The 115,343-nt window shown below is 41.5% G+C and carries 106 protein-coding genes and 1 other RNA gene (2 of these 107 cut by a window edge); 51 read left to right on the plus strand and 56 right to left on the minus strand.

Annotation, left to right across the window (positions count from 1 at the left end):
- Positions 1-813: the 3' portion of a glycoside hydrolase family 2 TIM barrel-domain containing protein gene (locus U0035_RS04305; protein WP_327138725.1), read on the plus strand. The gene continues 1,623 nt to the left of window position 1, outside the view; only the last 813 of its 2,436 coding nucleotides appear in the window; its start codon lies beyond the left edge, outside the window; it ends in the stop codon at positions 811-813.
- 347 nt (positions 814-1,160) lie between these two features.
- On the opposite strand, the gene U0035_RS04310 is transcribed toward U0035_RS04305, so the two are convergent.
- The gene (locus tag U0035_RS04310) at positions 1,161-2,033 is read right to left on the minus strand and encodes a helix-turn-helix domain-containing protein (protein WP_114788818.1); all 873 of its coding nucleotides are present in this window, start codon (positions 2,031-2,033) and stop codon (positions 1,161-1,163) included.
- A 289-nt stretch (positions 2,034-2,322) separates the two neighbouring features.
- Here U0035_RS04310 and U0035_RS04315 point away from each other — a divergent pair, with 289 nt between their 5' ends.
- The 5 genes from U0035_RS04315 to U0035_RS04335 all read left to right on the plus strand — a co-directional run bounded on the left by U0035_RS04315 (position 2,323) and on the right by U0035_RS04335 (position 9,089).
- Entirely contained in the window at positions 2,323-2,673 is a 351-nt protein-coding gene (locus U0035_RS04315; RefSeq protein WP_114788819.1) for an L-rhamnose mutarotase, read from the plus strand.
- Positions 2,674-2,924: 251 nt separating this feature from the next.
- Positions 2,925-3,065 (plus strand): hypothetical protein, encoded by a 141-nt coding sequence (locus tag U0035_RS04320; protein ID WP_162817714.1) that lies wholly within the window; start codon positions 2,925-2,927, stop codon positions 3,063-3,065.
- On the plus strand, positions 3,062-5,578 hold the full coding sequence (locus U0035_RS04325) for a SusC/RagA family TonB-linked outer membrane protein (RefSeq protein ID WP_245957621.1): 2,517 nt from the start codon (positions 3,062-3,064) through the stop codon (positions 5,576-5,578). The genes U0035_RS04320 and U0035_RS04325 overlap by 4 nt, the downstream gene beginning before the upstream one ends.
- A 70-nt stretch (positions 5,579-5,648) precedes the next feature.
- Positions 5,649-7,250: a RagB/SusD family nutrient uptake outer membrane protein gene (locus U0035_RS04330; protein WP_114788821.1), complete on the plus strand. Its 1,602-nt coding sequence runs from the start codon at positions 5,649-5,651 to the stop codon at positions 7,248-7,250.
- A 183-nt stretch (positions 7,251-7,433) separates the two neighbouring features.
- Positions 7,434-9,089 carry an alpha-L-fucosidase gene (locus U0035_RS04335; protein ID WP_114788822.1) on the plus strand — a complete coding sequence of 552 codons (1,656 nt, stop codon included), beginning with the start codon at positions 7,434-7,436 and terminating at the stop codon, positions 9,087-9,089.
- A gap of 631 nt (positions 9,090-9,720) precedes the next feature.
- Here the strand turns inward: U0035_RS04335 and U0035_RS04340 are convergent.
- A complete protein-coding gene (locus U0035_RS04340; RefSeq protein ID WP_162817715.1) occupies positions 9,721-9,975 on the minus strand; it encodes a transposase in 255 nt (84 codons plus the stop codon).
- Positions 9,972-10,400: a hypothetical protein gene (locus tag U0035_RS04345; protein ID WP_114788824.1), complete on the minus strand. Its 429-nt coding sequence runs from the start codon at positions 10,398-10,400 to the stop codon at positions 9,972-9,974. Before U0035_RS04345 ends, U0035_RS04340 begins: the two co-directional genes overlap by 4 nt.
- A gap of 807 nt (positions 10,401-11,207) precedes the next feature.
- Between U0035_RS04345 and U0035_RS04350 the strand changes: the two genes are divergently transcribed.
- Positions 11,208-12,935 (plus strand): tetratricopeptide repeat protein, encoded by a 1,728-nt coding sequence (locus U0035_RS04350; RefSeq protein ID WP_114788826.1) that lies wholly within the window; start codon positions 11,208-11,210, stop codon positions 12,933-12,935.
- 230 nt (positions 12,936-13,165) lie between these two features.
- Positions 13,166-13,912, plus strand: a complete 747-nt coding sequence (locus tag U0035_RS04355) for a YoaK family protein (protein ID WP_114788827.1) — start codon at positions 13,166-13,168, stop codon at positions 13,910-13,912.
- 42 nt (positions 13,913-13,954) lie between these two features.
- Here U0035_RS04355 and U0035_RS04360 read toward each other — a convergent pair whose 3' ends face one another.
- On the minus strand, positions 13,955-14,662 hold the full coding sequence (locus U0035_RS04360; protein ID WP_114788828.1) for a Crp/Fnr family transcriptional regulator: 708 nt from the start codon (positions 14,660-14,662) through the stop codon (positions 13,955-13,957).
- Positions 14,663-14,744: 82 nt separating this feature from the next.
- Between U0035_RS04360 and U0035_RS04365 the strand changes: the two genes are divergently transcribed.
- The 5 genes from U0035_RS04365 (at position 14,745) to U0035_RS04385 (ending at position 17,243) form a co-directional block, all read left to right on the plus strand.
- On the plus strand, positions 14,745-15,131 hold the full coding sequence (locus tag U0035_RS04365; RefSeq protein ID WP_162817716.1) for a biotin/lipoyl attachment domain-containing protein: 387 nt from the start codon (positions 14,745-14,747) through the stop codon (positions 15,129-15,131).
- A gap of 17 nt (positions 15,132-15,148) precedes the next feature.
- Complete coding sequence (locus U0035_RS04370; RefSeq protein ID WP_245957533.1) at positions 15,149-15,766, plus strand: class I SAM-dependent methyltransferase; 618 nt, start codon at positions 15,149-15,151, stop codon at positions 15,764-15,766.
- A 142-nt stretch (positions 15,767-15,908) separates the two neighbouring features.
- On the plus strand, positions 15,909-16,238 hold the full coding sequence (locus U0035_RS04375; protein WP_114788830.1) for an ArsR/SmtB family transcription factor: 330 nt from the start codon (positions 15,909-15,911) through the stop codon (positions 16,236-16,238).
- 59 nt (positions 16,239-16,297) lie between these two features.
- The gene (locus U0035_RS04380) at positions 16,298-16,774 is read left to right on the plus strand and encodes a DUF6428 family protein (protein WP_114788831.1); all 477 of its coding nucleotides are present in this window, start codon (positions 16,298-16,300) and stop codon (positions 16,772-16,774) included.
- Positions 16,775-16,829: 55 nt separating this feature from the next.
- Positions 16,830-17,243 carry an arsenate reductase ArsC gene (locus U0035_RS04385; RefSeq protein ID WP_114788832.1) on the plus strand — a complete coding sequence of 138 codons (414 nt, stop codon included), beginning with the start codon at positions 16,830-16,832 and terminating at the stop codon, positions 17,241-17,243.
- Here the strand turns inward: U0035_RS04385 and U0035_RS04390 are convergent.
- From U0035_RS04390 to U0035_RS04400, 3 genes are all read right to left on the minus strand, one after another.
- Entirely contained in the window at positions 17,203-17,607 is a 405-nt protein-coding gene (locus tag U0035_RS04390; protein WP_114788833.1) for a HEPN domain-containing protein, read from the minus strand. The genes U0035_RS04385 and U0035_RS04390 overlap by 41 nt on opposite strands.
- Positions 17,608-17,670: 63 nt before the next feature.
- Positions 17,671-18,021, minus strand: coding sequence for a hypothetical protein (locus U0035_RS04395; RefSeq protein WP_114788834.1), 351 nt, complete (start codon positions 18,019-18,021; stop codon positions 17,671-17,673).
- A complete protein-coding gene (locus U0035_RS04400) occupies positions 18,018-18,464 on the minus strand; it encodes a hypothetical protein (RefSeq protein ID WP_114788835.1) in 447 nt (148 codons plus the stop codon). Before U0035_RS04400 ends, U0035_RS04395 begins: the two co-directional genes overlap by 4 nt.
- Before the next feature lie 137 nt (positions 18,465-18,601).
- Between U0035_RS04400 and U0035_RS04405 the strand changes: the two genes are divergently transcribed.
- Together U0035_RS04405 and U0035_RS04410 are read left to right on the plus strand one after the other, a co-directional pair.
- The gene (locus U0035_RS04405; protein WP_114788836.1) at positions 18,602-18,982 is read left to right on the plus strand and encodes a helix-turn-helix transcriptional regulator; all 381 of its coding nucleotides are present in this window, start codon (positions 18,602-18,604) and stop codon (positions 18,980-18,982) included.
- A 208-nt stretch (positions 18,983-19,190) separates the two neighbouring features.
- Entirely contained in the window at positions 19,191-20,345 is a 1,155-nt protein-coding gene (locus tag U0035_RS04410) for a hypothetical protein (protein ID WP_114788837.1), read from the plus strand.
- Positions 20,346-20,676: 331 nt separating this feature from the next.
- On the opposite strand, the gene U0035_RS04415 is transcribed toward U0035_RS04410, so the two are convergent.
- Positions 20,677-22,719, minus strand: coding sequence for an ATP-binding protein (locus U0035_RS04415; RefSeq protein WP_114788838.1), 2,043 nt, complete (start codon positions 22,717-22,719; stop codon positions 20,677-20,679).
- On the minus strand, positions 22,716-24,107 hold the full coding sequence (locus U0035_RS04420; protein WP_114788839.1) for an SIR2 family protein: 1,392 nt from the start codon (positions 24,105-24,107) through the stop codon (positions 22,716-22,718). Before U0035_RS04420 ends, U0035_RS04415 begins: the two co-directional genes overlap by 4 nt.
- 567 nt (positions 24,108-24,674) lie before the next feature.
- Here U0035_RS04420 and U0035_RS04425 point away from each other — a divergent pair.
- On the plus strand, positions 24,675-25,310 hold the full coding sequence (locus U0035_RS04425; protein ID WP_114788840.1) for a DUF6266 family protein: 636 nt from the start codon (positions 24,675-24,677) through the stop codon (positions 25,308-25,310).
- Positions 25,311-26,004: 694 nt separating this feature from the next.
- A complete protein-coding gene (locus tag U0035_RS04430) occupies positions 26,005-26,292 on the plus strand; it encodes a helix-turn-helix domain-containing protein (protein WP_114788841.1) in 288 nt (95 codons plus the stop codon).
- A gap of 55 nt (positions 26,293-26,347) precedes the next feature.
- Here U0035_RS04430 and U0035_RS04435 read toward each other — a convergent pair whose 3' ends face one another.
- Positions 26,348-28,435 (minus strand): PAS domain-containing protein, encoded by a 2,088-nt coding sequence (locus tag U0035_RS04435; protein ID WP_114788842.1) that lies wholly within the window; start codon positions 28,433-28,435, stop codon positions 26,348-26,350.
- A gap of 345 nt (positions 28,436-28,780) precedes the next feature.
- Entirely contained in the window at positions 28,781-28,987 is a 207-nt protein-coding gene (locus U0035_RS04440; RefSeq protein WP_114788843.1) for an ArsR family transcriptional regulator, read from the minus strand.
- Between the two features lie 86 nt (positions 28,988-29,073).
- Here U0035_RS04440 and U0035_RS04445 point away from each other — a divergent pair, with 86 nt between their 5' ends.
- The gene (locus U0035_RS04445) at positions 29,074-29,967 is read left to right on the plus strand and encodes a VIT1/CCC1 transporter family protein (RefSeq protein ID WP_245957535.1); all 894 of its coding nucleotides are present in this window, start codon (positions 29,074-29,076) and stop codon (positions 29,965-29,967) included.
- Between the two features lie 96 nt (positions 29,968-30,063).
- On the opposite strand, the gene U0035_RS04450 is transcribed toward U0035_RS04445, so the two are convergent.
- A complete protein-coding gene (locus U0035_RS04450; protein ID WP_114788844.1) occupies positions 30,064-30,675 on the minus strand; it encodes a dihydrofolate reductase family protein in 612 nt (203 codons plus the stop codon).
- Between the two features lie 194 nt (positions 30,676-30,869).
- Here U0035_RS04450 and U0035_RS04455 point away from each other — a divergent pair, with 194 nt between their 5' ends.
- The 9 genes from U0035_RS04455 to U0035_RS04495 all read left to right on the plus strand — a co-directional run bounded on the left by U0035_RS04455 (position 30,870) and on the right by U0035_RS04495 (position 37,142).
- Entirely contained in the window at positions 30,870-31,463 is a 594-nt protein-coding gene (locus U0035_RS04455; RefSeq protein WP_245957538.1) for a TetR/AcrR family transcriptional regulator, read from the plus strand.
- A 46-nt stretch (positions 31,464-31,509) separates the two neighbouring features.
- Complete coding sequence (locus U0035_RS04460) at positions 31,510-31,998, plus strand: acyl-CoA thioesterase (RefSeq protein ID WP_114788845.1); 489 nt, start codon at positions 31,510-31,512, stop codon at positions 31,996-31,998.
- A gap of 2 nt (positions 31,999-32,000) precedes the next feature.
- Positions 32,001-32,540: a YbhB/YbcL family Raf kinase inhibitor-like protein gene (locus U0035_RS04465; RefSeq protein WP_114788846.1), complete on the plus strand. Its 540-nt coding sequence runs from the start codon at positions 32,001-32,003 to the stop codon at positions 32,538-32,540.
- Positions 32,541-32,598: 58 nt separating this feature from the next.
- Positions 32,599-33,183: a DUF1572 family protein gene (locus U0035_RS04470; RefSeq protein ID WP_114788847.1), complete on the plus strand. Its 585-nt coding sequence runs from the start codon at positions 32,599-32,601 to the stop codon at positions 33,181-33,183.
- Positions 33,180-33,539, plus strand: a complete 360-nt coding sequence (locus tag U0035_RS04475) for a nuclear transport factor 2 family protein (RefSeq protein WP_114788848.1) — start codon at positions 33,180-33,182, stop codon at positions 33,537-33,539. The genes U0035_RS04470 and U0035_RS04475 overlap by 4 nt, the downstream gene beginning before the upstream one ends.
- A gap of 78 nt (positions 33,540-33,617) precedes the next feature.
- Entirely contained in the window at positions 33,618-34,139 is a 522-nt protein-coding gene (locus U0035_RS04480; protein ID WP_114788849.1) for a DinB family protein, read from the plus strand.
- Positions 34,140-34,722: 583 nt separating this feature from the next.
- Positions 34,723-35,685: a fatty acid desaturase family protein gene (locus U0035_RS04485; protein ID WP_114788850.1), complete on the plus strand. Its 963-nt coding sequence runs from the start codon at positions 34,723-34,725 to the stop codon at positions 35,683-35,685.
- 74 nt (positions 35,686-35,759) lie between these two features.
- On the plus strand, positions 35,760-36,929 hold the full coding sequence (locus U0035_RS04490; RefSeq protein WP_114788851.1) for a DEAD/DEAH box helicase: 1,170 nt from the start codon (positions 35,760-35,762) through the stop codon (positions 36,927-36,929).
- A gap of 18 nt (positions 36,930-36,947) precedes the next feature.
- Positions 36,948-37,142, plus strand: coding sequence for a cold-shock protein (locus U0035_RS04495; RefSeq protein WP_114788852.1), 195 nt, complete (start codon positions 36,948-36,950; stop codon positions 37,140-37,142).
- A 351-nt stretch (positions 37,143-37,493) separates the two neighbouring features.
- Here U0035_RS04495 and U0035_RS04500 read toward each other — a convergent pair whose 3' ends face one another.
- Together U0035_RS04500 and U0035_RS04505 are read right to left on the minus strand one after the other, a co-directional pair.
- Positions 37,494-37,952 carry a MaoC family dehydratase gene (locus tag U0035_RS04500; RefSeq protein ID WP_114788853.1) on the minus strand — a complete coding sequence of 153 codons (459 nt, stop codon included), beginning with the start codon at positions 37,950-37,952 and terminating at the stop codon, positions 37,494-37,496.
- A 943-nt stretch (positions 37,953-38,895) separates the two neighbouring features.
- Positions 38,896-39,897 carry an SDR family oxidoreductase gene (locus U0035_RS04505; protein ID WP_114788854.1) on the minus strand — a complete coding sequence of 334 codons (1,002 nt, stop codon included), beginning with the start codon at positions 39,895-39,897 and terminating at the stop codon, positions 38,896-38,898.
- Between the two features lie 208 nt (positions 39,898-40,105).
- Here U0035_RS04505 and U0035_RS04510 point away from each other — a divergent pair, with 208 nt between their 5' ends.
- Positions 40,106-40,762 carry a DUF3826 domain-containing protein gene (locus tag U0035_RS04510; protein WP_162817717.1) on the plus strand — a complete coding sequence of 219 codons (657 nt, stop codon included), beginning with the start codon at positions 40,106-40,108 and terminating at the stop codon, positions 40,760-40,762.
- Positions 40,763-40,788: 26 nt separating this feature from the next.
- Positions 40,789-41,139 carry a HopJ type III effector protein gene (locus U0035_RS04515; protein ID WP_114788856.1) on the plus strand — a complete coding sequence of 117 codons (351 nt, stop codon included), beginning with the start codon at positions 40,789-40,791 and terminating at the stop codon, positions 41,137-41,139.
- Between the two features lie 73 nt (positions 41,140-41,212).
- Here U0035_RS04515 and U0035_RS04520 read toward each other — a convergent pair whose 3' ends face one another.
- The 6 genes from U0035_RS04520 to U0035_RS04545 form a co-directional block, all read right to left on the minus strand.
- A complete protein-coding gene (locus U0035_RS04520; RefSeq protein ID WP_114788857.1) occupies positions 41,213-41,785 on the minus strand; it encodes a DUF4136 domain-containing protein in 573 nt (190 codons plus the stop codon).
- 112 nt (positions 41,786-41,897) lie between these two features.
- Positions 41,898-43,052, minus strand: a complete 1,155-nt coding sequence (locus U0035_RS04525) for an esterase-like activity of phytase family protein (protein ID WP_162817718.1) — start codon at positions 43,050-43,052, stop codon at positions 41,898-41,900.
- 57 nt (positions 43,053-43,109) lie between these two features.
- Positions 43,110-43,502: RNase P RNA component class A (rnpB, locus tag U0035_RS04530), an RNA gene on the minus strand.
- A gap of 49 nt (positions 43,503-43,551) precedes the next feature.
- A complete protein-coding gene (locus tag U0035_RS04535) occupies positions 43,552-44,577 on the minus strand; it encodes a Smr/MutS family protein (protein WP_114788859.1) in 1,026 nt (341 codons plus the stop codon).
- 838 nt (positions 44,578-45,415) lie between these two features.
- Positions 45,416-47,116 (minus strand): amino acid permease, encoded by a 1,701-nt coding sequence (locus U0035_RS04540; RefSeq protein ID WP_245957540.1) that lies wholly within the window; start codon positions 47,114-47,116, stop codon positions 45,416-45,418.
- Between the two features lie 63 nt (positions 47,117-47,179).
- Positions 47,180-48,145: a polyprenyl synthetase family protein gene (locus U0035_RS04545; RefSeq protein ID WP_114788861.1), complete on the minus strand. Its 966-nt coding sequence runs from the start codon at positions 48,143-48,145 to the stop codon at positions 47,180-47,182.
- A 155-nt stretch (positions 48,146-48,300) separates the two neighbouring features.
- Here U0035_RS04545 and U0035_RS04550 point away from each other — a divergent pair, with 155 nt between their 5' ends.
- The 5 genes from U0035_RS04550 (at position 48,301) to U0035_RS04570 (ending at position 52,605) form a co-directional block, all read left to right on the plus strand.
- Positions 48,301-49,818 carry a cellulase family glycosylhydrolase gene (locus tag U0035_RS04550; protein ID WP_114788862.1) on the plus strand — a complete coding sequence of 506 codons (1,518 nt, stop codon included), beginning with the start codon at positions 48,301-48,303 and terminating at the stop codon, positions 49,816-49,818.
- 160 nt (positions 49,819-49,978) lie between these two features.
- The gene (locus tag U0035_RS04555; protein ID WP_114788863.1) at positions 49,979-50,488 is read left to right on the plus strand and encodes a GbsR/MarR family transcriptional regulator; all 510 of its coding nucleotides are present in this window, start codon (positions 49,979-49,981) and stop codon (positions 50,486-50,488) included.
- Between the two features lie 2 nt (positions 50,489-50,490).
- Positions 50,491-50,856, plus strand: a complete 366-nt coding sequence (locus tag U0035_RS04560) for a hypothetical protein (RefSeq protein WP_114788864.1) — start codon at positions 50,491-50,493, stop codon at positions 50,854-50,856.
- A 1-nt stretch (position 50,857) separates the two neighbouring features.
- Positions 50,858-51,241, plus strand: a complete 384-nt coding sequence (locus U0035_RS04565) for a hypothetical protein (RefSeq protein ID WP_114788865.1) — start codon at positions 50,858-50,860, stop codon at positions 51,239-51,241.
- Positions 51,242-51,708: 467 nt separating this feature from the next.
- Positions 51,709-52,605: a TIGR01777 family oxidoreductase gene (locus U0035_RS04570; protein ID WP_114788867.1), complete on the plus strand. Its 897-nt coding sequence runs from the start codon at positions 51,709-51,711 to the stop codon at positions 52,603-52,605.
- Positions 52,606-52,608: 3 nt separating this feature from the next.
- Here U0035_RS04570 and U0035_RS04575 read toward each other — a convergent pair whose 3' ends face one another.
- From U0035_RS04575 to U0035_RS04615, 9 genes are all read right to left on the minus strand, one after another.
- Entirely contained in the window at positions 52,609-53,841 is a 1,233-nt protein-coding gene (locus U0035_RS04575; RefSeq protein WP_245957541.1) for an RNA polymerase sigma factor, read from the minus strand.
- Position 53,842: 1 nt separating this feature from the next.
- Positions 53,843-54,184, minus strand: a complete 342-nt coding sequence (locus tag U0035_RS04580) for a YciI family protein (protein ID WP_114788868.1) — start codon at positions 54,182-54,184, stop codon at positions 53,843-53,845.
- A 265-nt stretch (positions 54,185-54,449) separates the two neighbouring features.
- Positions 54,450-54,929: a carboxymuconolactone decarboxylase family protein gene (locus U0035_RS04585; RefSeq protein ID WP_114788869.1), complete on the minus strand. Its 480-nt coding sequence runs from the start codon at positions 54,927-54,929 to the stop codon at positions 54,450-54,452.
- An 82-nt stretch (positions 54,930-55,011) separates the two neighbouring features.
- Entirely contained in the window at positions 55,012-56,991 is a 1,980-nt protein-coding gene (gene rnr / locus U0035_RS04590; RefSeq protein WP_114788870.1) for a ribonuclease R, read from the minus strand.
- A gap of 41 nt (positions 56,992-57,032) precedes the next feature.
- Positions 57,033-58,106, minus strand: coding sequence for a tetraacyldisaccharide 4'-kinase (gene lpxK, locus U0035_RS04595; protein WP_114788871.1), 1,074 nt, complete (start codon positions 58,104-58,106; stop codon positions 57,033-57,035).
- Positions 58,096-58,665: a 5-formyltetrahydrofolate cyclo-ligase gene (locus tag U0035_RS04600; RefSeq protein ID WP_114788872.1), complete on the minus strand. Its 570-nt coding sequence runs from the start codon at positions 58,663-58,665 to the stop codon at positions 58,096-58,098. The genes lpxK and U0035_RS04600 overlap by 11 nt, the downstream gene beginning before the upstream one ends.
- 196 nt (positions 58,666-58,861) lie before the next feature.
- Entirely contained in the window at positions 58,862-59,038 is a 177-nt protein-coding gene (locus tag U0035_RS04605) for a hypothetical protein (protein ID WP_162817719.1), read from the minus strand.
- Between the two features lie 102 nt (positions 59,039-59,140).
- The gene (locus U0035_RS04610) at positions 59,141-59,686 is read right to left on the minus strand and encodes an RsmD family RNA methyltransferase (protein ID WP_114788873.1); all 546 of its coding nucleotides are present in this window, start codon (positions 59,684-59,686) and stop codon (positions 59,141-59,143) included.
- Entirely contained in the window at positions 59,662-60,483 is an 822-nt protein-coding gene (locus U0035_RS04615) for a DUF3822 family protein (protein WP_114788874.1), read from the minus strand. The genes U0035_RS04610 and U0035_RS04615 overlap by 25 nt, the downstream gene beginning before the upstream one ends.
- A 111-nt stretch (positions 60,484-60,594) precedes the next feature.
- On the opposite strand from U0035_RS04615, the gene U0035_RS04620 reads away from it, so the two are divergent.
- Entirely contained in the window at positions 60,595-61,950 is a 1,356-nt protein-coding gene (locus U0035_RS04620; RefSeq protein ID WP_114788875.1) for an MATE family efflux transporter, read from the plus strand.
- 324 nt (positions 61,951-62,274) lie between these two features.
- On the opposite strand, the gene U0035_RS04625 is transcribed toward U0035_RS04620, so the two are convergent.
- Positions 62,275-63,483, minus strand: a complete 1,209-nt coding sequence (locus U0035_RS04625) for an exo-beta-N-acetylmuramidase NamZ family protein (RefSeq protein ID WP_114788876.1) — start codon at positions 63,481-63,483, stop codon at positions 62,275-62,277.
- Between the two features lie 240 nt (positions 63,484-63,723).
- Between U0035_RS04625 and U0035_RS04630 the strand changes: the two genes are divergently transcribed.
- From U0035_RS04630 to U0035_RS04640, 3 genes are read left to right on the plus strand one after another with little or no spacing between them, the layout of a single operon-like run.
- A complete protein-coding gene (locus U0035_RS04630) occupies positions 63,724-64,908 on the plus strand; it encodes a thiolase family protein (protein WP_114788877.1) in 1,185 nt (394 codons plus the stop codon).
- Positions 64,909-64,912: 4 nt separating this feature from the next.
- Complete coding sequence (locus U0035_RS04635) at positions 64,913-65,662, plus strand: class I SAM-dependent methyltransferase (protein WP_114788878.1); 750 nt, start codon at positions 64,913-64,915, stop codon at positions 65,660-65,662.
- A gap of 54 nt (positions 65,663-65,716) precedes the next feature.
- Complete coding sequence (locus tag U0035_RS04640; protein ID WP_114788879.1) at positions 65,717-67,057, plus strand: MATE family efflux transporter; 1,341 nt, start codon at positions 65,717-65,719, stop codon at positions 67,055-67,057.
- Between the two features lie 55 nt (positions 67,058-67,112).
- Here the strand turns inward: U0035_RS04640 and U0035_RS04645 are convergent, their stop codons facing one another.
- Both U0035_RS04645 and U0035_RS04650 read right to left on the minus strand, forming a co-directional pair.
- The gene (locus U0035_RS04645) at positions 67,113-68,696 is read right to left on the minus strand and encodes a Na+/H+ antiporter (RefSeq protein WP_114788880.1); all 1,584 of its coding nucleotides are present in this window, start codon (positions 68,694-68,696) and stop codon (positions 67,113-67,115) included.
- Between the two features lie 495 nt (positions 68,697-69,191).
- Positions 69,192-69,539 (minus strand): cupin domain-containing protein, encoded by a 348-nt coding sequence (locus tag U0035_RS04650; RefSeq protein WP_114789670.1) that lies wholly within the window; start codon positions 69,537-69,539, stop codon positions 69,192-69,194.
- A gap of 671 nt (positions 69,540-70,210) precedes the next feature.
- Between U0035_RS04650 and htpG the strand changes: the two genes are divergently transcribed.
- The gene (htpG, locus tag U0035_RS04655) at positions 70,211-72,097 is read left to right on the plus strand and encodes a molecular chaperone HtpG (protein WP_114788881.1); all 1,887 of its coding nucleotides are present in this window, start codon (positions 70,211-70,213) and stop codon (positions 72,095-72,097) included.
- 96 nt (positions 72,098-72,193) lie between these two features.
- On the opposite strand, the gene U0035_RS04660 is transcribed toward htpG, so the two are convergent.
- From U0035_RS04660 to U0035_RS04675, 4 genes are all read right to left on the minus strand, one after another.
- Positions 72,194-72,355: a hypothetical protein gene (locus U0035_RS04660; protein ID WP_162817720.1), complete on the minus strand. Its 162-nt coding sequence runs from the start codon at positions 72,353-72,355 to the stop codon at positions 72,194-72,196.
- 85 nt (positions 72,356-72,440) lie between these two features.
- Positions 72,441-73,736 (minus strand): M56 family metallopeptidase, encoded by a 1,296-nt coding sequence (locus U0035_RS04665; RefSeq protein ID WP_114788882.1) that lies wholly within the window; start codon positions 73,734-73,736, stop codon positions 72,441-72,443.
- 87 nt (positions 73,737-73,823) lie between these two features.
- Positions 73,824-75,245 (minus strand): M56 family metallopeptidase, encoded by a 1,422-nt coding sequence (locus U0035_RS04670; RefSeq protein ID WP_114788883.1) that lies wholly within the window; start codon positions 75,243-75,245, stop codon positions 73,824-73,826.
- A 1-nt stretch (position 75,246) separates the two neighbouring features.
- Positions 75,247-75,618, minus strand: a complete 372-nt coding sequence (locus U0035_RS04675) for a BlaI/MecI/CopY family transcriptional regulator (protein WP_114788884.1) — start codon at positions 75,616-75,618, stop codon at positions 75,247-75,249.
- 334 nt (positions 75,619-75,952) lie between these two features.
- Here U0035_RS04675 and U0035_RS04680 point away from each other — a divergent pair, with 334 nt between their 5' ends.
- Positions 75,953-76,150 (plus strand): hypothetical protein, encoded by a 198-nt coding sequence (locus U0035_RS04680; RefSeq protein WP_162817721.1) that lies wholly within the window; start codon positions 75,953-75,955, stop codon positions 76,148-76,150.
- A gap of 137 nt (positions 76,151-76,287) precedes the next feature.
- On the opposite strand, the gene U0035_RS04685 is transcribed toward U0035_RS04680, so the two are convergent.
- The 9 genes from U0035_RS04685 to dxs all read right to left on the minus strand — a co-directional run bounded on the left by U0035_RS04685 (position 76,288) and on the right by dxs (position 86,720).
- On the minus strand, positions 76,288-78,123 hold the full coding sequence (locus U0035_RS04685) for a M1 family metallopeptidase (RefSeq protein WP_114788886.1): 1,836 nt from the start codon (positions 78,121-78,123) through the stop codon (positions 76,288-76,290).
- A gap of 359 nt (positions 78,124-78,482) precedes the next feature.
- A complete protein-coding gene (rsmI, locus tag U0035_RS04690) occupies positions 78,483-79,187 on the minus strand; it encodes a 16S rRNA (cytidine(1402)-2'-O)-methyltransferase (protein ID WP_114788887.1) in 705 nt (234 codons plus the stop codon).
- Positions 79,188-79,189: 2 nt separating this feature from the next.
- Entirely contained in the window at positions 79,190-79,936 is a 747-nt protein-coding gene (locus U0035_RS04695; protein WP_114788888.1) for a CDP-alcohol phosphatidyltransferase family protein, read from the minus strand.
- A gap of 73 nt (positions 79,937-80,009) precedes the next feature.
- Positions 80,010-81,302 (minus strand): aminopeptidase P family protein, encoded by a 1,293-nt coding sequence (locus tag U0035_RS04700; protein WP_114788889.1) that lies wholly within the window; start codon positions 81,300-81,302, stop codon positions 80,010-80,012.
- A 193-nt stretch (positions 81,303-81,495) separates the two neighbouring features.
- Positions 81,496-82,134, minus strand: a complete 639-nt coding sequence (locus tag U0035_RS04705) for a deoxynucleoside kinase (RefSeq protein WP_114788890.1) — start codon at positions 82,132-82,134, stop codon at positions 81,496-81,498.
- An 84-nt stretch (positions 82,135-82,218) separates the two neighbouring features.
- The gene (gene trpS, locus U0035_RS04710) at positions 82,219-83,244 is read right to left on the minus strand and encodes a tryptophan--tRNA ligase (protein ID WP_114789671.1); all 1,026 of its coding nucleotides are present in this window, start codon (positions 83,242-83,244) and stop codon (positions 82,219-82,221) included.
- A gap of 96 nt (positions 83,245-83,340) precedes the next feature.
- Complete coding sequence (locus U0035_RS04715) at positions 83,341-83,976, minus strand: murein L,D-transpeptidase catalytic domain-containing protein (protein WP_114788891.1); 636 nt, start codon at positions 83,974-83,976, stop codon at positions 83,341-83,343.
- A 95-nt stretch (positions 83,977-84,071) separates the two neighbouring features.
- Positions 84,072-84,728, minus strand: a complete 657-nt coding sequence (locus U0035_RS04720) for a DUF6089 family protein (protein ID WP_114788892.1) — start codon at positions 84,726-84,728, stop codon at positions 84,072-84,074.
- 69 nt (positions 84,729-84,797) lie between these two features.
- A complete protein-coding gene (gene dxs / locus U0035_RS04725) occupies positions 84,798-86,720 on the minus strand; it encodes a 1-deoxy-D-xylulose-5-phosphate synthase (protein WP_114788893.1) in 1,923 nt (640 codons plus the stop codon).
- Positions 86,721-86,958: 238 nt separating this feature from the next.
- On the opposite strand from dxs, the gene U0035_RS04730 reads away from it, so the two are divergent.
- Genes U0035_RS04730 through U0035_RS04740 form a run of 3 tightly spaced genes read left to right on the plus strand, consistent with a single transcriptional unit; the run spans position 86,959 to position 90,076 of the window.
- A complete protein-coding gene (locus U0035_RS04730; protein ID WP_114788894.1) occupies positions 86,959-88,026 on the plus strand; it encodes a sensor histidine kinase in 1,068 nt (355 codons plus the stop codon).
- Positions 88,027-88,038: 12 nt separating this feature from the next.
- The gene (locus tag U0035_RS04735) at positions 88,039-88,767 is read left to right on the plus strand and encodes a LytR/AlgR family response regulator transcription factor (RefSeq protein ID WP_114788895.1); all 729 of its coding nucleotides are present in this window, start codon (positions 88,039-88,041) and stop codon (positions 88,765-88,767) included.
- A gap of 34 nt (positions 88,768-88,801) precedes the next feature.
- Positions 88,802-90,076, plus strand: coding sequence for a M20/M25/M40 family metallo-hydrolase (locus U0035_RS04740; protein WP_211316316.1), 1,275 nt, complete (start codon positions 88,802-88,804; stop codon positions 90,074-90,076).
- Positions 90,077-90,218: 142 nt separating this feature from the next.
- Here the strand turns inward: U0035_RS04740 and U0035_RS04745 are convergent, their stop codons facing one another.
- Positions 90,219-91,250, minus strand: coding sequence for an LLM class flavin-dependent oxidoreductase (locus U0035_RS04745; RefSeq protein WP_114788896.1), 1,032 nt, complete (start codon positions 91,248-91,250; stop codon positions 90,219-90,221).
- Positions 91,251-91,394: 144 nt separating this feature from the next.
- The gene (locus tag U0035_RS04750; protein ID WP_114788897.1) at positions 91,395-92,156 is read right to left on the minus strand and encodes a phosphoglycerol geranylgeranyltransferase; all 762 of its coding nucleotides are present in this window, start codon (positions 92,154-92,156) and stop codon (positions 91,395-91,397) included.
- A 201-nt stretch (positions 92,157-92,357) separates the two neighbouring features.
- On the opposite strand from U0035_RS04750, the gene ggt reads away from it, so the two are divergent.
- The gene (ggt, locus tag U0035_RS04755) at positions 92,358-94,052 is read left to right on the plus strand and encodes a gamma-glutamyltransferase (protein WP_114788898.1); all 1,695 of its coding nucleotides are present in this window, start codon (positions 92,358-92,360) and stop codon (positions 94,050-94,052) included.
- A 28-nt stretch (positions 94,053-94,080) separates the two neighbouring features.
- Entirely contained in the window at positions 94,081-94,452 is a 372-nt protein-coding gene (locus U0035_RS04760; RefSeq protein ID WP_114788899.1) for a DMT family protein, read from the plus strand.
- Here U0035_RS04760 and U0035_RS04765 read toward each other — a convergent pair.
- The 3 genes from U0035_RS04765 to U0035_RS04775 all read right to left on the minus strand — a co-directional run bounded on the left by U0035_RS04765 (position 94,449) and on the right by U0035_RS04775 (position 99,175).
- A complete protein-coding gene (locus U0035_RS04765) occupies positions 94,449-97,127 on the minus strand; it encodes a hypothetical protein (RefSeq protein ID WP_114788900.1) in 2,679 nt (892 codons plus the stop codon). The genes U0035_RS04760 and U0035_RS04765 overlap by 4 nt on opposite strands.
- A 14-nt stretch (positions 97,128-97,141) precedes the next feature.
- Positions 97,142-98,086, minus strand: a complete 945-nt coding sequence (locus tag U0035_RS04770; RefSeq protein WP_114788901.1) for an NAD(P)H-dependent flavin oxidoreductase — start codon at positions 98,084-98,086, stop codon at positions 97,142-97,144.
- A gap of 99 nt (positions 98,087-98,185) precedes the next feature.
- A complete protein-coding gene (locus tag U0035_RS04775) occupies positions 98,186-99,175 on the minus strand; it encodes a sugar phosphate nucleotidyltransferase (protein WP_114788902.1) in 990 nt (329 codons plus the stop codon).
- Between the two features lie 264 nt (positions 99,176-99,439).
- Here U0035_RS04775 and glyA point away from each other — a divergent pair, with 264 nt between their 5' ends.
- The 4 genes from glyA to U0035_RS04795 all read left to right on the plus strand — a co-directional run bounded on the left by glyA (position 99,440) and on the right by U0035_RS04795 (position 103,387).
- On the plus strand, positions 99,440-100,720 hold the full coding sequence (glyA, locus tag U0035_RS04780) for a serine hydroxymethyltransferase (protein WP_114788903.1): 1,281 nt from the start codon (positions 99,440-99,442) through the stop codon (positions 100,718-100,720).
- 93 nt (positions 100,721-100,813) lie between these two features.
- The gene (locus tag U0035_RS04785; RefSeq protein WP_114788904.1) at positions 100,814-101,233 is read left to right on the plus strand and encodes a DUF4293 domain-containing protein; all 420 of its coding nucleotides are present in this window, start codon (positions 100,814-100,816) and stop codon (positions 101,231-101,233) included.
- A 130-nt stretch (positions 101,234-101,363) separates the two neighbouring features.
- A complete protein-coding gene (locus U0035_RS04790; protein WP_114788905.1) occupies positions 101,364-102,239 on the plus strand; it encodes a carbon-nitrogen hydrolase in 876 nt (291 codons plus the stop codon).
- A gap of 38 nt (positions 102,240-102,277) precedes the next feature.
- Complete coding sequence (locus tag U0035_RS04795) at positions 102,278-103,387, plus strand: agmatine deiminase family protein (RefSeq protein WP_114788906.1); 1,110 nt, start codon at positions 102,278-102,280, stop codon at positions 103,385-103,387.
- A 342-nt stretch (positions 103,388-103,729) separates the two neighbouring features.
- On the opposite strand, the gene U0035_RS04800 is transcribed toward U0035_RS04795, so the two are convergent.
- The gene (locus U0035_RS04800) at positions 103,730-106,555 is read right to left on the minus strand and encodes an excinuclease ABC subunit UvrA (protein WP_114788907.1); all 2,826 of its coding nucleotides are present in this window, start codon (positions 106,553-106,555) and stop codon (positions 103,730-103,732) included.
- Between the two features lie 293 nt (positions 106,556-106,848).
- Here U0035_RS04800 and U0035_RS04805 point away from each other — a divergent pair, with 293 nt between their 5' ends.
- Positions 106,849-107,418 (plus strand): RNA polymerase sigma factor, encoded by a 570-nt coding sequence (locus U0035_RS04805; RefSeq protein WP_114788908.1) that lies wholly within the window; start codon positions 106,849-106,851, stop codon positions 107,416-107,418.
- A gap of 218 nt (positions 107,419-107,636) precedes the next feature.
- Here the strand turns inward: U0035_RS04805 and U0035_RS04810 are convergent, their stop codons facing one another.
- The 4 genes from U0035_RS04810 to U0035_RS04825 all read right to left on the minus strand — a co-directional run bounded on the left by U0035_RS04810 (position 107,637) and on the right by U0035_RS04825 (position 114,076).
- The gene (locus U0035_RS04810; RefSeq protein ID WP_114788909.1) at positions 107,637-108,083 is read right to left on the minus strand and encodes a hypothetical protein; all 447 of its coding nucleotides are present in this window, start codon (positions 108,081-108,083) and stop codon (positions 107,637-107,639) included.
- A gap of 93 nt (positions 108,084-108,176) precedes the next feature.
- A complete protein-coding gene (locus U0035_RS04815; RefSeq protein WP_114788910.1) occupies positions 108,177-108,710 on the minus strand; it encodes a hypothetical protein in 534 nt (177 codons plus the stop codon).
- Positions 108,711-108,818: 108 nt separating this feature from the next.
- Entirely contained in the window at positions 108,819-111,089 is a 2,271-nt protein-coding gene (locus tag U0035_RS04820) for an aconitate hydratase (RefSeq protein ID WP_114788911.1), read from the minus strand.
- A 215-nt stretch (positions 111,090-111,304) separates the two neighbouring features.
- Positions 111,305-114,076: a bifunctional aconitate hydratase 2/2-methylisocitrate dehydratase gene (locus U0035_RS04825; protein WP_114788912.1), complete on the minus strand. Its 2,772-nt coding sequence runs from the start codon at positions 114,074-114,076 to the stop codon at positions 111,305-111,307.
- A 434-nt stretch (positions 114,077-114,510) separates the two neighbouring features.
- On the opposite strand from U0035_RS04825, the gene U0035_RS04830 reads away from it, so the two are divergent.
- On the plus strand, positions 114,511-114,732 hold the full coding sequence (locus U0035_RS04830) for a PspC domain-containing protein (protein WP_114788913.1): 222 nt from the start codon (positions 114,511-114,513) through the stop codon (positions 114,730-114,732).
- A 499-nt stretch (positions 114,733-115,231) separates the two neighbouring features.
- Here the strand turns inward: U0035_RS04830 and groL are convergent, their stop codons facing one another.
- Positions 115,232-115,343, minus strand: partial view of a chaperonin GroEL gene (groL, locus tag U0035_RS04835; RefSeq protein ID WP_114788914.1) — the final stretch only. It continues 1,529 nt past the right edge of the window; the window shows 112 of its 1,641 coding nt (coding positions 1,530-1,641); its start codon lies off the right edge, out of view; it ends in the stop codon at positions 115,232-115,234.

The following is a 115,343-nucleotide window of genomic DNA, read 5'->3' on the forward strand; positions in this document are numbered from 1 at the left end:
GTTACAGATAACGAACACATATTCGGACAATTTTTATGGACAGGCATCGACTACCTTGGTGAATCGGGTAGATGGCCCTCGCGCGGCTTTTATTCAGGTCTGTTAGACTTTGGCGGATTTATTAAGCCAAGAGGCTTTTTCAGACAATCGCTCTGGGCCGAAAACCCGATGGCTTATATAGGTACTTACCTGGTAAAGGGTGGCAACAGTTCGCAGGATGTGCTCTCACAATCGGAGGGAAAGAAAGATGAGTATTTGTCGATGGACGCCTGGGCATCATGGAACTATAAAGAAGGACAAACTGTAAGAGTAGTATGCTATACGAATACAGCGAAAGCAAGATTGCTGCTGGATAATAAAGAGGTAGGAGCTATAAAAGAGTACGATGGTAAAACCGGTATTATTTATTGGGACATCCCGTTCAAGCCGGGAAACCTTAAAGTAGAAGGTTTGAATGATGCGGATAAAGTAGTAGATGCTTATACCGTTGCAACTGCCGGTGAGCCATCTGATTTACAAATCATAAATGAGAGTAAGAAAGATGACCAGATAAAGCAGGTAGCTGTGCAGATGGTGGATGCCAAAGGAAACCCGGTTTACACGGAAGACGCCAATATTACCTGTACTGTATCAGGGGGTGAGCTGCTGGGACTGGAAGCAGGTGATAACAGCGATATGGGCGACTATACCGATAACGTTCAAAGAACCTTCAGAGGCAGGTTGCTGGCTTATGTAAAAAAGAATCAAAAAGCGGGGCCGATTAAAATAACCTTTAGCACACCCGGCTTAAAAAGTGTAATGATAAACCTTTAATTAGGACCTGCTGTTTAACTCGGATGATTTCTGAATGTGTTACAAAACCGGAAATCTGCCATTCCGATAGCTATCGGAACACGAATAGTTTTTAAAAAGTAAATAAAACAACCATTTATAAGTGTCCTTTTTTTCGTTGAGGATGCAGCAATGCTTTTTTTGCGCCAAGAGTTTTGTTATTAAACTTCAAATTTGTTTGCAGAAAGATCATAATATCAACATAGAATTTTCGTAGAAAATACATTGTAATACTCTATTCGTGCCTGTCCGACTGGGTCATCCATGCGGGCATTCGTGGCAGTTAATCAGCAGACTCTAATTAATTGCGAGATTGAGACTTACTGCTCTTAAAAATGATTCTTAAGAGCATATTCACCAGGGGTTACCCGGGTTAATTTTTTAAAAACTCTAAAAAAATAAGGCAGGTTTTGAAACCCAATATCATCTGCGATTTGCGAAAAGGATTTTTTTGTTGTCATAATCAGATACTGAGCGCGTTCAATTCGCTTATTTTGAATATATTCCTTCGGCCGCTCTCCGGTATGTTTTGCAAAGATTCTCGAAAAATGGTCGATTTGCAAGTTCGCTCTTTGGGCTAAATGACTTACTCTAATATCTGATGAAAGGTTTATCTGTATGTATCTGATGGTATCTAATATGGTTGATGGTATTTTAGAAGTATAATCGGTTGTTAAATTGGTATGTGAAATAAACTGGGCAATTAATTGAAGCAGTATGCCCTGTGTTTCCATGAATTCGGCTTCTGATTGTTTGTTATTAAGATCCTGGTATTCCCGATAAAATGTGTTTTGTTCATATACTTTTGGATTGTCTGAACGGTATATTTTTCTATTCGGATTAATCTTTAAAAGCTGCTTAATACTACTTGCATATATTGATTGAGCTTTTATTTTAATAGGCTTCCTGTAATTTTGAAATAGTGACAAACCTGAAGGAGATTCCTCGAAGCAATGAATAAAATATTGGCTAAGGGTAGTTACGCATTCAAGATTACACAGCGTGAAGCTGGGAATAATATAAAAATATCCATCTTCCAGTTTTAGTTTCTCTTCAAAAGTGGAAATGAAACCTTCTCCCTCGTCAATGTAATAAATACGGATATATGGGCTGATTACGTTTTTGTAGTTCCACTTTTTGTTAAGTAGAACTTTGTCCACATGAAGCAGTGAAAAATTATGGGTTAAAACTCTTCTTGCCATTTTTTATTGCAATATACTATAAGGTTGTTATAATGGAAAGTCGGATTTGTATAGTTGAAAGTCGCTTTTATATATCTTTTCCAGGCTGATGGATTTTAAATTTGTCATCCAAGAGCAAGCGATCTGGATATTCCCTTTTTATTTGAAAGCTTCAAATCATAAATGTGTATTTACGAACAGCGCCTGGATATGCTTTGTACTTTTTCAAAAAGTGTTCAATGAATAACTTAACTAAGATTCGCGGATACTAAATAGGAAATCCCATTTAAACTATATTGATTTTAAAGCAATGAATTTTCAAGAGTATAAAAGATTTTATTTCGCCCTGGATTTAAAAGATGATCCGGCATTGATAACAGAATACGAACGGTGGCATAAAAAAGAAAACTCCTGGCCCGAGGTTATACAAAGCATAAAAGATGCGGGAATTGCTAATATGGAAATTTACAGGACGGGAAACAGGCTTATTATGGTAATAGAGACTACTGAAAATTATGATCATGAACGAAAGGCAAAATTGGATGCAGCAAATCCCAGGGTACAAAAATGGGAAGAACTAATGTGGACATTCCAACAGGCATTACCATGGGCGACCAATGGGGAGAAATGGGTGGAGATGAACCGGATATTTCAACTCTGAATATAATATCTGGACCTACTTTGGGTTTCTCTATTAATAAATGAAACGATTTTCATGCAGCAGGAACACTCGGCGATTGCTGATAATAACTCAATGGCTATTGATAAGTTTGGCAGTATAAGTCTAAATGATCCCCAATAGTTGAGATACTAACCAAATTCTTTGCTTGCCGATTTTAAATTAGTCGGATTTGTATATAAAAAAGTCGAATTTCCGTAGCGCTCCTATGTTCTATCCGATATAAATTTGAATTGCGAATTGTTTTGTCTTTTATCACTTCTTATAATGAAAAAACGGTGGCGCCGCCTTTTACAGCCCTTATTTTGAAAGCGATAATCGGGGATCTGGCCAGCCGGGGAATAATGGCGCTGGTATTACTATCAGAGGTATAGGCTCTTATGGTGCCGGTGGCGGTCCTCTGGTGCTTGTAGATGGTTTGGCTACCTCAATTAATGATGTAGATCCCAACAACATTGCCAGTATTTCTGTCTTAAAGGATGCATCTTCCGCGTCTATCTATGGTAGCCGTGCTGCAAACGGTGTAATTCTAATTGAAACTAAAAAAGGTAAAAGCGGGAAGTTTACCATAAGCTATAATGGATATGCGGGTTGGCAAAAAGCAACGAAATTGCCGGAGTTTGTTGAGTCAGCAGAATATGCAGCACTCAGAAATGAAGCCAGTTTGAATGCAGGCGGATCTAAAGTTTATACAGACGATGAAATACAAAAATTCAGAGACCAATCTGACCCTGACAATTACCCGAATGTACCACATTTCAAAAACCTCCTGACTTCCGGGTCCGGTTTTCAATCTAATCATTATTTAAGTTTTAGCGGAGGAAACGAGAGGAGCCGCTATGTTTTTGCAAGTAGTTATTTAAATGAACAAGGCATTGTAACAAAGAACGGATACGAGAGATTTAATATTTTATTAAACACTGAAAATAATATTACCAGGGACTTGACATTAAAAGTTAATCTTAATGGATATACATCCCGGCAAGGTTCTCCAAGGCAATACGATGGAGGGATGAATAGTATGATCAATTTTGCCCTAAGGGAAGGGCCCGTTTTTGCCGGGAAGAAATCTGATGGAACTTACGGATATCAGGACAACTATAGTCCCGAAGCCTGGCTTGCCAGTAATTCGTTCTTCAGAGGCAATAATAAATACTTTTTAGGTGGGGCTGAATTAGCCTGGAACATGTTCAAAGGATTTACTTTAAGTGGCAAGGTTGGCTACAGTTTCTCGAGCTCTTATAATAAAGACTATGCAGCCGATTTCCAGTTCGATCCAAACAAATATGTAGGCCCTAACAATTTATCTGTTACATCGGGGCAAGGCGCTCAATTAACATTACAATCAATAGCTACATATAACAAAGTGATTCAGCAACACGCTATAACCATATTGGGAGGCGTTTCGGAGGAGCAATATGAAGATTGGTTTATTTCCGGGTTCAGAAAAGATTTCCCTACATCCCTTCTTTATGAGTTAAACGCCGGATCTGCCACCGGGATGACTAATGGAGGCTCTGCTTCACAATGGAAAATGCGGTCTTATTTCGGCAGACTTAATTATTCTTTTGCTGATAAATATTTATTTGAAGCAAATATCCGGGCAGATGGTACGTCAAGATTCCCGGGTGCGGGCAGGTGGGGATACTTTCCTTCGTTTTCCGCAGCCTGGCGCTTATCAAAGGAGCGCTTTATTGCCGACAATATTGACTGGATAGATGAATTGAAAATACGCGCATCGTGGGGTACTTTGGGTAATCAAAATGTGGGTACTTATCCCTATCAAAATATTGTCGCGCTTGGTCAAAACTATTCTTTTGGAGGAGCGCTCAGTCCGGGTGCGGCAACAACGAGGCTGAGCAATGCGGATATAACCTGGGAAACTACTACCAGTACAAATATCGGATTAGATGTAGCCGTGTTGAAAGGAAAGTTAGGTTTGGTATTTGATGTTTTCGATAAAAATACTACAGGGGTTCTTTATACTGTAGCAACGTCGGCCGTGCTCGGAGTTTCAACTTCTCCTGTCAATATCGGTTCGGTTAATAACAAAGGTTTTGAGGCTACTTTGAATTATAATCAATCAATTGGGTCATTGAATTTATCGCTTTCCCCCAACTTTACCTACATCAAAAATAAAATAACCTCTTTGGCAAACGGACTGACTCAAAATATCGGCAGTGGTTTGTTTATGGGTCAGCCTATAGGCGTCATTTATGGTTACGAAGCGGACGGACTATTTGCAGATGCTAATGATATCAGTAGTTACCCTGCTCAACCCTATGCTGCTGAACCTGGATTTGTTCGTTACAAAGATATCAGTGGGCCAGATGGTGTTCCCGACGGAACCGTTGATGCTACCTACGATAGAAAAATAATTGGCAATACTGTGCCTAAGTATACCTATGGCCTTAACCTGGCTGCCAGGTATAAAAACTTTGATCTCTACGTGTTGGCTCAAGGCTTGGGAGGCCATCAAAAACAGATTGGATCATATGCTGCTTTTGCTTTTTATAACGGGGGCCAGATTCAGAGATGGCAGGTTGAAAACAGGTGGACCCCCGAAAGCCCCGATAGAAATGCTGAGTATCCAAAGCTAACTGCATTGAATATGGGTAGTGGTACCATAATGACTTCAACGTACTGGAATAGAGATGGCAGCTTCCTAAGGGTTAAAAGCTTACAAGTCGGTTATACTGTGCCAGCTTCAATAGTATCCAAAGCAAAACTCAGCAGGTTGCGCATCTACTTTAGCGGTCAGAACCTTTTTAATTGGAATCATTTTTATACAGGTTGGGATCCCGAAATGGGAATGGCTACGGGAGATAACTCAAGTTTTTATCCTTTAACAGCCATCTATACATTTGGAATTAACGCTTCATTTTAGATTGCCCTACAATAACTAATGTTACCTAAATTATAATCAAGTGAAAAAGAATAAAATAATAAACATAAAGATGCCGTGTATTTTAACCGGCATAGCATTAATAGCCTTTCTTTCCGGTTGTAATAAAGACTACTTTAACAAGCAGCCGCTTGACTCTATTTCTGATGCAACATTCTGGAAAACAGAAAAAGACGCTACGTTGGCGTTAACCGGTTGCTACAATATAGGGGCGGGTTGGACCGGAGAAAATTTTTGGATGCCCCGAGGAATTTTATATTTGGATTTAATGGCGGGCTTAGGTTCAGAAAAAGAACTCATTCCGGATCATATAACAGATGGTACATTAACGTCTGCTTATTGGGTAATAGGTTCTTATTGGAGTAACACTTATAATAAAATAGCCAGATGTAATAACTTTTTGGTTCATGTAGACCAAATTCCAATGGATGAAAACAAAAGGGAGATTATGAAAGCGGAGGTAAGAACTCTCAGAGCCTACGAATTTTTTAATCTGGCTTTATATTATGGAGATGTTCCCATGCCTCAAAAAATGCTAACAATACAAGAAGCTAATACTATATCGAGAACCCCCAAATCTGAGGTATGGGCGTTTGCAGAAAATGAACTTTCTAAAAGTTATCCTTTACTTCCTGCTACCCGGCCAGCTACAGAAACCGGGCGAATTACTAAAGGCGCTGCACTCGCCATATTAGGACGTGTTCTAATGGCCGAAAAAAAGTGGGCACAGGCAGCAGCAGCATATAAATTGATAATTGATGATAACAATTACTTGATTGATCAGAATGGCTTTAAGCAGTTGTTCCTACTTGCGGGGGAAGATAGCAAAGAGATTATCCTTGCTTCACAGTTTCAGGAAGATTTATACAGTCATGTGATGCTGCAATATCTATATCCTGAAACCTATGGCGGCTGGCATCAGTTTTCTCCTTATAACGAGCTGGTACAAACCTTTGAGTGTAAAGACGGGAAAACAATAGACGAATCGCCTCTGTATAATGCTAATACCCCCTATGATAACAGGGATCCCAGGCTGGATTATACGATCATGATCAACCGGCGCACCTCTTTTAAGGGAGTTTTATATATTTCTGAGCCAGGTTCTTCATCCCCCGATAGAATGAACAAATACAACTGGAGCGGTTATAGTATAAATAAATTTATGGATTCCACTTTTTCAGGAAACCTGGCAAATTATGATGGTAATTTTTCTATAATTCGTTATGCCGAAGTATTATTAAGTTATCTTGAAGCGAAGATGGAAGCAGGAGATCCTATTGATCAGGCACTGCTTGATGCAACAATAAACAAAGTTAGGGGGCGTTCGGGTGTTAATATGCCTGCCGTAACAGCAGTTGTACCCTCTGCTTTAAGGCCAATTATAAGGCGGGAACGTGTAGCGGAATTAGCTTTTGAGGGATTACATTATTTTGATATTCTTAGATGGGGAACTGCTGCAGCCGAACTGAACAGGCAATTCACTGGGATGAAGTTAACTAACGATCCGGCAAATTATAAGGATTACCCGGTCGATGCCAATGGATTTTTCATCTATCAAAAGCGGAATTTCAAGGCCGGTATTAATGAACTGTGGCCCATTCCTCAATCAGAGCGTGATGTGAACCCCAATTTAACACAGAATACAGGGTACTAGTATCATGCCAGGTATCATCTTTCGCCACAGAAAACACAGAGACACTGAATTTTTCTGTGTTTCAGTGCTTCAGTGGCAAGTTTTAACCGTCAGTTTATGCTTGACTTAACACGAGATATGTCGTTATATATATAATAATACAACGGTAGTTTTTTGGCAAATTACAAATTGAAAAAATATTAAATGAAACGAAGAACGTTATTAAAGCAAATAGGTATTGGCCTTCCGGCATTAGCCCTGACACAAAACAGTAATGCAGGATTATTTCTTCAGGACCTGGCAGGCGAGAAAATTATGAAAGGGCCTTTTAAGCCTACATGGGATTCTCTGCAGGCATACAAAGTGCCGGATTGGTATCGGAATGCCAAGTTTGGTATCTGGGCTCATTGGGGGCCGCAATGTGAAGCAGAGGCCGGGGATTGGTATGCCCGCGGCATGTACGAAGAAGGCTCTCATCAGTACAATTATCATATTAAAAAGTATGGACACCCCTCCCGATTCGGCTTCAAGGATGTTATTAATGAATGGAAGGCTGATCAATGGAACCCTGAAGAACTTGTTGCATTATACAAAGAGGCCGGAGCTAAATATTTTTTTGCTATGGCCAATCACCACGACAATTTTGATATGTACAACAGTAAGTATCAAAAAAAATGGAACGCTGTTAATCTTGGGCCTAAAAAGGATATAATAGAAGGTTGGGCTAAGGCTGCCAAAAAAGAAGGACTCCCCTTTGGATGCAGCATACATGCCGCTCATGCGTGGCGATGGTTCGAAACTGCTCAACGCAGCGATAAGTCCGGGTCTTCTGCTGGTATTCCTTATGATGGCAAAATGTCAAAAGCTGATGGAAAGGGAAAATGGTGGGAAGGACTGGATCCCCAGGAGCTATATGCTCAAAATCATCCATTAAGTAAAGATAGTTGGGACAATGGGTCTGTTCACAGGCAATGGCATTGGGGCGAAGGAGTATATCCGCCAAGCAAGGCCTATATTGAAAAATTTGTGAATCGCACCATTGATTTAATTAACCGGTATGAGCCGGACCTGCTTTATTTTGATGACTCACAATTACCATTTTGGCCTATTAGCGATGCTGGTTTGCGAATAGCATCTCACCATTATAATTTTAGCTTGAAAAAATATGGAGAAATGCGGGCTGTTATCAATGGCAAAATACTTGATGAACAGCAGCGTAAAGCATTAGTATGGGATATAGAACGGGGGCAGGCTAACGATATTTTACCGCATGTTTGGCAAACCGATACTTGTATTGGTAGCTGGCACTACGACAGAACAATATATGAAAGAAACCGCTATAAGTCACCACAGATGGTGATTCAAACCTTAGTAGATGTGGTTAGCAAAAACGGGAACTACCTTCTGAATATTCCTGTTCGCGGAAATGGCAGTATAGATGAGTTGGAAAGAAAAATTGTTAGTGATATTACCAAATGGATGAAATCCAATAGCGAGAGCATTTACGATACCCGGCCATGGCATATTTTTGGTGAAGGTCCTTCAACTCAAAACCAAGCGGAATTAAGTGCCCAGGGATTTAATGAGGGCAGGACTAAATTTACTAGTGAAGATGTTAGATTTAATACTAAAGGGCAAATAATATATGCCACAGTTATGGACTGGCCGAAGGATAACACAGTGCTGATTAAAAATTTAGGTACAGACAGCGTTCACTTTAAGAAAAAAGTTTCAAATGTAGAATGGCTGGAAGCAAAGATCTCTTTACCGTTTGAGCAAACTGAGCAAGGATTAAAAGTTACTTTCCCGGATAGAAAGCCTGATTTTTCTTTTGCCCATGTGTTAAAAATTATAAGCTAATTTATAGACGAATGACAAAGGCATTAGCATGTTCTTTCAAAACACAGTAAGGGAATAAGCTTCATATTAGTGATGAAAATAATCATTTATTTGATGCCTGGGATGCTCGGGAGCATAACCTTTTAATGATGAGTATTAGTTGCATCCTGAATTGGCAAAAATTCGATATAAGTTGTAAGTAACTCGATATTTACTGATTTTTTGTTGTGAGATTAAATAAAAAGCACACTTCAATGAGCGAACACATTTGTGTTTCAAAATGGTTGCAAGGTCTTTTTTAGTTTTTTTACAAAAGCATCCTGTACACTTTTAGAAGCAGACGACATTGGTCTTTAATACCTTAGTTGTTGCAAGTTATGCTTAACGGTCGGATGCTTATAAGAAACTTTTTATTTAATACGCTCAACGGTTTATAATTTTATATTGTCGTATGAAGCGGACGCAGGCTCTGCTGAAGAGCAACCTGCCAGGAATAATATGACCGAATTAGCATCTGTCAATAGCCATTGGTATCAATGGCTATTTTTTTTGATGCATTTCCGCCGTGCGTCAAAAAAACTAATTCCCGGTTCTTTATCCTCCTACTACTGCTTCAACATATTTTTGCTTTGTCTTTAGCACATATCTTATCCTAGCAATCAAATGCCTGGCAATGCGTATGGTGGCTTTGTTTCTTTCCCATCAGCATTGCCGGGTCTTTCCTGATTACGCTCCAACTGCTTTCCACCAGCGCTGTACGCAAAAAATGGTTTTGACGGCCTGTTATACCTTTGACTATTTTGGTATCGCCGGTATCGGGCACCAGACCCGAATAACCACACAGGTGATCGAGGTTTTTAAATCGGTTAATATCCTGTAGTTCAAACAAAATAACCACTGCATTCACTTCTCCGAAAGCAATTGTAGTTTCTTGCGAAGTCCCATGTTTGCAAACCTGGTTCCAGAAAGGAAAATAGGTGATCTCTTTTTTAATGCTATCGAAACCCTTATATCTAAATTACCTGTCCCAGCATACACAAGCTCAACATCCTTATACCGTTTACTTTTCTGAAGTAGTTCTTTCTGCGCTTTCAACACTAAATTGTCAGGCTCGTTCAATGCCGATTGAATTACTAAATCAGCACCAAAATCCGCTTCTGTTTGTTGTTGCAATACTGATTGCGAGGAGCGGTCTCCACCACCGCCCTCCACTCTAAGGGTCAGTTTGATTTGATTTTCATCCGGGCTTTCTTTCTGCAAAGCTTTTACTGCCACTTTTTTGCCAGCAGCTACTTTATTCCAATGTCCCATCTCTGGCAGAGGAATATTCATACGTTTGCAAGCTTTACGAAGTCCATTGTCAGAGATATCGTATTTTTTTGAAAGTGCCAGCAGTGAATCCGACCATACCAGATCATAAAGTTGTTGACGTGAGAAAAATTATCGTTGTCATAGCCTGATTGTTGCAGGTTTTAACTGTTCATAGGCAAATTACGAATAGATTTCATTAGCGCCATCCTGGCAGTCGGGTAATTCGCAAAATTTCAGGAAATCTTCAACAATAGCGTTCGATAATTCTCCCGTACGGGGTACAATAAACCATTTTGGTTAAATCAGTAAGAGGTTGCTCAGGTTCGGGCAGCCTCTTTCCCTTTAGTAGCGCGGCTTTCGGCAGCAAAACGGAATACATTTCCGGTGTTCGATAAATGTCGCCATTGTAAGCAATTCCTTTATCGAACACCATCTGCAAAATGGACTATTTTGCCTCCACGCCAGCGGAAGGACAAAGAAACACTTCTTTAGACAGCAACACATTTTGCATTTTAAGGCCGCTTTTATTTTCCCAGGCAAGTTTTAAATTTTAAAGGTGTTTGATTCTGCGTACACACGTAACTTGCGATGTTGCGCAGTACATTTCAGTGCATTTACATGTTGTCGCAGTACATCCACCATTGGCGATTACTGCCCGGTCTATCCCCTATTTATGTGAGCTTGGTAGTGTAAAAATTGTAATACATTTAGTAGCAATTGTTCATAACAACAATCAGAATAACCCAATACTACCGCTGCAGGTTTTGCTCCGCGTATAAGGATGGTAGTTGAATTGAAGTAAAAACCGATACAACCTAAACACACTATATGCAAAAGCTCCTCTTTTTCCTTACCTTATTTGGCCTGAGCACTGCATGCAACAGGCTTCAGAAGAAACAGCCTGATCCAACCCGGCCGAATACCGCCATTATCGGGTGCATGCCTAAAACTACAGATAAAGCCTGGTATGCTGCCGGTACAAAAGCACCACTGTTAACGGGGCTTGAAGGCATTGACTTTGACATTTCGACCAGTAACCAAGAAGCGCAGGCTTATTTTAACCAGGGAATGATGCTGGCCTATGGGTTTAACCATGCAGAAGCAGCCCGCTCCTTTTTTGAGGTCAGCCGGCTAGACTCCGCCTGCGCCATGGCCTACTGGGGCTTTGCCTATGTGCTGGGGCCTAACTACAACGCCGGCATGGAAGAAGATAATTACCAACGTGCCTACCAGTCTGTCCAAAAAGCTATTGCCCTTGCAGGTAACTGCACAGCAAAAGAAAAAGCTTTGATCTCGGCCTTATCAGCACGGTATGTAGCTGCACCTCCGGCCAACAGGGCTGAGCTTGATAAAGCCTATGCTGCGGCCATGCAAAAAGTATATCATACTTATCCTGACGATGCAGATATCAGCGCCTTGTATGCTGAATCGCTTATGGATATGCACCCCTGGGACCTATATGATAAAAAGACAAAAGCGCCGAAACCCTGGACTCCTGAAATCGTAAATATATTGGAGAAACTGATCCAGCAATATCCTAAACATCCCGGCGCTCCGCATTTTTATATCCACGCTGTTGAGGCGTCTGCTCAACCGGAACGGGGCTTGGCTGCTGCCGACCTGTTAATGAACCTTGTTCCGGGATCGGGGCACCTGGTACATATGCCATCCCATATTTATATCTGGACGGGCGACTACCACAGAGGCTCACTGGCCAATATAGCAGCTATAAAAGCAGATAGCACGTATATCACTTCCTGCCATGCGCAGGGCGCCTATCCGCTGGCATATTACCCCCATAACTATCACTATTTGGCGGCTACAGCAACATTGGAAGGTAACTCCAGGCTGGCCTGGGAAGCTGCAAAAGAAGTACAGGAAAAAACAGCAAAGGATATTATGCTACAACCCGGGTGGGGAACACTACAGCACTACTATACGGTTCCTTATTTTGTTGCCGTAAAGTTTGCATTGTGGGATAGTATACTAGCCATGCCCCTTCCGGCAAAGGATCTGATCTATCCCCGCGCTATCTTACATTATGCCAGGGGCATGGGCTTTTTGGGACAGAACCAAATAACAAAAGCCGAAAATGAGTTGGGCCGCCTGAAAGAGCTTGCCGGGGATACCGTATTAAAAACAATGACCATTTGGAACATTAACAATATGCAGGATATTGTACAAATTGCCGTGCATGTACTTGGCGGGGAGCTATACAAAAACCAAAAAGAATACAGGAAAGCCTATAAAGAATACCATAAGGCTATTGCCATTGAAGACAACCTGAATTATAACGAGCCGCCCGATTGGTTTTTTTCTGTTCGCCATCATTTAGGCAGGGTATTGCTTGAGGCAGGAAGCTATGCAGAAGCGGAAAAAATATACAGGGAAGACCTGGATACCTGGAAAGAGAACGGCTGGGCCTTAAGCGGCTTGTATGAAGCGCTTCAAAAGCAAGGCAAGGCTACCGCGGCAGATGTGAAAAAACGTTTTGATAAGGCCTGGCAATACGCGGATACGGATATTATCAGCAATTCCCGTATTCCGAAACTGTAAAGCGGTCAAATAAAGTGCAGCCTTCGCATAGGAGTTATCAGCCAGGTAGTATATAGCAAACATCATGTAAAGATAGAAGAAACATTGCATGGTCGTAAATTCCCTTGCCCTACTTCTATAAACTATCGACAGGCACGCGTTACCAGGTCAAAGTAAAATACCCAGGCAAGCCAGGCTAATGGGTTGCTCTTGCCTGGCAGTTTACTACCTTTACTCATAAATCTCATTTAATGTTCAGACATCACGGTAAGACAAGGACATTAAGCCACAACTTAAAGGTAGCATCTCTCCTATCATTTGTGGCGGGCATTGTAAACGTGGGCGGATTTCTTGCCGTACAGCGGTTGACCACTAACGTGACGGGACATTTTGCTTTTTTTGTGGATGAAGTTTTTAAGCTGAATCCATTGCAAAGCTTTATTTACTTTCTCTATATATTCTTTTTTTTCCTGGGTTCTTTTGTCTCGGGCCTGCTAACCGAAATGGTAGCCAGAACCAATGAACGCCTTATCTATGTAGCACCTGTTATTACTGAAAGTATCATACTGTTGACGCTGGGTATACTCACTCCGGAGTTCGTAAAAAATCACCCTGACGTCATAGCGTTCAGTTTGCTGTTCGCAATGGGGTTACAAAATTCTTTAGTGACAACTATTTCCAATGCAGTAGTGAGAACAACACATCTTACCGGCCTTTTCACTGATCTGGGTATTGAAATAGCGCAACTTTTCTTTTATAAATCACGCAAGCAAAAGCACCAACTATCATCGGCTATCCAATTGCGCCTGACAATCATCAGCTTTTTCTTCCTGGGTGGCATTACTGGTGGCATTCTATATTCCAGGCTAACCCTTCATATGCTGGTTTTAGCAAGTGTACTTTTAATGACCGGGCTGGTTTATGACAACATTAAATTCAAGGTAATTCAACTCAGAAGAAGATACAGAAACGGGAAAACCGGAGGCTTTCATCAATAGTAAAATAACTGCCTGTGTATACCTGATACAGGCAGCGCTGAATCATTGGTAGTTTGCAATCTTCGTCAATTTCATTACGTCATGAATCAGAATCTTACTGCCCTTTGTTTCCAGGATGCCTTCTTCTTTAAATTCAGAAAGTATTCTTATAGCATTTTCAGTTGCGGTGCCCACCATGCCTGCAAGGTCCTCCCGGTTCATATTGATCACAACCGGCATACCCGGCTGAAAGTCTACTTTATACTTTTCGCGAAGTAAAATCAGTTGAAGTGCCATACGCTCCCTGACAGACCTTTGCGTAACCAGGTTCAATCCATTCACGAGAACAGAGAATTCATGACTTAAGGTTCTTAAAAGCCGGTAATTAAAGGTGGGTGATTGCTGTAGCACTTTTAAAAAATCTTCCCTGGGTATAAAGGCTATTAAACTATCCTCCAGCGTTGCAGCAGTATCGGGATAACGTTCCCCGGTGATCACCGCATGATACCCTATCAATGCACCGCTGTTGGCAACATAAAAAATCTGCTCCCTGCTGCGGGCATTTGACTTGAATTTCTTTACTACCCCCTCAACAATATAGAAAATTCCACCGGGTAATCCACCTTCTTTAAATATAACCTCTCCTTTCTTATAAACCTGCTCAACGCGGTTTTCCATTAGTAAGGATAAATCCTCAGCCGGCAGTCCTAAAAGAATTGATTCACGCTTGAAATCCCATTTTTCAATCGGGAAAATATCCTTGATACTCATCGTTACAAAGGTATTTAATTTCAAAACTGATAAATCGCAGTTTTTCCAATCGCCCTGGCTTCGAACTTTGCACCCTCAAAGTATGAAAGAAAGTAAGGAGCGAAGGTATACGCGGGATCATGAATGGGTTGACTTTTATAGGAGTTACGCAATAACCGGTGTCAGCCGCTTTAAACTGACCGGTATCCGCGAAATAGACAAAATTATATTTATTCCCCAGGTATCGGGTTTTATAAGGGAAGGAACTATTTTGGCAGCTATCTTTTGCAGCGACTACCAGATCATGGCCCATATGCCCATAGATGGTTATATTATTAAAATTAACGACCAATTAAGCGCAAAGGATCTGCTAGGCAATCCCGAAGGCGAGGGCTGGATAGCCATTATAACGCCCTGGGATGAAGAACACAAGACAAGGCTGCTTACCGAAAGCTATTATACCCCCAAATATAAAGGTCTACAACTGTGAGTCAAACCAAAGAAACATTGTCGAAAAAAATAAAGGTTCAAAAAGATGCGGATGCATTGTTCTATTTGCAGTCGGATGAGGCATTTAACACGCTTTACCCTGATTCCATACAGGCACTCGCCAGGTATCATTGGACCCCGCTCGAAATTGCAGTAAGAGCAACAAAGTTCCTGGCCGTCACAAATAATGTGCGCATATTGGACATAGGCTGCGGCGTGGGAAAGTATTGCCTTGCTGCCGGGTATTACGCGCCTCACGCTCATATTTTTGGTGTGGAGCAAAGGCGATACCTGCTTTCCCACGCAAATACAGCAAAAGAAAGACTGGGAATACCAAACACCCATTTTATACATGCTAATTTTACCCAGCTTGATTTCAACGATTTTGACCATTTTTATTTTTTCAATTCATTTTATGAAAACCTTGATGAAATGGAAAGAATTGACAACAAAATTGATCACAGCCCGGAGCTGTTTAATTACTACAACGGATACCTGTACCGCCTGCTGGACCAAAGGCCTGCCGGTACCCGGCTAGTTACCTTTCATAGCCTTGAGGACGAAATTCCTCCGGGGTATCACACTGTACAAAACACGCCCGGAGATTTTCTTAAATTCTGGATCAAAGCCGATTAAACATAATTGGTAAAGAGTGCATACGCAAATGGGGAGCTCCGCAGCCTGATATTGGATTTACGCAGGCGCTGTTGTATTTCGTCAAAAAATATTTTTTTATCTGCAATTACTTTATCGTAATATTGCAATTAATAGTTAGCGCATGGGTATTACAAAAACTGAAATATTTAATAAGCAGCAAAACCGGCTGGCCACCATTTTAAAGGCGCTGGCCCACCCGGCGCGTATTGCCATACTCCAGCACATTATTAAATCCCAGGCCTGTATTTGTAACGACCTGGTGGAAGAACTGGGCCTTGCACAGGCCACTATCTCCCAACACCTGCGGGAATTAAAAAATACCGGGATTATTAAGGGTAGCATTGAGGGAACCAGTATTTGCTATTGTATTGATGAGAAAGTGTGGGCACAGGTAAGCAAGGAACTTTCAGGATTCTTTACCTCCTTTACTCCTGTAAAAAGCTGCTGTTAAAAAAATTTACAATCATTCATCGTAATAATGCAATATTATAAACAATAAAAACAACAATTATGAAGCTGTCTGAAATTAAAAGCCTGTTGCCAGGCCTGGATAATGTAGCATTCACATTACCTGACGGCACCCAGGTGCCGGAACATTTTCATGTAACGGAAGTGGGAATTGTAAATAAACACTTTATAGATTGTGGCGGAACCACCCGCTATGAAACCAAAGTGAACTTTCAGCTATGGAATGCCAATGACTACGAACACCGTTTAAAGCCCGGCAAATTGCTACATATTATCAACCTTTGCGAACAGAAACTTTCCATTAACGACAACCTGGAGGTGGAAGTGGAATACCAGGGCAACACCATTGGCAAGTATGCCCTTGATTTTGACGGGGCATCCTTTGTTTTGGTATCCACCGTTACCGATTGCCTTGCAAAAGATAATTGTGGCGTACCACCCCAAAAGCAAAAACTATCTTTAAAAGATTTACCGGTTAATACTGAAAGCTGCTGCACCCCCGGGGGTGGCTGTTGTTAAACATAACAACGCCGGTTACATCATAAAAAATCATTCAATCCAAACAAAAAAATACATGAAAAAAGTTTTAGTGCTTTGTACAGGAAACAGTTGCCGCAGCCAGATCGCCGAAGGTTATTTAAGGCATTTTGCCGGTGATAAGGCTGAGATCTATAGCGCCGGTGTGGAAACGCATGGCGTTAACCCCAAAGCCATAGCTACTATGAAAGCCGATGGCATTGATATTTCGAGCCATACTTCTAACAACGTTACGGAGTATAGTAATATCGATTTTGACTACGTAATTACCGTATGTGACCATGCTAAAGAAAGATGCCCCATCTTCCCTGCTAACGCGGTAAAATTCCATTATAATTTTCCTGATCCTGCAAAATTCCTGGGAACGGAAGCAGCTACTGAAAAGGAATTTGCAAGAGTAAGGGATATGATTAAAGACTATGCGCAAAACTTTGTTCAAACCCACCTGTAATGCCTGCAAGCAACGGGCTTAATAATGCCAACAGCTTTTCCCGCACTACCTCCAGCTCCTTAAAGCCTACTTCAAAACCTTCATCATACCTCGCTGCACAATACGATTTTTGAAGTAGCCTGAATGCATCCTTTTCTTTTTGCGTGATGCCCCCAAAGACTGCTGCAACGCCCGGGCTTAAAAAGCTTAGGTATTGATTAAGGTGGCTGATGTTATGCGTATGCAGCGCCAGCCCGGTTTGAGATTTAATAAAGGCCGTTAACACCAGTTCTGTAGCCTGGTGGTACATAAAAAGGGCCAGCTTATAGTGTTTGCGAATGGAAACCGTTTTTATCCGTAGCCGGAAGGCTTTGCACCAGCACATCTTTACGCCGCTGCTCCCATTGCGGGTTGGTGTTGTAAATAACCGGGGCGTTTAATACAACGGTTACTGCAAAAGCATCCTTGCCTGCAGCCAACGCACAAAGCTGCTGGTTTGCATTACCAGGCAACTAACCGTATGGTAGCGGCCGCAGTGTTGCTCCATTTCTTCCTGGTAGGTTTTATGCCGCTTATCATCGCCGGTAATTAATACCAGCAGCCAGAATGCGGAGGTGCGCGCAGCGGAAACGCCGGGTGGTGCAAATATATTTTGAGCTGTATTGAGCTTTTTACCTAAAACAAAGATGGTGTCCACCTGCGTAATTGTATTGATGGTGTCCACCACCTTTGTGGTTATGGCTTTATCTGCTTCGGTGAGATAAAGCGCCTGATGGTTAGCAACGGTTAGTTCTTTCATAGTTGGCTGTTTTTAATAGGCCTGGGTTTACGCCGCCATTTTTTAAACCACCAGTTTTGGTACTGATCCCCCCACCGGGTATAGCGGTTTATCATTTTTCCGCTGCCTTCGCGTGGGAACAACATGCCCACAGCATCCATTTCTTTAAACAGCTGGCTAATATCCGCCTCTATATACTGCGGCTGCCCGTAGCCGTGGGCCATAAAATAATTGATGAGGTGCTCTTTGGCGGCGCCCCTGCCCTCGCGGTTCCAACTACCGCAAGCCAGGTTATCCATAAAATCGGTGATCACTTGTTTAGGCGTTACACCCACCAGGCGGCAGAGCAGCAGGAATTGGTATGGAAGAATGAAATTAAAATTAGCAACACGATCCCAGGCTCCGGTTTGCCATTTTAGCTCCGGCTTAGGCTTGCGTTGTTTGCGGGTGGGCTTCTTTTTCATGGTGTATGTTTTCATACCCTAAATTTCCACCAGCTACTGCCGCTATCCTATATGAAAAGGCAATAAATTATTGGGTAAATGAGGTATTTTAGCGAAACGGTTTGTTTACCTTTGAAAAACGTATAAAATAAAATCTTATGGAGAAAACAATACATCAGGGCAGAAATGTAAAGCGGTTTAGGGAAATGCTGGGTATGAAACAGGAAGCTTTGGCTTTGGAATTGGGTGACGATTGGAACCAGCGTAAAATATCATTGCTGGAGCAGAAGGAAGAAATTGAAGACCCATTATTAAAGCAAATTGCTGATGTATTAAAAGTACCAGCTGAGGCCATTAAGAATTTTGACGAAGAAGCTGCTATAAATGTTATTGGCAATAGCTACCATGATAACTCCACAAGTAATGTAAACTATCATTGCACCTTCAATCCCATTGATAAAATTGTTGAGCTTTATGAAAAACTGGTAGCGAGTGAAAAAGAGAAAGTGGAACTATTGCAGAAGTTGCTGGAGAAGTGAAATAAGAATGATTTGCCTATGTTTTTCTAGCCCTATTTCTGGATTATTGAAAAAAGTGGCAGATATGCCTGACTTCGTATGGAATAAAAGTATAGATCTACCTTCATACAATTATACTTGTTACTATTTTAAGCTGCTGATAACGGCGCAGAAATGAATGAAACTGACAAAGTACAATAATCATTGCTGCTATTAACAACCAAAACAAATGAAAAAAGTCACTTATTTAATTGGCGCAGGAGCCAGTGCGAATGCACTTCCTGTAGTTAACGGCTTAACGGAGAGATTTAAACTCTTTTGCTCCCATTATCAGGAATACTTAAGAAACATCGGAAACGGATCTTCCCAAGACTCGGAAAACAGGGTTCAATTAATAAGAAATATAGAAGAGCATTATACAGTAGATACATACGCTAAGAAATTATACCTTCAAAATAAACATCTACATACCAATAGTGAGTACAACTTATTGATCAATCATCTTTCTGCATTCTTCATTTATGAACAGCTTAAAAAAAATTTGGATGATCCTTGCAATAGTTTTCTGAAATCTATAAATGCAAGGCATAACCAAGGCATATTTGGGGCATTTTCTAAAGATCACGAGGATAGCATTAGGCAAAAGATGAAAAATGATAAACGTTTGCTTGATCTCATGGTTAAGGATTTGGATTACAGGTACGATTCTTTTTTTGCAAGTGTGTTAACACATAATGAAAAAGAAGAAATAGTAATGCCCTCTGAAATAAGTATTGTTTCCTGGAACTATGATTCCCAATTCGAAAAGGCCTATATGAACTTCACTGGTGCATCATACGACCAATCGTTAGATGCACTAAATTTTGTTGGATTAAAAGATGGAGAAACACTGAAAGAAGGTCAATCCGCGTTTATAAAACTTAACGGCACCGCAGGATTTTATAATAAAGGAAGCAGTTTTGGAGATTTATTCGATTACTCAAAGCATCATGTTAACAAGGAGACTTTTTCCATATTTAAAGAAATTTTATCTAGTCCTAGAAGCCGACATGAAAATTCGTTGAGATTTGCCTGGCTAAAGACAGATGCCGCGGAATATGCTATTGAATCTGCACAAAAGGTTTTATCGGAAAGTGATATAATTGTTGTTGTGGGATATTCTTTCCCTTATTTTAACCGGGAGGTAGATCGAAAAATATTTGAGTTTGTTAATCTACCCTTCATGGATCGTCGTATTACAAAAGATAGTCTTCAAAAAGTTTACATCCAAGCACCCAAAGATAATATTGATTCTATTATAAAAAGATTTGAAAGTATAAAACCGGGGAGGCTCGTAGAAGGATTTTCAGAAACTGATCAGTTTCTGATACCAAATGAAATGTAGTAGTTATAAATGCATTCCCAGATTCTTTAAAGTGATTTAAGATTTTTTAGTTTCCTACGAGTAGCCGCTTGTTACTTTACGCTCATAAATAAGATTTCGAAAGACAATTTAAAATTCGTCAATCGAAGTTCTAATTTTCATATATGATGTCAGGCTAGTTTAAAACCTAACAGAGATGCTGTTGCGATTCATTTATGAGATGCCTGGGTTGATGGAAGAAGCAAATCCCACTACAAAAATAACTACGGATACTCAGACCAACAACAATTGACTCTCCGATAAAATGATTTTTATTGAGCATCAACCTGAATAAAAAAGCGCATGTTAAAAATTACAAATCAACGTTAAATTCTTTTTCTCTAAACCAGTTTTTGCTTATTTCATTATTATCACTTTTAGGTTTTGGATTTGCTTCATTGACTACAAAGGTTGTTGGCAAGTTTACAGCGTGCCCAAAAATTAATGCGTGTTGAGTCGGTATTGATGGCATCCGTCTTAAAATCGTTTCGGAAATATGCGGTGTAATTTGTCGTATATGTGATAGATCTTCTGGGTTTTGAATCCGATGTACAATAAAATTACTACACTGTGATAAGACTGTTTTTGAGAGCTCACTTGGTCTCTGAGAAGAAACAAGTAAAAACATGCCATATTTCCTGCCTTCTTTGGCAATTCGCTCAAATATCTTATTAGCATCTCCAAATACCTTTCCAGAGTCCGTTGAAATATATCTATGTGCTTCTTCCAATACAAGATTCACAGGATATGTATTTCTTTGCTTGGCAGTTCTAAGCTTTTCAAAAATCAACCTAGATAGAACACAAGATATCACTTCTACAGTCTCATCATTGGCAGAATTCAAATCGATAACTGTAACTTGAGCTTTTTTCTCATTGGAAATAAGGGGAGCATCCATCCCTAAGAATTGATATATATATTCAAGCGGATCAACATTCGACTTAATCCCCGTTAAGAAATCAAAATCATCTCTCTCCTTTATACTTTTAAATCTGGTTAAAAGCGAGGAGCAATAATCCCTTATTTGTCGATTTCCGTGCGCTTCTTCGTAAAGTATCGCTATATCTAAGGCGCTTTCGAGTAATCCAAAATCAAAAACCTGATTGGCCTGATAAGAAGGAAGGTGAAAATTTGATGATAGAAATTTATAGTCCCCTTCATCAGTTTTTTGTTCAAGATAGCCAAATAAATATTGGATACCCTTCATTTCTCCGAAATGAATAAAAAGACAATTTTCAATGGTGCAATTGACATTTTGGATTCCGTTATGGAATGTAGAATTGTTGCAATTAACTGCTAAATTAATTTCACTTGTATTGAATTTCTGTAATATGGATTTAATCCTGTCTTTCTTTGAAGGGCTACTTGTTTCGTCTCTCAAAATCTGAGTAATACAAGACGCAAGTATATGGTTTTTTACGGCATTAGTCGCCCCTGATTGAAATAAAACAGCAAGAGCTAAAGCATTTCTCAAAATAGGTAACTGTGATTTTTCACTTGCTTTTAATAGCAACGCCCATTCTTCGATATTTAAGAACCAATGAGGTAAAGTGAATTTTTGTATTGATGTATTACTTTCTTCTATTTGATCAATCGAAAAATTTCTAACTTCAATATTCTTATTATGGATTTTAATTTTCCCAAAGGCTTGGCTATATTCTCCATTTACATCAAAGAATATAAAAGTGCTACCTGTCGCACTATATTCGTCAAATCTATATAGTGTTTGTAGCATGGATGCTATTGTACAGGACTTCCCGCTTCCTGTATTACCGAGTATTGCGGAATGACTTCCAAAAAATTTATCAATATCAACTTTCACCTCATAGTCGGGGAAAATAGTTGATTTCCCAATAGGCAATGCCGTGTACCGATCTTTACACTGGCAGTCTCCATTTTTGCAATCCTCTTTTTCTTGACACCTTCTTTCCTTTACCCTATCTATTTTAAATATCGTGTCCAGTTCTTGTTCCTTTATATACAGCACATCTGAATACAAAGTAGGGTAAACACTCACTCCAAAATCGAAATTTAGCACATCATCTTCTTTAATCTTTATAGTTCCAATAGGCAACACATCGAGGAATTTTCCCGCTTGAACTTTGCTTAAAATTTGATCTGTTGGGTTTGAAAATGGAACATTCAGATCTTTTTCTCGAACGCCCGAAACCTCAGCTACAATATAATAGTTTTGGTATGGTACGATAACATAGCTATTTAACTGCGCGAAATAGTGAATATCATCAAACCCGCTAACATTGAAGTTTTCTAAACCACTCAAAAGTTCAACTGAAAAGCGGTCGGAATTTATAGCTACGACTTTTCCAATTACTCTTTGTTTGTCTTCTTTGGTCATTTCAATAACTCTTTTAATTTATTAATGGTATCCTCCATTTTTTTATCTAGATCCTCGGCGGTCAAATCCGGCAAAATTTCCTCAACAAACCTTTTAAAGTAATGAATTGGAATACCTTCCTCATCAGGATGATCCGCTTCACCAATTATCCATATTCTTGAATCATTTAGATCTAATAACTGCCCAATTGCACTGCCCTCGGTTGGTTGTCCAATAACTATTAATCTAAACGAGGGGATTGTAAATGCTTGAAAGATTAAGTTATTGATATGCTCGTCATTAAAACTGTATCCTACAGTTACCAAAATATTATTGTTTTGCATGAGCTTTCGTTGAAACTCACGAAACAAATCAGAATATGGACTTCCGAGGCTGGCATTGTATTTTAGCGGCGTTGGATGAATCATTATTGTTGACTCATCTTTCAGACGAGCATATTCAGGGTCTTGTATCTCTTTTACATTAAATAGCTTATTCTGTCTTTGCCCTTTAGCTTCCACCCAATTCACAGACCCATGTACTTTATATAGATAGAAGAAATTATCAATTACACTCCATTTTGATTGGGACAAATCCATTTTTTCAGCGAGAGCATAATTGAAAATCGCCGGATTAAAAAACTTACTAATTCCTCCTGTAAAACCATTCACATAGTGTATACCCAGTAAGTCCATTGCCTTCTCTGAGTAAAGGTCATAATTGGTTGTGAAAATGTTCAGTCTTGGCAAAGTCGAATTTCTAGATAAAAGCTTTCGGTAAAATTGTTTGTATAATTCAATTACAGGAGAGTCATTACTTGGAGTTCCGTTATTTTCTTTTGAATTATTTTCATTTAGGCATTTTTTTAAGAGAAAATTTCGAGCTAGAAGCATTATGGAATCGATCTTTTCTGCCTGCGTCAGTTCCTCAAATGGTTTTGAAATCTCTTTTTTCTCTTCATTATCGCTAGATTTATCATCCTCAGATTTTTTCGTCTTTCTTAAATGATAAAACGACAAACTATGTAACGTTGATAAAAACATTTCGAGATTCGTTGAAAAGGTTTTATCAGAAACGTCTATATTTAATTCTTTATTCAGCCACTCTTTTTGTTCTTTAAAATCATCTAAGTTGTAAAACTCTTTTGCCAATGGAGCCATTACAGGAATTCCTATTTGCTTTACCTCCAAGATGGGGGTATCAGGAGTTTCTTCGGGACCAACTTTTTTTTCTTCTCTAACCTCATAAGAAGAGCAGCCGCTACCTAATAAAAATGAAAGATTTTTATTATCAAGAACTTTCAAAAAGGAATCCTGAATCTTCTTCTTCCCAGTTTGATCTGATTTCTGACCATTTCCCTTTTCTGATTCCAATATATTATCGTTACCCTTATAAAAAAATATTGCCATGGCTAAAAATTATTGTTTAATGTGAACCACGCCGATTCATAATTGTTTACTACAACTTTCTATAGAGGTATTTTATGACATATTTTCAAAATGGCTCACTACCCCATAAGCAGATGCTAGACTAAAATACTTCGTTTTTTTGAAATGAAAAAAGATGCTTGGTCTTATAATATCTCTCTCAATTAGTTTTACCGGATAAAGTTCAACGTTTTAACACACCAACAGGGTATATATACAAACCAACATAAAGGTACCCCCAACCGATACAGAAACGATACAGCAACGATATACGAAGGATACAGCCAGGATACAGAAACGATACAGAAACGATACAGAAACGATACAGCCGGGATACAGAAAGGATACAGAAAACCTGCGTTTAGGGATCATAAGAGATCACAAGGGATCACAAGAGATCACAAGGGATCAGAAGGGATCAGGAAGGATCATAAGAGATCACAAGGGGTCAGAAGGGATCACAAGGGATCAAAAAAACAAAACGGCGCTTTAATAGCCCAATTTTATACCAGCAAACATTCATCTATTCATTTTTTAAAAATTAAAGTTATGGGAAGAGTGACTAATTCTATTTTAAGCGGCACATCTGGCCGCACGGGGCGCGTTGTTATTGCCAATGTGCACGGTGTGGAGGTAAGCCGCGCCAGGCCCACAGCGCGCAGCAGCTCCACCGGGCCGCAAAACGCCCACCGGGAGCTGTTTCGTTTTGCAGTAGCCTTTTTAGGTTTGTATAAACCCTTTGCCCGCCTGTTTTTTGGCAAGCGTAAAGGGCTGGTAACGCCCTATAACCAGGCACAGGCCAATGTGCTGGAAAACACCGGGTACAACGGCAGTGATATTGTTATTAACTACAACCAGGTGATGATCTCTAAAGGGCCCCTGCTGGATATGGTTCCGGGCAACATCAGCGCCGGGGCCGCACAGGCTATTACAGTTACCTGGAGCAATAATGCGCCGCCGGCCAGCGATAATGAAAACGATTGGTGCACCCTTTTTGTGTACCTGCCCGCGCGCATGAACGGACAGCTTTTTGCCGGCGTGGCGGCGCGCCGCACCGGCACCGCCACCATCAACATGCTGCCCTTATACGCCGGCGAAGAAGCGCATGTGTGGGCTGCCTTTACGGATGAAACCGGCACTGTGGCCTGTAACTCGAAATACATGGGCTCTGTTACATTAACCTGATCGTTTAAAAAAACGACCAATGCCGGGGGCACCACGTAGCTCCCGGCATTTTGCTGTACGCCAATGCGGGTATTAACAACAAACCATTACAAAGGATACAATTCAAATTCGCTTTAAGCTGTACGCAATCGTCTCCAAAGGAGTCCTTCGGACATTCCTATACCAGTGAAGCTGTCGGCGAATCTCCTCTGTTAGGGAGACCCCCGTCCGAACGGATGTTCATCCGGGCGGGTTTCGACTCCACTACCTTCCGCTGTTAATGACAAGTGATCTAAAGTGTTAAAAACGAATGTCGTCCTGAGCATGACGAAGGACATCAATATCCTACGCTCAAGGCTTCGTCGAGCTCTCCAAAGGAGTCCATTGGACAGCCTGACAACGCTCTTGTCATTCTAAAGAACCTGCTTTTGCCGGCCGGCAGGCTTAACCTATGGTTATTTGTGCCTTAAGGCGACGGTTCTTTTTGGCATTTCATTATAATTTAAAGTTTGTATATTCATAGTAAGATTTCCGTTTGCTGATCTATGACCGGCTAATCATGATGAACCAAACGGAAACAAGGTGCGCGTGCTGACTATTGGATCAACATGCTTTCGCCATCGTACCCTGGTCTTCGTCATCCCGATAGCTATCGGGACAGACTGACAATACTATTGACACAGGCTCTTTTTATAACCTTTTCAAAACATCCAACATGGCAACCAAAGTAAATCTGTCTGTACACCAATTAGAGCATCTTCAAAAAAAATACGAAGCATCTGACGCATTTGAGCTGGTGAACAATAAGGCAATGATGCGTATGCTGCATATTTCTAAAAGCACGCTTTACCGGCTACGTACCGAAATGAATATACCCTATATTAGAGTGGGCCGGCAAATATTTTATATACGGGGCATGGTAATACGGCAGCTGCTGGCACAACATGAGGGGCTGCCGCTGATGGACCGGAACAATAAGAGGACCGCGGGCGAACAGCATTGAACAGCTATTAAGGGATGTAAATTTTAAATTGTGTTTAAGCGTGCTACCCCCCTACCTACGCATCAATTGCGTTTGTTTTATCATTTATATCCTTAATGGTATTGTCCAGCTCGTGGGCTACATTTAAAATATGCTGTAAAGCCTCTGCGTTGCTGATGTCAGCAATATCTTCAAAATTGAAAAGGCTAACAAGTCCCATGATTGCAGCCACATGGTTACGCACTTTGTGCGACTGGATCCAGGCTATTTCCCGCAGACGCTCATTCTGTTTTTCTATTTTTAATAAATACTTTTTTATTTCTGTTATATCACGGCTAAAACAGCTTACTCCAATAATATCATCGTTATCACCATGAACAGGGTTAAATCTTGTTTCGCTAATTTTAGGCACACTATTTAATTCATATTCTTCAATAATATCAAAAGCTTCTCCTTTTAAAGCACGCTTATAATACTGTTCCCAGTTATCTACCTTACCTGTCCTGGCCAACTTGTTCAATACACTCTCTCCTATACGCTGGTACACTCCGGTGAACTGTTGTTTCGTATATATATAAGAGCGATTGGCCGCAGTAAGCAGCAGCCCGCTATCCACCGACCAAATTAAATCATCTGTATTATCAATTAATGCCCTGAGCCTGCGTTCATTTTCTTCTATCTTTTCTCTCAGTAACCGTTCTTCTGTACGGTCGGAAAAGTATATGGCAAGACCATGCCGGGTAGGATAAACAGAAATTGAAAACCATTTTTGGGAAACAAGGGGATGCCATTCGGATTGAACCAATGCCCGGTTCTCCATCGCCTGCAACAGATCTTCATAAAAACCGGATTGTTGTAAGTGCGGAAACACTTTCCAAATGTTTTGGCCGATAGAATATGATCTTTCGATAGAGAACATTTTTTCAAATGCCTTGTTGATGTAGGTAAAATGCCAATTCCTGTCGATAGCGCAAAAGCCATCTGTAATGCTTTCCAGAATATTTTCAAGCTCTTCAGACTTGGCTAGTAGCTCGCTTTGATACCGTACCATATCTGTAATGTCGATAGTTAACCCGCTTAGGGTATCGGGGATGTGGCCGTTACCCTTCTTCAGCACCGCATTTCCCTTCAAATGCTTAACGGAGCCGTCTTTGTGAAATATCCTGAACTGTGATTCGGTTTTGCCCTCAGTAAGCGCCTGCCGAATGGACGCTTCAAATTTATCTTTGTCTTCAATGAGAATTGAATTGAGAAATATGCTGGGGTCGGCCATCATTTCAGCCGGCGTATACCCGTAAACTTTATAACAGGCCGGATTGGTGTACAACAATTGGAAATTATCAGTTCTTGTTTGCCAAACAACTTCATTCATATTAGTAAGCAGGTCATCGAGCCGCTCCTTTTGATTATTAACTGTCCGCAATAGTTGCTCGTTCTGCTCGGCAGCAAGAACCTTATCATTAACATCGATGGCTGTAACCAAAGCTATATCTCTTTGCCTGTAGTTTAAATCGCAGGCCAGAACGTCGACATAAAATACCTCACCCGATTTCTTCCTGTGCCGCCAGGTTCTCAGGCCAAGCTTGTTCTGAATATTTGAAACGAGTTGGGGTATATCTTCCTCAGGCCGTATGTCTTTTACCGTCATGCCTTCAAATTCAGTAGCGGTATAGCCATACGTATTAATGGCGGCCTGGTTAACGTAAAGAAATTTATAGGTTCGGCGGTCGTATATCCACATAGGAAGCGGGCTTTGAAAAACTACTTGCTCCATATCGAGTACTTCCGTAAGTCGCTTATCCTCGTTAATATGCAGCCCGTACATTTTCCCCAGCTGCTTTAAAAGTACTTTGGCCGGCCGTGATGCCAGCTCCTGTAGCTGCAAACAATGCCATCCGTTAGCTTCAAAGACGTCGTGTTTTATTGCATCAGACAAAATGATCAGCTGAAAATGTGAAGCCCGCATTGAGCGAATCGCGTTACAATCCATCTCAGTCATAACGCAAATAATAGTAAAGGCCCGCTCCCCGCTTTCTGCTACCCGGTTGTCTAATTTCACGCTTCTATCTATAAAATCCGGATTAAATCCTGCCTCCAGTAAGGCTTCGTAAACATGCGTAAAAGCCTGGTCTTCCTGCCCAACAATCAATATCCTGTCATTCATACAGATGAGGGTTTATATATCTGAAAAAATCAAAGTCAATAGTAAAACTGAAATAGCCAAAAATACCTATTGCCAGTTTAACAATGGTACCAGATAGTATAAAATATTGAGGCTCTCCAAAACCCTTAGTGGAATGGGAAGTTAAAGTCTTTGAAATAGAGGTCTTTAAGTTTAAGCAGGGTCACTTAAAAATTTCTTTTAAGCCCTTGCCGATGCTTTTTACGTATGGCAAGCCATGCCCGGCGAAAGGATCCTGATGAGCCGTTTGCTATTCTTTATATGCTGCAAAACAGGCCGGACCCTGTGCCTATACCATTCCGTTAAGCAATTAGCAAAGAGAGCGGATCAGGCTGATGCGATCTGTGAGAGATCAATACCCAGCCTGGCAAATTCGCGTTCCCCCTTTTCTGTAATATAAAAATGTTTATCGGCAGGTACTTCTTTAGCAATCCATCCTTTTACTACAAACTGTTCCATCAATAATTCACCTAATTTTCCGCCGATATGGTTATAGCAGCTTTTTGCCGGTTTTTTATTTGCTGATTGTTTCATGTTTCAATTATTAGTTATACGTGCGTCATTACCACCTTCTTATATAAATGTAGTCAATTCATGTTATAAAAAAAGTGACCAGGACGTTGAAGAAGGAAATTGAAAGGGCAACAGGGCCCAAACGGGAAATGACAAATATGCTGATACTATCATGTATACCTGCATTCAACCCGCTACAGCCCGCAAAAAATACTGGCGGACCGGAGAAATGCAACTATTTTTATTACCGGGTAACCCATAAAACCAGGAACATGGCTAAAAAAGAAAATACAATAAAGGAAATTACGATTGACAATTATTTAGACAGCCATTATATTAACCGCAGCAACTGGCTGAGAGCGGCTGTACTGGGCGCCAATGACGGTATTATTTCCATATCGAGCCTGGCGATTGGCGTGGCAGCTGCCAGCGCCGCAAGAGCGCCTATACTGCTGGCTGCCGTAGCGGGGCTTGTGGCCGGCGCCTTATCGATGGCGGCTGGTGAATATGTATCAGTAAGCTCTCAAACCGATATTGAAAAAGCAGACATTAAACGGGAAGCCAGGGAACTGGAGGAGATGCCGGAAGTGGAGCTGAATATACTGGCTCAAATATATGAACGGCGGGGCCTGCAAAAAGAAACCGCAATGCAGGTGGCCAAAGAACTGACGGAAAAAGATGCTTTGGCTGCGCATGTAAAAGATGAGCTGGGCATTAATGAAATAAGCCAGGCCAACCCTATGCAGGCAGCGCTGGCCTCGGGCGCCTCCTTTACAGTTGGAGGAGTATTGCCCTTACTGGTAACGTTATTGGCACCCGTTGCAGGTATGGCGTATTGGCTTTACGGCTTTACTGTTGTTTTTCTGATGGTGCTGGGCATACTTTCTGCAAAAACCGGCGGCTCGGGCATTACAAAAGCTATTTTAAGAATTACTATTTGGGGCACCATAGCCATGGGCTTATCTGCATTGGTGGGCTACTTATTTGGGGTAAATGTGTGATGACAAGCGAACACCCGATACGGAACAACCTGAGCCCATTGCTGTATTGAAATAATAACGGGAATGGATACCCCGGATGAAAAATAGCTACCCGTTTTACGATTCAACCCCGTAGGTTAACAAAGCCCGGCCTGATTCATCGGGCTGGGCCCGGACTAATTGAAGCGAATGCGGACGGGCTACCTTAAAGAGCGGCACGCCACTGCCCAGAATGACGGGGTGAACAATAAGCCGCAGCTCATCAAGCAGGCCTGCATTGATAAGGCTGGAAACAAGGCCTGCCCCTCCTACTACGTAAATATTCTTTCCTTCTGTATTTTTTAGTTTTTCCACTTCGGCAATATCCCGGACGATCTGCACCCCGGGCCATGAAGCCATTTGAAGCGTCGTTGATAAAACAACATGAGGTGTTGTAGCTGCAAACTGCGCGTAGGCAATCTCCCGGGCGGAAGGAGCACGATGCTGCTGCGAAGGAAGCTCGGGCATAGGCGGCATAACCTGAGGATTTTTAAATATCGCCCCCCAATAATCGCCATACTCGGGGTACATTTTTCCGCCTAAAAGAAACATATCAACGTCTTCAATTAACCGGATGGCATCTGCCCATGAATCGATCCAGTTGGTACGCTCTTCCTGGTCGGCAATAAACCCGTCCAGCGAAACCTGCATGGCTGCTATCATTTTCCTGGTAGTAGTTGTTGTTGTCATATTTACTGGTTTATATTGGCTCGTAATACTATTAACCGGTATGTAAAGCTACTACCATGTTTTATTACTTCTGATGGGCAAAATAGACTTTTTACGGGGCGGATTTGGACACATCGTTTTACAGTACATTAAAATATACCATTCGGTATATTTATATTATCTTTATGACTGATTACCTGGTTTAACTTTTAATAATGATAAGCAAAGCAGAAAAAACAAGACAGTTTATAGTGGAGCAAACCGCGCCTGTTTTTAATGAAAAAGGCTATGCGGGTACCTCGCTTGCTGATTTAACTGATGCTACGGGGCTTACGAAAGGCAGCATATACGGTAATTTTGAAAACAAAGACGAAGTAGCCCTTGCTGCATTTGATTATAATTTTAACCGTGTTACCCATTATATTAAGGAAAAAATTTTAGCAACAGAGCATTCAATAGAACGGCTTTTGGTATACCCCAAAGTATACCGCAATTTTTTAACCATCCCGTTTTTGAAACCCGGTTGCCCCATTTTAAATACCGCTACCGAAGCGGATGATACCCACCCGCAGTTGAGAGAGCGGGCGGCAAAAGCCCTCTCCTTTTGGAAAACATCAATAGAAAATCAAATAAAAAGAGGCATAAAAAGAGGCGAAATACAAGCAGGCACCAGGCCAACTGAAGTGGCTGTTATTTTAATGTCGCTTATTGAGGGTGCTATTATGCAGGCCAAAGTTACCGGCAAACCCACCGGGCTGCATATTGCTATGAATTTTTTAGCACAGTATATCAATAGTTTGAAAGTTTAATTTTTTTTAATATAAAATATACCGATCGGTATAATAAACTAATGTAATGACATCTTTTAGAAAATTGCTGGAAAGTAAAACGAGGGTTCAATACCAGGATTGCGATCCTTTCAATCATTTGAACAACTCGCGCTACATAGATTATATGATGGCCGCCCGTACCGAACAGCTGCTTGACCATTATGGATGGAACACATTTGAAATAGCTACGCTACAAGGAACCGGGTGGGTATCTGCAGAAACAAAAATTTCTTACCTGCTTCCGGCCTTATGGATGGAGGTGATAACTATTGAAACCCGGCTTATTGCTTACTCTAATAGCAGCCTGCTGGTGGAAGCTATAACTTATAATGAAGATAAAACACATACCAAAGCCATTATGTGGGCCAAACTGGTACATTTTGATATAAAAGCCCAACGCAGCTTGAAACATTCAGAAGAGCTAATGCGCTTTTTGGAACAGATACATTACCCGGTAGACCACTATCCCACCTTTGAAGAACGGGTACAAACCCTGAAACAATTAAATAGATAATTATGAAACGGATCATTTTAATTACAGCTATGCTTGCAGGTATGGCCGCGCATGCACAAACATTTACGCTGAAAAGTAACGAGCTGGGCGGGCAGGCTACCCACAAACAAGTGCTGAATGGATTTGGGTGCAATGGTGAAAATAAGTCGCCCCAACTGTTTTGGGAAAATGCGCCTAACGGAACAAAAAGCTTTGCCGTTACTATTTTTGATGAAGATGCACCAACGGGAAGCGGCTGGTGGCATTGGTTGATTTTTGATATTGCGGCTTCCATTAAAGCATTAAAACCGGGCGCCGGAAATGTAAAAAGTGAAGCAGCACCTAAAAATGCGATACAAAGTAAAACTGATTTTGGAACACCGGGATACAGCGGCCCCTGCCCTACACCGGGAAGCGGTTTTCATAAATATACCATTACCGTATATGCGCTGGATGTAAAAAACCTGGGGCTTGATGCCAATGCCAACCCGGCATTGGTGGGCTTTACTTTAAACCAGCATTTAATACAAAAAGCATCTATGATCATGTATTTTAAAAAATGATGAAACGCTAACTTGCACTTATTATTCACCCGGTTTCATTATTCAAACAAATCAGAAAATGGACTATCCTCAATCATTTATTCAAAACATCATTCAACAATTTGAATATTACAAAATGCTTGGCGACAAAACATTTGGGCAAGTGCCTGATGAAAAATTGTTTTGGCAATACAACGAAGCCAGCAATAGCATAGCCACTATTGTAAAGCATTTATGGGGCAATATGCTGAGCCGGTGGACCGATTTTTTAACTACTGACGGTGAAAAAGAATGGAGAAACCGCGATGATGAATTTGAAAACGATATTGCTACAAAAGATGCGCTATTGCAAAAATGGGATGCCGGCTGGAAAGTATTTTTAGACGCGTTGAGATCATTAAAAGAAGAAGACCTTGAAAAGGTAATTTATATACGCAACCAGGGGCATACTGTAATAGAGGCTATCAACAGGCAGCTGGCGCATTACCCATACCATATAGGGCAAATTGTTTTAATTGGGAAGATGTGTGCCCCTAACTGGGTTTCGCTTTCCATTCCCAAAGGAAATTCAAAATCGTTTAATGACGATAAGTTTTTGAAACCCAAACAGAAGACGCATTTTACCGATGAATTTTTAAATAGACCCAAAGACCAACCAACATGATAACAGACGAATTTGCAAAAGCATTTGCAGCAGCATGGATCAATGCATGGAATAACCACAACCTTGAGCATATATTGGAACATTACGAAAATGATGTTGCGTTTTACTCGCCGCTTATCCGGTTGCTGAACTTTAATAATGAAGGTGCAATTAAAAACAAAGCTGATTTAAAAAAGTATTTTGAAACAGGTTTAAAAAATTACCCGGATTTGCATTTTAAATTGCATCATTGCTTTGCGGGAGTACATTCTATTGTTATTTACTATTCCTCTGTTAATGAACAATTATGCGCCGAAGTTTTTGAATTAAGCGAAAATGGTAAGGCCAAACGGGTGCTTTGTAATTATGCCCAATAAACAGGAGCATTAGCATTTTGCATGCATATCCATTGATATAAAGAAATAAAAATTGCCAATTACACAAAAGAGAAACCAATGAAGTTTACATTATCAAAATCGCTGGAAATTATTGAAAGAACGCCAGGGGTTATTTATGCGATGCTTTCGGGTTTATCAGACGAATGGGTAACAAGCAACGAAGGCGATGCTACCTGGAACGCTAAAGAAGTAGTGGCGCACCTGATTATTTGTGAGCAAACCAATTGGCTTGCACGGGCAAAAATTATTTTATCGGATGATGCCAACAAAAACCTGGAGCCTATTGATATGACCACCCATTTTGAGCTTGCAAAAAACCATTCGTTAGAAACATTGCTCCACATGTTTAAAACACTTAGGGAAGAGAGTGTTGCAGCACTAAAAAACTTCAATCTTCAGCTTGAAGATTTTACAAAACACGCCTTTCACCCGAAAATTTTTGAAGTAAATTTGCAACAGCTTATTGCTACCTGGGTTACACACGACCTAAGCCACCTCACTCAAATCTCAAGAATAATGGCCCAACAGTACAAAAACGAAGTGGGCCCGTTTGAAGCCTATTTAAAAATACTTAAATGAACATCCTACACCAATTTCCCATACCGGATATTGTCAGTGGCATAAAGATTAAATGTTGCTACTGCCTTTCAACCTATATGGTTTTTTGTGATTACTGTACTTGATAAAAACGATCACTGCCTGGTAACAATAACCAAAAAACAACCAATGAATGGCCTGTAAATAGAGCATTTACTTAGGGGCCGCTGCCTATGATTATGCATATTAAATGCGGCCACAATTAAATCTTTTCCGTATTGTAACTTTATTTGTCTATCTTTGCATACTGTTAAGAAAGTAACAGAAAACTCTTTCAAAGTTCGTTGCAAATTGGAATTAGTATTTATCTTGCCTTAAAGCAGATCTTCTCCTGATACTTCCTCCCTTGTAATAAGTTGCCGCTTTATTAGAAAATACGGATAGGTCTGTTCCTGTTCGGACTTATTATTATTTATCAAATCTTCTTTTTATAAAAAAGTTATCATTTAAAAAATCAGAAGCTGCTGATTTTTCCACCACCCTGAAAGACCGTGTTGCAGCCTATTTAAAAACTAAAGGTAAAAACCGGTACGGCAACCGGGCCCTGATCTTCAAGACGATTTTCATGCTCTCGCTCTATTTTGTTCCCCTGGGCATTATTTGCTTTGGAGGTATCAGCCAGATATGGCAATTATTTGCCTTATTTATACTTAGCGGGTTAGGAATGGCTGGCATAGGTATGGGTATTATGCACGATGCATTACATGGCTCGTACTCTAAAAGTAAAACGCTTAATAAATGGATGGGGTATACCATGAACCTGATTGGAGCCAGCGATGAAGTATGGAAATTACAGCATAATGTGCTGCATCACAGCTTCACTAATATTGAGGAGCACGACGACGACATTAATGCTCCCTTCTTTCTGCGTTTTTCACCTCATGCTAAAAGAAACCGCCTGCATCCCTATCAACATTATTATGTTTGGCTATTTTATGGTTTATCTACAATATCCTGGATAACATCCAAAGATTTTATCAGGCTTAACCGCTACAGGAAATTGGGGCTGATTAAAGGAAAAGCTGAATATAAGAGACTTTTGTTAAGGATTATCTTCTGGAAATTTATTTACTTCTCTTATGTGCTTGTATTGCCGCTGCTGCTTACTTCGCTTGCCCCATGGATCGTGATCCTTGCGTTTTTAAGTATGCATTTTGTAACGGGCCTTTGCATATCCATCGTATTTCAAACGGCTCATGTAATGCCTGACACGTCTTATCCCCTGCCAGACGGTGCAGGTAAACTGGAACATGAGCGGCTGGTGCACCAACTCACTACGACCTGCAATTTTGCTCCCCGAAGCAAGTGGTTTTCGTGGCTGATAGGAGGTCTGAATTTCCAGATTGAACATCATTTATTCCCGCACATTTCTCATGTGCACTACAGGCACCTGGCACCTATTGTTAAGAAAACTACAGAAGAATTTGGTATACCTTATTACAGCTATTCTACATTTTTTTCTGCTATAAAAAGCCATGGCATAATGCTACGGCAGTTAGGCTCTATGCCTTGCAAGCCGACTACTTAAATAAAAGAAACACCTTTTATACCATCTTCAAACGTTTGATAAGCAGATGCTTTATCAATCATAAAAATAAACTAATGAAATACATTACAAAAAATAAAAAGAACAATAAGCAGCCGCGTACAGCCGGTGAAAAGAAAATAAAAACGATGGACCCCGCTTTACTGCAGGTACGGCCTGCAATGCAGGAATCAGCCGGCTTTGAAGCAACATTGGCTTTTTCGGATATGCCGGTTCATCAACTGTTGAAGCAAAATATACAAAACAAAGGTTACAGGTATCCGACAGAGATACAAGAGCGCGCTATACCCGCCCTTCTTAAAGGCGCAGATATCATTGGTATTGCGGCTACAGGTACAGGCAAAACAGGCGCTTTTCTGATACCCTTTATTGAACAATTATTACACAACAAAAATAGAACAGGCCTGGTGGTGGTACCCACGAGAGAGTTGGCCCAACAGGTTGCTGAAGAATTTAAAGCGCTAACGACAGGCATGAAATTTCGCGCTGCGTGTTTTATTGGCGGCACCAACGTGAACGCCGATATTGCCCGAGCAGGCGCAAAGAATCATTTGATCATTGCTACACCAGGACGATTGTTAGATCTGGTAAACAGGAAGGCCCTGCATCTGAACGCAATAGAGGTGCTGATATTGGATGAGTTTGACCGTATGCTTGATATGGGTTTTATCAACGATGTAACCACTATTGCATCCCTCACCCGTGCGCGCAGGCAAACCCTGTTATTTTCAGCCACTATTAATGCTTCACAGCAAACACTGATCCGCCAGCTTGTTCAAGACCCTCTTACTATAAACGTGAGTAGCGGCAAAAGCGCCAGCAGCACTGTAGAGCAAAACGTTTTGGAAGTGGCGCCCAATGAAAACAAAATGGAAGTGCTGTTTAACCTATTGAGCGGTGACAGCTTTGAGAAAGTAATGCTTTTTGCTGAAACCAAGCGAACGGTAGATAATATCAATAAGCAACTGGCACGAAGAGGCGTTAGATCAGATGTGATACATGGCAATAAATCGCAGCATTATCGTACAAAAGCCATCCAGCAATTTAAAACCGGCCACACGCGGGTATTGATCGCTACTGATGTTGCTTCAAGAGGTTTGGATGTACAGAATGTGACTCACGTAATCAATTACCAGCTACCCCAAACTATGGAAGCCTATATTCACCGGATTGGCCGTACCGGAAGAGCCGGTAAAAAAGGAATAGCTTATACATTTATCAATTAATACTTAAAATAGACAATTATGAAACAAGGAACAGTAAAATTTTTCAATGACGAAAAAGGATTTGGCTTTATAACACCACTTGAAGGCGGTAAAGACATTTTTGTACATAAAAGCGGGCTTATACATCAAATTGATGCCAGCGACCAGGTAACTTACACTACACGCGACACATCAAGAGGGCTGGAAGCCATTGAAGTAAAGCAAGCAAGATAAAATAGCTGCCAAAAAAGACCAGCTATATTATTTGCAGGATTACTCACAGGTATTATAGTGCCTGGGACCCGGTAAATGATTATTTGCTAACAAGGGCTGTCTTCTATGTTTAAAGCAAGCCTTGAGTGTTAAAATTTCAAACTGCATCAGTTTTTAGCTGGTGCATTCTTTTTCAGACCCCTATAAAACAATCTGCTCTTCGCAGACATTGTTATTACATGCGGCAATTACATGTATTTTTTTAACAGGTTGTCAAATGCCAACAAAGAGTGGTCTTGTTTTCAAACCACAGACAGCCTCCTGCACTTTTTATGTTCACAGCATTGTCAGCGTATTATGCCCGGCATTTCACTATTGAAAGTGGTATAAAAATACCACATCGCCCACATAGGCAGGTTTTGCCTGATCTTTGATATTAAGGATGGCTTCTATAACAACTTTGGTGGTTCCCCTCAGGTCAATTATCGATTTAAGCTTAGCCTTTAACTGAACTTCGCTGTCTACCAAAACGGGCTGGCCAAATTTAAGATTCTCTATACCGTAATTAATTTCCATTTTAAGATTGCGGACATCAGCAATCTGTTTCCACAAATATGGAATTAACGACAATGTTAAGTAACCATGTGCAATGGTAACTTTAAATGGCCCTTCCTTTTCAGCCCTTTCCTTGTCCACATGAATCCATTGGTGATCCAGTGTGGCGTCTGCAAACCTGTCGATTTGAGTTTGATCTATCTTATGCCAGTTAGAGGAGCCCATCTCTTTACCAAGATATGATTTATATTCTTCGAAGTTGTTAATTACCAGCATGAGTATATTTTATTTTGATGAACAGCACTAATTACCTGCCTTTACGGGATACTTAATCAATCGGCCGGCATTTGCATTACCAGTTAAATTTGTAGTGCCATTGAGTTATCGTTATTACCGATTTGGAATCTCTAAAATAAGGATTCCTGATCAAACCAGGCCGATTGACTTGGGTGTATTTCAAATTTTCGCTAAAGTCATGCCGTCCGAAGTGCCCGCCTGACCGGACGGGCAGGGACGGGGAGGCGTCTCGGTAATAGTAGAGATATCTCGGGCGGATGCATGAATCATTACTATATCGCAGCGATGCTGCTTTTATTATGGTGATCATTGCCGCATAGCAGCATCGTATGAATAGCTGCCATAATAATTTGTTAGTTATCTGAGCTGCGTAGCAGTGATATATTCTGTTTCAAACAAAGAGGAATTGATGCGATCGCCCTGAAGATTTCCCGACAGGCTCAAAAGGATCTATAAAAGGAACTATAGCATAGGCCAAATTTGAATTGCCCCTTTGGCTTTAGCGGTCTTTTTTTGCCCGTTGGTGGTTGTATGTCTACAACAGGTGTGCCTATTGCAGCCCGCGGCTTTTCTACAATATTATAGAGGCATAGAGTACCCTGGCAATAGCTACGGCTATGGGCAATTGGTTCGGCATGCTACTTTTAAGCCGTGCTGAAAGACTATAGGATTGAATTGGTAATGAAATAAAGCGATGTTGCCTGGCTACTATTTCAGATGTTTACCAATCAACAACTTTATCGGTATGGCAAGCCATGATTCTTATAGAAGCACGCGCTGTTGCTGCAGCTCAAATGCCAAAGTTGCCTATACCCAAATCTCCTCCAGGCTGCCAGGTTCGATAGTCTTTGTACACACTACCGGAAGCAAACTTTTCAGCTGGCCTTTTTATTCACTGGCATTTACTGTGCATTATTTCCCTTTAAGGATGCCCGCCCCCTCCCGCTGCTCCATAAATTTGCCCGTTAGCATAGCTGGCATCGCTTGCAGCTAACTGAACGTAAATAGAAGCCAGCTCTGCGGGCTGCCCGGGGCGACCTAACGGTGTACCTTCTCCAAATGTTTTTAATTTTTCCGGTTTAGACCCTCCGCCCAATTGTAACGGTGTCCATATAGGTCCGGGCGCAACACCGTTTACGCGTATACCTTTTGGACCTAACTGCTTAGCTAACGACCGGACGAAATTAGTGGTGGCCGCCTTGGTGATCGCATAATCAAAGAGCTCAGGAGAAGGATCTTCTGCCTGCACCGATGTGGTGGCAATGATACAGGCGCCCGGCTTCAGATGCGGCAATGCAGCTTTTATAACCCAGAAAGGCGCATAAATATTGGTTTTCATGGTCCAGTCGAACTGATCAGTGGTTATATCCTCAATAGATTCATGTGATTGCTGACGAGCTGCATTGCTTACCAGAATATCTAAACCGCCCAGCTCCTGTACCGCTTTTGCCACCAACTGTGTACAAAAATCCTCACTGCGCAAATCACCCGGAATGGCCACCGCACGCCGTCCTTCTTTACGAATCAATTCCATCACCTCCTTTGCATCGCTTTCTTCTGCCGGCAGGTAATTAATGGCTACGTCGGCGCCCTCCCTGGCGTAAGCAATAGCCGCAGCACGCCCCATGCCCGAGTCTCCACCCGTTACCAACGCCTTTCTACCTGCCAAGCGTCCCGACCCTTTATAAGTTTTTTCTCCATGGTCGGGCCTGGGTTCCATCTTATTAGCCAGCGCAGGCCAATCCTGATGCTGCTCCTTAAATGGGGGTTTGGGATACTTAGACCTGGGATCTTCCAGGCTTAGCATAAAATGCTGCGAAGGCGCTTCCTCTTCAGCCCAGGCAGTACTCATAGCCATTGCGGCTACGCCTGTGCCGACGCCCAGAATAGCTTTTCTCCGGGATATCCAATTTTTATTGATCATTGGTTTAAAGTTTTACTTATTATTCTGAGACAAACTTTATACCATGCCATCCTGCACAACAGCCCCTGCCCAGGCCCTGTATTTTTTTACTATCTGCTATAAAATTCTCTTCTCCTCGCAACACGGCTGAGTTTTCAAATAAATTCGTGATCATCTATTTTAAAAACGATATGTTTCCTTGGAAAAGAAGATGCCATTAATTACAAAAATGAAACAATATACCAGCCTGCTTTTGTTGGCCCTGGGCATGAGCCAGCCCTCTATAAGTCAAAAGCATACAACAGTTAATACGGAGATAGTCTCAACAAATGACAGCGAAACCCGCGCCAATGAACTCACGCACCAGCTGAACCTGGCGGATGCATCAAAGCGACAGCAAGTGCAAACCTTATTAACTGATCACCTGAAAGCATTACAAGTTATTTTTGACGACCGTAGAAAGAAAATGCAGGACGCCGGGCAAACCGCCAATAAGGAGTTGGCCGATAGTCGCGCCAGAACCGCCTGGGATGCAGCCAATGGACAATTAAATAAATTGTATGCGGCTTTTTTAGGTAAATTGTCTATTTTGCTTACCCCTGAGCAAACTGAAAAGCTAAAAGACCTGATGACCGAAGGTGGACTACAACGGGAGTACAACCATTATCTTGCTTTGTTACCCAACCTGTCGGAGCAACAAAAAAGCCAGGTGATCGCTTATTTAAAAGAAGCAAGGGAAAACGCGATGAATGCAGCTACCGCCCAAAACCGTGCGAAATGGTTTATTAAATTCCGAGGCAGGGCCAATAACTACCTTGCAGCAGCAGGTTATGATTTACGTAAAGCTACAGAAGAGCTTGAAGCACGGAAAAATAAAAATCAATAATTATTTAAAGTAAAAACTTGATACATATGGCCATATCAAAACAGGAAATAGACCTGCTCTTATCACAACTCAACAACAAGGAAATTAAATTTTCTGATATACTTCAATTTATTGAAGCGCATTACACCCATACACCGGCAGCTTTTAAAAATGGTGAGCAACTGAATGCAGCTTCAGAAAATCAGGGCAGTGCAAAGGTGCTGCGCTTCGCACAGCTGAATAAATTATCAGAAACCGATACATTAAAGTTGTTTGCTGAACATTACGATGATGTTGTTGCAACGCCCAACGCTGTCAATCATCAAAACATCAGGCAGTTTATGCAATGGGGTTGGGAGGGTGTACGTTTTGATAGCGAGGCGCTTGCCGAAAAATAACTCCATACTATAGCAAAGCCCCCGAAAACGGGGGCCCTTGCTTATAACTACCAAACCAAACTACGCTAATTTTTTATCCTTTCTCTTCCCGCCATTTTTTAAAGATGGCATTTACGATCCGGTCCACCTCGCGGGATGTTATCCTCCTGTCATTTAATTCGTCAGTTGCCCAACCCTGTAATATGGTTTCATCGCTCTGGGCATCCACCATTGTGATGGTTATCGTACCTTCTCTTGTAGGCACATTATAATTATCATAGCCTACAAACCTTTGCGGATAATAAACCCTGTAAAACCTCCTGGCGTAGGGATTATAAAAAGTTCTGAAACCTCCCCAGGAATACATCGGTTCCGAAGCTACTCTCGTTCCTTTCTCAACCAGTACATCATAACTCAATATCACATCCGGGCTACGCTTCACTTCTTTCCATCCCTGCGTCCTGATCAATTCTGCACTTACCGCGTCTTTTATACGTTGTTCGGCTATTCCGGCTTTCAATCCCCGCTCATTCCTTTGCGCCCAGGCGAAAGTTTGATAATCACCAAAGTCAACGTTCCTGGCTTTTTCTATATGTGCTGTAGGACCACAACCAGAAACAATAAGAGCTAATATTGCAACTATACCCAACAGCGCTACTCTTTTCATCTTCTAAAGTATTGTTACACCTATTAGACGCAAAAACAGCACAAATGATTACAGTTGCAATGCAAAAAAATTGTGAAAGAAAAATAGAAATTAATCGGATTTTAGGGAAAGTTTAAGGTATTATTTCAAACAAAAAAACCTGTTGCTTTTCTTTAATATTGAAATTGTTATCAGCCACTAATATCAGTGAACGATGGCCGTTAGGTAGTACAGGACCCAATGTTATACCCTCTACATTATCAATGTATCTTTCAAGAGAATTAAAATTGAAAAGCAGCTTTTTAACAGCAGGTTTATAATTTGTATTCCTATACAAACTCGTTGTAGTGCTCACATCTGTTGCTTTAGAAAAATCAGCCAGGTATATTTTAATAACACAATTCTCCACACCAGTAGAAAACGAGCGCTCCAATACTAAAAACCGGTTTTCCCCGATATTTAATATTTCGGGTATGCCGTTAATGCTAAAAGCTGTGGCGGGAATGGGTTCTGCTGCTATCGCATCCAATAAGTAGCCATATTGCCTAATTGCCTTTTTAGTTGTAACATCAAACTTTGTAAAGCGAACCGGTGCATTAGCATAGGAAGCCGTTGCCAGAGGTCCATCTTCGTGAATAGCGCCTTCCATACTGGCCCACAGGTACCGGTAATCAAGGGAAAAGCTCAATCCCTCCAAAACATCATTTTCTCTCGCTCCGCTATCGCCTTTATACATATGCAGGTTAGCCGGGACCAGGAAGCTGTCTTTAAACCGGCCTTTCAGGTCCATTTCATAGATCCATGGATTTTGATATACCATGCGGTTACTACGAATGGCCTTATCACCTTCACTGCTCCAAACCAGTGTTTTTGTTTTTTTATTGTACCGGATAGACTCCGGATCTGCCGCATGTTCGGGCAAAATCTTCAAAGCAGGGAATGTATCATTCTGTGCATTCTTTAAGGTTTCAACTGACAGGAATCTTACCGAATCAATTTTATAATTGTTGATATCAATTGCTGCTGTGTAAAACCTTGCAGCGCTTGTTGCCGAACGCTCATCGCTGATAATAAAATACCTGTTTTCAGCAACATCATAATCAATACCCGACAAACCTCCTACCCAGGTATTCTGCAGGTGCAGATCATAAGGAATCACATATTCATCTAAAAAATTCAGTGATGATATACGGGGAACTCCTTCGTCGCTTTTAGCAGTTTGTTTGGCGATATTGCAACTGCTGCAAAAAGTAGCTATAAATATTCCAATAAAAAGAAGATGTCGCACGAAATATGTTTTGAACAAAACTAAGGGAATCAACAGGTAACGAAGACTAAACATATATAAAGTTACAAGCCTGTAAGCCGGATTCTGTACTTTATCATACTTCGACAGGCTCAGTATGACAAGGTGGTTATCATTTATCTGTTCCGCAAGTTACCCTGCGGAATCAATCTGCCTACCCTCCCCGATAGTTTTGCAACATTTTGCCGGGCCGGCAAAAGATCGGGGTTTACATGGCATTTCAGCACACAAGGTTTACCCAAAATACTTATTACTAAATATTCCCGTGAGCTTTTACCTCACATTTTCACCTTTTCCCGTAAAATACAGGTAGTTATTTTCTGTGGCACTTTCTATCCCCGCTTAACGCGAAGCCCGGCTATTCACCGGTGTGCTGCCCTATGCTGTCCGGACTTTCCTCCCTTATAAAAAGGCGATAACCCGGCTTGTAACGCTGCAAAGATAACTGCCCATGGTCGATATACAATGGACCATGGACTATCTAATATTTAAAAAATATTTCGGTTGCGCCATACCCGTAACGGGAATCGTATTGATTAACAAAATAGCTTACCTCTTTCTTTAACCTTAACGCATCATGTATCTCATCTCTTAACCTTCCTGTCCCTACTCCATGAATGACCACCAAGGTAGGCTGCATATGCGCCACCGCAAGGTCATAAAACTTTTCAAAGGTTTTTAATTGCAAGGTCAGCATTTCAAAATTGTTCATTCGCTCATGGTTATCCGCCAGTTTTTCTATATGCAGATCGACCACGCTTCGAGCCGGCTCGAGGTGCTTACGCGCTTCTTTGGCACTATAAATTTTGAAGCCTTTACTGGCCAGCTTATCCAGCGGCAGCTTTATTTCTTCCGGAGCTTTATCCGGGTATCTATTCAGCACCTGGTATGAAAAAGAAGCTTCATTTTTTTTCTTCAGCTCTTCTATTCGATTAAATAATTGCTTCGGCTTCAATTTAATAACACTCTCAAAATGGTCTGCTTTACCCTTCTCAGCCACCGGTAATGAAAAATCGAATTCAAATGCCGGGCTGTCACTCATATCAGAAAAATCGACATCGTGGATGTAAAAATTCTCAAATGGCTGAATACTGTTTTTGAGCTCAAAGTCAGCTTCTCCAAAAAAGGTCAGCTTGTAGTCGAATTTATAAACCGCCTTGCTGTTATTTACCAGGTATACTTTCAGCTTTTCTACGTATTCATCACCAAATTCATCCGTATCCATTACCGGCAAAAAATTGAGCCAAACGCCGTTTTCTATCCGTTCTTCTTTTTCCGGTTTCTCCTTCCGGATATCATCTACATATTTTTTAGGCGCGGGTTGGGGATTGCCTTTTTTTTGCTGTGTAAAGCGTTTGTAATAAGGAAAATCAACCTGATCGAGGTGTACGGGGAATTTAACACCGCGCACTTCTATCATCGCCATATTTTTATTGATAAATTCTACGATCTCTCCCTCTTCATCGGAATGAAGCACTAATACTTTATCTCCTACCTGATATTTCATCAGTAAATTTTTTATTATTTTAATGGTCTGAACTACTCAAAGATATTTTTATCTGAAAAAAGATCGGTCTGATCCGTTTCATCCTGCAAAATTACAACATAAACAGGATTTACAGAATGTCAGTCCCTACGGCAAGGCGCATTGCAGTTGTATGAAAGCATTGACAATATGCCGCCGCTACGCGGCACGGCGATAATAGCCTGTCTGGCTCTGAATAAAGGCCTAGAATAACCCGTTTCATCCTGACAAATTATAACAACAATATAAACGATTCACAGGATGTCGAACAAATGACAAGCATTCAATTGCCCGCAGCACACAATAATATGTCGCCGCTATGCGGCTAACCGGTGACCGAAACAATGGGCTATTGATATGATGCCGCTACGCGGCACATCAATGACAGCCCGCCTGGTTCTGGATAAATGCTACAAAAACTCATTTCGTCCTACGGAATTATAATAATAAAAAGGATCTACAGAATGGTAGGGGTATTTAATATGCGTTCGGCGGATAATAATATGTCGCCGCTATGCGGCTTAATCAATGATCAAAACAAAATTCTATTGATATGATGCCGCTACGCGGCCCATCAATGACAACAGACCGGTTCTGAATAAGACCTACGAGCTCCTTTCGTAAGGAACAATAGATACGATATACAGAATTGCAAACAGGATAACAAAGGGCGTCTAAATATGTAGTCAGCTAATAATAACATGTTGCCGCTATGCGGCACACCTGATATAGATTGCCTGATTGTAATACAAAATTCCTGATACTATAAATTGCTAATAAGCAGCACCGAGATTGCTACCTGTTGAGGAATAGATACAATTTATTTTCTTCCCGCCAACTTGCTATGCCGGTACCCGTATAAAAAGTAGATCACCAATCCTAAAGCCATCCAAATAAAAAACCAGAACCAGCTGATGGCCGGAATTTCTATTAGCAGGTACATGCAGGTTAACACACCCATAACCGGTATTAATGAATACTGTTTTTGCATTGTTTTGATAGTGATGATCAGGGCTATTAAAAGAAATATCAAAAATAAGATCTCCTGATAGGCTTCGGTACCAATGTTTTCAACTGCGCTGATTAGCCGGTCTCTGAACAGGTATACAAACAAAACATACAAAGCGGGAATAATGACCCTCCCATTGATATAGGGTATCTTAAACTTCCCGGGCTGTTTGGGCATGGGCGGCAACAAAAGCACACCACCGCATACCAATATAAACGCAAACAAAGTTCCAATACTGGTAAGGTCTGTTACCAGGCCGCTTTGCAGGAACAACGCTCCTGCGCCTACAATTACCCCGGTAATAATGGTTGAAAAAGAGGGCGTCTGATATTTAGGATGGATCTTCTGAAAGACTTTCGGCAGCAAGCCATCGCGGCTCATGCTCATCCAGATGCGGGGCTGGCCGATCTGGAACACCAATAATACCGAGGTGGTTGCCACAACGGCACTTACCGATATAATCTTTTCAATCCAGGGCGCACGCTTTTCAAATACAAAAGCTAAAGGATCATCCACCCCGTCAAAGCTGCTGTAGCTTTCGATACCGGTTAATATTAATGCTATAGCAATATAAAGAACCGTACAAATTAAAAGCGAATAGATCATGCTGCGGGGTAAATCCCGCTGAGGATTTTTACATTCTTCTGCTGTAGTAGATATAGCATCAAAACCAATATAGGCGTAAAATACAGCCGAAACACCTTTCAAAACACCTTCAAAACCGTTGGGCATAAAGGGAGTCCAGTTATTGGTATCTACAAAAAAAGCGCCCGCTACAATTACAAAAATGATCACCGCTATTTTGAAGATCACCATATAATTCGCAGACTGTTTACTCTCTTTAATGCCTATATAGGCCAGCCAGGTAACGAGGCAAACTATGACAAAAGCAGGCAGGTTAAAAAACACCGGCGCGCCACCAAACCGTGGCGCCTCGTTATAAGCCTTAATAGCAAATTGATAGCTGGCGATTTCTTTGGGTGAGAGGTTGGCCGCATTTTGCTGTAATTCGGCAGTTGCCTTATTAAAAGCCTGTATAGCAGTTTGTGGATCGACCAGCATCCAGTCCGGCAGATGAATATTAAACACATGCTCCAGTAAATTATTAAAATAGCCGCTCCAGGAAATAGCCACTACGATATTACCAATGGCATACTCAAGGATCAGCGCCCAGCCAATGATCCAGGCTACTACTTCGCCAAAACTCACATAAGAATAGGTATAAGCACTACCTGAAACCGGCACCCTACTGGCAAATTCGGCATAGCAAAGCGCCGAGAAACCACAGGTAATAGCCGTAATAATAAAAAGTATCGAAACACCCGGTCCCCCATTAAAAGCAGCACCACCAATGGTGGAAAAAATACCCGCGCCCACTACTGCGGCAATCCCTAAAAAAGTAAGATCCTTTACACCCAGTATTTTTTTCAACCCGGCATTATGTCCATCACCGTACCCTTCTGCCGCGTCTTTTAATATATTTTCAATTTTCTTTTTTCGCAGTATAGACATTGTTATGCTTTAAAGTTTTTGGTTTAGGTTGAAATTAAAAAACTATACCTCAAAATCAAACTTTTAATAATCACGCTTCACCAGCAACAATGCCAGGTCCTTTAGCGGCAGTTTTCGTTTAGCCAACACCGCTATTTCTTCAATATAACCTAAAGCCTCGTTGAGGAAGAGGTCTTTTTGGGCGATAGCCCATTCATCTATTTTACATTCGCGGTATAGCTGCAATACCCGGGTTACTTTATTGGTGGCATTTCCATTTAACAGTTCCTGCAGTTCCTGTTTCTGAACCGCATTAGCCACTTCAAGGGCCTGTATCAGCAGGAAGGTTTTTTTATTGGAAAGAATATCGCCACCAGGTTGCTTACCAAATTTTTCCGGGTCACCAAAAGCATCGAGGTAATCATCCTGCATCTGGAAAGCCAGTCCTATTTTTTTGCCAGCCTCATATAATAAAGCCAGGTTTCCCAGGCTACCACCTCCCAATATACCGCCCATTTGCAGGCTGGCAGCCAGCAAAACAGACGTTTTAAGAGTGATCATATGCAGATATTCTTCGTAAGAAACATGATCACGCAGCTCAAAATCCATGTCATATTGTTGTCCCTCGCATACTTCCGCAGCCGTTTTATTGAAGAGCGTAAGAATGCGTGGAATAAACTCAGGATTGAGTTTGGTTATATAATCATAGGCTTTTACCAGCATTACATCGCCTGCGAGGATTGCCGTAGGCTCATTATATTTACTATGAACGGTTGGCTGACCGCGTCTCAATGGCGCCTTATCCATTATATCGTCATGAATCAAAGTAAAATTATGAAACAGCTCGATAGCTGTGGCAACATGCCAGGCATCCGGATGTATTTCTCCTAACATTTCGTTTGCCATCAGGCATAGAACCGGCCTGAAACGTTTTCCCCCGAGAGAAAGGAAATAATTATTGGGCTCGTACAAACTGGCAGGCTGTTCCGGGAAATGGGAACGGTCGAAATGCGCCGAAAACTTCTTTGATAAATCCTCAAATGATTGCATGCGCCAAAAATAGAGAAAATAAGGGCGAATAAGTGCTGTTTTTACAACGGATTATTAAGTATTGCAGATGAGTGGCATTGAAAAACCGATCAAATAATGACAGAAAATTTCGGCGAAAAGGATTTAAATTACAAACAAACAATGCCCTCACCGAAATGAAAAAGATATTTGCTGTTTTTTACTTGCTGCCGGTAATTTTAAATAGTTATGCCTGTAATAAAAATACACTGGCCCAGGTACCTGAAAACCCAAAACCACCGGAGCGGCAGTTTGCATCTGCAGCCGTCATCAACCAGCGGTTAGGGCGGGGAATTAACCTCGGCAATACCTGGGAATCCAGCTGGGATAAAAAAGAAAGTACACCGGCCGATTTCGAAAAAATTGCTTCTAAAGGATTTACCAGTGTTAGGCTGCCTATACGTTGGGAAATGCCGGATCGCGCTCAATTCACTCCCCCTTACACCATTAATAATGCCTTTCTGAACAAAATTAAATCGGCCGTAGATGAAGCGCTGAAAAATAAGCTACATGTTATTATTAATATGCACCACCACGATAGCCTGTACGCTCGTCCAGACCAATTAAAACCGATGTTTTTGTCCCAGTGGAAACAAATAGCTTCTTCTTTTAAAGATTACCCTGATAGCCTTTTGTTTGAAGTGCTGAATGAGCCGCATGGCAATCTTAATGCGGGCAGGTGGAACACTTTTTTTGCAGAAGCACTGCAAATCATACGTGAAACCAACCCGCAAAGAACCGTTTTATTAGGACTTGCCGAGTGGGGCGGTGTAAGTGCCCTGGACAAATTATTAGTTCCGCAGGATCAACATTTAATACTTACGATCCATTATTATAGTCCCTTTCACTTTACCCACCAGGGTGCCAGCTGGACAGCAGGATCTGATGCATGGCTGGGTACCCGCTGGAAAGACACCGAACTGGACCGGCAGGAAGTAAAAGATGATTTCAAAGCGGCCATTGAGTTCTCCAAAATAAAAAACATTCCCGTCAATATTGGCGAATTTGGTGCTTACAGTACTGCAGACATGGACTCGCGCATCAAATGGACCCGTTTCATGGCCCGTTATTTTGAGCAACAACAATTCAGCTGGAACTATTGGGAATTTAATTCGGGATTTGGCATTTATGACCCCTCAAAAAACACTTACAATACGGGATTGGTAAACGCGCTTACGTCGGATACAATGGCTGCTCCTACACCTGTTACTTTTATCAATCTTTACACCAGTAACTTTTTGAACCCACAGGCTGATGGCTGGAAACTTTATGACAATGATGCATCGGCAGCTTCTACCCTCGGCATCAGCAATGGTAAAGCAGTTGTTACTATTTCTTCGCCGGGAACACAAACCTGGTATATACAGCTGATGCGGCATAATACTTCCATAGAAGCTGGAAAAACTTATCGCCTCGCCTTCAATGCTGCTTCTGATAACGATAGAAATATCTCCCTTGCATTTCAGCAGAGCAGCGCTCCATGGCTGGTTTATGGAATTAAACAATTCAGCATTAGCAAAAGCGAAGAAAATTACCAGTATGTTTTTACGCCGGCGCGCACCGATGCCAAGGCCAATCTCGTTTTTTCCCTAGGCAACAATGGGCTCGCTCCTGTTACACTTTCTAATATCAAGCTCGAAGAAATTCAATTTTAACCCCACTCCTTTATCTTAATTCACGATTGCTAACGGATTCCACGACGACACTGCTCCAGTGCTGATCATAATAAGCATCGGAGCAATAAACTTATTTTATTTTCAATAAATATTGAAAGTTTAATAAATTTAAATATCTTTACATCACAAAACAACCAACATGAATGCAGTAGAACAATCCAAGCAAAAATTTATTGACACCTGGGGCGCCTTGGGCAGTGACTGGGGAATTAACAAATCGGTGGCACAGGTGCAGGCTCTGCTACTGGTATCTGATAAGGCTTTATCAACAGACGATATCATGGAAGCCCTGAAAATATCAAGGGGAAATGCCAATATGAGTTTGCGTCAACTGATGGACTATGGCATTATTTATAAAAAAGTAGTGGCGGGTGAAAGGAAAGAGTTTTTTGTTGCCGAGAAGGACGTTTGGAAATGGGCTATCCGTATCGCTATGATGCGCAAACAGAAAGAGATCAACCCGGTGCTTGTTATCTTAAAGGATTTGAAAAACGATACTAAAGGCGATAAAACAGCGGAGGGTAAGGCATTTAATAAAATGGTAGGCGAAATTCAATCCTTTACCGACCAGATCAGCACTATGGCCGACAAAGTATTTGAATCGAACCGGGGAGAACTGTTGCTAAAATTGCTGAAAGTAATTATGTAGCCATGAACTACAATATTCTCTGCTATATCATTTACGCGATCATCACTATTTACATTATTATATGGGTAGGGAAATTGTTCCACCGTAATGGCAGGGTATTTATAATGAAGCTATTTAACGACAATACTTCGCTAGCCGACACCACCAACAATATTATCCTTGTTGCTTACTATCTTTTTAATATAGGGTACGCTGTTATTCAATTCAGTTTCTGGGAACAGGTTGCCAATGCTGGGCAGCTAGTTGCTTCCATCGCTACTAAAACCGGTATCCTTATATTGATACTTGCCGCAACGCACTACTGTAACCTTTTTATCATCTATACACTTTCCAAAAAATCTACATTCATCACACCTAAAACATCATAAAATGGAAAATTTAATTGTAACCGCTTACATCGTGTACCTGCCTATCGTAATACTACTTACCTATTATGTGGCGCATCAACTTTTCAAAAACAGCATTGTGTATATGAAAGATATCTTCAATGGTCGCGAAGAGATCGCTAAAGCTACCAACACTTTGTTTAAGATCGGCTTTTACCTGATGAACCTGGGATTTGCTTTGTATATTTTAAAGATCACTGCTGAAAAGATCAGTACCCAGGGAGCTATTGAAATATTGAGTATGAAAGTGGGGGGATTCAGTATTTATCTTGGTTTTATGCTGTTCCTGAACATGTACTTATTTTTTAGAGGTAAACGAGTGGCAAGAGAAAAAAGATTGGTAGCGCAGGTTCCCTATAAAGCTTAGAAACCTTATAATCACTTCCGATATGGTCTTACAATTTCTAAAAAGATTGGGCTCTTTTATAGCTATTATGATTTTGATCCATGTTGCCGGAGCCATCCTTTTTGCTTTGAGTGATTATTTTTTGTGCTGGTATTTCAATAGCAGCTGTGACAGAGAGGACTTTATTCAGCGATTTTTCTTTTACCTGGCTATTTATTTGATGCTTAGCTTCTACACAGGTTTCTTTTTAATAATACTCCTTGTTTTTATTTTAAAAGAAAAGTTCAGCATGTCTAATCCCAAGTTGATAGCAATAGGATGCTTTTGCGCAAGCTTTTTTGCAATAAAGACACAGGGGCGTATATGGTCATTGTACATACATTCGCCTGAAAAGCAATATCGATATATTATCGTTGTTGTTATTGTAATGTGTATTTTACCTTACATCATAAACCGCTTTAAAAAATTCATCTAAAGATTTTTCAATCATGAAGCCTAAAATAGTTCTGGCCGGTGGTACTGGTTTTATAGGCAGCTTCTTTCAAAAAAAATTTGCTGATGCCGGCTACGAGGTAGTAATCATTTCAAGAGAGGCCAATCATGTAAGCTGGAAGGACGATGCATCGCTTTTGAATGCCCTTGAAGGCGCCGCAGTGTTGGTTAACCTGGCAGGTAAAAGCGTAAACTGCAGGTATACTGCAAAAAACAAAAAGGCGATACTTGATTCAAGGGTGGATACTACCCGAAAGTTGCAGCAGATTGCCGATCAGTGCAAACGTCCTCCCCAATTGTGGATCAACTCCAGTACCGCAACTATTTACCGGCATGCAGAAGACCGGGCCATGGATGAAGCAACCGGTGAGGTAGGCTCAGGATTTTCGGTCGCGGTTGCCCAGGCCTGGGAAAAGGCATTTTTTGAAAACGAATATCCTGGTACCCGGAAAATAGCCTTACGTATTGCTATTGTGCTGGGAAAAACCGGCGGTGTTATGAAACCATTTACCAAACTGGTACGATTCGGTCTAGGGGGGAAACAAGGCAACGGGAAACAAATGTTTAGCTGGATACATATTGAAGACCTGTACCAGATCGTTTTATTCTTAATGAATAATAAAACATTGAAAGGCATCTATAATTGCTCGGCGCCCTCTCCTGTCACTAACCAAATGTTTATGGGTGCCATCAGGAAAATACTCAGGCCGTTGCTATACCTGCCCTCCCCCATTATATTATTAAAAGCGGGAGCTATTCTGATAGGAACAGAGACGGAGCTCCTACTCAAAAGCAGGTGGGTGCTGCCGGGTAAGCTGCTTGATGCGGGTTACCGGTTCAGGTATCCCAATATCAATGCCGCATTGAATGAGATCTATCAAAAACAATCCTGATTGCTACAGTGATTGCAGGTTCCTGATATGCGCCTGAATTACCTGCTTCTCAGCACCGGCATTGGTTAAAGTGAGGGCTTTATTAAAATGTTGTAATGCCATTGTGTTATCAATACCCTCATAGAGCTTACCCTGCAACGTAAAATAGAGATGATTCTGCGCTACAGTAAGCTCTCCGGCTTCAATGATCGCCTGTTCTTTGCCGTGTACTTTAGAAAAAACATATACCCGGTTCAAGGCAGCCATGGGAGAATAGTCGATCATCAATAGCTGATCATATAACTGTAGTATAGTTTGCCATTTTTGAGGAGCCTCTTCTTTTATCGTGTGCCAGCTGGCGATAGCCGCTTCCAGATGATATTTGCTGATCTCATCTCCTGTAAAAGCTATTTTAAGATAAAACCGTCCTCTTTCAATCAACGCCTGATCCCAAAGAGCGGTATCCTGGTCCTTATACAATATCAATTCACCCTGCTCATTTAAGCGGGCTTCAAATCTTGAAGCATGAAAACACATCAACGACAGTAACGCATTGGCTGATGGCGTATTGGCTACTTCATTAACTACCAGTAAGTGGCAAAGACGCATGGCCTCCCAACACAATTCTTTTCTTAAGACATTATTCTGCGAGAAGGAATAATACCCTTCATTAAATAATAAATAAAGCGTGGACAACACGGCGTCCATCCTGCTTCCAATCTCAGTGATCGTGGGATAAGCAACCGGTGCATTTTCCTGCCTAAGCTTTTCCTTTGCTCTTTGGATGCGTTTATAGACCACTTCTTTATTCGTGAGAAAAGCATCTGCAATTTCCTGTACACCGAAACCACAAAGCAGGTTTAACGATAGAGCAACCTGCGCTTCTATATTTACAGCCGGGTGGCAGATAGCAAACATCATGGCCAATTGGCTATCGTTGATATTCTTTTCGGACAGGTCGGGTTCAAGCTCTATGGAAAGGCCCTGATTTGATTGCAGCTCCCGGCTTACCTTTTGATCAAAGATCGCACCCCGCTTCAGATAGTTTTTCGTTTTATTTTTGGCCACTGTATACAACCAGGCAACGGGGTTTTCCGGCACTCCTTTCAAGCCCCATAATTCGGTAGCAGATAAAAAGGTATCGCTGACGATATCTTCGGCTGTTTCAATATGCTGTAAGCCAAAAAGAGAACAGAGTACAGCCACCATTTTCCTGTACTCCGTTCTGAATAAATGAGGTATCAGCTCCTGCTGCACTTTATAGTGTTTTAATGGCTCTTACTTCTACATTACCACCATAGCCGTATACCGGACAGCCTTTTGCCAGCTCTGCCGCATCCTCAATCGTTTCTGTTGTTACCACGATATACCCGCCAATCGCTTCCTTCAATTCCATAAAAGGCCCGTCGGTAACGATCCCATTTGCCCGCACTACCTTGCCGGTTCTTTCTAAGCGGTTGCCACGGCTATTAAGCTTGCCCTGTGCGGCAATTCCGCTGATCCAGTCGATCCATTTTTGTGTATCGGCCTGCATTTCTTCGGGGGAAAGCTTGGGTATTTCATTTTCATCTCTTCTGAATATAAATAAAAAATCAGTCATTGTTAAAAAGTTTAGATTTTAATAAAGATAGCGCCTTAGCTGATATACATTTATTAACCGCAGAGAACCAGAGATGACGCAGAGTGGTTCGGATTAAATACTCCGGATTTTACATCATTAGAATTGAACTCGCCCTCTGCGTATCCTTTGCGTTCTCTTTTCTTTGCTGTAAAGGAATCGCCGGCGCTGAAGTTGATGCAAGATGCGCTGCGTTACGAGGCCTCGTTCAAGTATTCTCCACAGTTCAACTATCAGCTTAAAAAAGTTACGCGGCTTCTTGTTTCTGCGAAAATTGCCCTACTTGATAAGTACCCACAGCCGCACCAAATGCAATATTAAAACGGTTATAGGTATTGATAGTAGTTACTGCCAGTGCCAGATCCACCAACTCTTCTTCTGAGAACTGTTGAGCGGCCTCTTTATAAACATCTTCAGGAAAAACCGGGCTATCCAAAACGGTTAAAGCTTCGGCCCAGGCCAGGGCTGCTCTTTCTTTATCAGAGTAAAACGGCGCTTCTCTCCAGGCATCCAATACCAGTAAACGTTGTATTGATTCTCCTGCAGCCAGCAGGTCTTTGGAATGCATATCTAAGCAATAGGCACAACCGTTGATCTGCGATACCCTGTAATAAAGCAAATGCAGTATATTTTTATCGATAGTAGTTTTGGCTAGGTGTCCTGCAATACCAAATAATGAACGCATCGCCGCGTTTCCTTTCTGAAAAAAGTTTAATCTCTGTTCCATGTTTCTGAATTTTAATTGTTATAAAATGGTATAACAATCAGCCTCCAGCGATCTGGACAGAAAAATAAACTTTTTTTAAAAACTATTTTTCGTTCACCCATTCGTAGTCCAACTGCCGCTTTTCCAGGTTGGCAGCTATAACTTTAATCCGCACTTTATCACCCATCGTAAATTTCTTACCAGTTCGATGCCCTACCAGCGCATAGTCGCTTTCAGAATGGCGGAAGCTGTCATGCTCAGCCAGGCTGGTTATTGAAACCAGGCCTTCGCACATATGGTCAACGGTTTCGGCCCAAAAGCCAAACTTGGAGACTCCGCTAACAATGGCATCAAACTCTTCTCCCACATAATTACCCATGAACTGTACCTGCTTGTACTTATTGCCAGATCGCTCGCTATCCATCGCCGCACGTTCCCGTTCACTACAATGCTTGCATTTTTCTTCCATCCGCTTGTCGATCTTCACACTATCTTCCAGCACATCCTGTAAAATGCGGTGCACCATTACATCAGGGTAACGACGTATAGGCGAAGTAAAATGGCAATAATGCTCAAAGCCCAGGCCGTAGTGGCCTACATTACTCTCCGTATATTTAGCCTTTGCCATGGTACGGATACCTAATTGTTGCAATACAGCTTCCTCAGGGCGACCTTTTATGTCTTTGAGCAATTTATTAAAGGATGCAGCAATAGCTTCTGCACTGGATATATCGAACTTATAGCCAAACTTATTGGCAAATGCAATAAATGGCAGCAATTTTTCCTCATCCGGTGTATCGTGAATCCGATAAGGAAAAGGTATCGCCTTATTATTGATCTTTATCTTAGAAACATGCTTCGCCACATAGCGATTTGCCAGTAACATGAGTTCTTCGATCAGCTGATGCGCTTCTTTACTTTCCTTTAAAACGATGCCGGTTGGATTACCTTTCTCGTCGAGCTTAAACCGCACCTCAGTAGAATTAAAATTGATAGCACCTTCGTCGAAGCGGTATTTACGCAGGGTTTGAGAGATATTGTTTACAGTAAGTATTACATCCGCATGATCCCCTTCCCCGCTTTCAATGATCTGCTGGGCTTCTTCATAAGTGTATCTCCTGTCGGAATGAATGACTGTTTTACCCAGCCAGTATTGCTTTACTTCTGCTTTATCGGTTATCTGGAATATAGCTGAAAAAGTCAGTTTGTCTTCATTTGGCCTCAAGGAACAAAGTACATTGGAAATATGTTCCGGCAGCATCGGATTTACCCGATCCGGCAGGTATACCGAAGTGGCCTTTTGGTAGGCTTCGTCATCCAGCGCATTGCCGGGCGTAACATAATGGCTTACATCTGCTATATGAACGCCTATTTCATGATTTCCATTTTTCAACTTCCGATAAGATATCGCATCGTCAAAATCTTTCGCATCTGCCGGGTCTATGGTGAAGGTCAGTACACCCCGAACATCCTTACGCTTACTGATATCTTCTTTGGTGATGACTTCCGGTATGCGTGCGGCGATCTCCTGTGCTTCGTCTGAGAAGTTCAGGGCAAACCCGTTGTCCAATAATATAGCTCTCATTGCCTCGTCGGCTGCATCGTCTCCGCTTAATACTGATACCACCGTTGCAGAAGGCTTTTTGCCTTCACCACCCCAGTCCAGTATACGCGCCACTACAGTTTCGCCGTTCTTCACGCCATTCAGGTTGTCCTCGGCTACATATAGATCAGGGATATTTTTATCCTTGTCCCCTAATATAAATGCAAAGCCTTTGTTCATTTGTACTTTGCCTATAAATTCACTTCTTTTTCTTTGTACCACTTCTGTAACCTTGCCCTTGGGCCGCCCTTCATAACCTCCCGACAATTTTACGCGAACCGTATCGCCGTCCATAGCGTCTTTAAGGCCATCGGGAGCAATCATAATATCTTCTTCCAATCCCTCCACAATTACAAAACCGCGCCCGGAGCGTGTTACGTCCAAACGCCCCTTCAGGGTGTTGGTATCCGGCTCGCGTTTCGTGCGTTTGGTTTGTTTTTGCTGTCCTGCCTTCTTCTTAGGTTTATTGCTTTTACTCATTATCTATGGTTTAATTGTAATGATCAAATCATTGATCTGCTTTAGATAACATCTTTCAATTTTGGTTCCAAAAAACCAATTACTTTCTGATCGAAGATGTTTCCTTCGTTAAACAGAAACTGATGCTGTACCGGCAGCGCCACCACTGGCAAATCCTGCAGCTCTTTAAAGGCAACAAGCCTTACCGCATCTTTTTCTGTAGTCAATATAATTTTATTTGTTTGTTTAAGAGCATTATATGCTGTTAAAATCTTTTCAATATCCTCCCCGGAGAAATGATGATGGTCTGCATAAACCATGTGATATAATTCCAATTGCTTTAATTGCAAATAGTCCAGAAGAGGTTGTGGATTCGCAATTCCAGTTACCAGTACTGCAGCATCAATACCCGGCCAATCAATTGTCTTACCCGAAAATACCTGGTACGGCGTTCCATAAGCAATGGCGGTAAAAAACACCTGCTGATGAGGAAATGGCCTGATTTCTTTAATGATTTGCTCTTTCCCGGTATTTTCAAGGGCTGGATCGCACTTGGTTACTACGATAATATTCGCTCTTTGATAATTGGATTTCAAGTCCCTTAAACTTCCTGCAGGAAGGTAGCCATCTTTTGTAAACAGGTTGTTGTATTCTGTAAGCAGTATATTAAAACCCGGTGTTACGGCGCGGTGTTGAAAAGCATCATCGAGTATAATAACACCCGTTTGGGGTTTTTGTTCAACCAATGCCTCTATAGCTTTGGCACGTTCTTCTCCTACGGCAATGGTTACGCCCGGAAATTTTTGGTGGAACTGCATAGGCTCGTCGCCAATATCTGCAGCCGTGGTCAACTCGTTTGCAACTACAAATCCTTTTGTTTTCCTGCGATATCCCCGGCTGATTACTGCAACAGCTGTTTTGTCCTGTAGCAATCTTAACAGGTATTCCACCATAGGAGATTTACCTGTTCCCCCTACAGAGAGATTACCGACGCAGATGGTGGCCACCCGGGGAGCGTAAGACCCTATAACTTTCCAATCATATAATTTATGAAAAACAAAGGCGCTGGCTTTGTATAGCCAGGAGAAGGGAACCAGGAAAATATTTCTTTGACGGATAAGTTTGCTAAAATTCATACATCCTTTCGGGTGTGATACAATAGTCTAAAGGTACATCAAATTCGTTGAGGTCCTGTATTTTATCTATTGGTTCATAATAGCTTAATCCAACTTTTAGCACTTCATCACTAATCTGTTCCAAAAATTTATCATAAAAACCCTTGCCATACCCTACCCTGTATCCCAACTTATCAAAGCATAACAAAGGTAAAATCACCAGATCAATGGCTTCGGGTGGAATAATGGATGCTCCCGCTGTTTCCGGTTCGGGTGTGCCATATTGGTTTTTAATAAATGGGGTGTCGGGCGTAGCCAGCACCGCCTGCATGGTGTATTTGTCGAATTCACAAACAGGGTAAGCAACCTGGATTGCCGGATTGCGAAAATGAAGATAATCCACAATAGGGTCAGTATTTACTTCCATTTCCATCGCTGCATAGGTGAACAGCATATCTATATCGGGCAGCGACAGGCTTTGAAATTGTATTAGAATTAGATCATCCCACTTCAACCGTTGCTGAGCGGTGGTGGTCTTTCTTTTAGCGGAAAATACTTTGCGTGCTTCGGATTTTAGCATGGAGGTTTAAAGTTTCAGGTTTAAGATTTAAAAAGGTGTCGTTCCTACGGAACTCAGCGCCTCTCCCGTATTGTATTACCGGTGTATCTTCCCTACTGGACTTGATATGGGTAAATAAGGTCATCCAAACAACTATACTTTTTGTAAGAACAGCATATTGCAGCCAAAAATTCTAAGTACCGAATATCTACAACTGTTAACAGGTTGAAAGAACCCTCTCAAATTCGTCTTTAAATGCCTTTTCTTTTTCAAAATAACGGTCTGGTGTTGTATCCAAAGGAACATCTTCCCTGTCCACCAATAAACTCATACCAATTTCATCCCTATACGGCTGTATCACGCAAAAACTATGCTCCATCCAAATATCAATCATAGCCGCACCGGAGGGAAAACGATTTACTTCATATCCTAAATTTAGTCCACCGGCCTTTTCGATATATATGAAATCAGAGACTCCAATAATGGCTTATAAAAGCTATCCGGCTTCGTTTGTAAAAACCGAGAAAATGGTGGTACCGTAATTCTTTTCAAAACTATATTTTTCAAAAGCTTTGTAATCATTACGCGGTGTATGCTCCAACACAAACATCCCATCGGGTGCGATCATATTTTGCGCGACAATGATTCGCGGCAGTTCATCGATCTCCGTTAAAGCGTAAGGAGGACCTGCAAAAATAAAATCGTACTGTTGGCTATGACCCTGTAAAAATCTAAATACATCCATTTTTACAAACTTCATATTTTCAATTTTCAAGGCAGCCGCGGTCTTCTTTATAAAGTCGAACATCTGGTTATCCTTCTCCACAATCGTCAAATCACCGGCTCCACGGCTGGCCAGTTCATAACTGATACTGCCGGTGCCTCCGAAAATATCTAATGTCCTGATCCCTTCAAAATCTATCCGGTTCTGCAAAGTATTGAATAAACCCTCTTTAGCCACATCAGTAGTAGGACGGGTATAAGGCATTTTGGTAGGTGGATGGATCCTGCGACCACCTAAGCTTCCTGAAATAATTCGCATAGGATCAATTCGTTGAGATCAGTGAAATAATGAGCCGGCAAACCGGTAATACTATCTGTCCAGTTTGCAGGCATTAATTTTATATGAAGGAAATAGTCATATAAGTCCCGGTACAATTTTGACTGGGTATCTATCAAACCCGAAAGCTGCAATACAACCTGCTCCTGGTTAAAAGCAAAGACTTCGCAGATTTTCAACAGGTAGAATGCCACATCTGCTGTTGCCTGATAAGAATAAGTTTTGCTTAACAGCAAGCTTTCGTTTTTAAAGGCTTGCACCGTAAAAGTTTTTTCAGCAATATTTACCCTAAGCGCTCCATGTTCGTAGGCTCCTTTAACCGATTTAATCTGCACGGTATGCGCATGTAAATAGGCTGAAGACGGGAAATGGTGTACCAGCCAGGTTAATATTCCCGGCGTTACTGTATACATATTCGCAATTTGCCTCTCTTCAACTACTTCGGTAATGACATGATCCTGTTGATCAGCATGTTCCAGGTACATCAGTGGCGCTGCGTCGCCGCTGTTTAATGTAGCGGGAAGAAGGGAGTTAAAACCAAAATCAAGTCCTGTGATAATTTTGTAAAAGCTTCCTTGCAAACGGGGATTCCTATTAACTATTTCCTGCAACTGTTTTTCATTTGCAGCACTGAACACATACCTTTTAAGCTCCAGGACTTTTTGATCGTCAGGATTATAGATACAAAAACTAAAATGCTGATGGCTCACCTGCATAGCCAGGCAACTATCTTCGGGGTATATCTCTTCTTCTGTCGAAAAACTAAACTGCTCCTGCAAAATGTGACTTATTTAATGTTAACCGGGCAAATATCCTATTTAAAATTGAATATTTAAGACGAATATTGATAGCAGATTAACGAAATTTGACGTCTTTTTACTTTAATATCTATGGCTCAACTCGAAAGCTTACGGGTAAATATCAGCAACAGGCAGATCATTAAAATTGCCACCCCGATTGCATTGGCCATGATGGTGCCGCAATTAAACTTTATTGCCAACACGGTATTTTTGAGTCATTTAGGCGAAACTGAACTGGGTACCGCTGGCATTACGGGGGTGTATTATTTAATATTTGCACTGGTAGGTAATGGATTGAATAGCGGCTTACAGGCATTAATTTCCAGACGGGCGGGTGAAAATAAGCCCCTTGAAATCGGAAGGCTGTTTTTACAGTCGATTTATATTGCTCTTGCATTTTCCTTCGTGATCGTCAGTCTTAATTACCTGATGGTCGATTTTTTTCTGTCGTCTGTGTTAAAAAGCGATGCCGTATTGGAAGAAGCCGTTTCATTTTTGAAAATCCGGGCATGGGGCCTTCCCTTCCTGTACGTTTTTCAGATGGGAAATGCGCTTTTGGTGGGCACTAATAACAGCAAGTATCTTAAATACGGTTTTATTGCTGAAGCCCTGGTGAATATATTTCTCGACTATACTTTAATATTTGGCAAACTGGGATTTCCGGCTATGGGATTTAACGGAGCGGCCTACGCTTCCGTTATGGCCGAAATAACCGGTGCCCTTATTGTGTTCCTCATCATTTTCAAAAAAGGCTTTGTTCAGCGTTTTTCACTGTTCCAGGATAAAAGGCCGGATACCCAGACGATCAAAATCATTTTCAATCAGTCTTTACCGCTGGTTATGCAGTTTGTATTAAGTGTGAGCGCCTGGTTATTGTTTTATGTATTTATAGAACATCATGGAGAACGGGAACTGGCCATCAGCAATACCATGCGAAATATTTTTGCGGTGTTTGGCATTTTTACCTGGTCTTATGCTAATACGACCAATATGATGGTGAGCAATATTATAGGGCAGCAACGCCAGGATGAAGTGATGGGCCTGGTTCGAAAAATAGCCAGACTGAGCTTTTTTACGATTGTCATATTATGTATCACGCTAAACCTGTTTCCGGCCACGCTTTTAAGCATTTATGGAACTGAACCAGGTTTTATTACAGATGCGATCCCGGTAGTGCGTACCATTTCCATATGCCTGATCATGATGTCTGTAGCCGTTGTATGGCTCAACAGCATCACCGGAACCGGTAATACCAAAGTGAATTTAAGAATAGAAATAGCCTCAATAGTTGCCTACACCGTTTATGTGTTTATCGTCGTAGAAAAACTCCGATTATCCCTGGTTTACGCCTGGGCAAGTGAATTCCTTTACTGGTTTATCACTTTCATTTTTGCGTGGTGGTATATGCGCAGCGGCAGGTGGAAGGGGAAAGAAGTATGGAGGTAGGATGGAGTTGACTGGTTTTAAAGTTGACAAGTTGAATAGTTGAAAGGTTAACTAGTGGAGGACGTGATGAAGACAAACAAGGTTGACAGGTGCGCCTTATTATAAATCAGTCAACTTTTCAATCCCTCATCTCCCCTACACCAACTATTATATTCAGTATCTTTTTATAAATGCTGTACCGATGACTGACATTTCCAGTGTGGATCTAAACAAAACCTATTCCTATGCCGATTATCTTACCTGGAAGTTCCAGGAAAGGATCGCCTGATTAACCAATCAACCCTGTCTGCCGCCAGGCAGGTTTTCAACCTATCAACTACTAAACTAAGGATACAACAAATACTTTTTCCTCATCTCCTTATACTGGCTTAAACCAGGTTCCCAGCTTTTGCGTATCTCTGCCTCCGATACCCCATCTATTATTTGTTTCCGAAAAATACCATTACCAATCTGGATTTCGATATTGTTCATTTGGTTACTGAACTTAGATTCAAAAAATTTCTCTTTATGGGGATGTGCTTTATATAATTCCATGATCCATTGAATATTGATCTTCCCGCTCTTACGTAATTTTTCTGTATCATAATTTCGCAAGTCGAGTCCATAACAAACCTGGTTCATAAAAATAGGCGTTTCGGCCATTCCTTTTATTGAAACGGGTGTAAAGGAGAATGCATACTTCCCTTTTAATTCTGGGCTGCCCAAAACAGTAAAAGGAAACTGCGTACCGCGGCCATGATTGATATAAACGCCTTCAAACATACAGGTAGAAGGATATAGCAAAATAGCCTGCTGTGTGTTTAGATTGGGAGAAGGCTTTACCGGCAAGGTATAAGGCATGTTATGATCATAATTAGCCACCTTAATGATCTTTAATCTGCATTTCACTTTATTGGTCAGCCAGCCTTCCCCGTTGGCCATTTGCGCAAATTCAGCTACAGTTAATCCATGTGACATAGGAATAGGGAACATACCGATCCCGGATTTATATTTCATATCCAGTACGGGACCATCAATAAGATAACCGTTAGGGTTAGGGCGGTCCAGGATCAGCATTTCTTTGTCACTTTCAGCACAGGCTTCCATCAACCTGGATAAGGCATTGATGTTGGTATAAAAGCGCACGCCCACATCCTGCAAATCATATAGTAAAATATCTACATCTGCCATATCCTGTTTGGTAGGTTTATTTTTAGGACCATACAGAGAAATAATACGAATACCGGTAGCGGCATCTGTTTCATCTTTTATCTTTACACCGGCACTTGCATTGCCTCTGAAACCATGTTCCGGGCCAAAAACTTTTACAATGTTAATGCCCAGGTTTTTTAAACTATCTACCAGATGTTTCTTACCTATGATGGTGGTTGGATTAGCCATTATAGCTACTCTTTTCCCTTTCAGATAAGGCACATATAATTGAGTTTGATCGGCCCCGGTTATGATTTCCTTTACCGGTTCTTTATTATCACTTTGTTTATTAAAAGCCGACATGGCAATAACTAACAGCAACAAAGCAAGATTTATATTCATCCTTGTGGTTTTTAATTTCTTTTCAGACTTCAGCGCATTGATTGCCCTGACAAATCTTTTCAAACTTACATTTTTTTTCTCATCATGATGGGATCGATTGTTGCGATACCATATTCAATTACGTATTGAAGACTTAACTGCAAGGACAAAGCTTAATCTGCAGGGGTTTTTGAGTTAATAACCAATCGGTAACAACGCCATTTTAAAAAGAAAACTACATTTGCATTTAAACTCAGCTATATGAATAACAAAGAAGTTTATATTCTTTCTGCCGTACGTACCCCTATGGGAAGCTTTGGTGGCAGTTTAAAAGACATTTCGGCAACCCAATTAGGCGCTATCGCGATCAAAGCGGCTATAGAAAAAGCAGGTATTGACTCTCAACAGGTGCAGGATGTTTTAATGGGCTGTGTTTTACAAGGCAACCTGGGTCAGGCTCCGGCAAGACAGGCTGCAAAATTTGCGGGCCTGCCCGATGAAGTTAATTGTACTACCATCAATAAAGTTTGCGCCAGCGGCATGAAAGCTATTGCACAGGGCGCGCAAAGCATTTTATTGGGCGATGCAGATATTGTTGTAGCCGGGGGTATGGAAAGTATGAGCAATGTACCGTTTTACGTACCTAATTTAAGATGGGGTAATAAATATGGCAATACCAGTCTTATTGACGGCCTGGCGAAAGATGGATTGACGGACGTATATGACGGAAATGCTATGGGCATAGCGGCGGAGTTATGTGCCAGCGAATGTAATATCAGCAGAGCAGAACAGGACGCATTTGCAGTTGAAAGCTACCAAAGAAGCCAGGCAGCCTGGGCAGAAGGTCGTTTTTCAGAAGAAATAACGCCGGTTGCCATTCCACAACGAAAGGGCGATCCGGTAATTTTCGAAAAGGATGAAGAACCGTTTAATGTAAAATTTGATAAGATACCCGCATTAAACCCGGCCTTTAAAAAAGAAGGTACTGTAACAGCTGCCAATGCCAGCACCATGAATGACGGGGCTGCGGCGCTGGTTTTAATCTGCAAGGAAAAATGTGAAGAATTGGGATTAAAACCTATTGCCAAGATCGTTTCTTATGCTGATGCTGAGCAAGCTCCCGAATGGTTCACTACTACCCCTTCGCTGGCCTTACCCAAGGCCCTTGCTAAAGCCGGACTCTCAAAAGAAGATATCAGTTTTTGGGAACTTAATGAAGCTTTTAGTGTTGTAGGCATAGAGAATACCAGGCGGCTTACACTTGATCCGGCTAAAGTAAACGTCAATGGCGGCGCTGTTTCGTTAGGCCATCCTTTAGGAGCCAGCGGGGCCCGGATCGTTGTAACACTGATTAACGTATTGAAGCAACATCAGACGAAATATGGAGCGGCCGGTATTTGCAATGGTGGTGGCGGTGCCAGCGCTATGGTGATTGAAAAACTATAATCGTATGTCAGATCCGAAACAACGCTTCTCCAACCGCGTTGCAGACTATATAAAATATCGTCCCAAATACCCGAAGGAAGTTATAGATATACTTAAACAAGACATAAATCTCCGCCCGGGTGATATGGTGGCGGATATCGGTGCCGGTACGGGTTTTCTTACAGAACTATTTTTGGATAATGGCAATTTGACTTATGCTGTGGAACCAAATGAAGCCATGCGCAACGCCTGTACCGATATTTATGGTACCGATGCTCGTCTAAAAATTGTTGATGGCTCGGCCGAGATGACTCAACTGGGAGATCGAACTATTGACTTAATCGTAGCAGGGACTGCTTTCCATTGGTTTGATGCAGTAAAAACAAAACAGGAATTTACGCGCATTCTTAAACCCGGTGGTCACATACTGCTAATATGGAATGTAAGGAAGGATGATTCACCGTTTACGGCCGGCTATGAAGCAATTTTTCACCGCCGGATCCCCGGGTATGAAGCTTCGCAACATAGAAAATTTGATATGGACCTGATAAGGAACTTTCTTCATCCACATCAGATGAAAAAACAGGTGCTGGCTAACAGCCAGTCTTTCGATTGGGAAGGTTTCAAAGGCAGGGCGCTTTCTTCATCATTTATGCCCCAACAAAGCCTGTTACACGATGAAGTGCTGAGTGAACTATATGATCTTTTTCTGCGATTCGAAGAAAACGGGAAGGTTTTGTTTCAATACGATACCGTCATGTATTACACGGTGTAATATAAAGACTACCGCACTACAACTTACTTATACAACTAACAACCAACAGATTTCATGTATCTCTCTTATAAAACTGAAGCCAGGAACACTTTAAAACTGGCCCTTCCTATTATTTTTGGCGAGCTGGCTCAAATGAGCCTGCACCTGATTGATACTGCTATGATCGGCTACACCGGTTATAAGCAATTGGCAGCAGCAGCGCTGGTATTGAATGTCATCAATATCCCATTCATCTTTGGTATTGGTGTTACTATTTCTGTAGCACAAATGGTATCCCTGGCTCATGGTAAATTCGACAAGCAACAGGTATCCCATTATTTTTACAATGGTTTCTGGCTTTGTGCGGTGTTTGGCGTGCTGATATCGCTGGGATTATTTTTCGGGCGTGACATATTACTGCACCTCAAACAAGATCCTGAGGTAGTGGAATTAGCGATGCCATTTATGACCCTGATGAGCTTTTCTATTATACCCATGGTATTGTTCATGACCCTGAAACAATTTGCCGATGGCTTGCAGTATACTAAAACAGCCATGGCTTTATCAATAGCAGCTATACCGCTAAACGTGTTTTTAAACTGGCTATTAATCTATGGCAACTGGGGTTTTCCACGCCTGGAGTTGATTGGCGCTGGTTATGCTACATTGATCACCCGTGTTACTATATTTGTTTTATTGGGCATTGTCATACTTAATCACAAAGTATTTAAGAAATACATGGCGGTTTCTAAAACACAATGGAAGATCAAAAAGGAGACGCTTGTACAGCTTCTGAAAATAGGTATTCCGAGTAGTTTGCAGATTGGCATGGAAGCTGGTGCTTTCGCAGTATCAGGTATCCTGGTAGGCACTATAGGTGCAGCGGAACAGGCTGCTCATCAAATTGCACTGAGCTCTGCTGCTTTTGCCTTCATGGTATCCCTGGGCTTATCTCAGGCGGGATCTATCAGGGTTAGTCATGCTTTTGGTACTACTAATTGGAAACGCATATCCGTTATTGGAAAAAGCACGGTAATACTGGCCTTAATTTATGGCGCCGTTTGCTGTATCCTTTTCGCTGTTTTTAAACAGCAGCTGCCCCTACTTTTCAATCACGAGGAGAATGTGATCAGTATTGCCGCTGCTTTATTATTGTTTGCCGCTGCTTTCCAGATACCCGATGCTATACAGGCCACCAGCGCCGGACTATTAAGAGGCATTAAGGATGTGAATGTTCCTACCTTTTTTATTTTTATTGCTTATTGGGTGTTGGGCATTCCACTCGGTTACCTGATGGCTTTTCATTTTGGAATGGCGGAAAAAGGCGTATGGATCGGATTTATTAGCGGCTTAAGTTTTTCGGCTATTTTTCTCACCATCCGTTTTTTGAAGAAGACACGACAACATTTATCATAGATCAAAAAATAAAATCTCCCCTGTGGCAAGGGGAGATTAATTTAAAAATGATCTGTTATATGATTTTAAGCCGTTCTTCCTCAAGATCTATCTGGTACAATTGCTGCCGAATGATCTCTTCATCGACAGCAGGATCTTTATTCAATTCGGTAAGGTATCGTCTTTGGCTTTCCAGTAATTCGACAAAGATCAATTTAGTCTTCTCATTCATCCAGCTATCATCAGCAACCTTGGCTCTTTCTTCCCATTGCCTTAATATTTTCTCTATTCCCGCATGGCCGTTCAGGTCACTTTCATAACGGCTCTTTAGCACTTCGTATACATGCTGCTTCAGGCCATGTTTCATTTTCCGGCGTGTTTCTTCTTCCTCTGCTTCATTAAAAATTCCGTCGAACAAACGAGTACGCTTTATAATGAAAGGCAATGTAAGCCCCTGTACCAAAAGGGTTAATAATATGGCTACAAAAGTGATAAACAATATAAGATCCCTGTGAGGAAATAAGGAGCCATCATCTAAAGTAACGGGTATCGATAGTGCGGCAGCCAGAGACACTACACCGCGCATACCTGTCCAACCCAGAAGCAATGGCATTAAATACCGTCTTTTCCAGTTGGTTACATGAGGTATCGCCCGCCTTCTGAAGATGAGCGTAGCGATCAATGCAGCATAGCTGCTGATCATTCGTGCTATAATCAACACCACAGTTACCAATACGCCATACCCAATTGCCGTATTTAACGGAATCCCTTTGGACCGGATCCCCTGCACAATCTCGGGCAACTCTAAACCTATGATCAAAAAAACAATACCGTTCAAAATAAAAACGAAGCTTTCCCAAACACTGTAACCTCTTATTCGACTCGAGCTATTGAGAAAAATCAACCGTTTAGATGACATATAAAGCCCTCCTGCAACTACGGCTAACACACCTGAGCTATGTAATTGCTCCGCTATCCAGTACATGAAATAAGGTTCAATCAATGTAAGCGCAATATCAGAAGAAGCATCGGTAGGCAATTTTTTATGCGCTTGCACAAACAGCCAGGCTAATAGCAAGCCAATTCCGGCACCACCGATTACCATCCATAGAAAACTAACGGCGGCATCCTGCCATATAAATTGCCCGGTACCTACAGCCACAAGGGCAAAGCGAAAAATGATCAGGGATGAGGCATCATTCAACAAACTTTCACCTTCCAGTACTGCTGAAGTTGATCTTGGTATTTTTACAAATTTGGTAATGGCTGCTGTGCTTACTGCATCAGGAGGTGAAACAATGCCCCCCAATAAAAAGCCTAATGCTATAGTAAAGCCTGGAATAAAATGATTGGCCACAACCGCTACTGACAATGCGGTAAAAAAAACCACCAGGAAAGCGAAGCTGGTAATGATACGGTACCACTTGCGCATCTCTTTAAATGATATCGTCCAGGACGCTTCAAATAACAAAGGCGGCAAGAAAATAAAGAAGATCAAATCCGGATTAATCTTCACTACCGGCAACCCCGGAACAAAACTAACCAGAAGTCCCGCCACTACCAGTAAAATCGGATACGCAACTTTTAGCTTTACAGCAAACATTTGAAGCAGAACAATCGCCGCTATCATGGCTAAAAGAAAAGGCAACAGGGTATGCATTCTAAAACTAAATTTATTAATAGCAATTAATGAAGAAGGTTTAACTGAACTACAAGTATATTATTTTTCGGCCTAATACAATCCGGCCAGCCGATCTGTAAAATGATTTTATTTGATTTTCCAGCTGTATTTACAGGCTGCAATAAAAGGCGACGCTTTTACAGCGCCGCCTTTCGTTAATATCTGTGCCTTCTTTTCTATTACTGGCTGGCGCCGGTTTCCTGATAAAAAGCTTATTCAGTAACTGGGCTGTCTTTTTATAATCCAGTATCCTATAATGTCCACAGAATAGCGCCGAATACTTTAGGAGCATATTCAACAGCCATTTCTTTAACTTTTAACGCAAAAAAAGAAGCCTGACTGGTAACTGTTTCAATTGGAAGTAAGGCTATTGATTGTATTTATGAGCTCGAAGTTAAAAGCTTCCTAGACCTGTTTTTACAACTTTCGCTGCCGGCCCAATTCGGGCACAGTCCCTCACTTTTTTCGATAACATTACAGATCTTGGAGCAGAAAATCTTCCCGGGCAGGAGTAAACGCATCGATTAATACGCCTGCCTGAATACATAAGCAGCCATGTAATACGTTGGGTGGTACAAAATAACCATCACCCTGCCTTAAAGTTTTAGTTGCCTCTCCTATAGTCAGTTCAAAAACACCACTCTCCACGTAGCTCACCTGTACATGCGGGTGCTGATGCATAGCCCCTACAGCCCCCGATTCAAATTTCACCTTTACCATCATCATTTGCCCATCGTGTCCCAGCATTTGCCGCGATACACCGTTACCCAGATCGGTCCACTCTATATCGCTGTTTACCTGGAAAAAATCTTTGTTATACATAATACTAAGATAAAGCAAATGACTAATACCCAGCATTGGGGATAAAACTCAAAGACGATTTGATATTGGACAGCGAAAATTTAATTTATTATTACTGGTTTGGCCGATTTAATATGACGCCCTACAGGGGCTGGCACAGGTTTTTTACATATTCTGCTACCCATATGCGGCCGCTACAGGACCAACACGTGAATAATAGCGGCTCATGTTCACTCAAGACCGCAGGAAAGCCGATATATACAACTATTACATTTGAATACATATAAAGGGACTCAGAATGATCACATATAGGGGTACAATTCTGCCACTAATATGCTGCCCTCTACACCGGCACGCGTGAATAAAAGTCGCGCGTATCGACGGAAGACCGCAGTAAAGCCGATCCCAACAGTTACATTTGAAGTTCATACTGGAAATGTAACCGGCCCAGATTGATCGCATATCCGGATACAGTTCCATCACCATATGCGAGGTATCAAGAGGGGTATCAGCTGCACATAAGCGATTTAACAACAGCCCTCCAATATCCGGCATCTGTTATGAGGTCTCATACATCCGCCTTCCGGCGCTTAACCCACTCCTCCTGAATTATTTTCACAAAATCTGACAATCTGACCTTTAATCCATAACGGTATCAATTTTGATTAAAATCGAAAAAATAAATTCAATATATGGTTCAGGAAAAAGGTACTATTTCAATCCACACAGAGAATATCTTCCCTATCATTAAGAAGTTTTTGTACAGTGATCATGAAATTTTTCTTCGTGAGTTGGTTTCTAACGCCGTAGATGCGATCCAGAAAGCGAAAAGACTGGTTTCTTTAGGCCAGTTCCAGGGCGAGCTGGGAGAACCATTGGTTCAGGTAAAACTGGATGCAGAGGCTAAAACTATTACCATTTCTGATAATGGAATTGGTATGACCGCTGAGGAAATTAAAAAATATATCAACCAGGTCGCTTTTTCGGGAGCCAGTGAATTTCTTGAAAAGTTCAAAGAAGCAAAAGACGCGAATGAAATCATCGGCCAGTTTGGTCTGGGCTTTTATTCTGCTTTTATGGTGGCCGATAAGGTGGAAATCCAAACCTTAAGCTATCAGCAGGGCGCGGAACCGGCCCGTTGGATATGCGATGGCAGCACCACATTTGAATTAAGCGAGGGGAACCGCACCGAACGTGGCACAGATATTATTCTTTATATCAATGAAGAGAATAAAGACTTCCTCGAAAACTATAAGCTGCAAACTATTTTGGATAAGTATGCTAAGTTTTTACCGGTTCCGGTACAATTTGGCACCAAAACAGAAAGTGAGCCAGACGGTGAGGACGAGGAAGGCAAGCCTAAATATAAAGAGGTTGAGAAACCCAATATTATCAATACGGTTAAACCCATCTGGACGAAAGCGCCGTCTGAGTTAAAAGATGAAGACTATTTAAGCTTCTACAAAGAATTATATCCGTTTACAGAAGATCCTTTATTCTGGATCCATTTGAATGTGGACTATCCGTTTAACCTTACCGGCGTATTGTATTTTCCTAAGATCAAAAATGACGTGGAAATACAGCGCAACAAGATCAAATTGTTCAGCCGCCAGGTATTTATTACCGATGATGTAAAAGATATCGTGCCTGAGTTCCTGATGCTGTTGCATGGTGTAATTGACTCACCGGATATCCCTTTGAACGTGTCGCGTTCTTTTTTACAGGCGGATGGCAATGTAAAAAAGATCAATACCTATATTACTAAAAAAGTAGCTGATAAATTAGCGGAATTGTTTAAGAACGATCGTAAGAGCTATGAAGAAAAGTGGAATGATATAGGTGTTTTTGTAAAATATGGTATTGTCAGCGAACCCAAATTTGCAGAGCGTGCGAAGGATTTTGTATTGCTGAATAATGTAAAAAAAGACTTCTTTACCTTAACAGAGTACCGTGAGAAAGTAGCGCCTGCTCAAACTGATAAAGACGGTAATGTGGTATTCCTTTATTCTGCTAATGCCGACAGGCAGCATAGCTATATCAGTGCAGCAGAGAAGAAAGGATACGATGTATTGCTGTTAGATGGTCCTTTGGATAATCACTTTGTAAGTCACCTGGAGCGCGACCTGGAAAAAACCCAGATCAAGCGGGTAGATGCGGATGTAGTGGAGAAACTGATCGATAAAGACGAGAAAATTGAAAGCAGCTTAAGTGAAGAGCAAAGCAAGGAGCTGGAAACGGTATTTAAAGAAGCCATTACCAAGCCAGGTATGGAAGTAAGTGTTGAAAATCTTTCAGCAGACGGTTTACCGGTTACTGTTACAATGGACGAATTTATGCGCAGGATGAAAGATATGGCAGCAATGGGTGGCGGTATGAATTTCTACGGCTCGATGCCGGATCGGTATAAGGTAGCTGTTAACGCTAATCACCCCCTGGCTACCAAAATATTAGCTGAAACTAATAGCGACGCACAGAAAGCTCTCGCACAACAGGCATTTGATCTGGCTTTACTAGCACAGGGTATGTTGACCGGCGCAGATTTGACTGCCTTCGTTGAAAGAAGCGTGAAATTGATCTGACAATAATTTTGTAATTTTATAGTTTGAAAAAGCCGCTGCGTTCAAAAATGCAGCGGCTTTTTTATGCAATTAGCCGGTTTGGGAGTGAAGCTTTTTTTATATTTTAAATAGCTCTAACATTTGATCGATAAAAGCTTCATCAGGTTTCAATTCTTTCCGGCTTCTTTCAATGTCCACCTGTAAATTTTTAGCGGGCGCGGTTAAAGCATGTTGATACATTGTTTTCAAAAGATGTTCCTTCAAACAACTTTGCACCATTTCTATGCTTTTTCTGATACACCAGTAATTTTTTTGGGGGTAGTTGAGAGTTCGTTTCCTGTATTATGATCTGCGCCTGGTTTTATTATTTAGGCGATGTGAACTTCCTGACTTCAATTTTGGGCGGCGGCGGTGGCGGCAACTGACTTGCATTTCGCCGCTGCTCAAATGTCATCTTTTGATAAATGGGAAGCAGCTTATCTGATTTGCCTTCGATCCATTTATACTTATTTTTTTTACCGTCCAGTACTTGTCTGATAATTTCTTCATAAGTCGCTAATTCTTTAGCAGATGCCCCCGGCCCCTCCGGCATATCCCTGATGATTTTAGGAGGAGAAAACTTCTTAATATCGACTTGGGGCGCTGTCACTCCTGATTTTGTTTCTGCGTCATCTGTTGCCGGCTGGGCCTCAGGTATCGTTACTGAAATCATAGTGTCTTTAGATATGGTACTGAGCGCGTCTTCTTTTGCCCGTGCCAATTCCTTTTGTTCTTCCGGGGTAAGGTCAGCTTCTTTCTTTTCAACAGTATTACACCCAACAAATACAACCAGGGTTGTCACAGGAATCAAGGCTAGTGATAGGAGAACTGTTCTTTTTTTATTGGATTTCTTTAATAACATGGTTAAACGTTTTTTGGCAATGTAGAATGTAAAACTGCTCACCAATGCTAACGAGCTTTGTGTAGCAGCCCGTTGTAATAAAACAAGCTGGTAACTCCGTACATCGCCCAGCTGCTTTACCACTGCGGCATCAGCCAGCAGTTCATGATTGATCATTACAGATCGCTTGTACAGATAGATAAACGGATTGAACCAGGTAAAAATTTTCAGTAATTCTACAAAGAGTATATCCCAGCTATGCTTTTGACGTATATGCGCCATTTCATGTGCCATAATTTCTGTTTCAATACCACCCCTTTCATACTCGGCTTTAGAAAGATAAATAGTATTTAGAAAGCTATGTGGCGCAATTGGTCCGTTCAGTAACACTACTCTTATACCCTTTATGTAAACACCTGTTTCATTCTTTGCTACTGCAATTAGTGCTAAAAAATTAAGTAAAAAACGTACCAGCAAAAAACAACTCACTATTACTGTTAATGCTATCGCACTCATCTCCATGTAGATAACCCAATCTATACCTGGTGCTGGAACATATTGCACTGTAACCAAATCTTCCGGCATAATGTACTGATGTTGTTGAGCTATTTCCGGCACTTCGACAGTTATAGTTATCAGCGGTATTAAAAAAGAAGCTACCAAACTACCCAACAAATAAAACCGGTTAAATACCAGCATTTTTTCTTTATTGAACAGCAGGGCATACAACACATAAAAAATACCGCTGCAAGCAATTGCTTTGATCAGATATATCAACATAGTGCCTGTTTAAAATTTCCGAACGATACTCTTTAAAATTTATTTTTCTGGGGGCGATCTATTCCTTCGGCTGGAGCCGGTTCCTTACTATTTGTGCATTTCATCGTCTTTTACAATTACAGGTGGATCGAAGCGTTTTATTTTTTTTGTTGTTGCAACACTGGAAGTAGGGGACGAATGCGCTTCTTTATCTTTTATAATAACGGGAGGATTGAATGAGATCAGCTGCTCTTCTTTCTTAGTAGGTATAGCCGGCTTTAAGATCTCCTTGTTTTGCTGAGCGCTCAATATCATCAACTCTTCTTCCGCCATTTTTGTTAATAATGACAGCTTTGAAGAAGATGTGGCAGGCCTCGGAATCGACTTAATTTTATTTGGGGATCGTGGCGCAGCAGGTGGCTGTGCCGGTACTGCCATTTTCTTTTTATGGTTGGGCGGCGGTGGAGGGGGCAATTCTATTCCATACTTTTTTTCAAAAGCTTCTGCCTTTTCCGGAGTTGAGACATCTTCTTCAATAATTCGTCCATTATCATAGTTGAGTTTAATTTGAGCTATTTTACGATCCTTAGCAGATAAAGTCACACTTTTCACACCTTCGAGTTCATTTGGGTCTCTTTTTTCAGATTTTACATCATTTATGATAATTTCCGGGGTTTCCTTTTGTGCATAGGAACGTTCGGCAAATAGAAATACTAAAATAGCTAGCATGGGTAACACAGATATTGATCTTAACCCACGGTGGTATGGATTTGTTTTTTTTGTCAACATGGTCATTCGTTTTTTAATGGTGAAGAAATTAAAACTGCTGACCAAAGCCAACGAACTTTGCGCGGTAGCCCGTTGCAACAAAACAACCTGGTAACTGCGCACATCACCCAACTGTTTTACTACGGCTGCATCGGCCAGCAGCTCATGATTGATCTTTATAGATCGCTTGTACAAGTAGATAAAAGGATTGAACCAACAAAAAACATGTAACAGCTCAACAAACAAAATATCCCAGGAATGTTTCTGCTGCACATGAGCCAACTCATGCTCCAATACCTCTGTTTCTATATGGTGTTCCCGGTATTCGTTGCTATTTAAATATATTTTATTCAAAAAACTATGCGGCACGACGGGTTCGCGCAGCAGAATAATTTTTGCACCCTTAAAATCGAGTAACTGTTCACTGTTGCTGGCTCTTCTTTTCAGGCAGGCCAGATTTCGTATAAATCTTGCCAATAGGATAACGCTTCCGATCGTTGATATGAAAGCCAAAGCAGTCATCCCATCATCAATCCATTTATTGAATTCCGTTACCGGCTGTTCAGCCCCATCTACCGTATAACTAACATTATAAGTGGTATATACAGTGAAACTGACCACCGGAATAATAAATGATATCACTAATGAGGCCAGTAAATAAAACCGGTTAAAAACAAACATCTTTTCATTTCGAAATAACAGCAGGTACAACCCGTAAAAAGCGGCGCTGCAGGCAATCATTTTTAAAAGATAGACAAGCATATCATTTCTTTTTTTTGATTTCGGAATCAATGATCTTTTTCAATTCTTCCAACTGGGATCTGCTCAAATTGCTTTCCCTGGTGAAAAAAGAAGCAAACTGTAACACAGAATCATCAAAATAACTTTTGATCATACCGCTTACATGATTGGAAAAATAATCGGCCTTTTTTATTAAAGGATAATATTCCCGTGAATTTCCATATTGATTAAAGGCAATGACCCCCTTATCCGTCATACGTTTTAACAGGGTGGCTACAGTGGTGCTCGCCGGCTTCGGATCAGGAAAGCTTTCAATCAGGTCTTTCATAAAAGCTTTTTCCTTCTGCCATATATATTCCATCAACTGCTCTTCGGATTTGGACAACTTAATCATTCTACAATTATAGATTTACTTCTACAAATGTAGAATAAAGTTTTAATTGTCCAAATTTTTTATCGTTAATTATTTTGTATAGCTACGGAAATATTTCGCAGCTTTTCTAGTGAATAATCCAGCTATCAAAAAGAAAAGCTGCCTTATCAAAAGACAGCTTTTACGAATCATTTGTAAATAGTTAGTTTTTTATGGCCTGAACTACTTCAGAATATCGATGGTACCCTCTTTATCGATCTGTTTAATGCGTATAAAAATCTTTTGACCATTGCGGCTCATTTCCTCTCGATTTTTTGTACAACCGGTATTTAACATGATTACTGACAATGACATTATGAACACCGATACAACCCGGCTGCGCTTATTCAAAAGAAATGCCGCCAATGCCAGCACACACAAACCAATGCCTGCTAACTGGCCTGGTAAAGTTTTAGTAAAGCTGTATTGCAATGCTTCCTCACTGTTAGCGCTGAGTTTATGCCGTTACAATATCCAGAGAATGAAAACTGCGGCGATAACCATTTCTTCTTAGCCTCCTAACTCCGCGCCGGATGCAGCGCTACTAAAGCCTTTTGTATGACTATAAAAGTAATTACATCGCAAGTTTGACGAGATGAACAGGCAGCCCGAATGCGGCAGCCTATATCAATTTTATATAAAGAGATATGCTTAAAAATTTTGCTTATTGTTCTGCCGGTTAACATCCGCCATTCTCTGGCTTGGGTCAATCTCAATTGTTGCGATTTCCTCTTTTTTTAAGTCGGTAGTAATAACATAGGTTTCACTAGTCCAACGCCATACCGGATAGGTTTTTCTGGGCGTCGCATTTTCTTCCGGCTTCGCACCATACATCAGATCCATTGGGATATAATACAACTCCTGCTTACCATCTTCCCTGGTAACCACCAAATCAACAGGCATGGGTATCAGCCCTTTATTACGCAGCCGAATATTTATTTTCCCGTTTTCCTCCCTAACATTATCAATTGCATAGTCGATAGTTTTGATACTGTTAACCCAGAACTCTTTGTACCAGTCCAGCTTCATATCGCTTACTTTTTCTGCAATTCGAATAAAGTCATCGACAGTCGGATGTTTAAACTTCCAGGTATTGTAATAATCCAGCAAGATTTTATCACGCGGTGTGGCCCCAACTATATAACCCAGTTGCTCCAGGAAAACCGCTCCCTTGGAATAGCTGGCGATACTATATCCGGCATTGGTATTGAAGTGATCAGCATGCGTGGCTAATGGTTCCTCAAAATTGCTACGCGCCAGTTTGTAATAGCTATTATAGTCGCCCAGGTTGGCCGTATCCCTGTTACCATTCTTTAACCAAACGCTCACAATGTTCTCACCATAGGAAGTAAATCCTTCATCCATCCAGGGATACAGACTTTCGTTGGTAGCCAATACGCCCTGGTACCAGCTGTGAAACCATTCGTGCAGCCAGGCGCCCGGACTGGCCAGTAACGTAGCCATAGGATACTCCATACCGCCATCACCGCCCGTAATAAAAGAATACTGCTTGTAAGGGTAAGCGCCAAACTGCTTCTCCATGAAAGGATATGCTTTTTCTGCCTGCGTTAGAATTTGCTCCCAATCTTCTGTTTTTTTACCAGCTGTTTTATATAACAGATGAAGGGTAATACCGTCTTTAATTTGCCTGGTTTTATGGATAAAATCAGGGTCCGCCGCCCACATAAAATCGTGCACATTAGAAGCAGTAAACTTCCAGGTAAGTTTATCAGTGGCAGGTATCACAGGTGTAACACCAGGGGACTCATAACCAAAACCAATTTGATTGGCGTTTTTTAAATAGCCCGTACCACCCAATATATAATTTCTGTCAATACAGATATTTACTTCAAATTCACCAAAAGGACCATAAAACTCCCTGCCGACATAAGGAGTAGGATGCCAGCCTGCTTTATCATAAGCGCAAATACGCGGGTACCACTGACTCATGGAATACCGAACTTTTGTAGTTGGATTATCCCTTCCGCTTCTCCTGATCTGCAGCGGTACCTGGGCTTCAAACTCCATATCCAGCACCACTTTCTGTCCTGGCAAAATGGCTTTAGTCAGGGGTACCATTAAAATCGTCTCCAGCTCCTCAAATTTTTGCGGCACGCCATTCATTTTCAAGGACTTTACCCTTTGGTAGCCAATTTCATTGGGTGCCAGGCTATCGATACGCCCTCTTACCCGGGGATCCCAGTCTGGCTTGCCATTGATGCTAATTTCACCCTGACGGCGGCTGCGATTATCCATCATACTTCCCGGCTGAAAAGCATTCCAGTACAAATGATAGAATACCTTTTTTAATGTATCAGGAGAATTATTCCAATATTCGAGCTTCTGCTTACCCGTAAGCTGGTTAGATTGCACATCCATATCAACATCCATCACATACTTTACTTTCTGCTGCCAATATCCCTGTTGAGCAAATGTAATTGTGCCCCAAAAACCGGCTAAAACAACCGTCGCAAGTTTTCTGATCATAATCGTTATCCTTAAGTACGAAAATCGCAAATATAAAATATATGTTAAGGGATTCCTAACCGTTTAAATAATAAAGCACCAGGATGCAGAGGATTGAACAACGAGTATTTTTTCAATTCCTGCTCGCCACGCCCTGCTAGCTTTTTATTTCACGCCCGCCTGAATGAATTCTTTCGGGCAGGCAGAGCGCACAAAAAAAACGGAGGCAAAAAGCAAACTGAATGTCGAATGTTTCGCCTGCTTACTACTCCCTACTAGCTTTTATTTCACACCCGCCCGAATAAAGTTCTCTAGGGCAGGCAGAGCGCACATAGATGCAGAGACATGAATAAGCTGTATTTTGATACCTTCCCTACTTACTACTGGCCATCCCCTACTTGCTTATGTTCTATTCGCTTCCCGCTAAAACCTTCCACCACCAGTACAATTTCTCCTTTCACCGTTTTCTGCGAAAAGTATCCGGCTACTTCCAGCAAGGTTCCCCGTTTATTTTCTTCGAACATCTTTGTCAACTCCCGGCTTACGCTGCATTGTCTGTCAGCACCAAAATAATCAGCCAGGTCATTGAGCGTTTTTACCAGCCGCATGGGCGATTCATAAAATATCATAGTACGCTCTTCCGTTTTTAATTTCTCCAGCAGGGTATGCCGCCCTTTTTTTAAAGGAAGGAAACCTTCGAAACAGAAACTATTGGTGGGTAATCCGCTATTAACCAACGCCGGCACAAATGCAGTAGCGCCCGGCAGGCTTTGCACTTCGATGCCATGCTGCACACAGGCCCTCACCAGCAAAAAAGCGGGATCGGAAATGCCCGGCGTACCGGCATCCGTTACCAAAGCCATTTTTTTACCAGCCGATAATTGCTGCACCAGGTGCTCCACAATCTTATGCTCGTTATGCTGATGGTAAGGGGTAAGCGGTTTGGATACCTGGTAATGATTTAACAGGTGTGAGGTAGTGCGGGTGTCCTCCGCAAGTATCACGTCTACCTCCTTAAGCACTTCCAGCGCCCTGAAGGTTATATCTTTTAAATTACCGATAGGTGTAGGGACAAGATATAACATTGCTAAGCTTTATTAGGTCTGAAAATTAAAGACAACAATACGTAAGCTATAAATATAACCGGTACTGCCAGCCATTTTAAAAAGATAATGGCCAGTATAGCAATCGATAATAAAATAAATTTATCGGTATTGCTTTTTACACTAAAATTTTTGAATTTGAGACTTATCAATGGAATATTAGATACCATTAAAAACGACACCATCCCTATAATTGCGTATAAAATATACGGATTAGAAAGCCATGCTTCTGCCTGGCTATTGGTGGTATTAACAATAAACGGCAGGGATGCAATCGTTAAGCCTGCCGCCGGCGTGGGAACTCCTTTAAAGTAATATGTTTGTTCTTTATCAAGATTGAACTTGGCCAACCGCCATACCGCACAGCAAGGAATTAATAATGCCGGTAACAGGTACCAGATATTGTCTGCAGGCCAGGCTGCCTTCGTTAAAGCCAATTGCAATAACCGGTACATGACCATACCAGGTGCTACGCCAAAGGTCACGGCATCGGCTAAAGAATCCAGTTGTGCTCCCATATCGGAAGTTGCCTTAAATAACCTTGCAACAAAACCATCCAGGAAATCGACCACCGCTGCCAGAAAGATATACACCCCGGCTACTATCAATCCCATTGAAAATGCACCTGGTTCATTAGTAAGCATCAATCCATCATGTTTGAAAATGTAGATGATGGCAATACAGCCAAATACCAGGTTAAGTAATGTAAATAAATTGGGGATCTGTTTCATACGAGTTCATGGTTCATAGCTGATCATTCATAGTTTGTATTCAACCATGAACGATCAACCATTAGCTATTAACCTACTTCTTCATCAATCTTTCAATGTCATCTGCTTCAATCGGGATATTCTTCATTAAATCGATATTGCCGTTTTTAGTAAGCCAGAAGTTATTTTCAATACGAATACCCATTTGTTCTTCTTCGATATAAATGCCGGGTTCGATGGTAAATACCATTCCCGCTTTGATAGGCTGAAAAAAATTGGGACCCAGATCATGTACATCAATACCCAGGTGATGCGAGATGCCATGATAAGTATACTTGCGGTATGCCCTGTTTTGCGGGTCTTCATTCTTTACATCTGCTTTAGTCAGTAAGCCCAGCTTCAGGTACTGCTTGGTAAATTCATTGCCCGCTTTTTCATGATATTCACCAATGGTAATTCCAGGTTTCAATATACCCGCGCAATAACGATGAACCTGTAAGCAGGCATTGTATATTTCTTTCTGGCGTGGTGTAAATTTACCATTAACAGGCACTGTACGGGTTAAATCGGCGTTGTATCCACCATATTCAGCGCCAAAGTCCATCAAAATCAGTTCTCCGTCCCTGCACTGGTTATTATTAAAGATATAATGCAATACACGCGCATTATCGCCGCTCGCAATGATGCTGTTGTATCCTTCCCCGGTAGCACGCTGACTCAGGAAAGAATGAACAATTTCTGCTTCAATTTCATACTCCCAAACACCTGGCTTAATAAACTGTAATAAACGGCGAAATGCATTTTCGGTAATATCAATTGCCTTTTGAATAACGTCTACTTCATATTGGGTTTTTATTGACCGCAATTCATGCATGATGCGTGCCGCACGCAAATAATTGTGCAGCGGGTAACGCTCCTGTATATGCCTGATGTAACGGGTTTGAGCCGTATCGAGCCACGACCCTTTACGATCATGCTCATTAGAATCAAGGTATACGTTTTCTGCAGCGTGCATCCATGCCTGTAATAAAGCGGGTAAAACATCTGCCCATACAATGGTTTTGATACCATTGATAGCTGTAGCCTCCGCTGCTCTCAAACGTTTACCATCCCATTTTTCTTTGAGCTCATTGGGACGAACCAATACCAATACTTCCCTATATTTAGGATCCGGATTATCGGGAAAAAGAATTAACATGGAATCTTCCTGCCTGATACCTGTTAACCAAAAGAGAGAACTATTCGGCTTATACTTATACAAAGCATCTGCATTATGCGGCACTTCTTCGTTTGCAACAAAAATGGCAATAGAATTCTTCTGCATTTTCTTTACAAAACGCTCCCTGTTGTTTATAAACAATTTAGGATTTAATGGTAGGTATTTCATGTATATATTGAAGATTGAAAACTAATATGCTACAAACTTAACATTTGCAACCTGAATAACAGGGCATAAAAATAAACACTTCTGTTAATAAAAAATGTAGGAAGCAAAAGAAGAGGAGTTGCAATGTGATGAAGGGTCCCGGGGCCTGGGATTCCATTACAATACTAAACAGAGGAAAGGACTATGGAGATGCTTAAAATAATCCGTAGAGCGTAGAATCTATTTTAGTGATGATATCACCAAAATGCTCCTCGTTTTCGCCAAATTTGTTCTTATCAACATCAATTACCAGCAATGGTCCTTCTTTGTACGCGGCAATCCATTTATTATAAAATTCGTTCAGTCTTTTCAAGTAGTCTAAACGGATATTTTCTTCATATTCACGCCCTCTTTTCTGTATCTGCCCTACCAGTGTGGGGACGGATGCATTCAGGTAGATCATGAGGTCTGGCGGCTTTACCATTTTCTTTAGCGTCTGGAAAAACTCGAAATAGTTATCGAAGTCTCGTTTGCTCATGAGGCCCATTTCGTGCAGGTTAGGCGCAAAAATATTGGCATCCTCGTAAATGGTACGATCCTGGATAATTGTTTCCGTTCCTTCCTGTATATCCAGTAATTGCTTTAAACGGCCATGTAAGAAGTAAATCTGCAAATTGAAACTCCACCTGGGCATATCCTCGTAAAAATCCATCAGATACGGATTATGATCTACATCTTCAAAATGAGGAATCCATTTATAATGCTTGGCCAGCATTTGTGTTAACGTAGTTTTACCGGCACCAATGTTTCCGGCTATCGCAATATGCTTAGGTTTCGATTTCGACTTGGCCATTTTTGCTGTATAGTGCCTGAAGTCTTAGCCAGGCTCGTTGGTTGAATTTAAAAACTCGGCAATAGTAAGTCTTTTTTCTATGCCCTAAAAATATTTTAGACCAATGGCCTCCCGCACGGCGCTAATTGTCTTATCAGCACTTTCAGCTGCTTTTTGCGCACCCACTTTCAAAATGATATTCAACTCGGCTTCATTAGCACGAATATCCCTAGCCTTCTGCCGGATAGGAGCAATATAGTTGACCATATCTTCAGCCAGTTGCTTTTTCAGATCGCCGTAGCGTATATTGCAATTATCATAGTCTGCCTCAAATTTATCAATGATATCCTGCTGACTTACCAGTTTCATCAGGTTAAAAACATTCTCAATATAATCAGGTTTTAAACTATTAGGCTCTGTCGGTCCCGAATCAGTCTTTGCCTTCATAATCTTTTTACGGATCAGGTCATCATCATCCGAAAGATAAATAGTAGCATATTGATTTTCGCTCTTACTCATTTTACCCGCTCCGTCAAGGCTGGGTACTTTCAGCAGTTGCTCGCCAAAATTAAAAGCCCGGGGTTCCGGAAAAACATCACCGTAACGATGATTAAACCGGTTGGCAAAAGTACGCGTCATTTCCAGGTGTTGCTCCTGGTCCTTACCCACCGGTACCAGCTGAGCACGATGAATCATAATATCAGCGGCCATTAAAACGGGATAAGTTAGTAACCCTGCATTCACATTCTCAGGTTGTAAACGTACTTTGTCTTTAAAGGTGGTCGTTTTTTCCAGCTCACCTTTATAAGCCATCATATTTAGAAAAAGATACAATTCGGTCGTCTGGGGTAAATCACTCTGGCAATATAAAACCACTTTATTCGGATCAAGACCGCAAGCCATATATTCTGAAGCTACGTGCAGCACATTTTCTTTCAGCTCTTTGGTATCCGGATGGGTGGTAAGAGAATGCAGATCAGCGATAAAAAAATAGCAGTCATATTCATTCTGCATCTTCACATAATTACGTAACGCGCCAAAATAGTTTCCGAGGTGTAAATTACCTGTAGGACGAACGCCGCTTACTACTATCTGCCTGCCAGCAGGCAAAATACCGTTATTATTGCTCATAGGGCGCGAAGATAAATATGAAATGAGCATTAAAATACGCTGTCCTTGTTTTTTATTCCTCCTCCGTCCTTATTTCGATGAATGGGCCTTCGTTTGCTATTCGTAAATATAGAGCAGCACTGGCCTGGAGGATTTACCTACAATAGCCTGAAGCTTCCCCAGGAAAGCGGGACTCACCGTTGGGCAACCATTACTTTGGCAAATATCATCTTTTGTTTCCTTGTCGGGAACGCAGGCGTGTGCGTGCATTACAACAAAACGTTCAAAAGCGTTGTTGTTCGTATAATCCAGGCCGTGTAGTTGATAGGCTAATCCAAATTTACCATAGTAAGATTTACCTATCTTATACTTTCCCAAAGAGGTACAACCGCTACCTATGTTATTACTATACTTTCGCCCCTCCAGCCAATATTGATAACAATTGCCATGTGTTACCAGACCTGAATCAACAGCGGCGTCTTTGCTGAGATCATAAATAAAAAATCGTTTAGATCCGGAAGGCAAAGACATGTCGATAAGGAAACAAATCTCGTTATTGTATTTATTAAGGTTTATAAATTTCTTTATGGAAGCCAGGTGTTGAGCTGCTATCACAGGCCCTACAGGTTGGGCGGGCTTCTCTCCCGGCACTATGGAGTTCCTCCTCAATAAACCATTATTATGCTGTTGGGTACTAAATGCAAACACGCTGCAGGCTGCCAGACAGAACGCCAGTAACCATTTGTACTTCATCAATTGCAAATTTTTACTTTGACGCAAAAACTGCAGTTTCCATAATTTTTTATGAAAAGAAAAGTATCAGGACAGGTTTATCCATTGATATTAACTTACCAAAGCCGGTTAAATTTCTGAAGAGAGAATGAAGCGCCCACAGCAACTGAATAGTAGTGGTTGGGATTACTAGCTGTTTTGTCAGGAAAATTATCGAGGTTTTTAACAAAAAACCGGTAAGTCCCTTCAGCAAATATTTTTACTCTATCCGTCATCCGGTACTTAATACCCGCTCCGGCGGGAACCACAAAACCCAATTTTTCAGAAACAGATTTAGGTTCCCCCTGCTGAGGTTGGTAATCAAATAAATAGTAGATGCCCGGGCCACCGTTTATATATGGTGTAACCTTATAGCGGTGCATATTTAATAATTCATACTCTACTTTAGCACTGGCTTCCGCTATGTATCCTCTGAAGCCGCCTTTTAAGGGGTCATTCGATTCCTCTTGTCCATTTATATTATTCGCAGCGGCCTCGCCCATCATCAACTCGCCACGGATGTATAATTTATGAGGAAGAATCAACCGGTGCCCATAGAACACGGATCCGGACATAGATGTATGACTAATATAAGATGCATTTTGGCTGTAAAAACCGGTATACGTAAAAGAGCCAAGGGTCCCTCCCACAAAACTCTTCTGACCGATATACCGCTGGGCCTGAACTCCCTGAAATACAGCAATACCGATCAGCCAACAAAAAAATTTTCTCACTGGTGTCTTTTTTTGGTTTATTCATTGATCGCAGTTAACCACCGGCAACATCAAATTGCAAACCTGTGTTTAAAAAACAGTCACCTTAACGCCAGCCATTTCTCTGACCGCCGTTGCGATGCCTTCTGCATCATAACCGCACTCCCGATACAGCTCTTTAGGACTGCCATGCTCTACTATTCTGTCAGGTATCCCTAAAATTCTGATGTCGTTTTTATAACCATGGTCTGCCATAAATTCCAGTATTGCCGACCCCAAACCGCCAACTACCGTTCCGTCTTCAACTGTTATTATTTTTGGATAGGTAGATAAAGCTTCGTGTAATAAAGCCTCATCCAGTGGTTTTACAAATCTTATATCATAGTGAGCCGGATCGATCCCCTCCTGTTTAACACTGCGAATAGCAGCCGCAGCAAAATTGCCGGGATGCCCAAAGGAAAGGATCGCTATATCCTGTCCGCCCTTTAATTTCCGTCCTTTTCCAATTTCCAATGCCTCCATAGGTGTTTGCCACTCGGCCATCATACCTTCGCCGCGTGGATAACGAATCACAAACGGAAGGTTGGTAGACTCTAATTGTGCTGTATACATCATATTCCGCAGTTCGGCCTCGTTCATAGGCGAGCTGATAATCATATTGGGAATACAGCGAAAATAAGCAATGTCATAGCAACCATGGTGGGTTGGACCATCATCCCCCACCAGCCCTGCGCGATCAAGGCAAAGGACTACCGGTAATTTTTGTATAGCGATATCATGTACTACCTGGTCGTAGGCGCGCTGCATAAAGGTGGAGTAGATATTACAGTACACTCTTAAACCCTGCGTTGCCATGCCAGCGCTCAAAGTTGCAGCGTGTTGCTCACAGATACCTACATCAAAAGCACGATCGGGCATTTCCTCCATCATATATTTTAATGATGATCCCGAAGGCATGGCTGGTGTTACACCGAAGATCTTATCATTCTTCTTAGCCAGCTCTATAATCGTTTTGCCAAACACATCCTGATACTTGGGTGGTTGTGGCGTATCAAATTTCTTTTTATAGATCTCCCCGGTTACCTTGTCGAATAAGCCCGGAGCATGCCACTTGGTCTGATCTTTTTCAGCCAGTGCATATCCTTTTCCTTTGGTGGTAATAATATGCAGCAATTTAGGACCCGGAATATCCTTCAAATCATTTAAAGTATCTACCAGCTTGCTGATATTGTGCCCGTCGATCGGCCCGAAATAACGCAACTTCAGCGCTTCAAACAGATTGGCGCTACTGCTCACCATTCCTTTGATGCCTTCGGTGAGCTTATGAGCCATAGCACGCGTAAAGCGCTTACCTACCGGCAACTTGCCCAATGCATTCCAAACGTCGTCTTTGATCTTATTATAGGTGGGTGATATGGTGATATCGGTAAGATATTCTTTTAATGCCCCTACGTTCGGATCAATACCAATGCCATTATCATTTAAGATGACCAACATATCGGTATTCGCCACCCCCGCGTGGTTCATTGCCTCGAAAGCCATACCGGCTGTCATGGAACCATCCCCGATAACGGCAACCACTTTGCGATCTTTTTCTCCTTTATACTTCGCTGCCATTGCCATACCCAGGGCAGCCGAAATAGAAGTGGACGAATGACCTACACCAAATGTATCATACTCACTTTCTGCCCTCTTGGGAAAACCACTCAAGCCCCCATATTTTCGATTCGTTTCAAAACTGTCCTTTCTTCCCGTAATAATTTTATGACCATAAGCCTGATGCCCTACATCCCAAACCAACTGATCGTAAGGTGTATTATATACATAATGTAAGGCGGCGGTAAGTTCAACCACTCCTAAACTGGCAGCAAAATGCCCTCCATGCACACTTACCACATCTATAATAAATTGCCTTAGCTCTTCACAAAATTCATGTAGCTTTTCCATCGGGATCTTTTTAAGATCCTCCGGATTATTAACAGATTGTAATAACGGACCAGGGGTGATAGTCATTCTGGGGAAAATTATTGCGCAAAAATAGGCATTTTAACACAAGTATTAAAAGAGGAACGGCAAGGATCGCTCTCGCCCTATACCGTTTTACCTATTGATGAGGCTGGTCTTAAATGCAATTATCAGAATGCACCTGCTGATTGAGTTATGAATGATTTGTACTACCGTTTATACAGGTGCCCAACCTTTAGTACTTAAATAGAAAAATAACGATACTTATTTTATTTAGATTTGTTACATGATCATAGGGAAAAAACATTACTGGCTCCTGCAGTTATTCGGATGGGGGTGCTTCTTTTTATGGCACATATTCGGAGCCTGGTCCTTTGACAAAATGAGCGTTCCGGAAGAAAGGCTTTTAACCATTCAGCGGGCCGCGGGATTCAGCATTTTGGGTCTGCTTATGACCCATGGCCTCCGGATCGTATTATTAAAATTGAAAGTATTATCTAAAAAGGCGTCTACCCAGATATGGATATTTCTGGCCCTTACCCTGCTAACCTCGTGCGTAGCAGGTATTGTAGAAATGATTGTTTACAAATCTCTTGGCCTGCTAAGCAAGGGTGAGATTTTGATTACCAATAAGTCACTCATTCTTATATTTTTAAATAATTCACTCGCCTGGTTTTCCTATTTTATTATCTGGAGTGCTGTATACTTTATTTATCATTACGTTAGTGCGGCGCAGCGGGAGCAGATAGACAACCTGAAATTGAAATCGCATATAAAAGAGCTCGAACTCAAAACCATAAAAACGCACATCAACCCGCACTTTATTTTTAACGCATTGAATGGCATACGGGCCATGGTAGATGAAAATCCTCAAAGGGCCCGTACAGCCATCACAGAATTAAGTAATATATTACGCAGTAGCATCAATATCGATAAATCAGAAACGGTTCCACTTACCGAGGAGCTGAATATCATAAAAGATTATCTTGCACTGGAGCAAATGAGATTTGAAGACCGGCTAATTATACAATATGACATTGAGGACAAAACTACCAACCAGCCGGTACCTCCCATGATGTTGCAAATGCTGGTTGAAAACGCCATAAAACATGGCATTAGCCATGAAATTAACGGGGGGTTAGTAAAGCTGAGCGCCTCTGTAGTAGATAATCTACTAGACTTAAGGGTTGAAAATACGGGACAATTAAAAGAACGGCAGGAAGGCGGTGGCTTCGGCATAATGAGCATTCAGGAAAGGCTTAAGCTGATGTACGGGAACAATGCCCTGTTTGAAATCAGGCAATCATCTTCCAATACAGTAACAGCTATTTTAAAGCTTCCGGTTACCTTGTAAAATATACGATAAATGAGAACAATTATTATTGATGATGAAAGGCTTGCACGATCTGAGCTCAATAAAATGTTAAGATCATTCCCTGATATCGACGTGGTAGATGAAGCTTCTAACGCAGAAGAAGCTATCGAAAAAATTGCAAGTCACCAACCTGAATTGATTTTCCTGGATATACAAATGCCTGGCAAAACAGGCTTTGAGATGCTTACAGAATTGGAATGGGTACCGAAAGTAATTTTTACAACCGCGTTTGACGAATATGCATTAAAAGCATTTGAGGTGAACGCCCTCGATTACCTGCTAAAACCCATAGACCAAAAAAGGCTGGAAGCGGCGATCAAAAAAATCACGGTGGCAGACAGCAGGGACCATAAGCAGGAAGAAAGTTACTCCAATAACGAAATGCTCACCGAAAACAGCCAGGTGTTTGTAAAAGATGGTGACCGCTGCTGGTTTATCAAATTAAATGAAGTCCGGCTTTTTGAGAGTGTGGGCAATTATGCCAAGGTCTTTTTTGGCCTGCACAAGCCTCTTATCTTAAAGTCACTAAACGCGTTGGAGGAAAGACTGGATCCCAAAACTTTTTTCAGAGCCAACCGTAAACACATCATCAACCTACAGATGGTGGAAAAAATAGAAGCCTACTTTAATAACGGACTATTAGTTGAATTACGAGGTGGTGAAAAAATTGAGATAAGCCGTCGCCAAACAGTGAAATTCAAGGAAAAGATGAGTTTTTAATAAAATTAAATTTTAGGTAAAATATTATTTAAACATGACATTTAAAATGCCGTTAACGCTCTTAACAGGGCTTGCAATAACTTCTGCAACTGCTTTTGCGCAACAGATCAAGGTTGCGGATGTAACCCAAACTATCAACGTCCTGGCTTCTGACGAAATGAAGGGACGTGCGGTATATAGTCCTGAAATAGACAAAGCAGCGGATTTTATTGCTTCTGAGTTTAAGAAAGCCGGACCTCAACCGTTGGCGGGTAACAGCTATTTGCAATCTTTCGTAATGGTAAGTGCAACTCAACAATCTATTAGTGCCAGGAGTGCGGGAAAGGAAATAGATCCCAAAAACATTGTAGTATTGACTTCCAAACCTGAGTTCAACTACTCGCCCGACGATGTACAGGTGGAAACCATTAAGGCCGGAGATAACCTGTTCTCTAAGGCATTTGAATTGGCAGGCAGTAGCAAGTCTTTATTGATCCAGGTAGACGAAAGCTTTAGTGACCGGTTTTCAAGATTGGTATTCTTAAAAAGAAATTTCTTTAAGACTGATGCAGATATTGTCTTTGTCCTGGGAAATACAGATCCCCAAAAATTAACGATCAAAGCAACACATTCGATAAAAGAAAATAAACTGGCGAACGTGGTGGGCATCCTGCCCGGTAAAAAATTAAAGGGCGAATATGTAATTTTCTCCGGTCATTATGATCATATCGGTATTGGCAAACCTGAAAATGGCGACAGTATTTACAATGGAGCCAACGATGATGCGTCTGGGATTACTGCCATAATCGAATTAGCCAGGCACTACAAAGCGCAGAACAATAACGAAAGATCATTGATTTTCGCGGCATTTACTGCTGAGGAAGTGGGAGGATTCGGATCACAATATTTCAGCAAACAAATGTCCCCCGAAAAAGTAATTGCCATGTTTAACATCGAAATGATTGGCACGGACAGTAAATGGGGGAAAAACTCCGCCTATATTACGGGTTACGAAAAAACTGATATGGGGGATATTCTCCAGAAAAACCTAGAAGGCAGCGCCTTTACTTTTCATCCGGACCCCTATCCTGACCAGCAGTTATTTTACCGGTCAGATAATGCTACCCTGGCAAGACTAGGAGTTCCGGCACATACCATATCCACTTCGAAAATGGATAGCGAACCCAACTATCACAAAGCCAGTGATGAGGTAAAAACGCTTGATTTAGTAAATATGACAGAAATTATTAAGTCCATAGCCATTAGTGCGCAGACTATTGTTTCAGGAAAGGATACACCAACAAGAGTGGATACCAGAGATTTGAAGTAAGAATATCAATAAGCAATGGCGGGAGTAGCTAGCAAAGGTAAACGTTACTGGCTTTTTTTTATCAACCTGGTAGTCGTACCTGGCCACCAGTATAATTTTCGGAAATAACGTATCCTATTCGTCACCAGCAATGCCCCATTCCTTATTTCTTCAGCGCCGCTCGTACTTTAGGTGCAATTTGAGTTCCAAATACTTCAATAGACTTCATCATACGCTCGTGCGAAGGAGCCCCCACGTCCATATGTGCCGAAAAACGGGTTAATCCGAACAAATCATGCAGCTCCAGTATCTTATCTACCGATTCATTTATATCACCAATAATCAAATGCCCGCCTTTAGCACGGCCTCGATCAAATTGAGCACGCTGGTATGCAGGCCAGCCACGCGAGCTGCCTATCCGGTTCATTTGAGCGGCATAGATCGGGTAATAATATTCTCCTATCTCCTTGCTATCGGCCCCAAAAAATGCGTGAACATGCACTCCCACTTCAAATTGGTCCATGTTATGACCCGATTGCTGGTAAATATTTTTATTGTACTCGAATAAGGGTTTAAACTGTACCGGGTTTCCTCCAATAATAGCAAACGTTACGGGTAAACCCAGGGTAGCAGCGCGCACCACTGATTCGGGTGTGCCGCCAACCGCAACCCATATCTTTAGCCGATCGTTTACGGCACGTGGCAATATGATTTGTTCTTTTAACTCAGGACGGAATTTTCCTTTCCATGAAATAGGACTCTGCTGATTGATCTGCAATAACAATCTTAACTTCTCGTCAAATAAAGCATCATAATCTTCCAGATCCTGTCCATAAAGCGGGAATGATTCAATAAAGCTGCCACGACCGGCCATTAACTCGGCACGGCCATTGGATAAAAGATCAACAGTGGCGAAGCTTTGGTATAATTTTACCGGATCTGAGGAACTTAAAACTGACACGGCGCTACCCAGTTTAATATTCCTGGTAACCGTAGAAGCAGCGGCTAATATTATCTCAGGCGCAGAAACGGCATAATCCGGGCGATGGTGCTCACCGATCCCGTAAAAGTCCAGCCCTACCTGGTCCATTAGCTTTACTTCCTCTATAATTTCCTGTAAACGCTGCTGTGCGGACTGCGGCTTTCCGTTGGCATCTATATGCAGGTCACCAAACATTCCTATTCCCAATTCCATAATGATGATTCTCCTTTATTTATAGCTGACTAACAGGTAAACAAAAGAATTGTTCTACCCCGCTGTCTTATATCCTTCCGGGTACAGATCCGGGGTCCGGTTTCAGATAAAATATAAACCGAACCTGCAATAAAAATCAGATCATTACAGGTTAACTTTGATGGAAGAGCCGTGTATCGCCTGGCTCATTTCAGCAATCAGTGTAGGATCTTTCTCGATCGCATTACCTATAACCACTACATCAGCGCCAGCTCTGCAATTCAGGTATGCCTTTTCAGGGTCGGTTATGCCTCCTCCGATAATAAGCGGTGCTTCCACATTTTGGGCTACCGACTGTATCATGCTTTCACTGATGGGTATTTTTGCACCACTACCTGCATCCATGTAAATCAGCTTCATACCCAGCATCTCGCCTGCCAGCGCCGTACACATAGCTATTTCGTTTTTATCAGATGGTATAGGCGCTGCATTACTGATATAAGAAACTGTGGTGGGTGCGCCGCCATCTACTACAATATACCCCGTAGGTATTATTTCCAGTCCGCTCTTTTTTACAAATGGAGCTGACACTACATGTTGACCAATAAGTAATTCGGGGTTTCTTCCCGAAATAAGAGAGAGGTATAAAAGTGCATCGGCATACTTACTCACCTGCGAAGGACTGCCGGGAAATAAAATAACCGGGATATCGCAACTCGCTTTTATTTGCTGAATAACTTCGTCTAAGTGATTGGAAATAACCAAACTACCGCCAACAAAAAAGTAATCTACCCTTGTTTTGAGTGATAATTGTATGAGTTTTTCGAGGGAAGATGCTGTTACCCCGTCCGGATCTATGAGCACAACGAAAGACTTCTGCGCGTTCTTCTTCTTTTCCAACAGGGAGTTATAAATGTTCATCTTCATTAGATCAAGGCAGGTTTATGCAAAAATGCAAAAACTTTTTTAAAAAACCGTATTTATTGGTAAATGATACGTATCGCCGCCACCTGTTAAAACTAACTAATGATAGCGGGATAATTATTGAAGCATATATAATTGAGCGTTAATTTACATGAACTATGGAAAGATTTTATGCGTGATTCTTACTATCTTTCTTAAAAAAATATGATGCGTGCCCATCTGCTTTTATTGTTGCTAGCCGCCGGTTTTTCCATTCAGGCACAGATCACTGCATTCCAATATTCAAGCGTCAAGAAAAGTACGGGTAAAAACGGGGCTGTAGTTTCGGCGCACCCGCTGGCCAGCCAGGCAGGTTTATTAATGCTGAAAAAAGGCGGCAATGCTGTTGATGCTGCTATCGCTGCCCAATGGGCATTGGCTGTCGTATATCCCGGAGCCGGCAATATCGGGGGCGGCGGTTTTATGGTAGCATCTTTAAAAAACAAGAAGCCTGTTGCACTGGATTATCGCGAAACGGCTCCTGCAGGAGCGTCGAGAGACATGTATTTAGATGCGGACGGAAACCCTGTTAGTGAAAAAAGCCTTTACGGGCATTTATCGGCCGGCGTGCCAGGCACGGTGGCAGGACTTTTTGCGTCGCACCGGTTTGCCAAACTGCCTATGCAGGTATTAATACAACCAGCGATTGACCTTGCTGAAAAAGGTTTTCTTATTACTGAAGCCGAGGCCAGGGCGCTGAATCATTCCAGAGAGGCTTTTGAAAAATATAATACTCAAATACCTGTTTTGGTTAAGCCAGCCGGCTGGAAAAAAGGAGATACTTTGGTACAAAAAGACCTGGCTAAAACTTTGAAACGTATAAAGAGTAACGGTGTAAAAGGTTTCTATGAAGGAACAACAGCGCAATTAATAGTGGAAGAAATGAAACGAGGCAATGGATTGATTAGCCTGGAAGATCTGAAAAATTACAAAGCTAAGTTTAGAGAGGCAAAACATTTTAATTACAGGGGTTACCATATTATCGGGATGCCCATGCCCAGTAGCGGCGGGTTATTACTTACCCAGATGTTGAAAATGATAGAACCCTATCCTATCGGGAAAATGGGTTTTCAAACCGGCGCTTCGGTTCAGTTGATGATAGAAGCAGAGCGCAGGGCATATGCGGACAGGGCAAAATACATGGGCGATGCTGACTTTTACAAGGTACCGGTAGCCGAATTATCCGATAATACCTACCTCAGGAACAGGATGAAGGATTATCAACCGGGAAAAGCGGGGAATAGTACAACAACGGTGGAAGGTTTTGTTCCAGGTTACGAAAGTGAAGAAACCACTCATTTAAGTGTAACAGACAATCAAGGTAACGCGGTATCGGTAACCACTACATTAAATAATAATTACGGCAGTAAAACAGTGGTAGCCGGCGCAGGTTTTTTGTTAAACGATGAAATGGATGACTTTAGCGCAAAACCGGGATCGCCCAATCTTTTTGGAGCTGTGGGAGGTAAAGCTAATGCGATTGAGCCAGGCAAACGAATGTTAAGTTCTATGGCGCCCACCATTGTACTTAAGAATAATAAACCTTTCCTGGTAATTGGTACACCAGGTGGAACCACCATTCCTACATCCGTTTTTCAAACCATCGTAAACATTATCGATTTCAAAATGACAACCGATGATGCAGTTAATCAACCTAAATTTCATCATCAATGGCTGCCGGATGAAGTTTTTGTTGAAAGTAAGTTCTCGCCTCAAACCAGGCAGCAACTTCATAAAATGGGCTATACTATAAAAGAAAGAGGACAGATTGGCCGTACTGAAGTCATAAAGGTGTTGGCTAACGGACGGTTTGAAGCGGTTGCCGACCACAGGGGTGACGACAGCGCTTCAACCTGGTAAATTCTATTATTCCCTTAAGGTTTAAAACATGAAAGCATTAAGTTCTGTCGGCCTGCTGTTTCTGTCAAATGTATTTATGACGTTTGCGTGGTATGGGCATCTTAAATTCTTTGGAAAATCGGGCAATCATACCAATACCTCCTTATGGATTATTATACTTATAAGCTGGGGTATTGCTTTTTTTGAATATTGCCTGCAAGTGCCGGCCAACCGGCTGGGCTCATCCGAGACCGGCGGTCCTTTTTCATTGGTTCAATTAAAGGTTTTACAGGAAGTAATCACACTGGTGGTATTTGTTATTTTCTCCAGACTCATGTTTGATAATTTTCAACTTTCCAGCAATCATTTAATAGGCTTTATTCTGTTAATTGCAGCCGTGTATTTTATTTTCAAAGGCTAATTTGCTTTTTTGCCATCGGCCTCTATTTTTAATGGGGCGATCAGAGTGCCAAAACTTCCTTTTAAATCAGTTCCCTGAACAATGATCAGGTAACTTCCTTTACTCTCTGAGGTATAAAAAGACATTTTTGCTTCTCCATTCTTATTGGTAATAATATCTGAATTCCAGTAGATGGTTTGCCTGAGATCAGGGAATATGGTTTCCTGATCGGGCGACGTGTATTTTGGAGTGTAAAATTGTCGTCCTACAAAGGGTGCGTTAGGCTTTAACAAATACATACCAGCCTTTTTTTTCAGGAAAGGTCCTACTCCGCTATGAGTCGTAATTTCTATATAAGTGGGCGGGTTTATAATATCTATTTTCCCTTCATTAAACCGCACCTGGTAGGGTGTTGAATACCTTGCACTTCTCATTATTTCAATTCCTTTTACATCTTCTGCTGAATAATACTGTAAAACGTCAATAGGATCCATTTCGAAGAATTTCAGATCCATTCCATCTATTACAATTTCAATTTTGCTTCTTCCAATAGCAAACGGCGTTCCACGCATGGGCGGAAAACCCGGTATTTGTTTAACTAATACAGTAAGCAGATCATCCTTAGGGGTTTGCTCTAATACCGACTGTGTTATTGTTTGATCTGAGCCGCCGTCTTCATTGAGATTTTTTGAACCAGATATACGTGCCTTAGCGGTAACGATCACTTCTTCCAGGTAACGCCCGTCTCTTCTTAATTGCTCCATTACAGCGGATCGCCTGTCTATCGCCTTCCTGGCTGCTGTATCAAACAATATGCTTCCCTCATCAAATGTAGATTCGGGTTCAGGTATAGCCGGATACTCCTTATAAAATACTTCTACCCCTATTCCAAAAGATTTATCCCTTTTATTCACTGCTTTAATTAACGTGCTCACGCTGTCTGTATGAAATAAAGGAAAATCCCTCAGGCAAAATTCTCCTGTGCTGTTGGTGAGTGTATCTTTAAAAAAAACGCCGTTACGGCCATCTCGCCCGAACAACGTAACATTGGTGTTGGCAAAGGGTTTATTTAAAATATTAGTAACCTTACCTCTTATTGCAAACTCTTTTTCATAACCATATTTCCCCTCAGTGTTGCCAAAATCATATTTCACCCAGCCCTGTGTAAGCATTAGCGCGTCGGTCGCTTTGCTCCGCGGATTCTTTATAAAATAATAAGGGGTTTCAACTGATCCTTTCAAATCGGCGCTTAAAGTCATATAGCTTACAATATTGTCAGCGTCTGTATTAAACGACACCTGGCTGGTATCCAATACCGCCAAAGAAAAGCTTCCTAATACTGGTTGACCTGCATCATTCTTTACAGCCAGGCTCAGTGCAACACTGTCCTTATTTATGTAAATTTCCTTTGCCGTAGTTAACTGCAATTTTAAATCATCTTCATGCCACACTAAAAATGCCCTTTCATTAACCGGTACTCCATTGGCATTATATAATGTCACCCTGGCAACGCCGCTGGGGAAAGTTGATGCGGGTATTCTTAATTCATGATGCTGTTTATTTCTTAAACGCCCCTTTAAAAAATTATACCCTCTTGTTTCTCCACTAATAAAACAGCCGATTGTGTCCCCGGAAGCATTGGTATCAACTTTAATAACAATACTATCTCCCTGTTCGGTATATCCCACCTGCAGGACCCACCCCGCAGCATCTGCAGACGGAAGTTTATAAGCTGAACCGTCCTCCAGCCAGGCAGTGTATATCTCACCCTGCAGCGGTGTCAGCTCTGCTATGCCCATCCCCTTGTATTCAGATTCAAAAGAGGTCAAAATATTACCCTTGCTATCTTTAATAACACCTTTCACATCCACTCCCTTACCATAAACATTAAGTGCCTTAAAACCCAGCCTTTGTTTGTACTCCGCAATAAAACGTCCTCCTTCCGGTAAAAACTGCAAATCAATACGCTGGTTATTGCCGGGTAACGGAATTTTAAGGTCCAGGTCTTTGTTTGATATTTCGAGGTAACAATTTTTATTGGCCTGATCCTTTAAAAGTGTGTCGATGTAAATATTACCATTTCCATCTGTGACCATTCGCTTACGGAATAGTGTTTTGTTTTTTGATTTCATCGCTACAGTCACCCTGCTGTTCGATAATGGTGCTTGCGCCTCTGCACGCAGGCCTGCGGCAATAAAAAGCCTATTATCAGCAAAACTCATTTCATTCAATGTCACTTTCCACATTTCAGCCTTCGGATTAATAATTTTAAACGAGGTTTGAAAAAACAGTGAATCACCAAAACTCCGCATACGTTCGGTGTAGGCCCGCAACCTGTAATCGCCCTGGGGGAATAGCTGATCACCTAAAGTAATGTTACTGTAAAAAAGCCCCAAATCACATATAGCGCTGATGCGTTTTACGAGTTGCCCGTTAGCATCAATAAATTCCATATAGGCAATGCGGCTACTATCGTTTACCATATTCATCATCCCCGATACGATATATCCCTTTAACCACATCGTGTCATTTATTTGATATTGGGGCTTATCAAAATGGATAAAGACCTTTTCCCTTCCATAAAAAGCAGCCATGCTGTCCCGGCTTTCCATGGCATGCTGAAACTGGTCGAATTGTGCATATACTTTACCCAAAATGAGAAAAAATAAGTAGTTTAGGAGGAGGACTTTTTTCATAAGGCGTAGAGAGATTAAAGGGCAGCAATTCTGCTTTTTTCAATTATAAATTCGTTCCAGACGGTTGAAATAATTGTTGCCGCTGATGGCATGTCGTTAAGCAAGGCGCTTACCTGGCCTATTTCGAGTTCCCCCTCATCAAGATCTCCTTCAAACATACCCAGCCTGGCGCGTCCCTTTCCCAGTAAAGCTGCCAGGTCCTCCCGTGATACGCAACAATTTTCGGCAGCCTCTATTTTATCAGAAAAAGCATTTTTAAGTAATCGCACCGGCGTGAGTTTTTTCATAGAAACCAACGTATCGCCTTCTCCTGCATTGATTACTTTGTTTTTAAAGTTGAGATGCGATGATGCTTCGATGCAGGCCACAAAACGGCTTCCCATCTGCACTGCATCGGCACCCAGTGCAAAAGCGGCCAGCATCTGCCTGCCGGTAGCAATACCCCCGGCAGCAATTACCGGTATACCAACAGCTGCAGCTACCAGGGGTACCAATACCATGGTAGTTGTTTCTTCCCTTCCGTTATGACCACCTGCTTCAAAGCCTTCGGCCACCACAGCGTCACAGCCAGCCTGCTGTGCTTTTAAAGCAAATTGACTGCTACTCACCACATGCACTACGGTAATACCGGCCTGCTTGAAAACAGGCGTCCAGGTTTTAGGATTACCGGCGCTTGTAAAAACAACAGGAACTTTTCCATCTATAATTGTTTGGACCTGCTGATCAATATCACGATACAATAGGGGTAAATTCACTGCGAAGGGAAGATGAGTAGCTGCCTTACATTTTTGTATATGTTCTTTCAATAAAGCAGGATTCATGGAACCAGCCCCTATTATTCCCAGCCCGCCAGCATTGCTTACAGCACTTGCAAGCTTCCATCCGCTGGCCCACACCATTCCGGCCTGGATGATGGGATACTGAATATTGAAAAGTCGTGTAATTTTAGTTCCAAACATAATCTACCGGGTTCAGGCAATTTACCGGAAGATACTATGTTTATCCCATAGTTGATACGGTGGTAATCCGCTACGATCGCCTGTCCCTTTTCAGATTTGTTATCCGAGGTCAATACTGGTATTATCACCAATATTTAAACTCCTTGATTCTCCTTTCAGGCTGGTATCGCTACCAATAAGAGAATCTTCCAAAACAATATCGTATAAGTTGGAATAGGCACCAACAATAGAGTTCTTAACAATGGATTGAGCCATATTGGTGTATTCGCCCAGGGTAACATTGGGGCCAATAATGCAGTTTTCTATAGAACAGCCAACACCGATACTTACCGGTGGAATCAGCACCGTATTCGGGTATTTTGAGGGATCAGCTTCAACGCCAAACTTCTTTAACAAGGTAGCATTCGATTTTAACAATGTCTCCTTATTTCCCGCATCAAACCAGTTGTCGACTTTGAATGATCTGAAAGTAACACCTTTTTCGATCATGCAATGAATGGCATCTGTAATGCTGAATTCACCATGGGTTAATAAACCCGCTGTTATATTTTTTTCAAGGCAGGAAAAGAGAATATCCGTTTCCACAATTTTATATACCCCCACCATGGCCATATTAGACTTGGGAATATGCGGTTTCTCAATTACCGATTCGATAATACCATTATTGTCGATTTCCGCTACACCAAAGTCCCGTGGGTTGTCTACTTTACGAACACCAATATAAGAGCCTTCGGTTCTTAAAACCTCGTTCACATCATACTCACAGATGGTGTCACCAAGCGTGATCAGTATTTCATCACCTTTAACCAGGTCTTTCGCCAGGCTGATGGCATGTCCGACACCTCTCCTATCTTCCTGTCCAACAAAATGTGCAATAATATCGCTATGCTTGTCTTTTATATAATGATAAATCTTATCGCCCAGGTAACCAATAATGAAAATAAATTCGTCAACGCCGGCATCTTTGAGCTGATCAATGATAATACTCAAAACGGTTTTATCCGCTAACGGTATCAACGCTTTGGGTTGCGTATAGCTATGGGGTCTCAATTTAGTTCCGGTACCTGCAACAGGGATGATTGCCTTCATATATAACAAACCCCGGGATGGGGAAAATAGTTTACTCTATGTTATAAAAAAGTGAAGGTAAGTAAAAAAAGAAAAATCAGCCGCCGTATTCATGTTTCAACTTCTTTTTCTTGATCGCAGCTAAACAAGCCGGTAATTATCGTACGTATGGATTTCACATAAAATACATCACTCTGAAGGCTAATTTTATCATTTACACATAAAAACAAGGTTCTTGTGGGTAAAATATGCCAATAAAAATTTGTATAACCTTAATTTTGCGCCATGCAAAATGATACTATCCTCTTTGAACTGCTCAATAAAGAATTAGAGCGCCAGCGCAACGACATTGAGTTGATTGCCTCAGAAAACTTTGTTTCTTATCAGGTATTACAGGCAATGGGTAGCGTACCCGCCAATAAATATGCCGAGGGTTATCCGGGGCGCAGGTATTATGGTGGTTGTGAAGTGGTGGATGAAATTGAGAACCTGGCTATCGACAGGTTGAAGCAAATATTTAATTTAAGCTGGGCCAATGTGCAGCCACACAGTGGTGCGCAAGCCAATGCAGCAATATTCCAGGCGGTTTTAAAACCGGGTGATACCATTATGGGATTGGACCTGAGCATGGGTGGTCACCTTACCCATGGTAGCCCTGCTAATTTCAGCGGCAAGCATTATAAAGTAATTTCTTACGGCGTAAATAAGGAAACAGGATTAGTTGAATACGAAGACCTGGAACAAAAAGCATTGGCAGAAAAGCCTAAAATGATCATTTGTGGCGCTTCTGCCTACAGCCGCGACTGGGATTATGCACGCATTCGTGCAGTTGCTGATAAAATTGGCGCCATTGTTTTAGCCGATATTGCCCACCCTGCCGGTTTAATTGCGAAAGGTTTATTAAACGATCCTTTTGATCATTGCCATATTGTAACCAGTACCACGCACAAAACATTACGCGGTCCACGCGGAGGTGTTATTATGGTACGCCACGACTTTGAAAATCCATGGGGTATTAAAGATCCTAAAGGAAACACACGTACGATCACTCAATTATTAGACCTGGCAGTATTCCCTGGTATACAGGGAGGTCCACTGGAGCATATCATTGCAGCTAAAGCAGTTGCTTTTGGCGAAATCCTTGATGAGAGCTTTACTGACTACGCTAAACAAATAGTAGCCAATGCCCAGGCAATGGCGAAAGCTTTTGTGGCTAAAGACTATAACCTCATCAGCGGCGGTACCGATAACCACCTGATGTTGATTGACCTTCGCAATAAAAATATTACGGGTAAAAAGGCGCAGGAAACTTTAGACAAAGCCTTTATCACCCTGAACAAAAACGCTGTACCATTCGACGATAAATCTCCTTTTGTTACATCGGGTATTAGAATCGGCGTTCCGGCTGTAACTACACGCGGTTTGAAAGAAGATCACGTAATACAGGTAGTAGACCTGATAGACAGGGTGCTCACTAATGCGGACGACGAAAAAATGATCGGCGATGTGAGAGAGGAAGTGAAAGCATTCATGAAGCAGTTTCCGCTGTACCCGGAGTTGGGATAGTAACAGAAAAGGGTTTATAGTTCATGGCTAATAGATCATAGTTTGCAGATCGATCGGCCATGAACTACCAACTTTAACTATGAACTTTAGCACATGATTCAAAGAAAACAAACACTATGGTTATTGCTTTCTGCTATCAGTAGCGGATTGACCTTTAAATTTCCATTTTATAGTGGTATCGTAGCACCCGGAACTACCGGTGTAGAAGGTCCAGAGCTTACTGCTACCGACAATATATATCTGATATTATTGACGGTTTTAGTATTGGGCTTATCTGCCATAACCATTTTCCTGTTTAAAGACCGCAGAAAGCAAATCCAGTTGAGTCTTTTCGGTTTGGTAGCGTCTTTAGGACTAATCGCTGTATATTGGATTTATAGCCAGAATTTTTCTGCCGGTAATATAGCCATTACAGCGTTACTTACCTTGTTGATAGTTTTAGGTTTTTTCTTTGCTATACAGGGCATTAGAAAAGATCAGAAGCTAATCAAAGACCTGGACCGGCTCAGATAAAGACTATCAGATTATCAAAGAATGCGGAGCCGGGATGTTCCGCATTTTTTATGATTATAAGAACGATCCCTCAAGCATTTTGAAGTAACTTTGCAACTTCTTAAGCGGTGCTTGAGACAAAAATTCATTTATGGCAAAAGTAAAAATAGGCATGGTTCAGATGAGCTGTACTGCTGACAAGCAGGAAAACCTGAACAAAGCCATTGAAAAAACAAGGGAAGCGGCTGCTAAAGGTGCACAAATCGTATGTCTCCAGGAGCTGTTTACTTCATTATATTTCTGTGATGTAGAAAATTATAATAATTTTTCCCTGGCTGAATCGATCCCCGGGCCCTCTACCGAAGTACTGGGTGCTTTAGCCAAAGAACTGGGTGTGGTGATCATTGCCTCACTTTTTGAAAAAAGAGCGGAAGGCCTGTATCACAACACTACTGCCGTATTAGATGCGGATGGCAGTTATCTGGGTAAGTATCGTAAAATGCATATCCCGGACGATCCGGCTTATTATGAAAAATTCTACTTTACACCAGGCGACCTGGGCTATAAAGTATTTAAAACCAAATTTGCAACTATTGGTATATTGATCTGCTGGGACCAGTGGTACCCCGAAGCTGCACGCATTACGGCGCTGATGGGTGCTGAAGTGTTGTTTTACCCGACGGCCATCGGATGGTCAACAGAGCAAGACGAAGAAACTAATAAAGACCAATATAATGCCTGGCAAACCATACAGCGCAGCCATGCGGTTGCCAATGGAATTCCCGTGGTAAGTGTGAACCGGGTTGGATTTGAACAAAACGGGGCCATGAAATTCTGGGGTGGCAGCTTTGCCACCAACGGACAGGGCAAACTGATTTACCTCGCATCTCATGATAACGAAGAAACTGAAGTGGTTGAATTAGACCTGAAGGAAGCTGATAATTTCCGGATGCACTGGCCGTTCCTTAGAGACAGGCGAATCGACAGTTACCAACCCATTACAAAGCGTTACATCGACGAAGATTAAACGAGGTAAAATAAGCGCTTAAAAAATCATTAAAATAAATGACATCTAATATTTCCGGGTTGCCGGACTCTCTGATATCCGGACTTACCGGCTCTCCGGCTCCCGGACTTACACCTAAACAACTAGGCTATTTTTTTCCGGCCGAATGGTACCCCCATAAGGCGACCTGGTTAAGCTGGCCGCATAAAGAAGCTTCCTGGCCAGGCAAGCTCAACACCATCTACCCTTACTATGCTCATTTTATCAAGGAGTTGGCAAAGAACGAACTGGTGCGTATTAATGTGGCGGATGAAAAAATGAAATCTTTTGCTTTAAAGCATTTGCAAAAACAGGGTGTCGATCTTACCAAAGTGGAATTCTATTTTAATGAAACCAACGATGCCTGGTGCCGTGATCATGGACCAGCATTCCTGATCAATTCTAATGCAAAAGAGCATAAAAAAGTAGTGGTGGATTGGGGATATAATGCCTGGGGAGATAAATATCCTCCCTACGACCTGGATGATGTGGTACCTACCAGAATCGCCCAACAATTCGGGTTGCCGGTCTTCAACCCGGGAATTGTTATGGAAGGCGGTTCTGTTGAATTTAATGGTAATGGCACTATACTAACATCTACAGCTTGTTTGTTAAACAAAAACAGGAACCCACACCTGAATCAACAGCAAATAGAAGAATATTTATACAATTACTATGGCGCAGAGCAGGTACTTTGGGTAGAAGACGGTATTGTGGGCGATGACACCGACGGACATATTGATGACACCGTTCGTTTTGTAAACGAGGACACAGTACTAACTGTGATCGAAGAAAATAAAAACGATGAGAATTACGGATTGCTTCAAAACAACCTGAAGCAATTACAACAAATGCGTTTGTTGAACGGCAAACAGCTCAACATTATTGAATTGCCTATGCCCGACGCGGTAATTTACGAAGACCAAAGACTGCCGGCTTCTTATGCCAATTTTTACATTGCTAATAAGTCTGTAATAGTGCCTACTTATCGTTGCAGTAAAGATGATGCAGCGTTAAAAATTATACAGGAGCATTTTAAAGACAGGACGGTTATTGGTATTGACTCGACTGAGATCATCTGGGGGCTGGGAAGCTTTCATTGCCTAAGCCAGCAGGAACCGGCTATTTAACCTCATTTATATTATTAATTTAAAAGGTTGATCTGTCCGGATCAACCTTTTTTATATGATTTATATTCTTATTATTTTAACCCTGAAGGTACTAAGAACGTTAAGAGATAGTATCTGTCACAGTATTCCCACCTTAATTATCCTCAACTCCTAAATGGTTTGAAACAAGTGTCTATAGAAAGCTTAGCTTCAGATATTCATAATTTGTTCCTTGAAGGTTCTGTTATTTTTAACATAAAGGAATTAATGTACAATAAGAAATAGTATCTGTAGCAGTATTCACACTTAATCATCCTTAATTCCTTAATGCTTTTTTAAATATCTCCGGGAGAAGTTTCATTTCTAAATATATTTCGAGGTAAAACTTTGTTTTACTTTTTTAATATCGGTTGGTTTCCCTGCAAAGACCAACTCTCCACCACCATCCCCCGCATCTGGTCCTAATTCTATCAACCAGTCTGCACTGCGTATCACATCTATATTATGTTCAATTACCAATATAGAATGTCCCTGCTCTATCAAGGCATTAAAAGAAGCCAGCAGCTTTTTGATATCATGAAAATGAAGACCGGTAGTGGGCTCATCAAAAATAAACAGCACTTTGTTACTGGCTTTGCCCTTGCCCAGGAATGAAGCCAGTTTTACCCTTTGCGCTTCACCACCTGATAAGGTATCAGAAGATTGTCCCAGCTTCACATATCCCAATCCTACATCACTCAGCGGCCTGATTGCATCCGACAATTTTCTTTCATCTGCAAAAAAATCAATAGCTTCATCCACGCTCATTTCCAGCACATCGAAAATACTCTTGTCCTTGTATTTCACCTCCAGTATCTCCTCTTTGAAGCGCTTACCACCACAGCTTTCGCAAACCAGGTGCACATCGGCCAGGAACTGCATTTCAACAATTTGCTCTCCTTCCCCTTTACAGGTATCGCATCTTCCCCCATCTACATTAAAAGAAAAATGTTTGGGTTGAAATCCCCGCATTTTACTCAACGGCTGCTTTGCAAAAAGATCCCTGATCTCATCGTAAGCTTTTATATAAGTAACCGGGTTACTTCTGGAAGATTTACCAATGGGATTCTGATCTACCATTTCTATCTGCTGCACATGCTCCACATCACCTGTAATGGCTTTATGAAATCCTACTTTATCGCCACTAAACTCGCCCTTCATTTTTTGTAAGGCCGGGTATAAGATCTGCTTTACCAGCGTGGTTTTTCCGCTGCCACTCACACCACTTACCACACAAAGCACATTGAGCGGAAACGCTACCGTAATATCCTTTAAATTGTTATGCCTCGCTCCTTCTACTTTAATAGAACGGTTCCATTTACGCACTGTTTTGGGCGGTGCAATAGAGAATTCACCGCTAAGATATTTACCCGTTAAACTTTCGGGGTTTTTGATTAAGGTTTTAAAATCACCTTCAGCCACTACCTCTCCTCCTAAATGGGAAGCCAAAGGCCCCATATCAATAATATGATCGGCCTGCTGCATCACCATTTCATCATGCTCCACTACCACTACCGTATTATTTAAATCACGCAATTCTTTAAGTACTTTTATGAGGTTACTGGTATCACGCGAATGCAGCCCGATAGACGGTTCATCCAGTATATAAAGGGAGTTGGTTAAGTTACTACCTAAACTACGCGTTAATTGTATACGCTGACTTTCGCCACCACTCAATGTATTGGCCACCCTGTTCATGGTCAGGTACCCTAACCCAACCTTCAACAATGTATCCAGGCGATTATTAATCTCTATTAAAATACGTTTGGCTATTTCTTTTTGATGATTGGTTAATTTGAGCTGGTCAAACCAGGTTTTGAGATCGCGTGCGGGCATTTCGCAAAGCTCCCCGATATTCTTTCCACCTACCTGTACGTATAATGCTTCCTTACGTAACCGATACCCGTTACAATCAGGGCAGGTAGTTCTTCCTCTATAGCGGCTCAGCAAAACGCGGTACTGCACCTTGTATAAATTTTGCTCTACTTCTCTGAAGAAGTCATTGATACCACCTCTTGTTTTCCACAGGTAATTATATTGTTCCTTCGTTAAATCGGCTATAGGCTTATGCACGGGAAAATTATCTTTCGCTGCACTTCTTACAAAAGCATCTTTCCACTTGCCCAACTTTTCTCCCTTCCAGGGAGCCACAGCACCTTCATAAACACTTAATCTTTTATCGGGAATTACGAGATCTGTATCAATACCTAAAACGAGGCTAAAACCCTCACAGGCAGGGCAAGCGCCCAAAGGATTATTAAAAGAAAAAAGATTCGGCTGCGGCTCTTCGAACACAATACCATCCAGCTCAAAGCGGCTATTAAAATTCAGCAGCTTTTTCTTCCCGGTTTGCGGAATTACTTCAACGTATACATCTCCCTCTCCCTCATAAAAAGCGGTACCAATCGAATCTCCCAGGCGATGAATATCATCTTCGTCAAAATCCTTAACTACAATACGATCGATCAAAATATAGGCGCTTTCTTTTTTGCCTTTACCCGCCTGAAACAGTTTGGTTACATCGGCAGCGTCCATTTCTAAAAAATCCTCGATCCTTTTTACCGCCATCCCTTCACCCGCCTCATTAGTATCCATTGCAATCCGGCTAAAGCCTTTCTGCATTAATATATTCAACTCTTCTTTGATGTCACGGTTACGATGCTGTTTAAATTTAACGAGTATAAAAACTCTATCACCTTCCTTCAGTTTCTGAATAGCACTTACTACATCGGCAACATCATCTTTTTTCACTTCCTGACCTGACACAGGTGAAATGGTTACACCGGCCCGCGCAAACAGCAATCTTAAATAATCATAGATCTCCGTCATTGTGCCTACCGTACTGCGGGGCGTACGGGTAATTACTTTTTGTTCGATGGCTATGGCCGGACACAATCCTTTAATGTAATCAACCTCCGGTTTATTCATACGGTTCAGGAATTGCCTTGCATAAGCACTAAGGCTTTCCGCATACCGCCGCTGCCCTTCAGCATACAGGGTATCTATAGTCAATGAAGACTTTCCAGAACCGGAAACACCTGTAACTACAATAAATTTGTTTCTTGGAATACTGACGGTTACATCTTTAAGATTATGAACTTTTGCCCCTTTTATCAGTATTTCACCGTTTGATTTTTTCTGTGCCGCCATTATTAAATTTTACCTATACAGCTTACAAAAGTAGCTGCAAAATTGTTTAGAAATACTTGTTTTTCGGGCTTTTTAGCCGGTTTTGGAAATAGATCAGGTAGCCTTAAAATGTCATCTGGTAAAAAATATTATTATTGATAATCAACATTTTGTTAACAAATAATTGTAATTTTAACAAAATTTTTAACACTTTTGGGCAATTTTTTGGGTGATTTGCATCCGTAGTAGTACAGAGATAAAGGTACATGAGAAGAAAAAGGGGCTACAAACTATTTTAATCATTTCAGAAAGTAATGACTACAGATATAAAAAAGAGCGACAACGAGCTTATACACTTGTTTACAAGTGGTAACGAATCGGCACTCGATTCATTACTGGAGAGGTACAAGGACAAGCTTTTTAATACGATACTTTTTATTGTTAAGGATAAATACCACGCTGAAGATATTTCGCAGGATGTTTTTATTAAAATCATAGAAACCCTGAAAAGTGGTAAATACAAGGAAGAAGGTAAATTTTTGCCCTGGGCGATGCGTATTGCCCATAACCTCTGCGTTGATTATTTTAGAAAACTCAAACGTTTTCCTTTTGCAAAAAGTAATACAGATAACGAAGTGCTGGACACTATTAACTGTACCGAACAAAATGCAGAAGATAAGATTATCAAAGTACAAAGCATGGGTAAAGCCAAAGACCTCCTGGAACAGTTACCCGAAGAGCAAAGAGAAGTTATCATATTAAGGCATTTCGCCAATCTTAGCTTTAAGGAAATTGCTGACATGACCGGATGCAGTATCAATACAGCTTTGGGCAGAATGCGTTACGGGTTAATGAATTTAAGAAAGTTAATGACCGGAAAATAGTTTTAACAATTATAAGGCATTGTTACCAGAACATTTCCGCCATAATATCCGTTAGAGTAGGAAACAAAATACAATTCGATAATTTCTAAAATATTGTCATCTTGTGTTTCCGATAGGACAAAAGAAATTCGCTAAATCCTTGTGAATTATTCTTGCCGAAGCCAACCGGTTTACACAGGATGACGACTAATTGAACCGCTGATTCTTTCAGCGGTTTTTTATTTATCAATAATAATTTTCGTATCGCCTGATATAAGATTGATATGGCAACAATCGTGAGCAATTGTATAAACCCTGTTTGCTATGGACTGCTTGTTTATATAACCTCTGAATTCAAAATCTTCTCCGCACCGCGAAGTTTCATTGATTTTCGAATCAGAAAATATTAAATACCTGCCTGTGCCACCTGTTATTCCTGTTTGCGTAGCAGCTTCGTCATTATTAATGATCAATTGAGAATCCCTCAACCTCACCACTACAAAGCTATCTAATGCCACTTCTGCATGAGAGCCGTCTATAACCTGAACAATCAAACTTCTGAATTCCTCGGTGCATACGCGGTTCGGTTTACATCCCGACTCGCAGTCATCGTTAACCCGGGAGTTTTTATTACATGCCAGCATTACCAGGCCAATAAAAAGTGTGCTAACAATTGAAAGCCTCATTTGCAATAATGAATTTAAAGTAATATTATCAAAGACGTAATTAACTACCCATTCGCAGCAGCCCGATAATTTAAGTCGACGCTTTTAAAATAACTATTTTGCTTCTGCCATATCAGACTCGTCTATTACATACTCCCTTCTGATAATGTTTCCGGCAGCATCCTTTGTTTTAATCCATTGTTCATCTTTAAAAAGATTGGCTATGTCAGCTTCGCAAGTCGTCTTTCTTCCAGCATCCGGAAAAATTGAATAATATAAACCACAGGAAGTATCGATTTTCTCTTTACCATTCATCGTGACTTTAACCAGGTTTTTCTGATAACGGGGATCTGACTCGCTTAAAATTAAAGGTCCGCAATTAGCCGTGCACATAAAGACTGAAGCTTCATAAGCTCTTCCCGGTTCTATCGTAATTATCTGCCCGACAAAACCAGTCGTATCCTCTTTAGCCGGCTCCCTTTTTAGCCGCAACCCATATTGGATCGTTACCGGCACAGCCAATGTATTTTTGTAGGCCGTAGTTAGATAATAACCCCGTTCAGTATCACTTTCCTTTGTACAGGAGCCTGCCCATAATAAAGTTATGGCAATTAAAAAAAGACAGATCCGGGCAATGCTTCGTTTCATTTACAAATTTTGTTTGGTACTTCAAACGTGTTTATTGTAAAAAACGCAACAAAAAAGGTGTCAATCTTTTAAAAGAAATGACACCTACGAACCACTTATTGGTGAATACTAATTATTGGCAGCAAACTCTCTCCTGATGATGTTGAGCGCACCACCGGCCTTAAACCATTCGATCTGCTGATCATTATAGGTATGATTTGCCTGTATATTATCAGTTGTACCGTCAGAATGATGTAATACCAGGGTTAGCGGCTTGCCGGGAGCAAACCCGGTTAAACCCATAATGTCAACCACATCATCTTCCTGTATTTTTTCGTAATCATCCTTATCAGCAAAAGTCAGTGCCAACATGCCCTGTTTCTTCAGGTTGGTTTCGTGAATACGGGCAAATGATTTTACCAAAACTACCCGAACACCCAAATGCCGCGGCTCCATAGCCGCATGCTCACGGCTGCTCCCTTCACCATAATTCTCATCACCCACAACAATACTGCCAATACCTGCGGCTTTATATGCGCGCTGTGTGGCCGGCACCGGACCGTACTCACCAGTGAGCTGGTTCTTGATGTTATCGGTTTTATCATTAAAGAAATTTACCGCTCCAATCAACATATTATTAGAGATATTATCGAGGTGTCCCCTGAATTTAAGCCAGGGACCCGCCATAGAGATATGATCGGTTGTACACTTCCCTTTGGCTTTGATCAGCAACTTCAGGCCTTTCAGATCAGTGCCTTCCCAGGGAGCAAACGGATCTAATAACTGTAAACGTTTGCTGGCCGGATCAACGATTACCTGAACCCCGCTGCCGTCAGCGGCCGGAGCCTGGAATCCGGGATCGTCAACCGCAAACCCTCTGGACGGTAATTCCTCACCCGTTGGCGGATCCAGTTTCACCGTTTCCCCTTTTTCATTAATCAACGTATCTGTAAGCGGATTGAATGTTAAATCACCCGCAATAGCAAGAGCGGTCACTACTTCAGGAGAAGCTACAAATGCATAGGTATTCGGATTACCATCAGCACGTTTTGCAAAATTCCTGTTGAAAGAATGAACTATTGTATTCTTTTCCTTCTTTTCGGCACCTACCCTGTTCCACATACCAATACAGGGTCCGCAGGCATTGGCAAATACCGTAGCCCCAATCTTATCAAATGTATCCAGGAAGCCATCCCGCTCAATGGTATAACGAACCTGTTCAGAACCCGGAGTTATGGTAAACTCTGCTTTCGTTTTAAGTCCTTTTTCATTAACCTGCTTAGCCAGGGATACAGCACGACTGATATCTTCATAAGAAGAGTTGGTACAACTACCGATCAACCCTACTTCGATTTTAGTCGGCCAATCATTTGCAGCTGCCACTTCTTTCATTTTAGAGATCGGGGTAGCCAGGTCGGGCGTGAAAGGGCCATTCAGGTGAGGCTCCAGTTCGTCCAGGTTAATTTCAATCAACTGGTCAAAATATTGCTCAGGGTTAGCATAAACTTCCGGGTCGGCCGTTAAATGCTGGGCAATAGCATCTGCAGCAGCGGCGATCTCTTCGCGCCCAGTGGCTTTCAGATAACGGCTCATGCTATCATCATAACCAAATGTTGACGTCGTTGCACCTATTTCAGCGCCCATATTACAAATAGTGCCTTTACCAGTACAGCTCATAGATGTCGCCCCTTCTCCAAAATACTCCACAATACAACCGGTACCGCCTTTAACTGTTAAGATACCGGCTACTTTTAAGATCACATCTTTTGGCGCTGTCCATCCATTTAGCTTACCTGTTAATTTAACCCCAATCAATTTAGGCATCTTTAGCTCCCATGGCAACCCTGCCATTACATCACAGGCATCAGCGCCACCTACGCCAATGGCTACCATGCCAAGCCCACCTGCATTTACAGTGTGGCTATCCGTACCAATCATCATACCTCCCGGAAAAGCATAGTTTTCCAAAACCACCTGGTGAATAATGCCTGCCCCCGGCTTCCAGAAGCCGATTCCATATTTATTAGATACGGAAGCTAAAAAATCAAACACTTCTTTACTTTCTGTTTTGGCTTGTCTTAAATCAGCCTCAGCACCTGTTTCAGCCATAATAAGGTGATCGCAATGCACGGTTGACGGTACTGCCACTTTAGACCGGCCAGCCTGCATAAATTGCAACAGTGCCATCTGGGCCGTAGCATCCTGCATAGCTACCCTGTCGGGAGCAAAATCTACATAGTCAACACCCCTGTCGTATGCCCTGGTAGCAGGATTCGTCAAATGTGCATATAATATTTTTTCGGTAAAAGTTAAAGGACGACCCAGTAACTGGCGTACATCGTTTACTTTTTGTTCAAATTCAGAATAAACTTTCTTAATCAGATCGAGATCGAATGCCATGTCTACTAATTTTTTTGTACTAAAAAATTAAGATTGCGAGAGACTACAAAGTTAGGGATTGTAGCCTGCGGTTGGATATTTCCAAATACTTAAACAAATCCTACCCCCTGGTTGCAGAAATAGGGCCAAAACTCGTCCAAGCTAAAGGATCATAAAGAAACCCCGCTCTGTTAACAGAACGGGGTTGATTATGTCAAATACCCAAACGAATATCTTTATGCTGTCAGTTCCTTAACAGAAGGAACAAACTTCGTAAGGTTGATGCCTTCAACAGCCGCCTTGTATTCATCTATATTCGGAATCCTTCCCAATATAGCAGACAACACCACTACCGGGGTTGATGCCAGTAAAGACTCGCCTTTCTTACGTTCAGAATCTTCTACCACACGCCCCTGGAATAAGCGGGTTGACGTTGCCATAACAGTGTCTCCTTTAGCTGCTTTTTCCTGGTTCCCCATGCAGAGGTTACAACCCGGACGCTCCAGGTACATCATATTTTCATATTCTGTGCGGGCGGTACTTTTGGGCAACAGGTCGTTGAACTCGAATCCCGAATACTTTTGCAGCAGGTCCCAATCGCCCTCTTCTTTCAGCTCATCAATTATATTGTAAGTAGGAGCAGCTACAACCAGCGGCGCATGAAACTCCACTTTTCCTTGTTGAGCTTCCAGGTTCTTTAACATCTGGGAAACAATTTTCAGATCACCTTTGTGCACCATACAGGAACCTACAAAGCCTAAATCCACTTTTTTATCACCACCATAATGAGATAAGGCGCGGATCGTATCGTGTGTATAACGCTTGGATACATCTTTATTATTAACATCCGGATCAGCGATCATCGGCTCTACAATTGCATCCAGGTCTATTACTACTTCGGCATAATATTTTGCGTTGGCATCAGGCGTAAGAGCCGGCTTTTCACCCGATTTAATTTCGGCTATACGTTTGTCTGCCTTATTAATTAACCCCTGCAATACCTGCTTGCTGTTATCCATACCTTTATCGATCATGATCTGTATCCTGCCTTTGGCAATTTCCAACGATTCGATCAAAGTATCATCTTCAGAAATATTGATAGAGGCTTTGGCTTTCATCTCCGCAGTCCAGTCGGTAAAGGTAAAGGCCTGGTCAGCAGGAAGCGTACCAATATGCACTTCAATGATTCTTCCCTGGAATACATTCTCTCCACCAAACTGTTGCAGCATCTGCGCCTGTGTGGCATGAACCACATCACGGAAATCCATATGCTCCTTCATTTCACCTTTGAAAGTTACTTTTACCGACTCCGGAATAGGCATAGATGCCTCACCTGTAGCCAATGCTAAGGCAACCGTTCCTGAATCAGCTCCAAACGCCACGCCTTTAGACATCCTGGTATGAGAGTCCCCTCCAATAATAATAGCCCACTCATCTACCGTAATATCATTAAGAACTTTATGAATCACATCCGTCATGGAATGGTACTCACCCTTAGGATCACGGGCAGTAATCAAACCGAAATCATTCATAAACCTCATTAGTTTAGGAATATTAGCCTGGGCTTTTTTATCCCATACTGATGCAGTATGACAACCAGACTGATAAGCGCCATCAACAATCGGGGAAATGACTGTAGCAGCCATCGACTCCAGCTCCTGCGCCGTCATTAAACCGGTAGTATCCTGTGAACCAACGATGTTTACTTCAACCCGAACATCGGAGCCCGCATGTAAGATCTTACCTGGTGTAATTCCAACCGCGTTCCTGTTAAATATCTTTTCTACCGCTGTCAGTCCCTGTCCCTCATTCGAAATTTCCTTTGAAGGCGCAAATACCGCAGTCGGCTCAATATCCAGAATTTTAGCCGCAACCGTCTGTATTTTTTTACCAAATACAATGGCATAAGAACCACCAGCCCTTATAAATTCTTTTTTCTGAGGTGTAAGTGCTTTGGCAATATCAATCAACTCCTGTTCCCCGTTATATAATTTCTTTGTTTTAGTATTAATGGTCAAAACAGTACCGGTTGCTACTGAATAAACCTCTTCCAGGACAGGATCGCCATTTTCGTCGCGAACCACATTACCATCTGCATCAGTTTTCTTTACCCAGTTCTTAAGGTCAATACCAATACCACCCGTAACATCAACTGTCGTAAGGAAGATGGGTGAAATACCATTGGTACCACCCACAATAGGAGCTATATTAACAAACGGAACATAAGGGCTTGCCCGCTTGCCGGTCCAAAGCGCCACGTTGTTGACACCAGACATTCTTGATGATCCTACTCCCATAGTACCTTTCTCTGCAACTAACATCACGCTCTTGTCAGGATGCTGTGCCTGAAGCGCCTTGATCTCTTCCTGCGCTTTGGGAGTAATCATACATTTACCATGCAACTCACGGTCAGAACGCGAGTGAGCCTGGTTACCCGGAGAAAGCAGATCCGTAGATATATCACCTTCGCCGGCAATAAATGTTACGATCTGGATCTCTTCCGGAACTTCCGGCAATTTGGTAAAAAATTCTGCCTTAGCATAACTTTCCAGTATGTCTTTAGCTATTGCATTATCATTCTTAAATGCTTCTTTTAACCGGTCCGTATCCGCATCATAAAGAAAAACCTGCGTTTTAAGCACATCAGCTGCTTGCTGAGCAGTCGCAGGATCATTACCCAGGGCCAGGTCCAGCAATACTTCAATAGAAGGTCCACCCTTCATATGTGATAGTAGTTCAAACGCAAAAGCTGGCGTAATTTCTTCAACTATTGATGCGCCCAGGATGATTTCCTTTAAAAATGTAGCTTTTACCGCCGCAGCACTCGTGGTACCTGGCAACGTGTTATAAATAAAAAAGTTAAGAGAATCGGCTCTATACTCGTTATTGACATCCTTTATCTGTTCAATAATTTCGCTAAGCAATTCAGCGCCATCAATAGGCTTGGGATGAAGCCCCTGGGCCTTTCTTTCTTCAATTTCCTTAATGTAATCCTTATACATGTTCATAACAGAAGTCTTTTCAATATGAAGGCAGATTTAAAACAGTTGCCGGCACTGCCATTTCTTGCCAGCCTGTATCGATTATATCATTCTTATAGTCTCCGGGATCAGGTCCACAGAACACCATCTACATCACTTTAACCACTATGTAGCCTGATAACTTCAGGGGTTATCCTTTTCAGAAAAGAGGTGTAAAGTTTTTGCTTTCAGATCAGAAGGTGTTTTAATGATTAACGGACACGGTTAGCTTTTGTTCAATTTTAAAATGAGTTTTCCTAACCAAACCGAGATCAAATGTCATTTTTAATATATTTTTATATTAGTAATACCTTCATTAGCAGTGGCGCGAATTTACAAAAAATAAGGGTTCTAATCCATAGAAGTTATTGAAATTATCAGGGGATTTGGTAATTTTGTAATGTAAACCAACTATAGTTAGTATGAATCGCCTAAAAAATTTTGTCGAGTGGAATGCTTTTGGTGTTTGCTCTTCTATTGGTGACAGGTTACATATTTCTCCCTGTCGTATCAGGCAATATTTTATTTATTCTTCTGTATTAACCATGGGGTCACCCATTATCGTTTACATGGTACTGGCTTTCTGGAAAAATATGAAAAACTACATTTCTTCTTCGAAGCGCAATCCCTGGTACTATCTGTAGTGAAAAATAGTTATATGACTGTTTTTCATGAGTTTATGAGCAGGTTATATGCCCTGTTCACAATGAAAGGCATTAGGCTGATTTTAGAACTGGCCCTAAAAGCTCTCCTCCTGGGAATACCCCGTGCAGCGTTGTCATTTTGCGCAAAGCCAATAAGGTACTTTAACATATCTATTGATAGTAGTTGAGGAATAATGATATAGGCAAAAAAAAGAGGGGTCAACCATACCTGAAAAGGTGTCGTTGCCCACTCTAGCCCTCTAAACCATTATAAAGATATATAGATAAATTCCTATACAAAGTGCCAATTCGATGAATGCCCTTATTTTTTAGATGAATGCCTTTTTTTCTTAGATGAGTTCCGGTAACTCTAATACGTGCCACCGCTGTTATTAATTAATGCTTTAACACAAAAAGTCCCGCCTCGAAACCGAAGCGGGACTTTTTATATTAGAACGGCCGACAGCTGTCAACTGTCATCTTAAAACCATCAGCTAAATTAATAGCCCATGCCACCCATATCCGGACCACCTGGCATTGCAGGTGCTGCAGATTTAGGTTCTGGTTTGTCAGCAATTACACACTCGGTAGTTAATAACATACCAGCGATA

It is taken from the genome of Niabella yanshanensis (assembly GCF_034424215.1).
GTDB classification, from domain to species: domain Bacteria; phylum Bacteroidota; class Bacteroidia; order Chitinophagales; family Chitinophagaceae; genus Niabella; species Niabella yanshanensis.

What these genes read in the sequence shown, in the direction of transcription:
- U0035_RS04310 (WP_114788818.1), bottom strand. Translation starts at nt 2,033, where the DNA reads ATGGCAAGAAGAGTTTTAACCCATAATTTTTCACTGCTTCATGTGGAC.
- U0035_RS04315 (WP_114788819.1), top strand. Translation starts at nt 2,323, where the DNA reads ATGAATTTTCAAGAGTATAAAAGATTTTATTTCGCCCTGGATTTAAAA.
- U0035_RS04330 (WP_114788821.1), top strand. Translation starts at nt 5,649, where the DNA reads ATGCCGTGTATTTTAACCGGCATAGCATTAATAGCCTTTCTTTCCGGT.
- U0035_RS04335 (WP_114788822.1), top strand. Translation starts at nt 7,434, where the DNA reads ATGAAACGAAGAACGTTATTAAAGCAAATAGGTATTGGCCTTCCGGCA.
- U0035_RS04345 (WP_114788824.1), bottom strand. Translation starts at nt 10,400, where the DNA reads ATGAATATTCCTCTGCCAGAGATGGGACATTGGAATAAAGTAGCTGCT.
- U0035_RS04350 (WP_114788826.1), top strand. Translation starts at nt 11,208, where the DNA reads ATGCAAAAGCTCCTCTTTTTCCTTACCTTATTTGGCCTGAGCACTGCA.
- U0035_RS04355 (WP_114788827.1), top strand. Translation starts at nt 13,166, where the DNA reads ATGTTCAGACATCACGGTAAGACAAGGACATTAAGCCACAACTTAAAG.
- U0035_RS04360 (WP_114788828.1), bottom strand. Translation starts at nt 14,662, where the DNA reads ATGAGTATCAAGGATATTTTCCCGATTGAAAAATGGGATTTCAAGCGT.
- U0035_RS04365 (WP_162817716.1), top strand. Translation starts at nt 14,745, where the DNA reads ATGAAAGAAAGTAAGGAGCGAAGGTATACGCGGGATCATGAATGGGTT.
- U0035_RS04375 (WP_114788830.1), top strand. Translation starts at nt 15,909, where the DNA reads ATGGGTATTACAAAAACTGAAATATTTAATAAGCAGCAAAACCGGCTG.
- U0035_RS04380 (WP_114788831.1), top strand. Translation starts at nt 16,298, where the DNA reads ATGAAGCTGTCTGAAATTAAAAGCCTGTTGCCAGGCCTGGATAATGTA.
- U0035_RS04385 (WP_114788832.1), top strand. Translation starts at nt 16,830, where the DNA reads ATGAAAAAAGTTTTAGTGCTTTGTACAGGAAACAGTTGCCGCAGCCAG.
- U0035_RS04390 (WP_114788833.1), bottom strand. Translation starts at nt 17,607, where the DNA reads ATGTGCTGGTGCAAAGCCTTCCGGCTACGGATAAAAACGGTTTCCATT.
- U0035_RS04395 (WP_114788834.1), bottom strand. Translation starts at nt 18,021, where the DNA reads ATGAAAGAACTAACCGTTGCTAACCATCAGGCGCTTTATCTCACCGAA.
- U0035_RS04400 (WP_114788835.1), bottom strand. Translation starts at nt 18,464, where the DNA reads ATGAAAAAGAAGCCCACCCGCAAACAACGCAAGCCTAAGCCGGAGCTA.
- U0035_RS04405 (WP_114788836.1), top strand. Translation starts at nt 18,602, where the DNA reads ATGGAGAAAACAATACATCAGGGCAGAAATGTAAAGCGGTTTAGGGAA.
- U0035_RS04410 (WP_114788837.1), top strand. Translation starts at nt 19,191, where the DNA reads ATGAAAAAAGTCACTTATTTAATTGGCGCAGGAGCCAGTGCGAATGCA.
- U0035_RS04415 (WP_114788838.1), bottom strand. Translation starts at nt 22,719, where the DNA reads ATGACCAAAGAAGACAAACAAAGAGTAATTGGAAAAGTCGTAGCTATA.
- U0035_RS04420 (WP_114788839.1), bottom strand. Translation starts at nt 24,107, where the DNA reads ATGGCAATATTTTTTTATAAGGGTAACGATAATATATTGGAATCAGAA.
- U0035_RS04425 (WP_114788840.1), top strand. Translation starts at nt 24,675, where the DNA reads ATGGGAAGAGTGACTAATTCTATTTTAAGCGGCACATCTGGCCGCACG.
- U0035_RS04430 (WP_114788841.1), top strand. Translation starts at nt 26,005, where the DNA reads ATGGCAACCAAAGTAAATCTGTCTGTACACCAATTAGAGCATCTTCAA.
- U0035_RS04435 (WP_114788842.1), bottom strand. Translation starts at nt 28,435, where the DNA reads ATGAATGACAGGATATTGATTGTTGGGCAGGAAGACCAGGCTTTTACG.
- U0035_RS04440 (WP_114788843.1), bottom strand. Translation starts at nt 28,987, where the DNA reads ATGAAACAATCAGCAAATAAAAAACCGGCAAAAAGCTGCTATAACCAT.
- U0035_RS04450 (WP_114788844.1), bottom strand. Translation starts at nt 30,675, where the DNA reads ATGACAACAACAACTACTACCAGGAAAATGATAGCAGCCATGCAGGTT.
- U0035_RS04455 (WP_245957538.1), top strand. Translation starts at nt 30,870, where the DNA reads ATGATAAGCAAAGCAGAAAAAACAAGACAGTTTATAGTGGAGCAAACC.
- U0035_RS04460 (WP_114788845.1), top strand. Translation starts at nt 31,510, where the DNA reads ATGACATCTTTTAGAAAATTGCTGGAAAGTAAAACGAGGGTTCAATAC.
- U0035_RS04465 (WP_114788846.1), top strand. Translation starts at nt 32,001, where the DNA reads ATGAAACGGATCATTTTAATTACAGCTATGCTTGCAGGTATGGCCGCG.
- U0035_RS04470 (WP_114788847.1), top strand. Translation starts at nt 32,599, where the DNA reads ATGGACTATCCTCAATCATTTATTCAAAACATCATTCAACAATTTGAA.
- U0035_RS04475 (WP_114788848.1), top strand. Translation starts at nt 33,180, where the DNA reads ATGATAACAGACGAATTTGCAAAAGCATTTGCAGCAGCATGGATCAAT.
- U0035_RS04480 (WP_114788849.1), top strand. Translation starts at nt 33,618, where the DNA reads ATGAAGTTTACATTATCAAAATCGCTGGAAATTATTGAAAGAACGCCA.
- U0035_RS04485 (WP_114788850.1), top strand. Translation starts at nt 34,723, where the DNA reads ATGCTCTCGCTCTATTTTGTTCCCCTGGGCATTATTTGCTTTGGAGGT.
- U0035_RS04490 (WP_114788851.1), top strand. Translation starts at nt 35,760, where the DNA reads ATGAAATACATTACAAAAAATAAAAAGAACAATAAGCAGCCGCGTACA.
- U0035_RS04495 (WP_114788852.1), top strand. Translation starts at nt 36,948, where the DNA reads ATGAAACAAGGAACAGTAAAATTTTTCAATGACGAAAAAGGATTTGGC.
- U0035_RS04500 (WP_114788853.1), bottom strand. Translation starts at nt 37,952, where the DNA reads ATGCTGGTAATTAACAACTTCGAAGAATATAAATCATATCTTGGTAAA.
- U0035_RS04505 (WP_114788854.1), bottom strand. Translation starts at nt 39,897, where the DNA reads ATGATCAATAAAAATTGGATATCCCGGAGAAAAGCTATTCTGGGCGTC.
- U0035_RS04510 (WP_162817717.1), top strand. Translation starts at nt 40,106, where the DNA reads ATGAAACAATATACCAGCCTGCTTTTGTTGGCCCTGGGCATGAGCCAG.
- U0035_RS04515 (WP_114788856.1), top strand. Translation starts at nt 40,789, where the DNA reads ATGGCCATATCAAAACAGGAAATAGACCTGCTCTTATCACAACTCAAC.
- U0035_RS04520 (WP_114788857.1), bottom strand. Translation starts at nt 41,785, where the DNA reads ATGAAAAGAGTAGCGCTGTTGGGTATAGTTGCAATATTAGCTCTTATT.
- U0035_RS04535 (WP_114788859.1), bottom strand. Translation starts at nt 44,577, where the DNA reads ATGAAATATCAGGTAGGAGATAAAGTATTAGTGCTTCATTCCGATGAA.
- U0035_RS04540 (WP_245957540.1), bottom strand. Translation starts at nt 47,116, where the DNA reads ATGTCTATACTGCGAAAAAAGAAAATTGAAAATATATTAAAAGACGCG.
- U0035_RS04545 (WP_114788861.1), bottom strand. Translation starts at nt 48,145, where the DNA reads ATGCAATCATTTGAGGATTTATCAAAGAAGTTTTCGGCGCATTTCGAC.
- U0035_RS04550 (WP_114788862.1), top strand. Translation starts at nt 48,301, where the DNA reads ATGAAAAAGATATTTGCTGTTTTTTACTTGCTGCCGGTAATTTTAAAT.
- U0035_RS04555 (WP_114788863.1), top strand. Translation starts at nt 49,979, where the DNA reads ATGAATGCAGTAGAACAATCCAAGCAAAAATTTATTGACACCTGGGGC.
- U0035_RS04560 (WP_114788864.1), top strand. Translation starts at nt 50,491, where the DNA reads ATGAACTACAATATTCTCTGCTATATCATTTACGCGATCATCACTATT.
- U0035_RS04565 (WP_114788865.1), top strand. Translation starts at nt 50,858, where the DNA reads ATGGAAAATTTAATTGTAACCGCTTACATCGTGTACCTGCCTATCGTA.
- U0035_RS04570 (WP_114788867.1), top strand. Translation starts at nt 51,709, where the DNA reads ATGAAGCCTAAAATAGTTCTGGCCGGTGGTACTGGTTTTATAGGCAGC.
- U0035_RS04580 (WP_114788868.1), bottom strand. Translation starts at nt 54,184, where the DNA reads ATGACTGATTTTTTATTTATATTCAGAAGAGATGAAAATGAAATACCC.
- U0035_RS04585 (WP_114788869.1), bottom strand. Translation starts at nt 54,929, where the DNA reads ATGGAACAGAGATTAAACTTTTTTCAGAAAGGAAACGCGGCGATGCGT.
- rnr (WP_114788870.1), bottom strand. Translation starts at nt 56,991, where the DNA reads ATGAGTAAAAGCAATAAACCTAAGAAGAAGGCAGGACAGCAAAAACAA.
- lpxK (WP_114788871.1), bottom strand. Translation starts at nt 58,106, where the DNA reads ATGAATTTTAGCAAACTTATCCGTCAAAGAAATATTTTCCTGGTTCCC.
- U0035_RS04600 (WP_114788872.1), bottom strand. Translation starts at nt 58,665, where the DNA reads ATGCTAAAATCCGAAGCACGCAAAGTATTTTCCGCTAAAAGAAAGACC.
- U0035_RS04605 (WP_162817719.1), bottom strand. Translation starts at nt 59,038, where the DNA reads ATGATTGATATTTGGATGGAGCATAGTTTTTGCGTGATACAGCCGTAT.
- U0035_RS04610 (WP_114788873.1), bottom strand. Translation starts at nt 59,686, where the DNA reads ATGCGAATTATTTCAGGAAGCTTAGGTGGTCGCAGGATCCATCCACCT.
- U0035_RS04620 (WP_114788875.1), top strand. Translation starts at nt 60,595, where the DNA reads ATGGCTCAACTCGAAAGCTTACGGGTAAATATCAGCAACAGGCAGATC.
- U0035_RS04625 (WP_114788876.1), bottom strand. Translation starts at nt 63,483, where the DNA reads ATGAATATAAATCTTGCTTTGTTGCTGTTAGTTATTGCCATGTCGGCT.
- U0035_RS04630 (WP_114788877.1), top strand. Translation starts at nt 63,724, where the DNA reads ATGAATAACAAAGAAGTTTATATTCTTTCTGCCGTACGTACCCCTATG.
- U0035_RS04635 (WP_114788878.1), top strand. Translation starts at nt 64,913, where the DNA reads ATGTCAGATCCGAAACAACGCTTCTCCAACCGCGTTGCAGACTATATA.
- U0035_RS04640 (WP_114788879.1), top strand. Translation starts at nt 65,717, where the DNA reads ATGTATCTCTCTTATAAAACTGAAGCCAGGAACACTTTAAAACTGGCC.
- U0035_RS04645 (WP_114788880.1), bottom strand. Translation starts at nt 68,696, where the DNA reads ATGCATACCCTGTTGCCTTTTCTTTTAGCCATGATAGCGGCGATTGTT.
- U0035_RS04650 (WP_114789670.1), bottom strand. Translation starts at nt 69,539, where the DNA reads ATGTATAACAAAGATTTTTTCCAGGTAAACAGCGATATAGAGTGGACC.
- htpG (WP_114788881.1), top strand. Translation starts at nt 70,211, where the DNA reads ATGGTTCAGGAAAAAGGTACTATTTCAATCCACACAGAGAATATCTTC.
- U0035_RS04660 (WP_162817720.1), bottom strand. Translation starts at nt 72,355, where the DNA reads ATGGTGCAAAGTTGTTTGAAGGAACATCTTTTGAAAACAATGTATCAA.
- U0035_RS04665 (WP_114788882.1), bottom strand. Translation starts at nt 73,736, where the DNA reads ATGTTGATATATCTGATCAAAGCAATTGCTTGCAGCGGTATTTTTTAT.
- U0035_RS04670 (WP_114788883.1), bottom strand. Translation starts at nt 75,245, where the DNA reads ATGCTTGTCTATCTTTTAAAAATGATTGCCTGCAGCGCCGCTTTTTAC.
- U0035_RS04675 (WP_114788884.1), bottom strand. Translation starts at nt 75,618, where the DNA reads ATGATTAAGTTGTCCAAATCCGAAGAGCAGTTGATGGAATATATATGG.
- U0035_RS04680 (WP_162817721.1), top strand. Translation starts at nt 75,953, where the DNA reads ATGAACACCGATACAACCCGGCTGCGCTTATTCAAAAGAAATGCCGCC.
- U0035_RS04685 (WP_114788886.1), bottom strand. Translation starts at nt 78,123, where the DNA reads ATGATCAGAAAACTTGCGACGGTTGTTTTAGCCGGTTTTTGGGGCACA.
- rsmI (WP_114788887.1), bottom strand. Translation starts at nt 79,187, where the DNA reads ATGTTATATCTTGTCCCTACACCTATCGGTAATTTAAAAGATATAACC.
- U0035_RS04695 (WP_114788888.1), bottom strand. Translation starts at nt 79,936, where the DNA reads ATGAAACAGATCCCCAATTTATTTACATTACTTAACCTGGTATTTGGC.
- U0035_RS04700 (WP_114788889.1), bottom strand. Translation starts at nt 81,302, where the DNA reads ATGAAATACCTACCATTAAATCCTAAATTGTTTATAAACAACAGGGAG.
- U0035_RS04705 (WP_114788890.1), bottom strand. Translation starts at nt 82,134, where the DNA reads ATGGCCAAGTCGAAATCGAAACCTAAGCATATTGCGATAGCCGGAAAC.
- trpS (WP_114789671.1), bottom strand. Translation starts at nt 83,244, where the DNA reads ATGAGCAATAATAACGGTATTTTGCCTGCTGGCAGGCAGATAGTAGTA.
- U0035_RS04715 (WP_114788891.1), bottom strand. Translation starts at nt 83,976, where the DNA reads ATGAAGTACAAATGGTTACTGGCGTTCTGTCTGGCAGCCTGCAGCGTG.
- dxs (WP_114788893.1), bottom strand. Translation starts at nt 86,720, where the DNA reads ATGACTATCACCCCTGGTCCGTTATTACAATCTGTTAATAATCCGGAG.
- U0035_RS04730 (WP_114788894.1), top strand. Translation starts at nt 86,959, where the DNA reads ATGATCATAGGGAAAAAACATTACTGGCTCCTGCAGTTATTCGGATGG.
- U0035_RS04735 (WP_114788895.1), top strand. Translation starts at nt 88,039, where the DNA reads ATGAGAACAATTATTATTGATGATGAAAGGCTTGCACGATCTGAGCTC.
- U0035_RS04740 (WP_211316316.1), top strand. Translation starts at nt 88,802, where the DNA reads ATGACATTTAAAATGCCGTTAACGCTCTTAACAGGGCTTGCAATAACT.
- U0035_RS04745 (WP_114788896.1), bottom strand. Translation starts at nt 91,250, where the DNA reads ATGGAATTGGGAATAGGAATGTTTGGTGACCTGCATATAGATGCCAAC.
- U0035_RS04750 (WP_114788897.1), bottom strand. Translation starts at nt 92,156, where the DNA reads ATGAAGATGAACATTTATAACTCCCTGTTGGAAAAGAAGAAGAACGCG.
- ggt (WP_114788898.1), top strand. Translation starts at nt 92,358, where the DNA reads ATGATGCGTGCCCATCTGCTTTTATTGTTGCTAGCCGCCGGTTTTTCC.
- U0035_RS04760 (WP_114788899.1), top strand. Translation starts at nt 94,081, where the DNA reads ATGAAAGCATTAAGTTCTGTCGGCCTGCTGTTTCTGTCAAATGTATTT.
- U0035_RS04765 (WP_114788900.1), bottom strand. Translation starts at nt 97,127, where the DNA reads ATGAAAAAAGTCCTCCTCCTAAACTACTTATTTTTTCTCATTTTGGGT.
- U0035_RS04770 (WP_114788901.1), bottom strand. Translation starts at nt 98,086, where the DNA reads ATGTTTGGAACTAAAATTACACGACTTTTCAATATTCAGTATCCCATC.
- U0035_RS04775 (WP_114788902.1), bottom strand. Translation starts at nt 99,175, where the DNA reads ATGAAGGCAATCATCCCTGTTGCAGGTACCGGAACTAAATTGAGACCC.
- glyA (WP_114788903.1), top strand. Translation starts at nt 99,440, where the DNA reads ATGCAAAATGATACTATCCTCTTTGAACTGCTCAATAAAGAATTAGAG.
- U0035_RS04785 (WP_114788904.1), top strand. Translation starts at nt 100,814, where the DNA reads ATGATTCAAAGAAAACAAACACTATGGTTATTGCTTTCTGCTATCAGT.
- U0035_RS04790 (WP_114788905.1), top strand. Translation starts at nt 101,364, where the DNA reads ATGGCAAAAGTAAAAATAGGCATGGTTCAGATGAGCTGTACTGCTGAC.
- U0035_RS04795 (WP_114788906.1), top strand. Translation starts at nt 102,278, where the DNA reads ATGACATCTAATATTTCCGGGTTGCCGGACTCTCTGATATCCGGACTT.
- U0035_RS04800 (WP_114788907.1), bottom strand. Translation starts at nt 106,555, where the DNA reads ATGGCGGCACAGAAAAAATCAAACGGTGAAATACTGATAAAAGGGGCA.
- U0035_RS04805 (WP_114788908.1), top strand. Translation starts at nt 106,849, where the DNA reads ATGACTACAGATATAAAAAAGAGCGACAACGAGCTTATACACTTGTTT.
- U0035_RS04810 (WP_114788909.1), bottom strand. Translation starts at nt 108,083, where the DNA reads ATGAGGCTTTCAATTGTTAGCACACTTTTTATTGGCCTGGTAATGCTG.
- U0035_RS04815 (WP_114788910.1), bottom strand. Translation starts at nt 108,710, where the DNA reads ATGAAACGAAGCATTGCCCGGATCTGTCTTTTTTTAATTGCCATAACT.
- U0035_RS04820 (WP_114788911.1), bottom strand. Translation starts at nt 111,089, where the DNA reads ATGGCATTCGATCTCGATCTGATTAAGAAAGTTTATTCTGAATTTGAA.
- U0035_RS04825 (WP_114788912.1), bottom strand. Translation starts at nt 114,076, where the DNA reads ATGAACATGTATAAGGATTACATTAAGGAAATTGAAGAAAGAAAGGCC.
- U0035_RS04830 (WP_114788913.1), top strand. Translation starts at nt 114,511, where the DNA reads ATGAATCGCCTAAAAAATTTTGTCGAGTGGAATGCTTTTGGTGTTTGC.